The sequence below is a fragment of the Arcanobacterium sp. (ex Cirak et al. 2026) genome (assembly GCF_053585065.1).
The window spans coordinates 1-110,881 of record NZ_JBQJCE010000006.1; the positions used below are offsets into that span (position 1 = coordinate 1).

General features: G+C 52.4%; 101 protein-coding genes, 3 tRNA genes and 1 other RNA gene. 37 read left to right on the forward strand and 68 right to left on the reverse strand.

Annotated elements, in window-relative coordinates:
• Nucleotides 1–120 precede the first annotated feature (120 nt).
• The 3 genes from ACTOVJ_RS04240 to ACTOVJ_RS04250 are packed head-to-tail and all read right to left on the reverse strand — an operon-like array spanning nt 121 to nt 4,918.
• Nucleotides 121–732 (reverse strand): histidine phosphatase family protein, encoded by a 612-nt coding sequence (locus ACTOVJ_RS04240; protein ID WP_449501912.1) that lies wholly within the window; start codon nt 730–732, stop codon nt 121–123.
• Nucleotides 732–3,581, reverse strand: coding sequence for a bifunctional [glutamine synthetase] adenylyltransferase/[glutamine synthetase]-adenylyl-L-tyrosine phosphorylase (locus tag ACTOVJ_RS04245; protein WP_449501911.1), 2,850 nt, complete (start codon nt 3,579–3,581; stop codon nt 732–734). Before ACTOVJ_RS04245 ends, ACTOVJ_RS04240 begins: the two co-directional genes overlap by 1 nt.
• Entirely contained in the window at nt 3,581–4,918 is a 1,338-nt protein-coding gene (locus ACTOVJ_RS04250; protein WP_449501910.1) for a glutamine synthetase family protein, read from the reverse strand. Before ACTOVJ_RS04250 ends, ACTOVJ_RS04245 begins: the two co-directional genes overlap by 1 nt.
• Nucleotides 4,919–5,006: 88 nt before the next feature.
• Here ACTOVJ_RS04250 and panB point away from each other — a divergent pair, with 88 nt between their 5' ends.
• On the forward strand, nt 5,007–5,801 hold the full coding sequence (gene panB / locus ACTOVJ_RS04255; RefSeq protein WP_449501909.1) for a 3-methyl-2-oxobutanoate hydroxymethyltransferase: 795 nt from the start codon (nt 5,007–5,009) through the stop codon (nt 5,799–5,801).
• Here panB and ACTOVJ_RS04260 read toward each other — a convergent pair whose 3' ends face one another.
• The gene (locus ACTOVJ_RS04260) at nt 5,802–5,987 is read right to left on the reverse strand and encodes a hypothetical protein (protein WP_449501908.1); all 186 of its coding nucleotides are present in this window, start codon (nt 5,985–5,987) and stop codon (nt 5,802–5,804) included.
• A 46-nt stretch (nt 5,988–6,033) separates the two neighbouring features.
• Here ACTOVJ_RS04260 and map point away from each other — a divergent pair, with 46 nt between their 5' ends.
• Complete coding sequence (gene map / locus ACTOVJ_RS04265; protein WP_449501907.1) at nt 6,034–6,939, forward strand: type I methionyl aminopeptidase; 906 nt, start codon at nt 6,034–6,036, stop codon at nt 6,937–6,939.
• A gap of 9 nt (nt 6,940–6,948) precedes the next feature.
• A complete protein-coding gene (gene ppgK / locus ACTOVJ_RS04270) occupies nt 6,949–7,719 on the forward strand; it encodes a polyphosphate--glucose phosphotransferase (protein WP_449501906.1) in 771 nt (256 codons plus the stop codon).
• Nucleotides 7,720–7,774: 55 nt separating this feature from the next.
• On the opposite strand, the gene rnpB is transcribed toward ppgK, so the two are convergent.
• Nucleotides 7,775–8,120, reverse strand: an RNA gene (rnpB, locus tag ACTOVJ_RS04275) — RNase P RNA component class A.
• Between the two features lie 81 nt (nt 8,121–8,201).
• On the opposite strand from rnpB, the gene ACTOVJ_RS04280 reads away from it, so the two are divergent.
• On the forward strand, nt 8,202–8,969 hold the full coding sequence (locus ACTOVJ_RS04280) for a YaaA family protein (RefSeq protein WP_449504069.1): 768 nt from the start codon (nt 8,202–8,204) through the stop codon (nt 8,967–8,969).
• Here ACTOVJ_RS04280 and ACTOVJ_RS04285 read toward each other — a convergent pair.
• Entirely contained in the window at nt 8,966–9,694 is a 729-nt protein-coding gene (locus tag ACTOVJ_RS04285; protein ID WP_449501904.1) for a zinc ribbon domain-containing protein, read from the reverse strand. The two genes, ACTOVJ_RS04280 and ACTOVJ_RS04285, sit on opposite strands and share 4 nt — an antisense overlap.
• A 24-nt stretch (nt 9,695–9,718) precedes the next feature.
• Nucleotides 9,719–10,513 carry a Nif3-like dinuclear metal center hexameric protein gene (locus ACTOVJ_RS04290; protein ID WP_449501903.1) on the reverse strand — a complete coding sequence of 265 codons (795 nt, stop codon included), beginning with the start codon at nt 10,511–10,513 and terminating at the stop codon, nt 9,719–9,721.
• Nucleotides 10,514–10,548: 35 nt separating this feature from the next.
• Here ACTOVJ_RS04290 and ACTOVJ_RS04295 point away from each other — a divergent pair, with 35 nt between their 5' ends.
• The 16 genes from ACTOVJ_RS04295 to ACTOVJ_RS04370 all read left to right on the forward strand — a co-directional run bounded on the left by ACTOVJ_RS04295 (nt 10,549) and on the right by ACTOVJ_RS04370 (nt 28,857).
• The gene (locus tag ACTOVJ_RS04295; protein WP_449504070.1) at nt 10,549–10,941 is read left to right on the forward strand and encodes a fluoride efflux transporter FluC; all 393 of its coding nucleotides are present in this window, start codon (nt 10,549–10,551) and stop codon (nt 10,939–10,941) included.
• Nucleotides 10,938–11,303, forward strand: coding sequence for a fluoride efflux transporter FluC (locus ACTOVJ_RS04300; RefSeq protein ID WP_449504071.1), 366 nt, complete (start codon nt 10,938–10,940; stop codon nt 11,301–11,303). The genes ACTOVJ_RS04295 and ACTOVJ_RS04300 overlap by 4 nt, the downstream gene beginning before the upstream one ends.
• A gap of 43 nt (nt 11,304–11,346) precedes the next feature.
• A complete protein-coding gene (locus ACTOVJ_RS04305; protein WP_449501900.1) occupies nt 11,347–12,807 on the forward strand; it encodes an amino acid permease in 1,461 nt (486 codons plus the stop codon).
• A 218-nt stretch (nt 12,808–13,025) separates the two neighbouring features.
• Nucleotides 13,026–13,868, forward strand: coding sequence for a sugar phosphate isomerase/epimerase family protein (locus ACTOVJ_RS04310; protein WP_449502832.1), 843 nt, complete (start codon nt 13,026–13,028; stop codon nt 13,866–13,868).
• The gene (locus ACTOVJ_RS04315; protein WP_449504072.1) at nt 13,865–14,851 is read left to right on the forward strand and encodes a Gfo/Idh/MocA family protein; all 987 of its coding nucleotides are present in this window, start codon (nt 13,865–13,867) and stop codon (nt 14,849–14,851) included. The genes ACTOVJ_RS04310 and ACTOVJ_RS04315 overlap by 4 nt, the downstream gene beginning before the upstream one ends.
• Nucleotides 14,852–14,873: 22 nt before the next feature.
• Nucleotides 14,874–16,037, forward strand: a complete 1,164-nt coding sequence (locus ACTOVJ_RS04320; RefSeq protein WP_449501897.1) for a Gfo/Idh/MocA family protein — start codon at nt 14,874–14,876, stop codon at nt 16,035–16,037.
• A gap of 34 nt (nt 16,038–16,071) precedes the next feature.
• On the forward strand, nt 16,072–16,923 hold the full coding sequence (locus ACTOVJ_RS04325) for a sugar phosphate isomerase/epimerase family protein (RefSeq protein WP_449504074.1): 852 nt from the start codon (nt 16,072–16,074) through the stop codon (nt 16,921–16,923).
• Between the two features lie 324 nt (nt 16,924–17,247).
• The gene (locus tag ACTOVJ_RS04330; protein WP_449501895.1) at nt 17,248–18,672 is read left to right on the forward strand and encodes an MFS transporter; all 1,425 of its coding nucleotides are present in this window, start codon (nt 17,248–17,250) and stop codon (nt 18,670–18,672) included.
• A gap of 95 nt (nt 18,673–18,767) precedes the next feature.
• Entirely contained in the window at nt 18,768–20,537 is a 1,770-nt protein-coding gene (locus ACTOVJ_RS04335; RefSeq protein WP_449504075.1) for a glycoside hydrolase family 3 protein, read from the forward strand.
• 23 nt (nt 20,538–20,560) lie between these two features.
• On the forward strand, nt 20,561–21,481 hold the full coding sequence (locus tag ACTOVJ_RS04340; RefSeq protein WP_449504076.1) for an HAD family hydrolase: 921 nt from the start codon (nt 20,561–20,563) through the stop codon (nt 21,479–21,481).
• 116 nt (nt 21,482–21,597) lie between these two features.
• Nucleotides 21,598–23,199: a mannitol dehydrogenase family protein gene (locus ACTOVJ_RS04345; RefSeq protein WP_449504077.1), complete on the forward strand. Its 1,602-nt coding sequence runs from the start codon at nt 21,598–21,600 to the stop codon at nt 23,197–23,199.
• A 41-nt stretch (nt 23,200–23,240) separates the two neighbouring features.
• On the forward strand, nt 23,241–24,314 hold the full coding sequence (locus tag ACTOVJ_RS04350) for a mannonate dehydratase (protein WP_449501891.1): 1,074 nt from the start codon (nt 23,241–23,243) through the stop codon (nt 24,312–24,314).
• Between the two features lie 22 nt (nt 24,315–24,336).
• Nucleotides 24,337–24,981, forward strand: coding sequence for a bifunctional 4-hydroxy-2-oxoglutarate aldolase/2-dehydro-3-deoxy-phosphogluconate aldolase (gene eda / locus ACTOVJ_RS04355; protein ID WP_449501890.1), 645 nt, complete (start codon nt 24,337–24,339; stop codon nt 24,979–24,981).
• The gene (locus ACTOVJ_RS04360; RefSeq protein ID WP_449501889.1) at nt 24,978–26,078 is read left to right on the forward strand and encodes a PfkB family carbohydrate kinase; all 1,101 of its coding nucleotides are present in this window, start codon (nt 24,978–24,980) and stop codon (nt 26,076–26,078) included. The genes eda and ACTOVJ_RS04360 overlap by 4 nt, the downstream gene beginning before the upstream one ends.
• A gap of 192 nt (nt 26,079–26,270) precedes the next feature.
• Nucleotides 26,271–27,692, forward strand: coding sequence for a glucuronate isomerase (gene uxaC / locus ACTOVJ_RS04365; protein ID WP_449501888.1), 1,422 nt, complete (start codon nt 26,271–26,273; stop codon nt 27,690–27,692).
• Nucleotides 27,693–27,852: 160 nt separating this feature from the next.
• Nucleotides 27,853–28,857, forward strand: coding sequence for a LacI family DNA-binding transcriptional regulator (locus ACTOVJ_RS04370; protein ID WP_449504078.1), 1,005 nt, complete (start codon nt 27,853–27,855; stop codon nt 28,855–28,857).
• Between the two features lie 237 nt (nt 28,858–29,094).
• On the opposite strand, the gene ACTOVJ_RS04375 is transcribed toward ACTOVJ_RS04370, so the two are convergent.
• Nucleotides 29,095–29,167, reverse strand: a tRNA-Val gene (locus tag ACTOVJ_RS04375).
• Between the two features lie 78 nt (nt 29,168–29,245).
• The gene (locus ACTOVJ_RS04380) at nt 29,246–29,650 is read right to left on the reverse strand and encodes a DUF3052 family protein (RefSeq protein WP_449502842.1); all 405 of its coding nucleotides are present in this window, start codon (nt 29,648–29,650) and stop codon (nt 29,246–29,248) included.
• 253 nt (nt 29,651–29,903) lie between these two features.
• Between ACTOVJ_RS04380 and aceE the strand changes: the two genes are divergently transcribed.
• From aceE to ACTOVJ_RS04395, 3 genes are all read left to right on the forward strand, one after another.
• Complete coding sequence (aceE, locus tag ACTOVJ_RS04385; protein WP_449504079.1) at nt 29,904–32,642, forward strand: pyruvate dehydrogenase (acetyl-transferring), homodimeric type; 2,739 nt, start codon at nt 29,904–29,906, stop codon at nt 32,640–32,642.
• 338 nt (nt 32,643–32,980) lie between these two features.
• On the forward strand, nt 32,981–34,753 hold the full coding sequence (locus ACTOVJ_RS04390) for an ABC transporter ATP-binding protein (protein ID WP_449504080.1): 1,773 nt from the start codon (nt 32,981–32,983) through the stop codon (nt 34,751–34,753).
• Complete coding sequence (locus tag ACTOVJ_RS04395) at nt 34,750–36,564, forward strand: ABC transporter ATP-binding protein (protein WP_449502845.1); 1,815 nt, start codon at nt 34,750–34,752, stop codon at nt 36,562–36,564. Before ACTOVJ_RS04390 ends, ACTOVJ_RS04395 begins: the two co-directional genes overlap by 4 nt.
• Before the next feature lie 30 nt (nt 36,565–36,594).
• On the opposite strand, the gene ACTOVJ_RS04400 is transcribed toward ACTOVJ_RS04395, so the two are convergent.
• Nucleotides 36,595–37,221 (reverse strand): L-threonylcarbamoyladenylate synthase, encoded by a 627-nt coding sequence (locus ACTOVJ_RS04400; protein ID WP_449501882.1) that lies wholly within the window; start codon nt 37,219–37,221, stop codon nt 36,595–36,597.
• A 74-nt stretch (nt 37,222–37,295) separates the two neighbouring features.
• Here ACTOVJ_RS04400 and ACTOVJ_RS04405 point away from each other — a divergent pair, with 74 nt between their 5' ends.
• A complete protein-coding gene (locus ACTOVJ_RS04405) occupies nt 37,296–37,721 on the forward strand; it encodes an acyl carrier protein (protein ID WP_449504081.1) in 426 nt (141 codons plus the stop codon).
• A 415-nt stretch (nt 37,722–38,136) separates the two neighbouring features.
• On the opposite strand, the gene ACTOVJ_RS04410 is transcribed toward ACTOVJ_RS04405, so the two are convergent.
• The 7 genes from ACTOVJ_RS04410 to ACTOVJ_RS04440 form a co-directional block, all read right to left on the reverse strand.
• Nucleotides 38,137–38,643, reverse strand: coding sequence for a DUF3145 domain-containing protein (locus ACTOVJ_RS04410; RefSeq protein ID WP_449501880.1), 507 nt, complete (start codon nt 38,641–38,643; stop codon nt 38,137–38,139).
• Nucleotides 38,644–38,971: 328 nt separating this feature from the next.
• Nucleotides 38,972–39,460, reverse strand: a complete 489-nt coding sequence (def, locus tag ACTOVJ_RS04415) for a peptide deformylase (RefSeq protein ID WP_449501879.1) — start codon at nt 39,458–39,460, stop codon at nt 38,972–38,974.
• A 73-nt stretch (nt 39,461–39,533) separates the two neighbouring features.
• Nucleotides 39,534–39,605: transfer RNA gene (locus ACTOVJ_RS04420), tRNA-Asn, on the reverse strand.
• Nucleotides 39,606–39,697: 92 nt separating this feature from the next.
• A complete protein-coding gene (locus ACTOVJ_RS04425; RefSeq protein ID WP_449501878.1) occupies nt 39,698–40,204 on the reverse strand; it encodes a hypothetical protein in 507 nt (168 codons plus the stop codon).
• Nucleotides 40,204–40,443 (reverse strand): hypothetical protein, encoded by a 240-nt coding sequence (locus ACTOVJ_RS04430; protein WP_449504082.1) that lies wholly within the window; start codon nt 40,441–40,443, stop codon nt 40,204–40,206. Before ACTOVJ_RS04430 ends, ACTOVJ_RS04425 begins: the two co-directional genes overlap by 1 nt.
• A gap of 32 nt (nt 40,444–40,475) precedes the next feature.
• Nucleotides 40,476–41,273 carry a PKD domain-containing protein gene (locus ACTOVJ_RS04435; protein ID WP_449504083.1) on the reverse strand — a complete coding sequence of 266 codons (798 nt, stop codon included), beginning with the start codon at nt 41,271–41,273 and terminating at the stop codon, nt 40,476–40,478.
• On the reverse strand, nt 41,270–41,866 hold the full coding sequence (locus tag ACTOVJ_RS04440) for a hypothetical protein (protein ID WP_449501875.1): 597 nt from the start codon (nt 41,864–41,866) through the stop codon (nt 41,270–41,272). Before ACTOVJ_RS04440 ends, ACTOVJ_RS04435 begins: the two co-directional genes overlap by 4 nt.
• A gap of 90 nt (nt 41,867–41,956) precedes the next feature.
• Between ACTOVJ_RS04440 and ybaK the strand changes: the two genes are divergently transcribed.
• Nucleotides 41,957–42,451, forward strand: coding sequence for a Cys-tRNA(Pro) deacylase (gene ybaK / locus ACTOVJ_RS04445; protein WP_449501874.1), 495 nt, complete (start codon nt 41,957–41,959; stop codon nt 42,449–42,451).
• Here ybaK and ACTOVJ_RS04450 read toward each other — a convergent pair.
• The 4 genes from ACTOVJ_RS04450 to ACTOVJ_RS04465 all read right to left on the reverse strand — a co-directional run bounded on the left by ACTOVJ_RS04450 (nt 42,448) and on the right by ACTOVJ_RS04465 (nt 46,868).
• Complete coding sequence (locus tag ACTOVJ_RS04450) at nt 42,448–43,311, reverse strand: hypothetical protein (RefSeq protein ID WP_449504084.1); 864 nt, start codon at nt 43,309–43,311, stop codon at nt 42,448–42,450. The two genes, ybaK and ACTOVJ_RS04450, sit on opposite strands and share 4 nt — an antisense overlap.
• A 110-nt stretch (nt 43,312–43,421) precedes the next feature.
• Nucleotides 43,422–43,495 (reverse strand) — tRNA-Ile (locus ACTOVJ_RS04455).
• Nucleotides 43,496–43,595: 100 nt separating this feature from the next.
• A complete protein-coding gene (dnaG, locus tag ACTOVJ_RS04460) occupies nt 43,596–45,554 on the reverse strand; it encodes a DNA primase (protein ID WP_449504085.1) in 1,959 nt (652 codons plus the stop codon).
• A gap of 69 nt (nt 45,555–45,623) precedes the next feature.
• On the reverse strand, nt 45,624–46,868 hold the full coding sequence (locus tag ACTOVJ_RS04465; RefSeq protein WP_449501871.1) for a deoxyguanosinetriphosphate triphosphohydrolase: 1,245 nt from the start codon (nt 46,866–46,868) through the stop codon (nt 45,624–45,626).
• Nucleotides 46,869–46,925: 57 nt separating this feature from the next.
• Here ACTOVJ_RS04465 and ACTOVJ_RS04470 point away from each other — a divergent pair, with 57 nt between their 5' ends.
• Nucleotides 46,926–47,885, forward strand: coding sequence for a hypothetical protein (locus ACTOVJ_RS04470; protein ID WP_449502853.1), 960 nt, complete (start codon nt 46,926–46,928; stop codon nt 47,883–47,885).
• Here ACTOVJ_RS04470 and dusB read toward each other — a convergent pair whose 3' ends face one another.
• The 3 genes from dusB to ACTOVJ_RS04485 are packed head-to-tail and all read right to left on the reverse strand — an operon-like array spanning nt 47,886 to nt 51,807.
• Complete coding sequence (dusB, locus tag ACTOVJ_RS04475; protein ID WP_449504086.1) at nt 47,886–49,100, reverse strand: tRNA dihydrouridine synthase DusB; 1,215 nt, start codon at nt 49,098–49,100, stop codon at nt 47,886–47,888.
• Nucleotides 49,100–50,401, reverse strand: a complete 1,302-nt coding sequence (locus ACTOVJ_RS04480; RefSeq protein WP_449504087.1) for a YibE/F family protein — start codon at nt 50,399–50,401, stop codon at nt 49,100–49,102. The genes dusB and ACTOVJ_RS04480 overlap by 1 nt, the downstream gene beginning before the upstream one ends.
• A gap of 11 nt (nt 50,402–50,412) precedes the next feature.
• Nucleotides 50,413–51,807 carry a glycine--tRNA ligase gene (locus tag ACTOVJ_RS04485; protein WP_449501867.1) on the reverse strand — a complete coding sequence of 465 codons (1,395 nt, stop codon included), beginning with the start codon at nt 51,805–51,807 and terminating at the stop codon, nt 50,413–50,415.
• 421 nt (nt 51,808–52,228) lie between these two features.
• On the opposite strand from ACTOVJ_RS04485, the gene ACTOVJ_RS04490 reads away from it, so the two are divergent.
• From ACTOVJ_RS04490 to ACTOVJ_RS04500, 3 genes are all read left to right on the forward strand, one after another.
• Entirely contained in the window at nt 52,229–52,633 is a 405-nt protein-coding gene (locus ACTOVJ_RS04490) for a Fur family transcriptional regulator (protein WP_449502243.1), read from the forward strand.
• Between the two features lie 129 nt (nt 52,634–52,762).
• Nucleotides 52,763–53,344, forward strand: a complete 582-nt coding sequence (locus ACTOVJ_RS04495) for a DedA family protein (protein WP_449502244.1) — start codon at nt 52,763–52,765, stop codon at nt 53,342–53,344.
• Nucleotides 53,345–53,417: 73 nt separating this feature from the next.
• Nucleotides 53,418–53,642 carry an RNA-binding S4 domain-containing protein gene (locus ACTOVJ_RS04500; RefSeq protein WP_449502245.1) on the forward strand — a complete coding sequence of 75 codons (225 nt, stop codon included), beginning with the start codon at nt 53,418–53,420 and terminating at the stop codon, nt 53,640–53,642.
• 57 nt (nt 53,643–53,699) lie between these two features.
• On the opposite strand, the gene dnaE is transcribed toward ACTOVJ_RS04500, so the two are convergent.
• The 25 genes from dnaE to dinB all read right to left on the reverse strand — a co-directional run bounded on the left by dnaE (nt 53,700) and on the right by dinB (nt 80,756).
• Entirely contained in the window at nt 53,700–57,248 is a 3,549-nt protein-coding gene (gene dnaE / locus ACTOVJ_RS04505; protein ID WP_449504636.1) for a DNA polymerase III subunit alpha, read from the reverse strand.
• A 71-nt stretch (nt 57,249–57,319) separates the two neighbouring features.
• Nucleotides 57,320–57,772 carry a GNAT family N-acetyltransferase gene (locus tag ACTOVJ_RS04510; RefSeq protein WP_449502859.1) on the reverse strand — a complete coding sequence of 151 codons (453 nt, stop codon included), beginning with the start codon at nt 57,770–57,772 and terminating at the stop codon, nt 57,320–57,322.
• 63 nt (nt 57,773–57,835) lie between these two features.
• On the reverse strand, nt 57,836–58,291 hold the full coding sequence (locus ACTOVJ_RS04515) for a GNAT family N-acetyltransferase (RefSeq protein WP_449502248.1): 456 nt from the start codon (nt 58,289–58,291) through the stop codon (nt 57,836–57,838).
• Nucleotides 58,288–59,208, reverse strand: coding sequence for an RluA family pseudouridine synthase (locus ACTOVJ_RS04520; protein WP_449502249.1), 921 nt, complete (start codon nt 59,206–59,208; stop codon nt 58,288–58,290). The genes ACTOVJ_RS04515 and ACTOVJ_RS04520 overlap by 4 nt, the downstream gene beginning before the upstream one ends.
• Entirely contained in the window at nt 59,205–59,687 is a 483-nt protein-coding gene (lspA, locus tag ACTOVJ_RS04525; protein ID WP_449502250.1) for a signal peptidase II, read from the reverse strand. Before lspA ends, ACTOVJ_RS04520 begins: the two co-directional genes overlap by 4 nt.
• 67 nt (nt 59,688–59,754) lie before the next feature.
• Entirely contained in the window at nt 59,755–60,333 is a 579-nt protein-coding gene (locus ACTOVJ_RS04530) for a DivIVA domain-containing protein (protein ID WP_449502251.1), read from the reverse strand.
• Nucleotides 60,334–60,463: 130 nt separating this feature from the next.
• Entirely contained in the window at nt 60,464–60,751 is a 288-nt protein-coding gene (locus ACTOVJ_RS04535; protein ID WP_449502252.1) for a YggT family protein, read from the reverse strand.
• Nucleotides 60,751–61,149 (reverse strand): cell division protein SepF, encoded by a 399-nt coding sequence (locus ACTOVJ_RS04540; protein ID WP_449502860.1) that lies wholly within the window; start codon nt 61,147–61,149, stop codon nt 60,751–60,753. Before ACTOVJ_RS04540 ends, ACTOVJ_RS04535 begins: the two co-directional genes overlap by 1 nt.
• A gap of 31 nt (nt 61,150–61,180) precedes the next feature.
• Complete coding sequence (locus ACTOVJ_RS04545) at nt 61,181–61,963, reverse strand: purine nucleoside phosphorylase YfiH/LACC1 family protein (RefSeq protein ID WP_449504089.1); 783 nt, start codon at nt 61,961–61,963, stop codon at nt 61,181–61,183.
• A gap of 78 nt (nt 61,964–62,041) precedes the next feature.
• On the reverse strand, nt 62,042–63,190 hold the full coding sequence (gene ftsZ / locus ACTOVJ_RS04550; RefSeq protein ID WP_449502255.1) for a cell division protein FtsZ: 1,149 nt from the start codon (nt 63,188–63,190) through the stop codon (nt 62,042–62,044).
• A gap of 123 nt (nt 63,191–63,313) precedes the next feature.
• Nucleotides 63,314–64,285 carry a cell division protein FtsQ/DivIB gene (locus ACTOVJ_RS04555; RefSeq protein WP_449504090.1) on the reverse strand — a complete coding sequence of 324 codons (972 nt, stop codon included), beginning with the start codon at nt 64,283–64,285 and terminating at the stop codon, nt 63,314–63,316.
• On the reverse strand, nt 64,282–65,637 hold the full coding sequence (gene murC / locus ACTOVJ_RS04560) for a UDP-N-acetylmuramate--L-alanine ligase (protein WP_449504637.1): 1,356 nt from the start codon (nt 65,635–65,637) through the stop codon (nt 64,282–64,284). The genes ACTOVJ_RS04555 and murC overlap by 4 nt, the downstream gene beginning before the upstream one ends.
• Nucleotides 65,634–66,731: an undecaprenyldiphospho-muramoylpentapeptide beta-N-acetylglucosaminyltransferase gene (gene murG, locus ACTOVJ_RS04565; RefSeq protein ID WP_449502258.1), complete on the reverse strand. Its 1,098-nt coding sequence runs from the start codon at nt 66,729–66,731 to the stop codon at nt 65,634–65,636. Before murG ends, murC begins: the two co-directional genes overlap by 4 nt.
• Nucleotides 66,728–67,951, reverse strand: a complete 1,224-nt coding sequence (locus ACTOVJ_RS04570; RefSeq protein ID WP_449502259.1) for an FtsW/RodA/SpoVE family cell cycle protein — start codon at nt 67,949–67,951, stop codon at nt 66,728–66,730. Before ACTOVJ_RS04570 ends, murG begins: the two co-directional genes overlap by 4 nt.
• The gene (gene murD / locus ACTOVJ_RS04575; RefSeq protein ID WP_449502260.1) at nt 67,948–69,414 is read right to left on the reverse strand and encodes a UDP-N-acetylmuramoyl-L-alanine--D-glutamate ligase; all 1,467 of its coding nucleotides are present in this window, start codon (nt 69,412–69,414) and stop codon (nt 67,948–67,950) included. Before murD ends, ACTOVJ_RS04570 begins: the two co-directional genes overlap by 4 nt.
• Complete coding sequence (gene mraY / locus ACTOVJ_RS04580; protein ID WP_449502866.1) at nt 69,396–70,481, reverse strand: phospho-N-acetylmuramoyl-pentapeptide-transferase; 1,086 nt, start codon at nt 70,479–70,481, stop codon at nt 69,396–69,398. Before mraY ends, murD begins: the two co-directional genes overlap by 19 nt.
• A gap of 3 nt (nt 70,482–70,484) precedes the next feature.
• A complete protein-coding gene (locus ACTOVJ_RS04585; RefSeq protein ID WP_449504091.1) occupies nt 70,485–71,873 on the reverse strand; it encodes a UDP-N-acetylmuramoyl-tripeptide--D-alanyl-D-alanine ligase in 1,389 nt (462 codons plus the stop codon).
• On the reverse strand, nt 71,870–73,369 hold the full coding sequence (locus ACTOVJ_RS04590) for a UDP-N-acetylmuramoyl-L-alanyl-D-glutamate--2,6-diaminopimelate ligase (RefSeq protein WP_449504092.1): 1,500 nt from the start codon (nt 73,367–73,369) through the stop codon (nt 71,870–71,872). Before ACTOVJ_RS04590 ends, ACTOVJ_RS04585 begins: the two co-directional genes overlap by 4 nt.
• Entirely contained in the window at nt 73,356–75,209 is a 1,854-nt protein-coding gene (locus ACTOVJ_RS04595; protein ID WP_449502264.1) for a peptidoglycan D,D-transpeptidase FtsI family protein, read from the reverse strand. Before ACTOVJ_RS04595 ends, ACTOVJ_RS04590 begins: the two co-directional genes overlap by 14 nt.
• Before the next feature lie 23 nt (nt 75,210–75,232).
• Nucleotides 75,233–75,619 carry a cell division protein FtsL gene (locus ACTOVJ_RS04600; protein WP_449502265.1) on the reverse strand — a complete coding sequence of 129 codons (387 nt, stop codon included), beginning with the start codon at nt 75,617–75,619 and terminating at the stop codon, nt 75,233–75,235.
• A complete protein-coding gene (rsmH, locus tag ACTOVJ_RS04605) occupies nt 75,616–76,617 on the reverse strand; it encodes a 16S rRNA (cytosine(1402)-N(4))-methyltransferase RsmH (protein WP_449504093.1) in 1,002 nt (333 codons plus the stop codon). Before rsmH ends, ACTOVJ_RS04600 begins: the two co-directional genes overlap by 4 nt.
• A gap of 94 nt (nt 76,618–76,711) precedes the next feature.
• Nucleotides 76,712–77,143: a division/cell wall cluster transcriptional repressor MraZ gene (gene mraZ, locus ACTOVJ_RS04610; protein ID WP_449502267.1), complete on the reverse strand. Its 432-nt coding sequence runs from the start codon at nt 77,141–77,143 to the stop codon at nt 76,712–76,714.
• A gap of 222 nt (nt 77,144–77,365) precedes the next feature.
• Nucleotides 77,366–77,749: a DUF3040 domain-containing protein gene (locus ACTOVJ_RS04615; protein WP_449502268.1), complete on the reverse strand. Its 384-nt coding sequence runs from the start codon at nt 77,747–77,749 to the stop codon at nt 77,366–77,368.
• A 306-nt stretch (nt 77,750–78,055) separates the two neighbouring features.
• Nucleotides 78,056–79,306 carry a DNA (cytosine-5-)-methyltransferase gene (gene dcm, locus ACTOVJ_RS04620; RefSeq protein WP_449504094.1) on the reverse strand — a complete coding sequence of 417 codons (1,251 nt, stop codon included), beginning with the start codon at nt 79,304–79,306 and terminating at the stop codon, nt 78,056–78,058.
• Between the two features lie 238 nt (nt 79,307–79,544).
• On the reverse strand, nt 79,545–80,756 hold the full coding sequence (gene dinB, locus ACTOVJ_RS04625) for a DNA polymerase IV (protein ID WP_449502270.1): 1,212 nt from the start codon (nt 80,754–80,756) through the stop codon (nt 79,545–79,547).
• Nucleotides 80,757–80,781: 25 nt separating this feature from the next.
• On the opposite strand from dinB, the gene ACTOVJ_RS04630 reads away from it, so the two are divergent.
• On the forward strand, nt 80,782–81,588 hold the full coding sequence (locus ACTOVJ_RS04630; protein ID WP_449504095.1) for a spermidine synthase: 807 nt from the start codon (nt 80,782–80,784) through the stop codon (nt 81,586–81,588).
• On the opposite strand, the gene ACTOVJ_RS04635 is transcribed toward ACTOVJ_RS04630, so the two are convergent.
• Both ACTOVJ_RS04635 and ACTOVJ_RS04640 read right to left on the reverse strand, forming a co-directional pair.
• Nucleotides 81,548–82,933 (reverse strand): MFS transporter, encoded by a 1,386-nt coding sequence (locus ACTOVJ_RS04635; RefSeq protein WP_449502272.1) that lies wholly within the window; start codon nt 82,931–82,933, stop codon nt 81,548–81,550. The two genes, ACTOVJ_RS04630 and ACTOVJ_RS04635, sit on opposite strands and share 41 nt — an antisense overlap.
• A gap of 161 nt (nt 82,934–83,094) precedes the next feature.
• On the reverse strand, nt 83,095–84,135 hold the full coding sequence (locus tag ACTOVJ_RS04640) for a PAC2 family protein (RefSeq protein WP_449504096.1): 1,041 nt from the start codon (nt 84,133–84,135) through the stop codon (nt 83,095–83,097).
• 187 nt (nt 84,136–84,322) lie between these two features.
• Between ACTOVJ_RS04640 and ACTOVJ_RS04645 the strand changes: the two genes are divergently transcribed.
• Nucleotides 84,323–86,494, forward strand: a complete 2,172-nt coding sequence (locus tag ACTOVJ_RS04645; protein ID WP_449504097.1) for a HelD family protein — start codon at nt 84,323–84,325, stop codon at nt 86,492–86,494.
• A 48-nt stretch (nt 86,495–86,542) separates the two neighbouring features.
• Here the strand turns inward: ACTOVJ_RS04645 and nrdR are convergent, their stop codons facing one another.
• Entirely contained in the window at nt 86,543–87,025 is a 483-nt protein-coding gene (gene nrdR, locus ACTOVJ_RS04650; protein WP_449502275.1) for a transcriptional regulator NrdR, read from the reverse strand.
• A gap of 92 nt (nt 87,026–87,117) precedes the next feature.
• Nucleotides 87,118–87,744 carry a LysM peptidoglycan-binding domain-containing protein gene (locus tag ACTOVJ_RS04655; RefSeq protein ID WP_449504098.1) on the reverse strand — a complete coding sequence of 209 codons (627 nt, stop codon included), beginning with the start codon at nt 87,742–87,744 and terminating at the stop codon, nt 87,118–87,120.
• Nucleotides 87,745–87,934: 190 nt separating this feature from the next.
• On the opposite strand from ACTOVJ_RS04655, the gene lexA reads away from it, so the two are divergent.
• Complete coding sequence (lexA, locus tag ACTOVJ_RS04660; RefSeq protein ID WP_449502277.1) at nt 87,935–88,633, forward strand: transcriptional repressor LexA; 699 nt, start codon at nt 87,935–87,937, stop codon at nt 88,631–88,633.
• A gap of 50 nt (nt 88,634–88,683) precedes the next feature.
• Here the strand turns inward: lexA and ACTOVJ_RS04665 are convergent, their stop codons facing one another.
• Together ACTOVJ_RS04665 and hflX are read right to left on the reverse strand one after the other, a co-directional pair.
• Nucleotides 88,684–90,654, reverse strand: a complete 1,971-nt coding sequence (locus tag ACTOVJ_RS04665) for an ATP-dependent DNA helicase (RefSeq protein WP_449504099.1) — start codon at nt 90,652–90,654, stop codon at nt 88,684–88,686.
• Nucleotides 90,647–92,128, reverse strand: coding sequence for a GTPase HflX (hflX, locus tag ACTOVJ_RS04670; RefSeq protein WP_449502335.1), 1,482 nt, complete (start codon nt 92,126–92,128; stop codon nt 90,647–90,649). Before hflX ends, ACTOVJ_RS04665 begins: the two co-directional genes overlap by 8 nt.
• 75 nt (nt 92,129–92,203) lie before the next feature.
• Here hflX and ACTOVJ_RS04675 point away from each other — a divergent pair, with 75 nt between their 5' ends.
• Nucleotides 92,204–92,815, forward strand: a complete 612-nt coding sequence (locus ACTOVJ_RS04675) for a class I SAM-dependent methyltransferase (RefSeq protein ID WP_449502279.1) — start codon at nt 92,204–92,206, stop codon at nt 92,813–92,815.
• On the opposite strand, the gene miaA is transcribed toward ACTOVJ_RS04675, so the two are convergent.
• The 8 genes from miaA to pgsA all read right to left on the reverse strand — a co-directional run bounded on the left by miaA (nt 92,812) and on the right by pgsA (nt 99,080).
• A complete protein-coding gene (gene miaA, locus ACTOVJ_RS04680) occupies nt 92,812–93,771 on the reverse strand; it encodes a tRNA (adenosine(37)-N6)-dimethylallyltransferase MiaA (RefSeq protein ID WP_449504100.1) in 960 nt (319 codons plus the stop codon). The two genes, ACTOVJ_RS04675 and miaA, sit on opposite strands and share 4 nt — an antisense overlap.
• A 2-nt stretch (nt 93,772–93,773) precedes the next feature.
• Nucleotides 93,774–95,294, reverse strand: coding sequence for a tRNA (N6-isopentenyl adenosine(37)-C2)-methylthiotransferase MiaB (miaB, locus tag ACTOVJ_RS04685; RefSeq protein ID WP_449502281.1), 1,521 nt, complete (start codon nt 95,292–95,294; stop codon nt 93,774–93,776).
• Nucleotides 95,295–95,327: 33 nt separating this feature from the next.
• Complete coding sequence (locus ACTOVJ_RS04690; RefSeq protein WP_449502282.1) at nt 95,328–95,918, reverse strand: regulatory protein RecX; 591 nt, start codon at nt 95,916–95,918, stop codon at nt 95,328–95,330.
• Entirely contained in the window at nt 95,918–96,991 is a 1,074-nt protein-coding gene (recA, locus tag ACTOVJ_RS04695) for a recombinase RecA (RefSeq protein ID WP_449502283.1), read from the reverse strand. The genes ACTOVJ_RS04690 and recA overlap by 1 nt, the downstream gene beginning before the upstream one ends.
• A 256-nt stretch (nt 96,992–97,247) precedes the next feature.
• The gene (locus ACTOVJ_RS04700) at nt 97,248–97,478 is read right to left on the reverse strand and encodes a DUF3046 domain-containing protein (RefSeq protein WP_449502284.1); all 231 of its coding nucleotides are present in this window, start codon (nt 97,476–97,478) and stop codon (nt 97,248–97,250) included.
• Nucleotides 97,475–97,840 carry a helix-turn-helix domain-containing protein gene (locus ACTOVJ_RS04705; protein ID WP_449504101.1) on the reverse strand — a complete coding sequence of 122 codons (366 nt, stop codon included), beginning with the start codon at nt 97,838–97,840 and terminating at the stop codon, nt 97,475–97,477. The genes ACTOVJ_RS04700 and ACTOVJ_RS04705 overlap by 4 nt, the downstream gene beginning before the upstream one ends.
• Before the next feature lie 71 nt (nt 97,841–97,911).
• Nucleotides 97,912–98,469: a CinA family protein gene (locus ACTOVJ_RS04710; protein ID WP_449504106.1), complete on the reverse strand. Its 558-nt coding sequence runs from the start codon at nt 98,467–98,469 to the stop codon at nt 97,912–97,914.
• A 47-nt stretch (nt 98,470–98,516) separates the two neighbouring features.
• On the reverse strand, nt 98,517–99,080 hold the full coding sequence (gene pgsA / locus ACTOVJ_RS04715) for a CDP-diacylglycerol--glycerol-3-phosphate 3-phosphatidyltransferase (RefSeq protein ID WP_449502286.1): 564 nt from the start codon (nt 99,078–99,080) through the stop codon (nt 98,517–98,519).
• A 60-nt stretch (nt 99,081–99,140) separates the two neighbouring features.
• Here pgsA and ACTOVJ_RS04720 point away from each other — a divergent pair, with 60 nt between their 5' ends.
• Complete coding sequence (locus tag ACTOVJ_RS04720; protein WP_449504102.1) at nt 99,141–100,415, forward strand: CapA family protein; 1,275 nt, start codon at nt 99,141–99,143, stop codon at nt 100,413–100,415.
• An 81-nt stretch (nt 100,416–100,496) separates the two neighbouring features.
• Here the strand turns inward: ACTOVJ_RS04720 and ACTOVJ_RS04725 are convergent, their stop codons facing one another.
• On the reverse strand, nt 100,497–103,169 hold the full coding sequence (locus tag ACTOVJ_RS04725; protein WP_449504103.1) for an FtsK/SpoIIIE family DNA translocase: 2,673 nt from the start codon (nt 103,167–103,169) through the stop codon (nt 100,497–100,499).
• A gap of 50 nt (nt 103,170–103,219) precedes the next feature.
• On the reverse strand, nt 103,220–104,896 hold the full coding sequence (locus ACTOVJ_RS04730; protein WP_449502289.1) for a ribonuclease J: 1,677 nt from the start codon (nt 104,894–104,896) through the stop codon (nt 103,220–103,222).
• 60 nt (nt 104,897–104,956) lie between these two features.
• On the opposite strand from ACTOVJ_RS04730, the gene ACTOVJ_RS04735 reads away from it, so the two are divergent.
• The gene (locus tag ACTOVJ_RS04735) at nt 104,957–105,565 is read left to right on the forward strand and encodes a GNAT family N-acetyltransferase (protein ID WP_449502290.1); all 609 of its coding nucleotides are present in this window, start codon (nt 104,957–104,959) and stop codon (nt 105,563–105,565) included.
• 12 nt (nt 105,566–105,577) lie between these two features.
• Here the strand turns inward: ACTOVJ_RS04735 and ACTOVJ_RS04740 are convergent, their stop codons facing one another.
• The 3 genes from ACTOVJ_RS04740 to rpsO form a co-directional block, all read right to left on the reverse strand.
• Nucleotides 105,578–106,882, reverse strand: a complete 1,305-nt coding sequence (locus ACTOVJ_RS04740) for a M16 family metallopeptidase (protein WP_449502884.1) — start codon at nt 106,880–106,882, stop codon at nt 105,578–105,580.
• A 175-nt stretch (nt 106,883–107,057) separates the two neighbouring features.
• Complete coding sequence (locus tag ACTOVJ_RS04745) at nt 107,058–109,358, reverse strand: polyribonucleotide nucleotidyltransferase (protein ID WP_449502885.1); 2,301 nt, start codon at nt 109,356–109,358, stop codon at nt 107,058–107,060.
• Between the two features lie 237 nt (nt 109,359–109,595).
• A complete protein-coding gene (gene rpsO / locus ACTOVJ_RS04750; protein WP_449502293.1) occupies nt 109,596–109,865 on the reverse strand; it encodes a 30S ribosomal protein S15 in 270 nt (89 codons plus the stop codon).
• Between the two features lie 284 nt (nt 109,866–110,149).
• Here rpsO and ACTOVJ_RS04755 point away from each other — a divergent pair, with 284 nt between their 5' ends.
• Nucleotides 110,150–110,488 (forward strand): ArsR/SmtB family transcription factor, encoded by a 339-nt coding sequence (locus ACTOVJ_RS04755; RefSeq protein WP_449502294.1) that lies wholly within the window; start codon nt 110,150–110,152, stop codon nt 110,486–110,488.
• A gap of 11 nt (nt 110,489–110,499) precedes the next feature.
• Complete coding sequence (locus tag ACTOVJ_RS04760; protein WP_449504104.1) at nt 110,500–110,799, forward strand: hypothetical protein; 300 nt, start codon at nt 110,500–110,502, stop codon at nt 110,797–110,799.
• The last annotated feature ends 82 nt before the right edge of the window (nt 110,800–110,881 follow it).

The window sequence follows — 110,881 nt, forward strand, 5'->3', positions numbered from 1 at the left end:
CTTTATTTTCCAAAACCCCCTGTTTTTTGGGGGGGGCTGTTTTTTCTTCCTCCACCCCCCCCCCCCCCCCACCATCTCTCACACACGCTCATATGAATGACAAATATGTGAAAAGAAAATTCATTCTCCGTTATACGGTTCTTCAGCCCACGCAACCAAGCGATACCCCATTGCAAGCGATCCTTCAACGGTGACAATATCGGTATTCTTCAAACGATGCTCCGTAAAAAATTCCAGTGATGGAGTTCCCGTCGTCGCCATTACCCAAAACGGGATGACCGCGCCGTGAGCGACAAGAGCTGCCACCTGGGCACCCGTTGCTTCAATAGCTTCGATCTCGCGGTCAAAGCGTTCTTTCACCTCGTGGCCAGTTGTCCCACCAGCAAGTGGAAGATCCATCTCGCCACTGAGCCAACGTCCAACGATCTGAAGGTATCGGACACCGGTTTCTGGGATCGGTGTTCCATCCCAGTCTCCAGCGTCGATTTCTGCCAGGCCTGGGCGCTCCACTGGCGTAATTCCCAAAGTCTGTGCCAGTGGGGTAATTGTCTGATGCGTGCGTGGCAGATTGGACATCGATAACGAGGTGATATTTTCACCTGATAAACGGGAGGGCAGCGTAAGCGCCTGTTCACGTCCAAACTCGGTCAAATTCGCTCCAGGGAAACGCGTATCCATGATGAGCGATTCGTTAGCTTCCGTCTGTCCGTGACGAATAAGGTGAAGTCGCATTATTCCTCCTCAAATAGGATTTTTTCGACGACGCCGCGCGCAATACGAGAGCGGCGTAAGTAGGTTTCTTCCATTTCATGACGTTCCTCGGGCGATATTCCCATAAGAGCGGCAATAACGCCAAGTTCGTCAACGTCTGTTGGCAAAATATCGACTTTTGCCCCTTGAGTTCGGCCGCTGGCAAGCACATTCGCTCCACGAAGCGCATCTGCCATATTCCATGCCTGCGACAGCGCTTTTGCATCTGCAGGAGAAAGAACACCGACGTCGACAGCAACATTCATTGCCTCTTGAGTGCCCGTCACACGAAGTTGTGGGAATCGATGAGCATGTTTGAGTTGCAGGTATTGAACAGCGTATTCAATATCAAACAACCCTCCCGGCCCGAGTTTTAAGTGACGTCCTCGCGTCCCGCGTGGAGTACGGTCACGCTCAATGCGCGCTTTCATCAAGCGAATATCCTGGATCTCGTTTGCCGAAAGATGCGCAGGGTAACGTGAGGGCGCAATCATGTCGAGAAATTCCTCGACGATCGCATGATTCCCTCCTGCGTAACGGGCTTTCAGAAGGGCTTGACGCTCCCATGTATCTGCCCATTTCGTGTAATACTCACGATAGCCATCGAGGCTTCTGACAAGCGCACCCGATTTCCCCTCCGGACGCAAACCGGCATCGATAAGCAAAGGAGGCTCTGAATCGATGGAATTCAGAGATGCAATGAATGTGTGCGCAACATTTCCAGCAGCGCGCTCAGCGTCGTGCCCACCACGATAGACGAACATGACATCTGCATCTGAGGCGTAATTGAGATCACAGCTGCCGTAGCGACCCATCGCGATGATTCCAAACTCGACATCGTCTGCCACACATCTCGCGCCTCTCAGCGCAGCTCGGACTGCAACTTCCGCCGCGTTTGTGACCGCTCGCCGAATCTGGGGGCGATCCACCAGCCCCAGAATGTCGGCCAACGCAGTACGCAAAAGTTCGCGCCGTCGCAGGAAGCGTCCAGCGTGTGCCATCGATTCCGGGCCACGCCGCGCCAAAATAGCATCGAGTTCATATCCAAGTGCCTCGCGCGTTTTCGGGATAAGTTGGGCGTCATCATCGAGCCATGCGACAGATTCAGCGAAATTGCTCATCCCATCCCGAACGAACTGGGACGTTGAAAGCACGTGAGCCATGCGTTGAGCAGCAAGTGTAGAGTCACGTAGGAGGCGCATGAACCACGACGTTGATCCTAGACTTTCCGACACAGTGCGATAGGAAGCCAAACCACGATCGGGCATGGGTCCTTCCGAGAACCATTGAAGCATCGCGGGAAGGATATGGCGCTCAATTGCGGCTGTGCGAGAGAGACCTGTTGTCAGTGACGCGACATTTGTCATGGCAGATGTCGGATTTTTGAACCCGATTGCGGAAAGTCTGGCCGCTCCTGCATGTGGTTCGAGTGCAACTTCGTCCGGATGTAGCGATGCGGTGACACCGAGGAGAGGACGATAGTAGATCTCTTGTTGGAGTGCACGCACCTCACGTCGAATTGACTGAAAACGCTCCTCAAGTTCCTTCATTCCCGACAGCCCAAGAGAACGCGCAATCGCACGCAACGTCACGTTATCGGTCGGTAACTGGTGAGTGCGCCGAAACCGGCGTGATTGACATCGATGTTCAAGGTTGCGAAGGAAGCGGTAGGCGCTATCAAGGCGGGCAGCGTGAGAACGTGACATGTAGCTACCAGAGGCAAGGACTTCGATCCCTTCTAAGGTAGGACGGACACGGAGCGCAAAGTCATTTCGCCCATGAACCATCTGCAGGAGTTGGACGGTGAACTCGATATCACGCAGACCGCCCTCCCCCAGTTTGATTTCGCGATCGCGCAGCTTCGGTGAAAGGTGCGCTTCGACCCGACGTCGCATTGCCCGGGAAGATTCGACGAAGTTCGTGCGCGACGCAGCGTCCCATATTAGCGGTGCGACAGCCTCAGTGTAGGACAGTCCCACTTGCATATTTCCTGCAATTGCTCGTGCCTTAAGCAACGCCTGGAACTCCCAATTTTCTGCCCACTTGCGATAATACGTCAGTGACGATTCCACTGTTCGCACGACGGGACCGTCTTTTCCTTCCGGACGAAGTGCCAAATCGATGTCCCACAACGCGGGCCATGAACCGGGCAAAGTTATGAGGCGTGAAATCTCACTGATGGCTGTGGTGGCTGCCTCGATATCAACGCTCGATGCATCAGAAGGAAGCACATAGGTAACATCGACGTCCGAGATATAGTTGACCTCGTCGCCTCCAGTTTTCCCCATGGCAATAATCGCTAAATTCTCCGGAGCACCCACCGCAACCCATGCTGCCTCAAGAGTCGCCCCGACCACTGCAGACAGTGCCTTTCCCACATGGACAAATGCATCAGTAGGAGAAAGAAGATCAGCGGCGAGAATCGCAAGCAGACGTCGGTAATAGTACTCGCGGATCGTATCGGCAGGTTCTGTTCCACACATACGAACAGCACGTGCCTTTTCTGATTCCAGACTCACCGATTCCAGATCGAGACGAGTATCAAGTGCAGATGCCAAATGGGGATGAGCGACCAGCAGATCGAGCGCACCTGTCGAAAATCCGACAACAGCCAGCATCTCTTCACTTGCTGTGGCCAGATCAATTCCAACGTCGGCAAGCCGCACAGCAGCGAGCAGGCCAAGATCAGGGTCTGCCACCTTTGCCAATCGATTGACGAGTACCTGTGAATATTGCGGATCGTGTGTCAAAGATTCAAGCAATTTCGCTGCCCGAGAAGGGTCAAAAAAGCCCGCGGCACGTAGCTGCCCGGTGAGGGTCACCCGCCGCATCAGCGCGCTCCTAGGAAATGACGCCGTTCAAAGGGGGTGATCTGACTGCGGTAGATCTCCCATTCATGGAGCTTGTTGCGGATGAAGTAGTCGAATGCGTCTTCGCCCAGTGTGTCAGCGACTAAAGCGGAGTTCTCCATCTCGCGGAGGGCTTCATGCAGCGATCCGGGAAGAGATTCGATCCCCATCGCTTTTCGTTCAAGGCGATCCAAGTCAGCACCATCGATTCCGAAGGAGTCGGGAAGATCAAGACCACGTTCAATTCCATCAAGTCCTGCCCGCAAGATGACGGCGAAAGCAAGGTACGGATTTGCTGCTGAATCTAGTGCGCGATACTCGATTCTGGCGCTGGAAGCTTTCCCTGGTGTGAATGACGGAACACGGATCAATGCGCTCTGCACGCCCTTCCCCCAGGTGATGTATGCCGGAGCTTCGTCCCCGCCAAAAAGACGCTTGTAGGAGTTGACATGCTGGTTGGTCACTGCTGTAATCTCACGCGCATGTGTGAGGATACCCGCCATGAACTGACGCGCAGTGATGGACAATTCGTATTCCGCAGCAGGATCATAGAACGCATTACGGTCACCTTCAAAGAGAGAAAAGTGGGTGTGCATACCATTACCTGGCTTTCCCTCGAGCGGTTTGGGCATAAACGATGCGCTGACGCCTTGAGCCAGAGCAGTTTCCTCCAAGATCACGCGTAAGGTCATGATGTTATCGGCCATTGTTAATGCATCGGAGACACGAAGATCAATCTCATTTTGACCTGGACCGGATTCATGATGAGAAAAACCAACAGGGATCCCCATGTCTTCAAGTGAACGAACCGCGAGCGCACGAAAATCATGTGCCGTCGATCGTGACACGTGATCGAAGTACGAACCAGAGTCAATCGGTGTAGGAATCTCATACTCATCTGCTACAGGAGTAAACAGGTAAAATTCGAATTCTGGATGAGCATAGAACGTAAAGCCCATTGACGCCGCGTGGTCGATCGCACGCCGTAGGACACCGCGAGGGTCACTTCTCGCTCTCGCTCCGTCGGGAGTCGCAATATCACAGAACAAGCGGGCGACAGTACCTGCCGTCGACGTCGATGGCAATATTTGTAAGGTGCCAGGATCGGGGTGCATCACCATATCTGATTCATGAACTCGTGTCAGCCCTTCAACTGCAGATCCATCGAAACCGATTCCTTCCTCGAAGGCGCTTTCGAGCTCTGCGGGCGCAATGGCAACTGATTTGAGCGTCCCCGAAACGTCGGTGAACCATAGTCGCAAAAACCGCACGTTCTGCTCCTGAACGGTGCGCAAGACATTCTCCATTTGCTTATCCATGAGCCTATTGTCGCATCTTCGCTTAGGGGACTGGAACGAAAACGCGTAGACTGGTGGGCAGACCGTTCCAATTGAACGAAGGAGTGACATGGCGAAGGTCCGAGCCCACCATTTGCGGGCGATGAAAGAAAATGGCGAGAAAATCACGATGCTCACCGCATATGACGCAATCACAGCACATATTTTTGATGAAGCTGGGATCGATATGCTCCTTGTGGGTGATTCATACGGCATGACAATGCTCGGCTACAAATCGACTGTTCCGGTCACGATGGAACAGATGGAACTCGCGATCGGAGCTGTTTCCCGTGGCACCGAACGCGCATTCATCGTCGGCGATATGCCTTTTGGTTCCTACGAAGCGTCAGACTCCGACGCAGTGGCAAATGCTGTTCGTCTCATCAAGGCCGGTGCAAACGCTGTCAAGCTTGAGGGCGGCGAGCGTATGGCTGACCGTATCAAGGCGATTACCAAGGCGGGGATCCTTGTTGTCGGGCACATCGGCTACACCCCTCAGTCAGAAAACGCTCTTGGCGGACCGCGCGTTCAGGGGCGTGGCGACGCCGCATTGGCTATCACGAACGACGCACAGGCTGTGGAAGACGCCGGAGCAATCGCAGTCGTTTTGGAAATGGTCCCCTACGATATCGCTCACGAAATTACCGAGCGTTTGAATATCCCCACCATCGGTATTGGCGCAGGCAAACTCACCGATGGTCAAGTTCTCGTATGGTCGGATATGGCGGGTATGCAGGAGTGGACACCGAAGTTTGTCAAGGTCTTCGGCGAAGTTGGTACCGCGCTTCGCCAAGCGACTGTGGCATACAAAGATGCAGTGAAGAATCTCGAGTTCCCTGACCGCACCCACGCATTTGACCACTGATCACCAGTCGTCGTGCTCAGCTTCGGCTCGGTCTTCTTCATCCGCATGTGCCGTGCGCGCTGCAGCGATCTCAAGAGCGGCGTGCGCAGCCTCAGCACTTGGATAGGGCCCCATTGTTTGAGTCGAATGCCACGGAGAACTTTCTCCCTGAGCCACTTCGTGAGTTGACATGTTAAACCAGTACATCGTTCGCTCCTTCGCGTCCGTTGTCTCTTAATTGTAAGGCAGAGAAATGAATCCTCATCGCGCGCCCCTCGGAACTTTAACTCCGGGGATTGTCTCCCCAATGCTCAAGGTACCTTCTAATATTGAGCGCCCTGAATATCTGTTCCATGATGGCCCTGAAGTTGTCACAACCTCGGATATCAAAGATGAAGAAACAATCGAAAAGATCCGAGTCTCATCACAAATCGCGGCCGATGCGCTCTACGAAGCCGGCGCAGCGATTCGGCCTGGAGTGACTACCGACGAGCTGGATAAAATTGCCCATGAGTACATGTGCGATCACGGAGCCTACCCCTCAACACTGGGGTACATGGGCTTCCCAAAATCCCTATGTACATCGATCAATGAGGTCATTTGCCATGGAATTCCTGATTCCACAGTGCTCCAGGAAGGCGATATCGTCAATCTGGATGTCACAGCGTACAAAAATGGTGTCCACGGTGATACCAATGCCATGTTTTATGTTGGTGAAGTTGATCCTCAATCGGCCTTATTGTGTGAGCGCACCTATGAAGCGATGATGCGCGGCATTAAAGCTGTCAAACCTGGTCGCCAGATCAATGTGATCGGTCGAGTAATCGAAAAGTACGCAAAGCGCTTTGATTACGGCGTGGTCGAAGATTTCACTGGCCACGGTGTCGGGGAGGCATTCCACTCTGGACTCATTGTTCCGCACTACGATTCTGAGCTTTACACCACCACGATTGAGGAGGGCATGGTCTTCACGATCGAGCCTATGCTCACCTTGGGCGATATTGATTGGGAACAGTGGGACGATGACTGGACAATCGTGACACAAGATCGTGGTCGTAGCGCGCAGTGGGAACACACCCTCGTCGTTCGCGCCGACGGCGCTGAAATTTTGACGCTCCCCACCCAGGGCCAAGTCTCTCCAGCAATGCCCACGAAGTAGGAGGAAGACATGAAAAAATACGCGATCGGCGTCGACGTCGGCGGCTCAGGTATTAAAGCAGCGCCAGTTGACTTGCGCACCGGAGAGTTCGCTGATGAACGCTACCGGATTCCTACCCCGGAGAATGCCTCCCCTGCAGAGATTGCTGCCATCATCAAAGAGCTTGTTGACCATTTTGCTCCGAAGAAGAAGACCCCGGTGGGAGTCTCTTTCCCTGCACCAATTCTCGATGGTGTTGTTCCTTTCATTGCGAACCTTTCGCAAGAATGGACCGGAATCAATGCCCACGAATTGCTTGCCTCGACACTCGGACGTCCGGTGACAGTGATCAACGATGCCGACGCCGCTGGTTATGGTGAAGTGCGCTATGGCGCTGCACAAGGGACACAGGGCACGGTGCTCGTGTTGACGCTGGGAACGGGCATTGGTTCGGCACTTGTCAGCCACGGTCATCTTGTCCCGAATACTGAAATGGGACATTTGCTTCTTCCGAATGGGATGAAAGCTGAGCACTATGCGTCCTCAGGTGTACGCGAAAAAGAAGAACTCAGTTTTGAACAGTGGGCAGAGCGCCTGCAGCTTTGCTTCGACACCTATGAGCAGCTCTTCTCCCCCGATTTATTCATCGTTGGAGGCGGCGTGTCAAAAAAGTACAAGAAGTTCCTTCCACTGATTCACACACGTGCACGCATTATTCCCGCACAGTTACGTAACGCAGCTGGAATTGTGGGTGCGGCGTTGCTGGCGTGGGAAGCTGCACGTAACTCTTCCGAATCGTAACGCGTCCATATCTCAATAGTTGAGGGGGAGATCCGAAGATCTCTCCCTCAACTATATCGTGACCATGCCGATACGCCGGGTTCTGTTCTAGCGATCCGCTAGAGGCGACCATCCATCTAGGACGTACGTTGCCGTACGCCTCAAGCAGCCCACCCGTATGCTCAGCGGGACGCCTCAACGCATACTGTTTGGCCTTGCTCCCAGTGGGGTTTACACTGCCAAGTATGTCACCATACTTGCGGTGAGCTCTTACCTCACCATTTCACCCTTACCTTGCGGCGGTTTCATTTCTGTTGCACTTTCCTGCGGGTCACCCCGAGTGGGCGTTACCCACCACTGTTCCCTGCGGAGCCCGGACGTTCCTCGAGAGTTTTCACTCGCGCGGCCGCCTGGCATGCTCAACGCTCAAGTTTAGCACTCCCCGACGTCGAAACTTCCTCGAAGTTAGTCATGAGGTGGAGCACGGACGATAAAATAGCCGTATGCAGATTTTCCTCCCGCCCTCTGAAGGTAAAGCAGCCCCCGACGTCGGCCCAACATTAAATTTCGAGGCTCTCGCTTTCCCTCAGCTCACGCCACTACGCAAGGAACTCGCCAATGAACTGATAGAAGTCTCACGCGCCGAGAATGCATGTGACATTCTCAAAGTCGGCGCCTCGGTTGCTCCGGAAGTCCTACGCCAACAGGATATACTCACCTGCCCCACTGCTCGCGCACTCGATGTTTACACTGGTGTGTTGTATTCAGCGCTGGATCCACATCACCTGACTGAGGCAGATTGGGCTCGTGCTCATGAGCGTCTCGTCATTTTCTCTGGACTCTTTGGAATTCTCAGTCCATGCGACTTCATTCCCTCTTATCGTTTAAAAATGGGAATTACCCTTCCCGGCGGTAACAATGCCGCACGCTGGCGACTCTTGCTGTCCGACGTCGGCTCGCAATTGCTTCATGACAGCCTCATTGTAGACGCACGTTCAGGGCCTTACCGCGTTTTCACACCACGTGGATCACGCGTCGTCGAAATTCGTGTTGAACGTATCAAAGATGGAAAACGTCGTGTTGTCTCCCACGATGCAAAGCGCTACCGAGGATTACTCGCAGGTGCGTTGATTCGTGAACCGAACGTACCAACAACGGTCGAAGAAATCGCCGAATTTGCCCATATCCTCGTCGACGCTGGGCATATCAGTCGCCTTGAGCTACGCAACGGCCCCACGACTCAGCTCACGCTCATCGATCACGTGAACTAGTTCGTCAGCACAATGATGGCATCGTAATCATCCGAGATATGAACATCATCTGGATCTCCACCTCTGATCGATGCCGCTTCAACAGGCGAAATTTGAAGTCCACCTGTGGTCGTCCCATTGGGAGACATCCCGATTACTCCAAACCCGCCACGCGCTCGCGATCGATCGTAGAGAGCGACGAGATCGCGATCCAAAGGCTCAATAAGCCGTTCACGTGTGGCCACGAGATCTTCGATATCACGTGCAAGAATCTCAATCTCAGCTTCCAAAGTTGATCGAGTCTCAAGCATCTGTGTATTGAGCGCATTCAGGTGTGCGCGAGCGCCGTCGAGCTCACGTTCACATGACTCTGCCGCTTCCAGCGCCGCAAAATCACGTTCTTCAGCTTGTTCAAGCCGTGCGCGCGCGTCATCAATCTCTTTTTGCAGAGCCAGAAGCTGACGGGAATCCATGCCGACGCCCGCCGCGAGCTTGCTCTCCTTGTCACGGATCACAGTGGTCAATTTCTCTGTTGCGGCATCTGCCTGCTCAACTTCCATGTTTGCCTGAGCCACTTTTTCCTCGGCGGCGGCGATCTCGCGCCCTGTGGCCGCAATCTGGTTGACAACTGTAGCAAGCTCAGTACGCAACGGGTGGTGGTGGTTCTCCCGGCGTAACTGACCGATCTTTGAATCAAGGGCGGCAAGGTCAAGAAGAGCTAGTTGATCGATACGGGGTGCTTTCATGCTGGGTCTTTCGTTGTGGGAAATTCAGATTCTCAAGGTCCACGGGTCAGTCACGAGCGTCGAAATATAGGTCTCGACGCCGAGTTTCGCTATATGCTGCCGCATCTGTGGCAAGAGTGGCCATTCCGAAGCAAAGTGAGTCAGACCGATCAAGGGACAGCCCCCTGCCCATAAATGATCTGTGCTGGGGTGATGGCGCAGATCAGCAGTGATATAAACATCTGCTCCAACCTCATGTGCACGTGTGAGATAGGAATCGCCCGAACCAGGAGACAGCGCTACTGTGGTAACGATTCGTTCGGGGTCACCACCGATAGTGATTCCAGCTGGAGTTGATGGAATGAGTGCCTTGAGTCGTTCCGCTACTTCACGGACACTCATCGTCATCGTAAGCCGCCCCACTCGCCCAATGCCTAGATGCGGAGCGTCAGGGCATGGATCCAAAGGGCGCACATCTACTAATCCCAGAAGATCGGCCATCGCCTGCGCTGTTCCAGTCTGCGCTGCGTCGGCATTCGTATGGGCTGCGAGCAAGCCGATATTGTGCTGAATCAATGTCGTGACCCACGACCCCTTACCTCCCGTTGCCGCTACGAAAGAGGTGCCACGCAAATACAGCGGATGATGAGTGATCAGCATTTGCGCGCCACGCTCAATAGCCTCATTCACAGTGGCTTCGCATGGATCAACAGCGAAACCAACCTTCCTCACTTCCCACAACGGGTCTCCCACCACAAGGCCAACGCGATCCCAGTCTTGCGCCAAAGCCGGCGGGTACGCATTTTCAATAGCATTGACGACGTCGGAAATGTGTCTCATGCCTTAAGGGTAGCAAGGAGCGTAAAATATCGGTGGTGAATATCGAATCTCGAACACAATGCGCACTGATCGTGGCCACCGGCGCAATGCTTGGCGCACTCGCACGGTATGGCCTCACGACAGCGATTCCTGGCGGCTACCTCGATCTCATGGTAGTAAACGTTATAGGAGCATTTCTCCTTGGTTTTCTCACTGATGTGCTGGCCCGCCGTGTCTCCGACGCATCCCGACGTCGGGGGTGGCAACTCTTCGCTGGAACAGGTGTGCTGGGAGGATTTACCACCTATTCTGCTCTCGCGCTCGACACTGTGGCTTTGTCTGAGTCGCCTGTCCTGGCGTTCCTCTACGCGGCGACGACAGTGGCGCTTGGAGTACTCGCAGCCGAAATCGGTTGCAGGATTGGGGGTCGTATGGGAGGCAGGCCGTGATCGCTTTTCTCGCGCTTGCCGCGGGTCTAGGAGCTGCTTGCCGCTTCCTTCTCGACGACGCCCTGACCAGTGCTGATTCGCGTATGCCACGTGGGACATGGGTGGTGAATACTCTTGGTTCCTTCTTACTTGGCATTTGTGCTGGTGCCGCGAACACCGGAGCCCTATCTCCATATTGGCTGGCGATACTTGGAACCGGGTTTTGTGGTGGATTCACTACTTTTTCGACTGCATCATTAGATTCCGTGAAACTAGCACACCGTGGAGAAAGGTGGATCGCGCTACTCAATAGCACTGGTATGATTGTGGTTTGCGTTGCCGCCGCGGCAGTGGGACTTACCAGTGCGCATCACCTTTGTTGAGTTATTGCACTCCAAACAACGCGGCACTGAAGAAGGAGAAAATGTGGAGTTACAACGTAGCTTATCTAATCGCCACGTCCAGCTGATTGCAATCGGTGGCGCAATTGGCACTGGCCTATTCATGGGCTCAGGAAAAACAATTTCGACGGCGGGTCCCTCTGTTCTTTTGGTCTACGCCATTATCGGATTTGTCCTGTTCTTCATCATGCGTGCGATGGGCGAACTTCTCCTCTCGCGCGAGGGCTACCACACGTTTTCTGACTTCATCGCCGACATCCTTGGGCCTACCGCAGGCTTCGTGGTGGGATGGACGTACTGGCTGTGCTGGATTGTCACTGCGACTGCTGAAGTCATTGCGGTTGCGGGTTACACGCATTTTTGGTGGCCGAATTTGCCGCTGTGGATTCCTGCCCTGATTATGGTGGGCATTATTTTCCTCCTGAACTCCCTCACAGTGAAGGCATTTGGAGAAACTGAATTTTGGTTTTCCTTGGTGAAAATCGTAGCAATTGTTGCTTTGATCGTTATGGGGTGTGTCTTGGCATTTAGTCACTTCACTTCCCCGAATGGGATTCAGTCCGGTGTAAGCAATCTCTGGCTTGATTCAAAAGGCAATATCGATATTTTCCCGCACGGCATCACTGGATTTTTCGGCGGATTTCAGCTGGCGATCTTCTCTTTTATCGGAATTGAACTCGTCGGCACTACAGCAGGTGAGGCGAAAGACCCCGAAATCACGCTCCCCAAAGCGATCAATTCGATTCCTTTGCGCATCTTGATGTTCTATATCCTTGCGCTCGGAACGATTATGATGGTGACTCCATGGAATGAGGTTGATCCTGAGCTTTCTCCGTTCGTTAACCTCTTTTCGCTGGTCGGAATCACCGCCGCAGCATCTGTAGTGAATTTTGTCGTGATCACTTCGGCAGCATCGTCGTGCAATTCTGGAGTGTATTCGACATCCCGTATGGCCTATTCCCTCGCACGTAATGGTCAGGCGCCTGCAGGCTTAGCGAAGCTCTCGGGACGTTTCATCCCTGAAAAATCGTTGATGATCTCCTGCGCCATTCTGTTAACCTCTATTCCGCTCATGGAAACGGGTGGCACCATTATGGAAGTGTTCACGATGGTCACCTCTGTTTCTTCGCTTCTCTTCATCTTCGTCTGGGTGATGATTGTGTGGGCTTACCTGGTGTATCGACTTCGACGCCCGGCTGAGCATGACGCGTCTACATTCAAACTTCCCGGAGGGAAAATCAGCGCGATCCTGGTTCTTGTATTCGTCGCAGTTCTCATCATCATTTTGGCTCAGGATTTCCTCACTCTCATGGCTATTATCTTTTCCATTGTGTGGGTGGGTGCTATCTGGATTGCCGCCACATGCGTTCTACGCAAGGGAGTTGGAGCAAGAGTGGCAGCAAAGCATAAAGCAAAAGTTCAAGCCGAATATGAGGAAGCTGTAAAATATCGTGCCAGTATTTCTCGCCTCACTCAGCGTCATTGAGTGCGAGATTTGTTGGGAGCGCGAACTCGCGTGGCCACACTAGCGCTCCAGACTAAAGTCCTAGCATTTATTTTTGCAGGAAATGTTGCCAAAAGTTGCCGACAAAGCAAGGAAATCTTTAGAGACACCACACTCACCCCCTCACTAGAATAGCAGTGAAAACATGGTGCGGATCACATTGTTGTGCCGCTCCTTTCCCTGCGTTCAAAGGTGTAACAATGTGGACTCTTACCGGATTTGCTGACGAAATTTCCAAAGACCTCACTGAACAGATTGAACTCTTCAACACCCTTGGCATATCCTACGTGGAGTTCAGAAGCGCCTGGGGAACAAAAGTTCTTGATCTGGATCCCGCTCAGCTTGAGCAAGCAAAAACGCAGCTGAGCGAGGCAGGAATTTCTGTATCCTCAATTGGTTCAGATCTCGGCAAAATTCTCATCACTGAACCCTTTGAGAAACATTTTGAACGCGCTGTCCACGCGATGGATGTTGCCCACTTTTTCTCAGCACCCTACATTCGCATGTTCTCTTTCTTTATCCCAGAAGGCACCGATCCTGCTATTTACCGCGAAGAAGTCATGAAACGCACGCGGGCAATGGTTTACCTTGCTGAAAAAGAGGGCATCACCCTCTTGCATGAGAACGAAAAAGATATCTACGGTGACACACCCCAACGCGTAGCGGATCTTATGCAAACAATCGATTCCCCAAACTATCGCGCAATCTTTGATCCAGCAAACTACGTTCAGGTGGGCGTTGCTCCAGCTGACGAAGCCTATCCAGTTGTCAAAGACTACATTGAATACATCCACTGCAAGGATGCTTCAGCGACTGAGATCGTTGATGATCTCAACAAGGTTCTTCCATCTGGGCAAGGTGATGGCCAATTTCCACAACTTTTCCGCGCACTTGAAGCCGATGGCTTCGATGGGTTCCTCTCCATTGAGCCCCATCTGGGTGATTTCAATGCTTTCGGTGGACTGTGCGGGCCGGATCTGTGGACCGATGCCTACAACGCCCTCGTCCATGTCCTGTCACAAATGGGAAAGGACTTCCGATGAAACGGGCGGTGATTATTGGATGTGGAGATGTGAGCGTTGTTCATGCAGAAGGAATAGCACAGATCGAAGATGCCACTCTTGTTGGCGTATGCGATACCGATGTCGAACGTGCGCGTAACTTAGCCCGCAATTACAACGTTCCCTATTTCAGTAGTTACCACGATCTCGTCGAAAACCTTCCCTTCGACGTCGCGCATGTTGCTACCCCGCACAATATGCACGCGAATCTCACCGTTGACCTACTCGAACGCGGATACCATGTCCTCCAAGAAAAGCCGCTTGCGCATTCCCTTGAGGCAGGAAAAGCCATCGTCGACGCGAGCGAAAAAGCATCAGGAAAAATCGGTATCTGTTTCCAAAACCGCTATAACGTTTCTAGCCAAATCCTGCACGCGCACCTTGCGAATGCAGAACTTGGGACTATCACCGGTGCGTACGCAAATATGGTCTGGAGCCGCGATGCGAACTACTATCGCTCACGCCCCTGGCGTGGTACATGGGAAGGCTCGGGCGGTGGACTGCTGATGAATCAAGCAATCCACACAATTGATCTCCTTCATTGGTTCATGGGAGGTATTTCCTCGGTGAGTGGATCAGTAACACTCGATCGCTTGCGTTCACTAATCGAAGTTGATGAAAGTGCACACCTGTTTCTGACGCACCCCAATGGCGCAACGAGCACGATGTATGCGACTCTTGCGAATACCGCTCACAGACCCGTTGAACTCGAAATTTATACGGATAAGGCAACCGCCACTATCCGAGACGGCTTGACGATCCAGTGGAACGATGGGCACACAGAATACTACCCTGAACGCCATGCCGCTTCCTCAGGAAGAACCTATTGGGGCGTGAGCCATGAAATTCTCTTCCGCGATTTCTATTCCACACTCGAATCCCCTGAAGCATTTTGGATTTCCCCGCGCGAAGCCTATGAATCGCTGAAAACTGCCCAAACAATTTATGAACACTCATCCTTGTGATGACCCTATGGAGAGGAAAATCATGACACAAAAAGTACGTTTAGGCATTATCGGACATGGAGCCGAAGGAACAATGTATTCAAAGTTCCTCACCGAAGGGCACGTACCAGAAATGGAAATCGGTGCAATCTGCGACATCCTCCCCGAAAAGAAAGAGGCAGCAGATTCCTACGGTGTTCCTTTTTTCACCGATTACATCGACATGCTCGATTCAGGAACCATCGACGCAATCGTGACATGTGTACCTCACTATCTTCACCCTGAAATGGGCATTGAAGCTCTCAAACGCAAAATTCACACACTCATCGAAAAGCCCGTTGGTGTTTACACAAAACAGGCACGCGAAGTCATCGAATTTGCGCAGAACACACCTGATGTGAAATGCGGTGTTTTCTTCAATCAACGCACAAACCCCCTCTACAGGGATTTGAAAGCATTGATCGATTCTGGCGAACTCGGTTCCCTGCGCCACACCTCGTGGATCATCACCACCTGGTGGCGTCCCCAGGGCTATTACAACCAGTCCGAATGGCGAGCAACATGGGGTGGAGAAGGGGGAGGCGTTCTCGTCAACCAGGCACCACACCAGCTTGATCTATGGCAGTGGCTGTGTGGGACACCAAAATCAGTGTTCGCTAAAGCAGCCTATGGGTACCGCCGCGATATCGTCGTCGAAGATGAAGTCAATGCCCTAGCAGATTTCGGCAATGGCGCAACTGGCACTTTCATTACTTCTACCAACGATTTACCTGGAACTGACCGACTCGAAATTCTTTTCGATCGTGGGAAAATCGTGGTGGAAAACTCCGACACTGTCCACATCACACGCCTCATTGATGACGAGCGTGCGCTCTCAGACAAAATGGGGATGGAAGAAATCGTTGCTCTCTTCACCGGAAAACTCGATCGCGAATCCTTGATGACAACCGAAACAAAAACCTATGAGTCAGTATGGGGCGGACAGCACGTAGAAGTCTTGAAAAACTTTGCAGCACAGATTCTGCACAACGCCGAACCACTTGCTCCTATTGCTGACGGGATCCACGGCGTTGCACTGGCAAACGCCATTCATCTGTCCTCCTGGACTGGCACAGAAGTGTCATTGGAGAACTTCGATGAGGATCTCTACCTCGAACTACTCAACGAACGCATCGAGGCTGAAGGCAAGTTTGAGTCCCGTCAATAGTGGACACTGACAATCATTAAGCGAAGGAGGAAAAATGGCTGTTCTTGGTGTCCAAATGATGATGCTTAAAGACAAGGTTGCCCAGGAAGGCATGTGGTCAGTTTTGGAAAAAATTGCTCGCATGGATCTTCACGCTGTTGAAGTGTCACAGATTCCGATGGATGAAGCAACCGTAGCAGACCTTGAACGTGGAGTAAAAGAATTAGGGATCGAGGTTGGTGCACTTTCCGTTGCTCTCGCCCCTACTCCAATGGCAAATGGAGACAACTTTGTTGAGCACTATGAAAAAATCGTTTCCGATTCAAAACGCCTCAATTGCCGTTTTTTACGCATTGGAATGATGCCTTTTAGCGCTATGACCTCAAAAGAGAGCTGTGAAGCCTGGGCAGCAGAGGTTGAACCGTGGGCTCAGAAGCTCCAAGAAGAGGAAGGTATCACCTTGTGCTACCACAACCACCATGTGGATTTGGCACAGTTTGATGGCGAAAGAATCTTTGATATTGTGCGCCGCGTGGCTCCGCATGTGAATTTTGAGGTCGATCTTCACTGGGTACAGCGTGGTGGCATGGCTCCCTTAGATATGCTCAGTGAGTATTCTGGGGTGTGCAAACTCATTCATGTCAAAGATTTTCGTGTTGGATCTTTACCTGAAAAAGCGTTGGACCTGTTTGCTCAGGGCAAGGTTGAAGAAGGCTACTCGATGTTCGTCAATATTGTCGAATTTGCTGAAGTTGGCCAAGGAAATATGAACTGGCCTCAGCTTCTGCCTGCCTCAATCGACGCTGGCGCAGAATACCTCTTTATTGAGCAGGATATGACCTACGGTCGTGATCCGTTCGATTGTTTAGCTGATTCCAGGGCTTATCTCGCATCTATCGGATACTGAGTGTCGCTAAGGAGGTGGTGAGACATTTGCACTGTACAGCCACCTCCTTTCATCAGTAACGTATTTCCGTGAGCTAGGAAAACACGCACAACTCCTGCTGCTTACAAAGACTTTAGTCCCGCCGTCGTGACTACTGAAAACTATTTTCTCCCTGTGCTCTGTCTCGATAAGCCAACTTTTGGCAACATGTTCGATGTCGCCCATGCCACAATGTCACGATATTCACATGACGCGATGGGAATTTCACCGTCATAGCGGCACACCCGCAACAGCAAAGACGCTTCAGCGATTGCATCGGCGCAATCTTAAATTGAAAGGAAAAGCATGAGCGCTTCCATTCCCCAGGGACACAAACGGCCATTTGGGCTTCGCGACAAAATCGGCTATATGTTTGGAGATTTTGGTAACGACTTCACTTTCATTCTTCAAGCAACGTTCTTCATGATCTTCTTTACCAACGTTGTCGGTGTCAAAGCTGCTCATGTGGGAGTCCTTTTCTTCGTTGCCCGCCTTGTTGATGCCTTCACCGACGTCGGTATGGGAATTTTGATTGACCGCTTGCCTGTCCCCAACCCAGGGTACAAGTTCAAGCGTTGGATCAAGTACATTGCAGTGCCGGTTGCGGTTGCCTCAGCGTTGATGTACCTGTCATTCATTGCAGATTTCAACTCCTATACCATGAAAGTCGTGTGGATGAGCGCGACCTACTTCCTGTGGGGGTCAATCTGCTACACCGCAATTAATATTCCATACGGCTCTATGGCATCAGTGATCTCAGCTAACTCTGACGATCGAGCACAGTTGTCCGTCTACCGCTCGACTGGCGCAAACCTCGCCATGCTCATCATCACCTCTGTTCTGCCGTTGATCGTTTACACCAAAAATGATAAAGGCGTTTCGGTGCTTGACGGAAATATGATGACGTATGCCTCGATTGCATGCTCTGTTCTGGCAGTTGTGTGCTACGCAATATGCTATTACCTCGTTGAAGAACGCGTTATTTTTACACAGAATGCCAATCGCCCCGGTATCGGTAAAATGCTGGGCACGATTGTCACCAACCGCGCGCTTCTTGGGTTGATTGTTGCTGCACTCATTTTGGTTTTGGCTAACCTTTTCCTCACTGGTATGGTTGGCTACCTCGTTCTGAATTGGTTTGGAAACGGTAAGCTCCAAGCCGCTGCTAATTTCGCAGGCCTCTTACCCACCTTTGCCCTGATTGTCATCGCTCCTTATCTTGCAAAACGCTTCGGTAAGAAAGAAGTGGCTATCGTTTCTTCAATCATCGGCGGCGGGGTTCTCGTCTTGGCTTATAGCCTGCAAACAAAGAATTTCTACATCTGGGTTGTTCTCTTTGCTGTCGCGCAGTTCATGATCGCAATTTTCAACTTCCTTGTGTGGGCCTTTATCACCGATGTTATCGACTTCCAAGAAGTTCGCACCGGCCAGCGCGATGATGGCACGGTTTACGCTATCTATTCGTGGGCACGTAAAGTTGGGCAAGCATTTGCTGGTTTCCTCACAGGTATTGCATTAAATTGGATCGGTTTTGACGAAGTGGCTGCAAAAGCTGGAGATGTTCAAAACCCCAATGTTGTTGACAACATCTTCATGCTCTCAAATCTTGTTCCTGGAATCGGCATCGCTCTCGTGGCCGCATCCCTCTACTTCCTCTACCCGCTCTCAAAGAAAGCTGTTGAGAAGAATACAGCGATTCTTCAAGAGCGCCGTGAGGCACTCACCAAGTAATTTTTGCGTGTTTTGCGCCGCCTCTCATACCGGCGCAAAACACGGGTTCCACGCCAGCCCCGTTATTCATCACAAACACTTTTGAAGGAGCCCCCATGGTAGATTTAACCTCGCAGCCCTACAATCTCGATGCTCAAGCGATTGAGTGGGTACATTCAACAATCGAATCAATGAGCCTTGAAGAAAAGATCGGCCAACTCTTCGTCAACATGGGGGCTGAACGCACAGAAGAATACCTCACCAGTATTTTGGATAACTATCACATCGGTGCTGTGCGCTACAATCCTGCTTCTGCAAGCGAAGTGTGGGATCAAAACTACATCTTGCAAACAAAATCGCGTATTCCTCTCCTCATTGCAGCTAACACTGAGGCAGGCGGCAACGGCGCATGTACCGACGGCACCTACGTCGGCTACGAAGTCAAGATCGGTGCCACCCACGATGCACGCTGGGCTTATGAACTCGGACGCATCAGCGGTGTAGAAGCCTCCGCTATCGGATGCAACTGGTCTTTCGCCCCAATCGTGGATATTATGCGCAACTGGCGAAATCCTATTATCTCTAACCGTTCTTTCTCATCAGATCCCGATCAGGTTCTTGAACTTTCTCTTGCCTATATGAAAGGCATTATGGAATCTGGAATACTCCCTGCCGCGAAGCACTTCCCTGGCGATGGACTCGACGAACGCGATCAACATTTGAGCGCTTCAGTCAACCATTACTCCACTGATGAATGGGATGCGACTTTCGGCAAAGTCTACCAGGGGTTAATCGATGCAGGACTGCCATCGATTATGGCCGGGCACATCATGCAACCCGCCTATCAAAAACATTTCAACCCATCAATGAGCGACGATGATCTCCTGCCTGCAACACTTTCACGAGAAATCCTCACCGATCTTTTGCGCGGCAAAATGGGATTCAACGGCGTCGTCGTCACCGATGCATCACATATGGTTGGCCTGACAGGGGCAATGGCGCGCAAAGACCTCCTTCCACGCGCTATCGCAGCCGGCTGTGATTTGTTTCTTTTCTTCAATGATCCCGACGAAGACTTTGCATGGATGATGGAAGGCTACCGCAATGGGATCATCACCGATGAACGACTCACTGAAGCACTCACACGCATCTTAGGTTTGAAAGCTCGCCTCAAACTTCATCTCATTCCTCAGGAAGAAATTCTTCCACCGAAAGATAGCGCTATGGCACGCATTGGTCTGCCATCAAACACCAACGTAGCGAAAGATGTTGCTGATGCAGCAATCACTCTTGTCAAAAACAAACAAAATGTTCTTCCTCTCTCCCCTGCTACCTCAAAGCGTGTGCTTGTCGTGTCAGTATCAGGACCTCAAAACCCAATTTCTCGTGCTTTTGGCGGGGGCGGCGAAAACGAACACCCCGCCGACCGCGTCGCACAACTCCTGCGTGAGCGCGGCTACGACGTGACGTGCCATGAGTCCCTTCTCGACAAACTCGCAACCATGACACCGGAAGAACAAGCACAATCTGTCAAAAATGCTTATGCCGGCAAAGCTCCAATCGCTCGCTTAACTGATGCCTACGATCTTGTCCTGTTGATCTCCAAGATTGACGGAATGATGCAACCTACCGAGCGCGTAATGTGGCCAGCAACAAAAGGCACAGTAGACATTCCGTGGTACGTTTTTGAAATCCCGACAATTTACGTTTCGACTGCCACTCCCTATGCTCTTGTTGATGTTCCGCAAGTGAAAACCTACATCAATACTTATGATGACAAACAGTTCACCTTAGAAGCGCTTGTTGACAAACTCGAAGGTAAGAGCGAGTTCACCGGTGTGAGCCCCGTGGATGCGTTCTGCGGCAAGATCGATACCCGAATCTGAAAAGGGATCTCAGGAGAAAAGCAATGTCCAATACTCCCACTCCAGTTTCACATCCACTGGCACAATTCACACCACAGCGCGATTTCTTCATCGGAATCGACTCAGATGGCTGTGCAATTGATCAAATGACGATCAAACATTACGAATGTTTCGCTCCAGCGTATATCAAAGCCTTCGATCTACAACCTATTTCCACGATTGCCCGCGAAACCGCGCTCTTTGTGAATCTTTTTTCACAAACCCGTGGGATCAACCGCTGGGCAAGTATTGATCGGTTCTTCGAGCTACTCAAGAAACGCCCTGAAGTGATCGAATCTGGAATCCAACTTCCCGTGGGCGAGGATCTCAAACAGTTCTTAAGCAGCGGGATGCCACTATCCGAAAGCGGTATCACCACCTGGTTGGAACAACATCCTTCTGTCGAGATCGAACAGTGCATCAAATGGGGGAAGATTGTCAATGAGCTCGTCGCCTGGATGGTTCACAATACTCAACCCTTCCCTGGTGTGAGAAACGCACTCGAAGCCATGTGCGAAAACGCCGACACAATGGTTGTTTCCGCAGCCTCACTGGACATGCTCCACCGTGAATGGGACGAGCATGACCTAGCGAAATACGTCCAAGTCATCGCTGGCCAAGAGTGGGGCACAAAATCACAGCATATTGATCTTTTCGCTAAAGGGCGTTACCGCGACGATCATATTTTGTTGATCGGCGATGCGCCAGGAGACGGAAAAACCGCAGCCGAACAAGGCATTTTGTGGTATCCCATCCTCCCTGGCGACGAAGCCCGCTCATGGGAACGTTTCACACGCGAAGCACTCCCCCGATTCTTCGCTGAAGAGTATGCAGGAGAGTATCAACTTTCACTTATCGAAGAGTATTCCTCGTTGCTTCCTTCCACTGTCCCATGGGTAACAATCGACAACGGTAGAGCCAGTTAGCGATGCGTGAGAAACCACGCAACGCTGTGGCAAGTTAAGGCAACATCCCTCCCTGCCACAGTGCCGCATACTACATTCACATTATCCCCTTTAATTCCCAAGCAAAGGCGCATGAAATGGAACTCAACCTCAAAGGCCTAACTAACATTGAAGGCGATATTCGCCTGCCGTCTTTCGACGTGGCTCATATGCAAAAGACCGGAAAAGAAACACCGCGATGGGTACAAATCGGCCCTGGAAATATTTTCCGAATCTTCGTTGCCCGTATCGCTCATGATCTCATTACTGACGGACACATGTGGCCAGTCACTGGGGTACAAACGCTCTCCCCCAAAGAGTTAGACCTCCAGCTTGTGGCACATGATCTGATGTCGTTAGGCGTAACGCTAAACCCAGATGGAAAGCGGGATCTTCGTGTGATTGCAGGCCTAAGCGAAGCCCTCGCCACGCAGCGTGAAGAAGACTTCGCCCGTCTCGTTGAGATCTTCCGCAGTGATTCCCTCTCCTTGGTGTCTTTCACAATCACAGAAAAAGGTTACGCAGTCCATACCTCCACTGGCGAACTCCAGCCAATGCTCGTCGAAGAACTGATCACCGACCCTCACGGATATCACGCTCATACGATGGTACTGATAGCCGGGCTCCTTCTGCACCGCTTTGAAGCTGGCGGAGCACCCATCACGATGCTTTCTACCGATAACTTCTCCCACAACGGCGATAAATTACGCGAATCTATCCTCATTGTTGCTCGCGGCTGGGAAGAAAAAGGCCTCGTCACTAGCGATTTCATCTCTTGGCTGAGTGATGAAAAGAACGTTGCCTTCCCCATTTCTGTTATCGATAAGATCACCCCGCGCCCTCATGAAGAAGTCTCGCGTCAACTTGCTGAACTCGGTTTTACTGACATGGGAATCGAACTCGTTGGGCGCACACCAGTTGCCGGTTTTGTCAATGCTGAGCCAACCGAATACCTCATTATCGAGGATAAATTTGCTGGTGAACGCCCGCCGTTTGAAAACTACGGCGTGCGGATCGTTGATCGTAAAGTGTGTGACGATTTCGAGAATATGAAAGTTACCACGTGTTTGAACCCGTTGCATACAGCGCTCGCAGTCAGCGGGTGCCTGCTGCGCATGCCAACAATCGATTCAGAAATGCGCGATCCTGCTCTGTCTGCGATGGTAAACGAGTTGGGATGGAAAGAAGGATTGCCCGTCGTCGTTGATCCAGGTGTTGTTGCACCTGAAGATTTCTTGCGCGAGGTTCTTAACGTTCGGTTCCCCAATACGTATCTTCCCGATGACCCAGCGCGTATCGCCATGGATACCTCGCAAAAAATCCCGATTCGTTTTGGCGAAACGATTAAGAAATATATTGAACGAGATCTCGACCTTGATTTGCTTCACACGATTCCGCTTGTTTTCGCTCTATGGTTGCGATACCTCACAGGCATTGCCGACGACGGAGAATCGTTTACGCCGGCTTCGGATCCCTTGCTTGACGAACTCCAAGAGTTACTTGGCAACGTGCATCTTGGCGCTGCTCTCAGCGCGGATGAGACACATGAGATTCTCGCACCTATTTTGTCCAATGCACAGATTTTCGCAGTCGATCTGTACACCACACCTTTAGCGAAGAAAGTTGAGGTCTACTTCGCTGAGCTCATCAGTGCTCCAGGTGCTGTACGCCGCGTCCTTGAGCGCGAATACGCCAACTGAAAAGTCCACATTTTTATTAAAAATATTATAAGGAGACACCAATGAAGATGACGTTCCGCTGGTACGGCGAAGGCTACGATCCGATTCCGTTGCAGTACATTAAGCAGATTCCAGAAGTAACGGGCATCATGGGAACACTTTCAGGAAAAGCTGCAGGTGAAGTCTGGGAAGATCACGAGATTAAGGAAATGATCGCCCCTGTACATGCTGCTGGTTTAGAGTGCGAAGTAATCGAATCTGTCAACGTCCATGAGGACATCAAAATGGGTCTTGATACGCGCGATGAGTACATCGCTCACTACAACACCACTTTGGAAAACCTCGCGAATAACGGCGTCAAGGTTGTGGTGTACAACTTTATGCCTGTATTTGATTGGCTACGTACCGAACTCGCTCATGAAACTGAGGACGGCTCGAACTGCCTGTACTACGATCACGCCGATGTTGAAGGAATGACACCGCGCGATATCGTTGAGCTCACTGCCAAAGAATCAGGAGGTTTGACGCTTCCAGGGTGGGAGCCTGAGCGCCTTGAACGCCTCGATGAAGTCATGGCTCTGTATGAAAATATCGACCATGAGAATATGCGCAATAATTTCCGTTACTTCCTTGAAGGGATTATCCCTACCGCTGAAAAAGTCGGAATCAAGATGGCGTGCCATCCTGATGATCCGGCCTGGGATCTGTTCGGCCTTCCGCGTATCTATCGTAACCGCGAAGATATGGATAAGATTGCTAAACTCTACGATTCGCAATACAACGGTTTTTGCATCTGCTCTGGCTCTCTTGGATCTAACCCTGAAAACGATGTTCCTGCAATTTTCCGTGAGTTTGGCCAGCGAGGACTGCTCAACGCTGCCCATGTGCGCAACGTGAAATATCTCGGTGAAAAGAAGTTCCACGAGGCTCCGCATCCTTCCTCCACTGGCAATCTGGACATGCACGCCATTATGGAAGCTATCTACGATACGAACCCAGATGTGTACATTCGCCCCGATCACGGACGAATGATTTGGGGTGAAACCGGACGCCCAGGCTATCCGCTTTATGATCGTGCCCTGGGAGCCGTCTATCTCTCGGGACTTTACGAGTCCATCTCCAAGATGAAGAACTGATAGTGAGGAAGGAAAATACGCTATGTCCATACCATCGCCGCGTGTGTTTCTCAAGAAGACCCCGATTGTCCCCGTCGTTGTCCTGAACCGTGTTGAGGATGCCGTGCCAACGGCAAGTGCTCTGCTCGCCGGTGGAATCACAAGTGCAGAGGTCACTTTCCGCACACCAGTAGCAGCACAGTGCATTGCGCAAATCGCACAACATGTTCCTGACATCACTGTTGGAGCTGGAACCGTGATTAACGCTGAGCAAGCAAACGCTGCAATTGATGCCGGCGCACAGTTCCTTGTCAGCCCAGGTTTCTCTGCTGATGTCGCCCAAGTTGCTTCTGATCGAAATATTTCGCTCCTTCCTGGAATTGCCAACCCAACAGATATCATGGCCGCTCTTGAATGGGGCATCGACGTCGTGAAATTTTTCCCTGCTCTTGCACTGGGCGGTCTTCCACTCGTGAAGGCCTTCGCAGCGCCTTTCCCACAACTAAAGTTCCTCCCAACAGGTGGAATTTCCCATAAAAATGCTGCAGAATGGCTCGCTCAGCCCTTTGTTGCCGCCGTTGGCGGTTCATGGATGGTCTCTACGTCTCTTGTGGAAGCAGGCAATTTCGCTGCCATTACAGAACTTTCTCAACAAGCGATGTCTATTGCTCAGGAGGCTACACGATGACACTCGTTCTGCGCCCTGGAAATGAGTGCCGCTACGATATCGTCTCACTCGGTGAAGTGATGCTTCGTCTTGATCCAGGCGAAGGACGTATCCGCACCGCACGTCGTTTTTCTGTCTCAGAAGGTGGCGGGGAATACAATGTTGCACGCGGTTCACGGCGTGCCTTTGGACGCCGTGCTGCAATCGTCACAGCACTTGTGCGTGATGACATTGGAATGCTCATTGAAGATTTAATTCTTCAAGGCGGTGTTGATACCTCTTTCATTAAGTGGGTTGACTCTGATGGTGTTGGCCGAAGCGTACGTAATGGCTTGAATTTTACCGAACGCGGATTTGGCGTTCGTGGAGCTGTGGGAAATAACGACCGCGGCAACACAGCTATTTCGCAGATGCTTCCCACTGATATTGATTGGGATCATCTTTTCGGTTCCCTAGGCGTGCGCTGGTTCCACACAGGTGGTATTTTCACAGCGCTATCGCCATCTACCGCTGAGGTTGCAAAAGCAGCAATGTCCGCTGCTAAAAAGTACGGAACCATTGTCTCCTACGATCTGAACTACCGCCCATCGCTATGGAAGTCCATTGGCGGCCAAGAAAAGTGCCAAGAAGTGAACCGTGAACTTGCACAGTATGTTGATGTGATGATCGGTAACGAAGAAGATTTCACTGCCTCACTCGGTTTTGAAATCGAAGGTGCAAATGAGAATCTCGATAATCTTGAAGTTGAATCATTCAAAAAGATGATCGAAAAGGCGAGCGCTGCTTTCCCGAATTTTGAAGCAATCGGCACCACAATACGCCAAGTTCGCACTGCAACAATCAACGATTGGGGTGCGGTTGCCTGGAGCCGTGAGCAAGGTTTCGTCCAGGCGATTCAGCGCAATGGCCTGGAGATTTTCGATCGCGTGGGAGGCGGTGATTCTTTCGCATCAGGTTTGATCTATGGTTTGATGGAGTTCGGTGATATCGAAAAGGCTGTCAACTACGGGGCTGCGCATGGTGCTCTGGCAATGACCACGCCTGGCGATACCTCAATGGCCTCTCTGGCAGAAGTTGAACGCCTCGTCGGGGGCGGTAACGCCCGCGTTCAACGCTAACTCGCGCATAGATCGCTCTTGGGTGTGGAGGGATAAACCCTCCGCCTTGCCTCCACACCCGCTTTTCGATACTTATTCGCATTTACTTACTGGATTTACTGAGCTTACTGGATCTACTCGATTTACTAGGCGCTGAGACGAATTTCGCTCTCCCCACCTACTAGCTCATTATTTGTGACAAGGATGTTCCACATGACTAACACACTTTTTCTCGATCCTGATCGCCTTTTTCCCGCTGATGAAAAAATTCGCGGGCTTGCCCGTGAACTGTACGAGTCTGTGAAAGATTTGCCTATTGTTTCTCCTCACGGTCATGTCAATCCCAAAATGTTGCTTGACAATGAGCCTTTTTCTGATGCAACGAACTTGTTCTTGACCTATGACCATTATGTATTCCGTATGCTTCACGCAGCGGGGGTGGATCTGGCTTCAATCGGCGTTGGGAAATCAGATCCTGTCGATCCGCGTGCTGCCTGGCGCATCTTTTGTGAGAATTGGCGTCTACTTGACGGCACCGCATCGGGTTACTGGCTCACACACGAGTTTGTCACTTTGTTCGGAATTGAGGAAGAACCATGCGCTGAAAACGCAGATAAGCTTTTCGACATTATCGGTGCGAAGCTCACAAGTGATGAGTTCCGACCGCGCGCCCTTTTTGACTCTTTCCCAATCGATGTGTTGGCAACTACCGACGATCCTCTCGACTCTTTGGAATACCATGCCGCTCTTGCAACCGATGAGACGTTCACGGGTCGCGTGATCCCAACATGGCGCCCCGATCCTTATGTCAATACGCGTAAACCGCAGTGGCGCTCGCATGCACAAGCCCTGACTGCCTCAGTTGGCTGCGATGTTGATTCTTTTGTCGGCTACCTTGAAGGTTTTCGCGCTTCACGTGCTCGTTTCATCGAGCACGGCGCTGTCTCTGCTGATTTTGGTGTTGCTCATCCGCTCACTCTCGATCTCAACGACGATGAACTTGGCACCTTGTACCGCAAGGCAGTCAATGAAGGCCTCACCGCGCATGAATCGGATGTTTTCGAAGGTGCAATGTTGTTGCGTTTTGCGGGTATGAGCGTTGAGGACGGCCTCGTGATGACGATTCACCCAGGGGTGTATCGCAACCACAACAGTGCCTCTTTTGAGGCTTTTGGGCCAGATACCGGCCACGATATTCCCCTCCAGACTGAATACACGAAGAATATCCGTCCGCTTCTTGAAAAATATGGAAATGATCCGCGCCTTCATCTGGTGCTTTTCACCATTGACGAAACGGTGTATTCTCGTGAACTTGCTCCCCTTGCTGGCTTCTACCCGTCAGTTTTTATCGGTGCTCCGTGGTGGTTTATTGACGCGCCAGATGCAATTTTGCGTTTTAGATCCGCGACGACGGAGACTGCCGGTTTCTCGCGCGCTTCGGGGTTCATTGATGATACGCGTGCTTTCTTATCAATACCAGCACGCCACGATATGTCACGCCGCCTCGATTCGGTATTCCTCGCACGATATGTGGTTGAAGGGCGCATTTCACGCAGCAGCGCGTTCTACTGGATCAAGGCTTTGACTTCCGACCAGCCCCGCAAGGTTTTCAAGTTAGATTCCGTTTCAAAGTGACTGCAGTATTATGACCCGTTCATAAAGTTCCTGTGCGGAGAATAAAATGCTTCGCACAGGAGCTTTGCTGCGATTTTCAGCACCGTAAACCCCGTTCTGCTTTCATTGTTACTATGTAAATATTCAATGCAGAACTAGAGTAGAATCTGGGATTTTTGTGATGAGAAAAAAGAATGCCACGATTTACGATGTGGCCAAAGTAGCAGGAGTTTCTCCTTCAACAGTTTCTCGCGCATTTTCAAACCCTGCGCGCGTGTCAACTGATAGCGCGGAGCGGATTTTCTCAGCTGCTCGTGAACTTGGTTTCCGTTCCTCTGGCGCCTCCTATGCAAGTGGGAATAAAGCTACTAATGTGCTGTGTCTCATGGTTGCGGATATGGCTAATCCCACATTTGCAACAATGTATCGGGGTTTCCATAAAGCAGCTGACGAAAACGGTTACGCTGTGGTGATTGCCAATTCAGATGAATCAGGAGCTATTGAAGCCCACACGCTGCGCAAACTACTTCCAGATGTCGATGGTGTTGCCCTGGCCTCTTCACGATTAACTCCGGCTGCAATTCTTCAGGTGGAAAAGGTCAAGCCGCTCGTATTAATGAATCGTTATCTCGATGGGCACACATGTATTGTGCCTGATACCACTGGTGGAATGACCACGCTGTGCAGGGAATTGAAAAGACTTGGACACACGGATGTTCTGTATCTTGCAGGTCCAGAAATGTCGTGGGCAAATGCGATGCGCTGGCGCGCGCTCAAGGATCAGTGTCATGCTAATGGGCTTGTGCTGACTCGAACAAAGTTCTTATCCCCTGATCTTCACGGTGGAGCAGACGGCGCACGTATTTGGAACCGCTCAATAACCTCGGCGGTTGTGGCATACAACGATCTGATGGCTTTTGGTTTCATGCGTCAAGCACATAGGCTTGGCGCAAAGATTCCCTCTGATGTTTCAGTTATTGGGGTTGACGATTCCTCGATTTGCGATATGGCAGATCCCGAACTCACATCGTTGAGTACCGGAAGCTTCGAGATTGGATACAAAGCTGCAATGTTCCTTATTGCACAAGCCACGAATCGCACCAGGAGAAAACGTACCACCATCGTCGTCCCGATGTCCCTCCATATGCGCGCAAGTCTCAGTCATGCCAAAATCAGCGATCGATAGCCTCTGCTTCATGCTCAAGTTCATGCTCAAGATGTGCAGGAATGATAACAAAGTATGACGTATTCCGTGAAAAACGAACTATTGCATTCCGTTCTCCGAAAGAGCTTTCAATTCCCGTGCGTTGTACATACGCTGTCGGCTTGATAGGCACTCACTCTGTTACGGAACTCGCAATCTCAGAGGAATTCACAATAAGTAAATGAAAAGTCGGATCAGCATGATGCTGATCCGACTTCGTGGACCCTACCGGGCTCGAACCGATGACCTACGCGGTGTAAACGCGTTGCTCTACCAACTGAGCTAAGAGTCCGTCAATAATATTACGGGACAGATACGCTCTTTCGGTAGCGAGATCAGAAAAAGTGATCTATCTTGCTTTCGCCGCTCCTCATTTTCCACGAGCGGCAATTCGGTACAGCATCCAATCAGATTTCAAACCATGAGAAGAAGTGGCGTTCATCCCCGCCGTACGAGCGGCTTCATCAACATCGGTCGCATTCACATGCCCTGCCACACCGCGCGCAGGAATGGCGAGCCAAATAATCGATGCACCTTCAAGCGATGCCGCACAATCGACGAGGTAATCCGTAAGGTCGTCCGTATCGCCATCATCACTGCGCCACCACGCAAGAACTGAATCCGCAACGGCTGTGTAGTCTTCGTCTTCCATCGTGGAGCCTGTGGTCTTTTCGATCAAATCTCTCAGATCGAAGTCGACGTCATCGTCGTAACCAAACTCCTGCACAATCGCACCCGACGAAAAGCCCAGCTCGAGTGCTGTGGTTGTTGACACGCTTGTTCTTCCTTCCTGCGCGCTATTTGACACCTCATTTTAAGTACTTGAGCGGTATCTGTGCGAGGTGAAATGCATGTCCACTCCTATCAGCTACCTCTTCCGGGCCGGAAGTCCCGCTCAACGTGACCGTTGTCCCACAACGATTTGTCCAAATGACTAGGGCTAAAGACCCGAAAAAGGTAAATTGGATACTAGCGCACCGCAATATGCGTTGCGGTGGTACTTGAAGACAAGAACAAGGGAGATAAACGTGAGTGAATCATTGGATAGGCCCACAATTGACGGCCTCCTGAACCAGGTTCCCGATTCCGACCGCGAGGAAACCCGCGAATGGCTGGAGTCTCTGGATGGCATGATCGACGCCAACGGCGGTGAGCGAGCAAGCTTCATCCTCAAGGAACTCAAGGCTCGCGCCGCTTCACGCGGTGTTTCAACCACCGATGACCTTTACACCCCATACGTCAACACCATTCCGGTCTCTGAGCAACCACAGTACCCAGGCAATGAAGAGCTTGAACACGAGTTCCGTAGCTGGATCCGCTGGAACGCTGCTGTTATGGTGACCCGCCAGCAGCGCGATGGCATCCACGTGGGCGGACATATTTCCTCGTTTGCCGCTCAGGCGACCCTCTACGACGTAGGGTTGAACCACTTTTTCCGTGGCAAAGACAGCGAAGATGGCGGCGATCAGATTTTCTGGCAGGGGCACTCCTCGCCAGGTAACTACGCGCGTGCTTTCCTTGAAGGCCGTCTGAGCGAAGCCGATCTAGATTCATTCCGACAGCAGGCGTCACGATTTTCCGGTGGACGCGGAATGCCGTCCTACCCACACCCACGCCAGATGGACGACTTCTGGGAGTTCCCAACAGTGTCCCTCGGCCTTGGCCCGATTTCCGCTATCTACCAAGCATGGTTTAACCGTTACATGCTTGAGCGCGGTATCAAGGACACGTCAAAGCAGCACGTATGGGCATTCATGGGCGACGGCGAAATGGACGAGCCCGAATCGCGTGGCCTGATCCACTTCGCGTCTTACCAGAATCTCGACAACTTGACTTTCGTCGTCTCGGCGAACCTCCAGCGCCTCGATGGTCCGGTTCGTGGCAACGGTAAGATCGTCCAGGAACTTGAAGCGGAATTCCGCGGCGCTGGCTGGAATGTCATCAAGGTTCTGTGGGGCCGCGAATGGGACGAACTGTTCGCAAAAGATAAGGACGGCGCCCTCGCTTCATTGATGAATAACACTCTCGACGGCGATTTCCAGACTTTCTCTGCAAACGACGGCGGCTACTTCCGCGAGAACTTCTTCGGTCGCGATCCTCGCACAAAGGCACTTGTCTCAGGTCTGTCTGACGATCAAATCTTCGGGCTGCGCCGTGGCGGCCACGACTCTGAGAAGATCTACGCCGCATACAAGCGAGCAATGGACACCAAGGGCAAACCAACCGTGATCCTCGCTCAGACAGTTAAGGGCTACGAACTCGGTTCAAACTTCACCGCTCGTAACGGCACACATCAGATGAAGAAGCTCAACACCATGGATCTCCATGGTCTGCGCGAAACCCTGGGTCTGACCGATATTCCGGAGTCGTCGCTCGAAGATCCGTTCAACGCTCCGTACTACACACCGGATCACAACTCCGAGGCGTGGAAGTACGCGATGGATCGCCGTGCAGCACTCGGAGGACCACTTCCAAAGCGCGCCCCCTTCGTCGGCGGCGTTGAGCTTCCGGATGCCAAACACTACGATGTGTTGAAGAAGGGCTCTGGAAAGCAGGAAGTTGCCACCACGATGGGATTCGTGCGTCTCCTCAAGGAGCTCATGCGCGACAAGAAGTTCGGCCATCGCTTCGTGCCGATTATTCCTGACGAAGCTCGTACTTTCGGCATGGAAGCAATGTTCCCCACGGCCAAGATCTTCAATACGCGCGGCCAGGAATACACCGCTGTAGATCACGACATGCTCTTGTCCTACAAGGAATCCACCAAGGGTCAGATCATGCATACCGGCATTACGGAAGCTGGTTCTGTGGCAGCCTTCCAGGCAGCAGGTACGTCCTACTCGACTCACAAGTACCCGATGGTGCCCATCTACATCTTCTACTCGATGTTCGGATTCCAGCGCACTGGCGATCAATTCTGGGCAGCAGGCGATCAGCTAACGCGTGGCTTCATCCTCGGTGCGACAGCTGGTCGTACGACACTCACCGGCGAAGGTCTGCAGCACATGGATGGAAACTCGCATGTCCTTGCCTCAACTAACAAGGCGATTGTTTCCTACGATCCGGCTTATGCTTACGAGATTCGCCATATCGTCAAGGGCGGCATCGAACGCATGTACGGTGACGGCAGCGACGGACGCGATCAGAATGTCATGTACTACCTCACTGTTTACAACGAGCCGATTCACCAGCCGGCCGAGCCAGAGGATGTAGATGTCGAGGGTATCCTGCGTGGTATCCACAAGATTGACCAAGCTGAAGGCAATGGTCCACGCGTGAATCTTTTGGCTTCGGGCGTCGGCGTGCCATGGGCACGTGAGGCTCGTGAAATGCTCAAGAACGACTGGGGCGTTGATGCCAACGTCTTCTCTGTGACGTCGTGGTATGAATTGCGTCGTGACGGCCTAGAAGCTGACGAACATAACTTCCTCCACCCTGAGGAAGCTCCGCGTGAGGCTTATCTGCATGCCAAGCTCAAGGGTGAATCGGGTCCGTTCATCGCAACTTCCGATTTTGACAAGCAGACACAGGATTCGATCCGTCCATGGATGCCAAGTGATTACTATGTCCTCGGTGCCGACGGCTTCGGTATCTCGGATATGCGCCGCGCTGCCCGTCGCCACTTCTTCATCGATTCAGCATCGATGGTGGTTCGTGCGCTTCAGGCTCTGGCTGATCGAGGCGAAATCGATCGTTCCAAGATCGGCGAGGCCATTGCCAAGTATGATCTTTTCGACCCGCAGAAGGGCACGTCTGGTAAGGAGTAATCCTTGTCAGAGAGGGAGCGTAGCTGGATTCTGTAATGCTCTCTGAAGCTGGATGGGATAAGTAGTATCCTTTTTGGCTAGGTTGCGAGGGCCTGATCCCGGAATTGTTTCGGGGTCAGGCCCTCGAATAGTTCTTAGATACGCTCATTGTTGTCCCAGATGATGTACTTCTTCGAACCCGGTGATGAATTCCTCCCCTTATCGCAGCTCACGATTTTTATCGCAGCTCACGATTCCCCTGATGTGTTCGCCCTTATCAAAATTTAGAGGACACATCACGCCTCAACCGTCTCGATAAGCGTAGGCTTGGCCGATAGGATTTGAAGAATTGAGGAAATGTGACGTTATTGCGTATTGTGCGGCAATTTATGGTGGGTCGCATACACTTGGTCGCCGCGATTGTCGCGCTACAACTGATGCAAATCGCCTTAAGCCTATGGTTACCATCGATCAATGCCACGATCATTGACGACGGAGTGCTCACTGGTAACACGCAGGTCATCTGGACACAAGGGATTCTGATGCTCTTGGTCTCGTTGCTCCAGATCAGTGCGATGGTAGGGGCAATTTATATTGGATCAAAAACGGCAATGGCCTTTGGCCGAGACCTACGCCACGGCGTGTTTACTCACGTGCAATCATTTTCAGCAACAGATGCTCATCATTTTGGTGCGCCGTCACTCATCACTCGTGCAACAAATGATATTCAGCAGATCCAGATGGTTATTCTCCTCACCTTCACCATCATGGTCATGGCGCCGATTATGGGCGTTGGTGGCGTGGTGATGGCAATCCGACAAGATGCACCGCTTGCCTGGATTTTAGCGATTGCTGTCCCTGTTCTCTTTGTCATTATTGGATGGGTCATGGCACACCTCGTCCCCACCTATCGCGTTTTGCAAGAACGAATCGACGCCATCAATACCCGGTTGCGCGAGCAGCTCACCGGGGTGCGAGTGATCCGTGCATTCGTTCGGCAGAGAGTTGAACGATCAAAATTTGATGAGGCGAATTCTGATCTGCGGTCGACGTGGTTAAAAATCGGCTTACTCTGGGCAGTCTTGATTCCATCGTCTCAACTTGTCGTCGGTCTTTCCTCAACCGCCGTCGTGTGGTTCGGAGGCCACCGGATCGTAGCGGGACAAATGCAGGTCGGTGCACTCACCGCCTACATTTCCTATCTCATGATGATTTTAGTATCCGTCATGATGAGTGGCATGATGGCGATGCTCCTGCCTCGGGGCGAAGTTTGTGCAAAACGCGTGAACGAAATTCTCCAAACCGAACCATCAATCGTGGCACCTTCCAACCCCGATCACCTTCCCGACATGCCTTTGACGTTCGAATTCGATCGCGTCGGCCTGCGATACCCCGGCGCATCTGCCTCTGTTTTTGATGACGTATCCTTCACTGTGGCACCAGGCAAAACAGTAGGCATTATCGGTTCAACTGGGTCAGGAAAAACATCACTTTTGCGTCTGCTCCCACGGATGATCGATGCCACAGACGGCGAAATTCGAGCCGGTGGCATCCCCATCAAACAGTTGGATCCTGCTGAGCTTCGCCAGCGCATCGCCGTGGTTCCACAAAAAGCATTTCTCTTTTCTGGAACAATTGCTTCAAATGTTTCCGGTCACATTCGTACTGCCCACGAGTACGATGCTGAGCGTGTCATCACAGCGTTGAAAGCAGCCGATGCATGGGAATTCGTCAGCAAGCTCAATGACGTACTCGATGCGACGGTCGAATCCGGAGGGAAGAACTTCTCTGGTGGTCAACGACAGCGACTGACCATCGCTCGGGCGATCTACAAAGCGCTTCCAGATTCATCTGGAAAATTAGGAGCAGACCTCATTCTTTTTGATGACTCCTTCTCTGCTCTTGACTACGCAACAGACGCCCGTCTGCGCACAGCACTTCCCCGCTACCTTGCTGGGGTCGGAGTCATCATCGTTGCCGCACGTGTGTCCACGATCCGCCACGCCGACGAGATCCTCGTTCTCGACGACGGTGGTGTCGTCGGCAGAGGAACTCATGAGTATCTCAGTGCCACGTGTGCTGTGTACCAAGAAATCGTTCATTCACAAACAACTCACAAGGAGGCGGAATGAGAGCCAGCCGCGGATCAACAGCTCCAGATTCGAAAGCACGCGACACCCTTGGCGCGCTCAAACGCCTCGCGCGGATGCTCGGCAATGAAAAAGCACGAATTATCGCGCTATCGATTTTGATCCTCGTATCAGTAGTCAGCCAAGTTTTCGCGCCTGTCCTGCTCGGCACAGGAACGGATATCCTTGTCGATGGGATGAAAAGCGGCACCGGCGTGGACTTTTCCAGCCTCGGATACACGCTCTCTTTCGTCGTTGGGCTCTATGTTTTCTCTGCTGTGACAAACTTTGTCGGCGGCGCCCTCATCCGCGTGATGATTCAGAATCTCGGCAAACGACTTCGTTCTGAGGCACAGTCAAAAATCGATCGGCTCTCCCTCAAGTGGATCGATACCCAACAACGTGGCGATCTCCTCTCACGTGTAACCAACGATATTGACAACATCACCCAAACATTGATGCAAACCTTCAATAACCTGTTGTCATCTATTTTTACCCTCATCGGGATCGTCGCTGTGATGTTCACTTTGTCCTGGTCACTCTCACTGGCTGCTCTCGCCGTCTACCCATTGGGAATGGCGGCAACGATTGTCATCATGAAACGTGCCAAACCTCAATTCAGCAAACAATGGCACACGATGGGCGATGTCTCAGCGATCGTTGAAGAATCATTTACCGGTGCCGACGTCGTCACTTCATTCAATCTCCAGGATGAGTTCGACCAAGTGTTCGACGAATCAAACGACAAGCTTTTCCAGGCCAGTTACCGTGGACAAGCGCTCTCGCAGCTCACACAGCCCGTGATGGGATTTGTATCAAACCTGTCATTCGTTGTTGTAGCAATTTACGGTGGATTTCAGGTCATCACCGGACAAGTGACTATCGGCGGAATTCAGGCGCTCATCCAATACACTCGTCAGCTTAATCAACCGCTCGCTCAAGTAGCATCGATGACCAACTTACTCCAATCTGGGGCCGCCTCGGGAGAACGCATTTTTGATTTCCTTGACACGTCGGAGATGGACCGTGATGCGGGCGCGGTCTACACCGATCTTGTCGATGTTGACCGCCGACGCGGCGAAATTGTCTTCCGCGATGTCCGCTTCGGTTACGAGCCAGGAAAACCCGTGATTCGCGGGCTGAACCTCACTGTGCATCCCGGTCAACAGATTGCCATCGTGGGGCCTACAGGCGCGGGAAAAACAACCCTGGTGAATTTGCTCATGCGCTTCTACGAGATTGACTCTGGGCAAATCACGATCGATGGTGTATCAACACGTGACTTTACAAAAGATTCCTTACGCGAACGCATCGGCATGGTTCTTCAAGATACGTGGCTCTTTGAGGGAACCATCGAAGAAAATATTGCTTACGGTCGCGAGGGCGCAACTCACGCCGACGTCGTCGCAGCTGCCCGTGCCACGGGCGTCGATAGATTGGTTGCGCAACTTCCCCACGGGTACGACACGCACATTGACGACGAAGGAAACAACATCTCCGCTGGTGAAAAGCAACTTTTAACAATTGCACGCGCGTATATCTCTGACCCGTCAGTGTTGATTTTGGACGAGGCAACGTCGAGTGTCGACACGCGAACCGAGATGCTTGTTCAAAAGGCTATGAACGAGTTGCGCACAGGACGCACATCATTCGTCATCGCACACCGACTCTCTACTATCCGCGACGCTGACTTGATTATCGTCATGGTCGATGGTGATGTGGTGGAGATGGGCACCCACGACCAGATGCTCGAAGCAAAAGGTACGTACTGGGATCTTTACCAGTCACAATTTGCTGGTTCTTCTCGTGATTGAGAGTGCTGCGACTCTCAATCACGAGGTGACTCATTCACGGATGAACATTGACAGATCGCCGGCGCCTTCACGCAAAATTATTGCTTGCCCCGATGACAAATCGATGACCGACGTCGGACGTGGCTCATCGATTTCACCATCGATTACCAGATCCACCCGGTCACCAAGCTCGTCTTGGACTCGCCATCCTTCAGTGAGGAGTTCATCGCTTCCTGGGAGGATAAGCGTCGAGGAAATGAGAGCCTCCCCCATGCTGTCCAAAATAGTTTGGACGATGTGGTGTCGGGGAATTCGGGCTCCGACTGTAGATTTTTTTGAATTAAGAGATATTTTTGGAACCTCTTTAGTCCCTTTGAAAATAAAGGTGTAGGGGCCGGGTGTGAGTGATTTGACTAGGCGGAAGAACCGGTTGTCCACGATAACGAGATTCCCCAACTGTGCAAAGTCGTGGCATAGCAGAGTGAAATGGTGGTTTTCTCTCACACCACGGATCTGTCGGATGCGTTCAAGCCCCTCTTTATTGCCCATTGTGCATACGAGCGCATACCCGGAGTCTGTCGGCACCGCGATAACTCCCGAACTGCGAAGACGATCGATAACTTTTGACACGAGGCGTTCTTGAGGATTGTCAGGATGAATTTCAACTAGGCGCGACATTGCTTTCCTTTCATCAGATGCCTCTACAATACTCGGTTTTACGATGCCTAGCTCACGTGCAATAGAATATTGATATGGATCAAGCAATGTCACGAGTTCACCTCGCTTTTAAACAATCCGCCCCGGAAATTGAGGATGCAGAGCTCATTCCTGAGGCTCGTCTCGCTGAAGACCTCGGTCTTGACACACTTGCCCACTGGCAGGTGGCATCTGCAATTGAGCGGATAGCTCGAGTTGAGCTCCTTGATTCGCAGATCGATCGTGCGATCACTGTGGGAGATTTTGTTGCCCTTGCAGTGTCTGACGCTCCACTTCCACGAGAAATTGAGATACCAGGAAACTCGGATGAAGCACACTCTGGCAATATTTCTTATCCATCGGTGCCACGCGACAAAGCTGGCTCATCTGAGCGCGCTCACGATGGCAATGTTTCTCGAGGTGAAATGACCGACGATCTGTCACAGGAGCTTGCACATTTAGCTGACCTTTTTAAGCGTTAATGTCAAGTCGAACGCATGGGTAGTACTACCCATGGTGAACGCTTTGCAGATCATAAGGTCGCAGATATGCTTATTTTGTCGCAAACGGAAGAGCGAAAGAGACATCTCCCGGTTGTCTGTCCGGGGCTTTGACATCTCACCGTCATGCTAGATGTCTCGATACAGGCGCAGGTCTTATGTGCGTGGATCTGCGTTTGTATATCGCGATCACGCGAGAAGGACCGCAGCTGAATGTGCGTTAAATAGCTGCTGTTCGCCGATCGCGGCTTTGAGAGGGGCATCTCACTACTGCCCCTCTCAAAGGACAAGCGATGGGGCAATATCTACAACTCCCAGTAAAAAGTTGAGGGGCTAGTCGGTCACCACCGACTAGCCCCTCAACCACATATTTGCGTGGAGGTAGCGCAAATACTTGTTAACTCACTCGATGTAGCCAGCGCACAGGAGCTCCAGCTCCGGCATAGCGGAAGACTTCGAGTTCATCATCCCATGCTTGTCCTAGAGCAAGGTCAAGAAGCCGACGAAGTTCGTTAGCGTCGCCGGCCGAATTCTCGATTGCAGCACGAATACGGTTTTCAGGCACCACGACGTTTCCCAACTGATCTGTCTGCGCATAGAAAATACCGAGACCGGGCGTGTGTGACCAACGACCGCCGTCGGAAATCTGAGACGGTTCCTCAGTGATTTCGAAGCGCAAATGCTCCCATCCGCCTAGGGCTGAGGCAAGCATCGCTCCCATACCGACTTCGCCAACCCACGAAACCTCTCCGCGGTTCATTTGTGGCAAGGCAGGTTGCTTTGTCCACTCGAAATGGACGGGATATCCAAGTACGCTAGCAACCGCCCATTCAACATGTGGTTGAACAGCCGGCGTAACTGAATGGATGAAGATAACACCACGAGTGGTGTGTTTGTTTTTCACTGTGACCTCCTCTAAGTGAAATTCCCCTTAACACTTCAAGGAGTCACATAGTCAAGAATGCCACAATTGATGTTCGAAGTCACGCCTCTCCTAACCAGCAACAGTGCAATTGGTGATAGCGAAGTATCTATTCTAGTCGCGGGAAAACTTGGGCCCCGTTTTCAAGCACGCGTGAGATGAAACGTGCACTTGCTAATACACGTCGGTAACACCACAAGGCGCAGATCCTCGCTGTCGCACTAGACGCGTAACATCATGACCATCTTGTGATGGATCTCATTAGCCAGGTATTAACCGATGAAGCCCGATGCTCCAGCCAGAAAAATTCTCATGAGAACTTTCTGATTTCCGCCAACGCTTTCTTCCGAGTCTTTCGATCGAGACGATCAATATAGAGGTGACCGTCAAGGTGATCTACTTCATGCTGGATAAGGCGTCCCCAGATTTCTTCGCCTTCAATCACGACCTTGTTACCATCGAGATCCATTCCCTCAGCTTTGGCATACCAGGCACGCTCGCACGGGAACCATAATTCAGGAACTGAGAGGCAACCTTCATCACCGTCTTGATACTCGTCAGTGGAGACCTCGACAATTTCAGGGTTCAGGATGTATCCGCGCTCACCATCAATATTCCATGAGAATGCCCGATACGACACGCCAATCTGGTTCGCAGCTAAACCAGCACGGCCAGGTTCATTCACAGTTTCCATGAGATCATCAACCAGCGCTCGAATGCCGGGAGTAATTTCTGTGATCGGTTCACATTTGGTACGCAAAACAGGATCACCAATAATTCGAATATCTCGATAAGCCATGCGACAAGTTTAGCGTCCATAACGGAAGTAACAAAAAGGAAAACCTCGGCAAAGCCGAGGTTTTCCTTTTCTGCTCCCGCGACTGGATTCGAACCAGTGACCGTCCGATTAACAGTCGGATGCTCTACCACTGAGCTACGCGGGATCGCAACGAGTAATACTTTAGCAACTTTTTAACCGGATAACAAAATGGGCAATCGGGACTTTTTGGCTTAAATACGCCACATGTGTCGCACATCACTCTAGAGGGTTTTGGGCAAGCGGCAAACCGACAGCCTCGCGTAGTTCATTTTCCAGGTCATCCAACGCATTGGTATCACTTGCTTGTGCCTGGCCGCGGGTCAGAATTTCGGTGAAAAGTTCCTCATTGCCTTTTCGACGCACCTGCCCTCGGGCAACACTTCCGCTTGGAAGATCTTTGACAACCTGATAGATCACAGATCTGTCGATACGCTCACGAACCATTGTCACAACGCTATGATTCGAACCGTCGACAAATTGGAAACTGAGCGGGGCATCTTGTCCACGCTCAGTCAGAACAAGGACAAGCTCTAACGTATCCTCATTCCAGCGCCCATATTCGAAGTCGCTCCACTCAAATACTTCCTGCGATGCCTCGCTCATAATTGCCATCATCGTCGGCCATGCTGCGATCCACCGTCCATCTGCTAATGGGGCAGCCGACGTTGGCCTCTGCGGAAAAACATTTTCAACAAACGAAGGAAAACTTTCACGTCTGAACATCACGCCACCTGCCAGTTCTGTACATAAGAGATCGAGGAGCTTGTGTGCGAGTGCTTTTCCGATATTGCTCGACCAGAGAAGAAACCAAAAATTAGCGTGACTACTGCAAGCACCCCAAAAATAGTGAAGATAAGGCGCTGTTGTTTTTTAAATTTCGCGGCGTCCTCTTCCGATAAATTTTCTTTTGCTTGACGATACTGTTCTCGAAGATTCTTCGGTGGGGTTGGCTCACTGCTCATTTATCTCTCCTTGTCAGTCGATATTTCCCACCTTACCGTGTCTCATCACCACGAGTGAGGACAGCCTCCGCTTCCGTCACACGCAATGTTTTCCCCTGCGCAAGCGTATAGGCGTGAGCATTGAGCCTCCGTACTTCCTCCCCAACACTGACATCGACTAACCATTCAATCTTGACTGACGGCATATAGTTCCCAATCTTCATATAAGGCCAATGTGCGTCTCCCCGAGGCCATGCTCCGCCTGGAGTCCTGGTGGAAAACTGGCGTCCGTCACCAAGGTTCCAGGTATAGGCAATAGGCTGGGCATGTAATCGGACAGAAACCCCGAGAACAGAAACTGTTTTCTCTAGGGCACGCGCGGTTGCAGAAAAGTACACGTCTTTGTTCACCAGTACATTGCGATCGGGCTGCCAGGTAATCTCACCCGGTTGGAGGAACTCCACCACTCGGGCATTGAGATAATGAACCACCTCATCGACACTCGGCATTTTTGCATTCGCAACGCCATCTCCGCACACCGCGCGAATTGTCTCTTCTGGGACTCCATTAATGCGCAATCTCCACGAGCATGAATCTTCATTGCGTCGTTGGACACCGGGGATTGGTGCAAGCGGATTGTTTTCCCACCGGGCATCATGCACTAACTTTTCAAAACGGATCTGCGCTTCTGATTTTGGTCCTAAAGCACGAGAACTCTCTTTACGTGGTATTCCCATTCCCACTGCTTTTCCAAGATTCACGTGGAGAATACGATCCTCTAAGACACTTGCATCCCATTTCGGATTCTCTATATGCAGCCCAATAACCAAAACAATGAGTTCGATCATCATTTAACGTTCGTTCCAAATGCTTGTGGTGTTGCAATTTCCCACGATACGATTTTCATTTGATTGCCGATGACCTTTACAGCGATAGATACTGTATGCGTACTGGCTTTTAACGAATGACTCATGGTCGGTTCATACTCGACGAATGCCGAGCGTTCAACTAAATAGTCGATCCGATAGACATGTTCGTACTCCAGGGAATCAAACACGGCACTTTTCTTCACATCGAATTCAACCTTTGACCATTGCCCAGGTTTTGTCTTTTTAAGTTCGTCACGAGTTTCATCGCAGAAAGTGCATCCTTTAGCTGCAATACCCTCCCACAGTGAGGGATCTCGAGTAGCCATCGTGTAGCTATAAACCTTGAGCGCATAGCGGCCAAACGACTCCAGATCTTGGCGAAGTTCACCTGTCGGAGTGAACTGAGGTTTGTCAACTTTCGGGCGTGGCGGAAGCGTGTACGTCGGCGTCGGCGATGCTTTCGCTGCTGATGAGGGTGCCGCACTCACCGAGGAGGAAGAACCTGCACTAGGTGAGCTCGAACAAGCAGTAGTGACACAAAGCAAACAGATAATAGTGGCAAGTAGACCTTTCATACCTCAACGCTAACAAATCCATTCTTTTCCAACACGAAGTTATCCACAGCTTGTGTCAACGACACGTAAAAAGCGGCCTACAATAAGAGTATGTCCAAGAAGAAAAACGGTGGAACACCTGCAATCGATGTCCTTGTCAACACGTCAACCCCGCATGAGGTCTTCGAATACACCCACTCGCGACAAATGAGCGACGGTTACGCACTCGATACGGCTCAGATCCTCGGAGTTGATCCAGCAACCGTTTTTAAAACCCTTCTTGCACTTGTCGATGGCAAGCCGACGGTCGCCGTCGTCCCAGCCAACCACCGTCTCAATCTCAAGTCACTGGCAAAAGCAACACATGGCAAACGCGCCGAGATGATGGATCCTGCGGTAGCTGAACGTCTGACTGGGTATGTCACGGGCGGAATTTCTCCACTAGGCCAACACAAGAAGCTCCCTACGGTGATCGACGCCGATGCTCAGGAGTTACCGCAAATGATTGTGTCTGGAGGCAAGCGTTCAATCTCCGTCGCAGTCGCTCCAGCTGATCTTGCTTCGCTCACACAAGCAACTTTTGCCCCGATTATTGACCACGCTTAAGGGTGGTTATTCTCCTCGCTGTCGTCTCCAGGTGTAAGAAATGGCTCCTGAAGTAAACTCCGTTGTTCTTCTTCGGCTCGCAGGCGTGCTTCTTCTTCAGCTTGTGCACGCTCAATTTTGTCGATGGCCATCGCTGTGTCCCCAGTAAGCTGATTTATCTGATCAATAGCATCACGAATCTTATTCGCACGATCAGTAATCACCTGCGCATCCTGTCGCGTTTTTCCTGAATCTGAGGTATCTAATTTTTCTGCGTCATCAACGGCTTTCTTGAGGTTCCCATAGGAGCTGTGGACTTGCTCGAATGTTGCAAGTGCAGGTGTGCGTTCAACACGCGTCAGTTGTTCGACAGCACGTGAACGGATCACCGACAAACCAGTTTTCATCGATGTCATCAGACGGCGGGCATCAGAAAGTGCCGATGCTGTCTGAACTGCATCTATCCGCTCAGCAATTTTCGCTACTTGTTGATCAACTGTCTCAACAGCCTGGGTAGTCGCGGTATTCTGGTTTGTCAATTGCTGAAGATCGTTGGCACTCATGCATCGATCCGTAATTCCATTGACGCGTTGCAAAGTATTCTTGGCAGCGATCAGATCCGACGTGATTTGAACAATCCCTGGACCGGCATCAACACTGGCAGCATCTTGCAAGGCGCGATCGGCCTTGCGTACACCCTCAGCCGCCGTTTCTTGCAATTTTGAGGCAAGGGAGATTTGCGTCGAGCAGTCACGAGCAAATTTCCCCGAGTCAGAAAAGAGATAGGCGACGACGGCGGTGCCGACGACGGCCAAGAATAACATCGACGCAGCAAGAGTCTTCGCCATCGATTTTCGTGGCGGTTCTGCCTGCGACGTCATATGATCCCCTCTCTGCGAATTACCCTTCCCAGTTTAACGATCAAACGCTACTGGGATAAAATCCCTCCACCAAATCATAAGCCGGCGCCTCTGACGAGACGCCGGCAATGTGCCCCCACCAGGACTTGAACCCGGGACCAAAGAATTATGAGTTCCCTGCTCTAACCATCTGAGCTATGGGGGCGCGCATGAGATTTTACCCGATGAAAGAATTTTTCCCTATTCGAAGTGGTAGATCTCAGTTCACTTGCTGATTCGGACACCATCGTATCGGATGAAAAGACTCAGTTTTCTTCAACGAAAAGTCGCCGTTGTGCTTCAAGCTCCATTAGTCGATTAAATAGTGCATCTTGTTCTGGAGCATGAGAATCCGTGCGTTGCATCTGCGAACGGACATCTGCAATCTGCCGAGTAATTCCATTACGGATCAAACTCATCATGATCCCCCGCACATAAGGCCATGGATCTTCAACTTCACTTTGTGGCAAAGGTTCGACTGCGAGCTGAATCATCGCACGCCGAACGACGTCGTCGGCATTGCTCGTCACTTGTTCGACAAAATGACCCGCAGCTTTTTTCTCTGCATCGCCTGCAGACATACCTGACTCGACGAGCGAATCTGCATAATTCTTTGCTTGGATTGGTCCGCCTTGAGCACGAATCGCATCGAAAATCACTCGATGCAGCGGAACCTGGAAGGAGGCAGCGGGAAGTTGTCCAGCATTTGCGGCAACAGCAAGAACCGGAAGCTGAACGATGACCTCCAGTGCTTCACGTTCAACGCGTTCGATTGGATCACGCAGAGAACGCCGATCCGCCAGCACAGGAACATGAACATCATCTTCTCGGCTCTCGCCCAGAAGAGGAATGTGGGTATGCGAACGGGAAGCATCATGCACGGCTCCCCGAACCACGTGTTCATCCATTCCTAGCCAGCCGGCAAGTTGTCGCACATATTCACCACGCAACACACGATCGCGAATCGAGTTAAGGACAGGTGCTGCAGCACGCAAACCAGCGGAACGCCCTTCGGCCGTAGAAAGCGGAAATTCCGAAAGAACTGACCGAATAACAAATGCGAAAAGTGGCTCTCGTTCATTCACAAGCTGACGCACTGCTTCGTCGCCGTATTTTATTCGCAAATCGCACGGATCCAAACTTCCAGGAGAAACCGCAACAAAGGTCTGCGCGGCAAAATTCTGATCCTCGTTAAAAGCTCGCATTGCAGCTTTCTGACCAGCGTTATCACCGTCGAAAGTGAAGATCACCTCTCCACCGTATGCTCGCCCACTCGACAAAATGACCCCGGCCGCGGGATTCGCAGAATCCCCCATTAACCTGCGCACAATCTTAACGTGTTCATGTCCAAACGCGGTGCCACATGTGGCAACGGCATTTGTCACACCAGCTAGATGCGCCGCCATCACATCTGTATAGCCTTCGACAACAACGATCCGACGTTCGGTGGCGATCGCTTTCTTTGCAAGGTCGAGACCGTAAAGCACTTGTGACTTCTTGTAGAGCAAAGTCTCAGGAGTATTGAGATACTTCGGGCCGCCATCGTCATCAAGGAGCTTTCGGGCACCGAAACCGATAGTCTCGCCCGTTATCGAACGAATCGGCCACATCACACGACCACGGAAGCGGTCATAGACCCCTCGACTTCCTTGAGTCACTAACCCTGAAGCAGCAATTTCCTTTTCAGTAAAACCGCGCTTCCTGAGTTGAGTGAGCAAACCATCCCATGATTGAGGTGAATATCCTACGCGAAAGTGCGCGATTGCCTCCGGATCGAAATGCCGGGAGGCAAGCATTTCGCGCGCGGGAGCACCATCAGCACTCGATAGCTGCGAGACATAGAAATCTTCAGCCACTCGGTGCGCATCAATGAGGCGAGCACGAGTAATATCGGAGATCCCACGCCGCTGCGCGCTTCCCTCTTCATATTCGAGTTCTACACCTACTTTACGAGCGAGAAATTCAACTGCTTCAACGAAGCTGACGTGTTCAATATTCTCGACAAAAGCGATAGCATCTCCACTTTGTCCGCACCCGAAGCAATGGAAAAATCCCATCTGAGGGCGGACATTGAATGAAGGGGTTTTCTCGTCATGGAAAGGGCACAGCCCCTTTAATGATCCAATTCCAGCAGGCTTAAGCGACACATATTCGCCAATTAATTCATCGATGCGGACGCGCTGGCGCACCTCTTCCAACGAATTCTGTTTGATTAACCCTGCCATATTGCTTATATTAACCGGTCGGGTACTGTGCTGCGGAAGCGGTTCGCTACCTGTGGATTTACCTCCGCATCAGTGGCGCAAAAACCCTACCAATGTTGCATGATATGCTCGCGCAGATTGATCCGTGAGGGAAGCCACTTGATCCACAACAACACGCAAGCGTTCGGCGTCGTTGGAAGCACGTTGATAAGTGTCAAGGAATGGACGTTCAAGATTTTCGGGCGTCTCACTGAAAGCGTCAACAAGATCAAACAGCATCGTGCGCTGCTCGAAGAAAATTGGCTCGTGTTCTCGCGGCGCCATCACATAGTGAACCGCGATCCCCTTGAGGAAAAATATCTCCGCAAGTGTATCGCGCGGAACTACCACGTTCCCCGCATAGCGGATGAGTGGCATGTAGCCGATCTCAGCACGTGTGGCATCTGTAACAGCGGAAACGAATCGTCCAATCAAATCCGATGTCAGATCTTTAAGCTGAGCAAGATCACGAAGCTGGTCATTGAAAGCCTGTGGCCAGCTGGGCAACGCAAAAATACGCTGAGCAGCAGCAGCGAGTTCATCTCCAGAAATCTTCGTCCCATACCAGGCCAAGGTCGATTCAATGACGGCGTCAAGTTCACTGAGACCCTTGGCAACGAAATCTTGCGGAACCATTGCTCGGCGAACAATCGTATCTTCGAGATCATGAACCGAATAGGCGATATCGTCAGAGAGATCCATCATCTGAGCTTCAGCACTCTTCATCTGCCCGTGCTCTTGATGCGCCCATTCAAAGACGGGCACATCATCAGCGTAAGCTCCGAACTTCGGGCTTGCATCCCCCGCTGGACCGCTATGCCGACGCCATGGGTACTTCACAGTGGCGTCGAGAACTGCGCGCGTCAGGTTCAATCCCGCAGGTTCGCCGTCGGCACTGAAGCGCTTCGGTTCAAGACGAGTGAGAATTCGCAACGTTTGTGCATTACCTTCAAATCCGCCAATATCACTGGCAATGACGTCAAGAACTTGTTCGCCGTTGTGCCCAAATGGCGGGTGCCCAAGATCGTGTGCAAGGCAGGCCGTCTCGACGACGTCGGGGTCGGCACCGAAGTTCTTCGCCAACGATCGCCCAACCTGAGCAACTTCAAGTGAGTGGGTCAAGCGTGTTCGAATAAAATCATCAGCTTCCGGCCCAAGAACTTGGGTCTTTGCTCCCAAACGGCGCAGTGCTGAGGAGTGGATTAAACGTGCCCGATCACGCTCAAAATCGCTACGCCACGGGCTTTTCGGTTCCTCTGGGACAAATCGCGCCAAATCGTTCGAAGAGTAGTTCACAGCTCTACTTTAGCCGCTCGCCGTGTCACAATAGTGGAGGTTAGGGAAAGGTCAGCAATGTCATCTAGTTATACAGTGATCTACACGCGCCCGCGAAACGCACTCGATCTCCAACGGAATGTGTGGTTCCGCGCCTCGCACCGACAGCTGACAAATGATCCTGAGAAGTTTATTGAGCGCGCTGCCCGCCTCGGAATCAACACGATCTCCGTTCCGATTGTTGATCTTGACTTGGATCTCGTCAAGCTCGCACGTATGGCTTACAAGCGCGATTTACTTCTCATTGGCCGGGTTGATGCCGACTTCCACAGTGACAACGAAATCCTCGATGCACTCGAGTATTGGAAAGCGACTTCTTCGATCGGTATCGGACTCGATGCTGGATATTCCACAGAGCCAACATTGATGTTCGAGCGCCTCGTCTCTCTCGCTCAGCAAACCGGAATTGATGAAGGCTTCCTTTCGGTTGGCTTGATCACCAATGAGGGCGGCCCTTTTCACCCTCCTGTACCGAAAAATTACGTTCCAATCGCGCGTCTGCCTTATATGAAGGATCCGCTCACTCCTGAGAATATTGTCGAACTGCTTCACGAATCGTTGAGGTTCTTCAGTGAATCAGGCATGGTTCCGTCATGGATGATCACAAATTCGTCCATTACCTCAGCGTCGGGGCGACTCACCGACGCCGCTGTTGCGTTGATTTTCCTTGCGCTCCCGGGAATTGCTAACTTCGAACAGGGCGTGATTTCACGTAGTCCATCAACACGCCACACCCTCCGCCTGCGTCAGAGCGCTCATCTTCCTCAAGGAAATCTCGCAGTCGATGATTCACGAGCAGGGAAAGGAATCATATCACTGTTCAATACCAACATTGAGGTCATGATTAACTTCGGTTGGGATAACGTTGAAGTGCATCGTCAGCGAGTCGTCATGTCCTCGCGTATTGAGCTTCCTTCCGCAGGTGACGATCAACACCTTATTCTCCCTCCCGGCGACGTGGTGTGGATGACAGTGTAATTACCCACCCGAGATACCGATCTCTGCCTCGTGAATTCGTTCGCGTTGAGCATCTGAAAGGAAGTGCGATTCCAACCATTGATCCGGCAAATGCGCTTTCTTCGCGTGTCCAGTGCGGCCACGCTTACCTTTCGCGTCGTCTGGATAAGGTTGGGAGAGATTCAATGAGGACAGAATTTCTCCGAGTTGATCGTAGGATTCGACGAGGGCAAGCCTTTGCCGAATATCGCCACCCGCCGAGTAGCCCTTGAGATACCAACCAATGTGCTTACGCATTTCGCGCATCGCACGCATTTCACCGCCAAAGTGATCAATCGACAATTGAGCGTGACGCATGATGACATCAGCAACTTGGCTCAAGGTCGGTGCATAACGTGCAGATGATCCATTGAGCGCAGCCACCAAATCGAAGAACAACCACGGACGCCCCTGGCAGCCACGGCCAACAACCACACCATCAGCACCAGTCATTTCCAACATTGCCAGTGCATCTTCTGCTTCGAAGACATCACCATTGCCGAAGACTGGGAGATCAGTCATCTCTTTCAATTGGGAAATCCGCTCCCAATGCGCACTACCCGAATAATGCTCGACAGTGGTTCGAGCATGAAGCGTCAGCGCATCCAATCCGACTCGCTTCGAAATTTGGGCGACTTCCTCGAAAGTTTCGTGATTCGCATCGATTCCGATACGGAACTTTGTGGTGACAGGAATACGATGTCCACGCTTCTTTGCTCCCGCCGTCGCGCCCTCACGTACTGCTCGGATGATGGCTTCATAGAGATCAAATTTCCATGGCAAAGCGGAGCCCCCGCCCTTGCGAGTGACTTTCGGAACCGGACACCCAAAATTCATATCGATATGGTCTGCCCAATCTTCAGCGACAAGGATTCGTGCCGCTTCGTACATTGCCTTCGGCTCGACACCATAGAGCTGGATCGATCGCACAGGATCGCCGGGATCAGGCTGAATCATCATCATGGTTTCGGCGTTACGCTCAACAAGAGCACGCGCGGTGATCATTTCACAGACGTACAGACCTGTGGGTGCAACAGTTCCGTCTGTCCGTTCTCCAGATTCGACGTTGAGTCCAGCAGCGCGTGCCCCTGCCTCACCAAATTCACGGCACAGCTGACGAAACGGCGGATTTGTGACGCCGGCCATGGGTGCGAGCATGATGTTTGTGCCCAAGGTGACATCTTGGAGTTGAATCATCAGTGTTTTCCTTCTGGTGTGTCGAGGACACGGAGCTGATCGACAGCAGTGTCCGAAGCAGGAATATTCCCATCGGCGTCATTGGCAACGCGGGCAACACCGCGTGCAACGCGTGTTCTCCCCGGTGCAATAGGTGCCAGAATAGCCGCCAACGCCGTCGTCAATGGGATGGCAAGAACAAGTCCGATCGAGGCAACCAGTGTACGAATAATTTCTTCAGCCACTTGCGCAATCGTTAAGAGATCAAGAACCGATCGATCGATAAGAGAAGCAGCCATGAAGAGCGGGAGTGCAGTTCCCACATAGGCAAATGCCAGAGTATAGACAGTCGACGCGATATGGTCACGCCCCACCGCCATTGCACCTTTCATTACTTGGCCACGTCCAGCCCGTGGATTAGCATTGTGTAGCTCCCAAACAGTTGAGACTTGTGTAATCGTCACGTCATTCAAAGCGCCGAGTCCGGCAAGGATAATTCCGCACAAGAGAATCTGATTCATTTTTAGCCCGGGAACTTGAGTCAAAAGTGCAATTGACTCTTCAGTAGCTGTTCCCGACATTGACGCCCACCGGATCATCCATGCGGCAATTCCACCCGTGATGACCAAGCCCACAAATGTTCCAACTACAGCGGTTGTGGTGCGAATCGAAATTCCGTGAGCCAAATAGATCGACGCAAACATCATCGCGCCAGCACCGGCAAGTACCACGAATAAAGGTGAGGATCCGTTTATCAATGCTGGGAGCATAAAGAATGCGACCACTGCTAACGAACAAGCCAGACCAATAATCGCTGCTAGTCCCTTCCGCCCGGCAACTGCAAGAACGACAGCAAGATAGACAGCCAGAAGAACCCCGAGCGGAACGGTTCTCACTGTGTCCATATAAATATAGGGCGTACCCCCCTCCAACCCTGAGGGCTGAAACAACACCTTGATGTGGGTACCGACGCTAATGCCATTGAGCGCAATATCAAAAGGAACTTGAATCGGTACTTGTGCCCCGTCAACCATTGCTGTCACTTTGATTTGACCGAGATCATCAGGTTTCTGCGCGATCGATGTCACTTCAGCAATCTTTTGCGATGTTGTCGAGGAAGTGAGCGGCACTGAGCCGATTTTACTTGTTCCACTCGGCCACAAAAGTACCATTCCGACAGCGATTGCGATCGCAATCGGAATCACAATTGCAGCAAGAATTGCGCGAACACGACGTCGATCACGGCTTGAAAGTTCGAGATCGACTGTTCCGTGGGAATGCCCGTGCCCGACGAGGGGCATTTCCTCGCCGGGCACGTTCATATGGTAATCCATCAAGCCCCGATGAGCTTTCCAGCGAGGAACGCTTCGACCTCATCCATTGGGATACGGATCTGTTCCATGGTGTCACGGTCACGAATTGTGACAGCGTTGTCTTCAAGAGAGTCAAAGTCAACAGTGATGCAGAAAGGTGTGCCAATCTCATCTTGACGCCGATAGCGACGACCAACAGCACCAGCGTCGTCAAAATCAATGTTCCAGTTCTTGCGTAAGGTTGCCGCAAGTTCCTTTGCTACCGGTGAGAGCTTTTCGGAGCGCGATAGCGGAAGAACTGCCGCCTTCACAGGAGCAAGGCGCGGATCAAGTTTGAGAACAACGCGCTTATCCACTCCGCCCTTTGTATTGGGAGCCTCGTCCTCTGTATAGGCATCGGTCAAGAAAGCCATAAGCGAACGAGTCAGACCAGCGGAAGGCTCGATCACGTACGGCGTGTAACGGTCACCTGTCGCCTGGTCGAAATACTCGAGCTTCTTGCCCGATGACTCCGAATGAGCAGAGAGATCGAAATCAGTGCGGTTAGCAATTCCCTCAAGCTCACCCCAGTCACTTCCCTGGAATCCGAACTTGTACTCAATGTCCACCGTACGCTTCGAATAATGCGAGAGCTTCTCTGTCGGATGCTCGTACAGGCGCAGATTTTCTTCCTTAATTCCGAGATCCTTGTACCAGGCGAGACGCGCATCGATCCAGCTTTGGTGCCAGGCCTCATCTTCACCAGGTTTCACAAAGTACTCAAGCTCCATCTGTTCAAATTCTCGAGTACGGAAAATAAAGTTGCCCGGAGTAATTTCGTTACGGAAGGACTTACCAACCTGACCAATGCCGAATGGTGGCTTCTTGCGTGCAGCAGTGAGCACATTGTTGAAGTTGACAAAGATTCCCTGAGCAGTTTCCGGACGCAGGTAGTGCAGGCCAGCTTCGTCGTCGACCGGGCCAAGGTAGGTCTTGAGCAAACCAGAGAAAGGCTTCGACTCTGTCCACTGACCGCGAGTGCCACAGTTCGGGCACGGCACCTCGGTCATCTCAACATCGGCTTCATCAACACCATGCTTAGCAGCGTAGTTTTCCTTGAGTTCGTCCTCACGAAGACGCTTATGGCATGACTGGCATTCGATGAGGGGATCCGAGAAGGTTGCGACGTGACCAGACGCTACCCACACTTCACGCGGAAGGATAATCGACGAATCAAGGCCAACGACATCTTCACGAGCAGTGACGTTTGCACGCCACCACTGACGCTTGATGTTCTCCTTGAGTTCGACACCAAGCGGGCCGTAGTCCCATGCTGAGCGTGTGCCTCCATAAATATCACCTGCGGGGAAAACGAAACCGCGACGCTTTGCGAGTGAGATGACGTTGTCGAGACGCGATGGAGCCGGTTTGGCCATGCGTTATGCTCCTTTCTTTTCTGCATCTGGATGATGCAGTGGCGGACCTTTGCCGCATCGCCGGATAGCCGACGTACGCCACTATTATATGGCCACCCAGTGTATTTGTTCCTCTCACCGGCGGCATGTTGTATCCACCATATAAGCGCACCTTGCTGGGCACGAAGCGATAAGCGATGTCTGCCCCCCCTAGGGGCGTCAGTGTAGCGTGAGAGTAAAAGCGCTACACCAGCCTCAATACTCATCGCCCTTGGTTTAATTTCGACACTCCATGAATCAGCTGCCTATTACTCCTTTTGCTCGCGCCACCCCTCAATTCCAATCATTCTCTACAGCGTCGTCGCGCCAATCTGCCCTCTTGCATCGTGTCTTTTCACGCGTAATATTGCTCTCAGTACATCCCCGGAGTGAAAGAGAGAATATGGTTCAGCGAATGACGCGCCAACGCACGGCGATCACTGACCTGATGAAAGGGACGAACGCATTCAAGTCCGCTCAGGAGATTCATGACATGCTTGCGGCAGAAGGTTCTGCGATCGGCCTTGCGACAGTCTATCGCAACCTCCAGACCATGGCTGAGAGCGGTCTGGTGGATGTGATTCGCCCGGGCGACTCTGAGACTGCATACTACCGTTACTGCGCTGACGATCATCACCACCACCATCTCATCTGCCGCCGATGCAGCACAACGGTTGAACTCAAGACAGATATGCTCGAATCATGGGCAGACAAAGTTGCCGCTGAACATGGCTTTACCCAGACCAGCCACTCGCTCGAAGTCTGGGGTTTGTGTTCGACCTGTTCCGGAAAACTAGCAAACGCATGATGAGAAAATAGCAACGATACTACCTCGGTTAGTCTCCACTTTCCCTAAAAGTCAACAAAATCCATATACGAAAGCCTGCCATGACCTATATGGTAGGCTTTTTGTCCGACATGCGTTAACATCGGGAACATGCTCGATGTGCTCAAAGACTTCCTCAATCGCGGCCCGATTGTCTGGGTCTTTCTTTTCCTCTTTGTCGGTGCCTCTTTGCGTGCCCACGCGACATACGCGATTGGACGCCTGACGCGGCACCTCGTGATTGCCTCTGATCATGCGCCACGTGGATGGCGAGGAAGCTTATGGCGCACATCCCACTCCCCCTCGGTGTCCAAAGGCATGGACTTTCTGCGCCGACGCGGGTGGCCGGCAATCCCTCTTGGATTCCTCACTGTCGGTTTTCAATCTGCCATTATGTTCTCCGCCGGCATCGTTGGCACGAGTTGGGGTTTCTTCGCTCTTGCTGTTGTCCCGGGTGCGCTCATGTGGGCCACTATTTACTCCACCATCGGTTGGGCCGCCTGGCAAACAGTTGTCCTAGCCATTGCTGCAAACCCGATCGCCCTGATAGCTGGGTTTTTCGCTTTAGCGACAGGGGCTTACGCCATCTACCGCAAACGTCAGATTACCGATAAGATTCTTGACGATTCGACTGACATCACCATCGCGACTCCTGCTGAAGAACTGGCCACTACTCACACGCTTACCCGCTAACATTCTCACGCCACGATCGGATACATATTCTCCAGACTTGGCATGTTCACCGATGGAGCACCAGAATGAACACATGGAAACTTTCCCGGTAAAGCTCCCGATCGAGCTAGGTCAATTCATCAAACTTGCAGGACTCACCGAAACTGGTGGTCAGGCTACCGAAGCGATTTCTTCCGGAGCCTTTAGTGTGAACGGCAACGTCGAAACGCGGCGCCGCCACAAACTTGCCGAAGGCGACGTCGTCTCCGCCACAACGTTGGACGGCGAAGTTGTGACTCTTCGCGTGGGATCACGTTAGAGAACATGAAATTGTTGAAAGATGGGCACGGATTCTCCCGTGCCCATCTTTCATTCATTAGCCTCGCATAATCGAGCTACGTCCGAGAAGGACTTGCAGATCCGCATACAATGACGGATCTGGGCTCACATCGAATGATGAACCAAGCTGAATAATTGTGGTGCGATCAATTCTGCGCACGTGCACACGAACAGGAGCATTGCCCGGATAGCGCTTGAGCACGCTTCCCAAACGATCAACGAGCTCTGCTGTGAGCATCGATTCAGCAATCTTGAGTTCGATTGGTGCATTCGCATCCAAGTCCCCTGGAGCGGGAATCTTCATCTCACGTGCGTTGAGCTGCAGGGCGCCGTCTCGTACCGATGTGCGGGCCGTCAGCTGAACGACTTGATCCACACGAAGCATCGAAGAGACTTGCTGATAGGTCGCAGGGAAGAAATTGACTTCAATCGAGCCAGTGAGATCCTCAATGATCGCAGTTGCCCACGTCTTGCCATTTTTCTTCGAGATCCGCGTATGGACGCCAGTGATCAGGCCAGCAATCGTCACCTGCTCACTGTCAGCAATGCCTTCATCCGAAACTAGACCCACCACTGTATGATCCGCTGAGCGATTCAAATAGGCTTCCATCCCCGATAATGGATGATCGGAAACATACAAGCCCAACATTTCCTTCTCAAAGTTGAGTTTTTCTTTCTTCGGCCACTCCGGCAAATTCGGAACCTCGACCGTAAATCCGCCCCCAATCTGCGAGGCTTGAGCACCACCGAGGCCAGCAAAAAGATCAAACTGCCCTGCCGCTTCGTTTTTCTTCAGACTCGAGACAGCATCCACGGCTTCGTCGACAATCGTCAACAGCGGGCGACGGTCAATCCCCAGAGAATCGAATGCGCCAGCTTTAACCAGGCACTCTAGTGCCTTCTTATTGCATACGCCCTGCGGAATTTTGTCGAGGAAATCCTGGAACGATGTGTAGTGTCCCTTTTCTTCACGTGCACTAATAATGCCCTCAACTACCTGCGTTCCCACACTGCGAACCGAGCCCAGCCCAACGCGAATTTCTTCACCAACAGCCGAGTAGTCCCCCATAGACTCGTTGACATCAGGGACGTTGACCTTGATCCCCATACGTCGACATTCAGACAGGTAGGTAGCAACTTTCGCTTTGTTCGATGCATTCGATGTCAACAACGCCGCCATGAATTCTACTGGATAGTGCGCCTTGAGATATGCGGTTTGGTAGGACACCAAACCGTAAGCTTCCGAGTGCGACTTATTAAACGCGTAGGACGAGAATGGCACGAGAATTTCCCACAGAGTGTCGATACATTCCTTGGAGTACCCGTTGTCCAACATACCTTGGGAGAAACCAGCAAACTGTTGCTGAAGAACTTCGGCCTTCTTTTTCCCCATAGCCTTGCGCAGAACGTCTGCTTGTCCAAGAGAAAAGCCAGCAACTTTCTGCGCAATTCGCATCACCTGCTCTTGGAAAACAATCAAACCGTGAGTGGGCCCGAGAATCTCTTCAAGGGGCTCAGCCAACTCTGGGTGAATCGGTGTCTTTTCCTGAAGCCCATTCTTACGAAGCGCGTAGTTTGTATGGGAATTCGCACCCATTGGCCCCGGACGATACAGTGCAGATACCGCGGAAATATCTGCGAAGGTATCGATCTTCATCTGTTTGAGAAGAGTACGCATTCCGCCACCATCGAGCTGGAAGATGCCGAGGGTCTCGGCACGAGCAAGCATTTCGAAAGTTGTTTTGTCATCAAGCGGAATCGCGTCAATATCGGGCGCTTCTTTACCATTATTGCGAATATTTTCCAGCGCTTTGTTGATCACAGTGAGGTTGGATAATCCCAGGAAGTCCATCTTGACCAGGCCGAGTTCCTCACATTGCGGATATTCGAACTGGGTCAGCACCGCATCATCTGCCGCACGCTTCATCATCGGGATCACATCAGTCAACGGATCGGAGGACATAATCACCGCACAGGCGTGCACGCCTGTCTGTCGAACAAGTCCTTCCAAGCCCTTTGCTAATTCGAACACGTTTTGTGCATCTGGATCATTGTCCACCGTCTCGCGAAACTCGACAGCTTCGGCGTATCGCGGGTGCTTAGGATCGTAAATCGAATTCACCGGGATGTCTTTGCCCATCACGCCAGGAGGCATCGCCTTCGTTAAACGATCACCCATCTCGTAGGGGTATCCTAAGACGCGCGAAGAATCCTTCAGTGATTGCTTGGCCTTGATCGTTCCAAAAGTCACCACCTGAGAAACTTTGTCTTTGCCATACTTATCTTCGACGTACTTGATGACTTCCTCGCGACGCTGATCGTCGAAATCTACGTCGATATCGGGCATCGAAATTCGCTCAGGATTCAAGAATCTCTCGAAGAGGAGATCATGTTTGATTGGATCGAGCTGAGTAATTCCCAGAACATAGGCCACCATTGAGCCTGCGCCTGAACCACGACCCGGACCGACGCGGATACCGTGCTCGCGTGCCCAGCGAATGTAATCCGACACCACCAAGAAGTAACCGGGATAACGCATCTGGAGAATAACTTGCGATTCGTAATCGACACGAGCACGAACGTCGTCGGGAATATGTTCTCCGTAACGCCAGTGCAATCCGTTCTCGACTTCCTTCACGAACCACGTGAACTCATCTTCGCCTTCCGGTACGGGGAATGCCGGCATATAGTTGGCGCCATCGTCAGTGGTACGGAAGGAAACATGACAACGTTCAGCGATCCACAAGGTGTTTTCAATTGCACCAGGAATTTCCCCAAAGAGCTTATTCATTTCAGCAGTCGAGCGCAGATAGTACCCTGAACCGTCGAACTTGAATCGGTCAGGATCCATCAAGGTTGATCCTGAATTGATACACAGCATCGCATCCTGGATTCGCGCATCTTCCTGGCGTACGTAGTGCGAATCGTTCGTGGCAATGATCGGAGCTCCGATCGAATGTGCTAATTCAAGAAGATCTTTTTGGACGCGTCGCTCAATCTCAATACCGTGATCCATAATCTCGACAAAAAAGTTGTCCTTGCCAAAGATATCTTGGAATTCGCCGGCAGCTTTGTACGCTTCTTCCTTTTGTCCCAGACGCAAACGCGTCTGGATCTCCCCCGAGGGACAACCAGCCGTACCGATAATTCCGTCATGGTAGCGTTCAAGAAGATCACGATCCATACGTGGCCATTTACCCATCAGTCCCTCGGTAGCGGCAAGTGAATTGAGCCGGAAGAGGTTGTGAAGGCCGGCGTTGTTTTCCGCCAAAAGTGTCATGTGCGTATAAGCACCACGTGCAGAGACATCGTCGGCTCGTTGTGCCTCGGTTCCCCACTGCACGCGTGTCTTATCAAAACGCGATGTCCCCGGAGTCATATACGCTTCGACGCCAATAATTGGTTTAATTCCTGCAGCTGTCGCTGTCTTGTAGAACTCATACGCGCCGAACATGTAGCCGTGATCAGTAATGGCAACTGCACTTTGCCCCTGCGCTTTGACCTCGGCAACCAGTTTCTTGATTTTCGCGGCGCCATCAAGCAACGAGTAATCAGTATGTACATGAAGATGAGCAAAATCGGCCATGAAGACAGCTTACTTTTTCTCCTTAGGTTCGTCTGCGAGGAACACCACGCTGATCTGCTGATCGACCGGTTTTAGTGTGAGATTTCCACACCCAACTTCATATCTTGGTGAGGAATTCCTGCATCCAGATATGAGTGCCCATCTACAACTTCATATCCAAGAGATGCATAGAAGCCCATCGCCTGCTCCTGAGCTGACAGAAGGATCTCAGCTTTTCCCCCTGAGCGCTCGGCTGCAGTTCGCGCAAGATACTCCATGAGTTCACGGCCGACGCCGGTACCGCGTGCTTCGCTGCGCACGGCCACTCTGCCGATATGGTAACGTCCCGGGCCATCCGTGAGAAGCCGAGCCGTCCCAACGTCAGTGCCATCAACAACTGCCAGAATATGGAGTGTGTTCTCAGCCAGGTCAAGCTCATCAATCTCTTCTTCAACCGGAACCTGTTGCTCGCCGACAAACACATCAAATCGGATATCCCAGGCGCGTTTGAGCTCAGCCTGAGTACGAACTTCGACAATCTGCATGAGGTTTTGTCCTCCCGATGAGAAGAATCGGCTCCGAAGAGCCGATTCCAGCTGTGTCATATTTCAGGCAGTGAGGGTCTGCTCCATCTCAAAATGTTTAATGCCCACGTATTCGTACCCGCCCTCAGCACGGGTATAGCCGAGAGTCTCATAGAACGGAACCGCATGCTCCTGTGCTGCGAGAACAATGTGAACCTGGCCGTCCACCGCGTAATCCTCCAAGGCAATCTTTGCGACGCCTGTCATCAGCTCCTTACCGACGCCGTCACCACGTACGTGGGACGACACAGCCACTCGAGTGATTCTTACACGCCCGGGCTCTTCGAAAATGATACGAGCCGTGGCAAGATCTTCTCCCTCGTCGGACACTGCAATGACGTGAGTAGTGCGCGGATCGTGGTCAAACTGATCCACTTCTTCTTCCACTGGCCAATTCTGCTCATCAACAAAAACGTCGTGGCGAATCACCCAGGTGCGACGCAATCCAACGATGTCGTCTTTCACGCGCTCAATCTTCATAGCAGTCCCTCTCTCATCATGTCTAATGCGTGTTGCAGATCCGCGGGATATTGAGATGTCACTTCCATATATTGCCCCGTGATCGGATGCGCAAAGCCCAACCGTACCGCATGGAGCCACTGGCGCGTAAGCCCCAGCCGCTGCCCCAGCGCCATATCAGCACCGTACATCTCATCACCGACACAGGGATGCTTGATCGCACTCATATGCACCCGGATCTGATGAGTTCGCCCGGTTTCTAAGTGAACTTCAACCAATGTAGCGCCTGCCATCGCTTCAAGAGTGTCGTAGTGAGTAACAGCGCGCTTGCCATCCTCACGAATCCCCATCTTCCACTGATGGCGAAAATCGCGTCCGATGGGTGCCTCAATCGTTCCCGATAGGGGATCCGGATGGCCTTGAACAAGGGCATGATAGATCTTTGTCACTGTGCGCTCTTTAAAAGCGCGTTTCAGCACCGTGTAGGCGCGCTCAGATTTCGCTACCACCATCGCGCCTGTGGTACCGACATCGAGACGATGAACGATTCCTTTGCGCTCAGGAGGCCCAGAGGTCGTCAAGGTGATTCCTGCCCCCAGAAGCGCACCAAGAACATTGGGGCCTTCGAAATTTAACGACGCATGTGCTGCCACTCCAACCGGCTTATCAACCACCACAATATCCGCATCTTCGTAGAGCAAGTGCAGATTGTCGATTGGCGTAGGCTGTGGTTGCAACGACGGTGGTGGTGGGAGCTCAGCGCAGATCAGGGCACCTTGGGTGACACGTTCAGATTTCCCAACGATGCAACCATTGACTTCCACTTTCCCACTCGCTACAAGCTCTGCGGCTTTGGAACGGGATAGGCCTGTCAACGACGCAAGCACTGTGTCAATACGATTGCCATCGAAACCCGGAGGAACAAGATAGGTGCTCACTTTTCGCCCCCTTGACGGGCGTCCTCCCGCCCAAGCATGACAATCAACATGACCACAGCAACAACCAGAACAATATCGGCAAAATTGCCGATGAAAAGATTTCCGTATTTGATGAAATCGACAACATGTCCCTGGGGAAAACCTGGCGCTCGGAAAAGGCGATCAATGAGGTTGCCTAGCGCTCCAGCCCAAATTGCGGCGACGGCGAGTTTGATCGACATTGGCGTGTTTCTCCACACCACTACTGGCAGCACAAGAACCGCGACCGTAGCAAGAAGAGTGAAAATCCACGTATGCCCGTTGAGGAAAGAAAAAGCCGCTCCAGAGTTAAAAATCAGCTTCAACCCGAGAGTGTCACCCAAGAGCATCACAGTATGGCCGTCACTCAGAGCACTGAGCGCCCACTGCTTGGTAGCGAAATCGATGACCACCAAAATAACGCCCACAAACATTGCGACAAGAAAGTTACGGAGTTTCACTCCACTAGGGTACTACAAGGGGGAGGCGACCAGTAGTCTCCTCCCCCTCATCAGGTTAATGACTCGATTACTTCTGCTCAGACTTCGAATCCACATTTGCAAGAAGAGACTCGAGGTAGCTCTTGAGACGAGTACGGTAATCGCGCTCGAACTCACGAAGCTCAGCAATCTTCCGTTCGAGAACGGAACGCTCCTCTTCGAGCTTCGTCAGAGTGCGATTGTGCACTTCTTCTGCTTCGGTGATAATGCGGGTCTTCTCAGCTTCAGCTTCAGACACGATGCGCTCTGATTCGGCCTTGCCGTTTGCCACGTATTCATCGTGAAGACGTTGCGCGAGCGACAGCATTCCCGTCGCACTCTGTGCTTCATTGACATTCGGTGCCGATGCGAGAGCAGCAGTTGAAGTAGCGTCAGTTGCCGGAGCTGAAGTGGCCTGGGCTCCCTGGTTCTCGAGCTCAGTCACGCGAGCTTGAGCAGCCTGCAGCTCAGCCTTGAGCTTTTCGTTGTCCTCGCGGTACTTGGTGATCGAGTATGCAACCTCATCAAGGAAGAAATCTACCTCGTCCTGGTCATAGCCCTCTTCGACGCGCTGGGGCTCCTTAAAGCGCATGTTCACAACGTCAGTCTCAGTGAGAAGCTGTGCCATTGGTTTTCACCTCGTCGGTCTCAAAATAACGTGCGTTACGTGGATTAGACTACCCGACCACGAGTGAGCGCGCAGAATTTCCACCTTCATTACGACTTAGGTTTATCACATTTCGGTAACAGTGCGAAAGTTAAAAAACCCAAAAAACAATACGGGCAAGAACCTGTAACCCGAAGAAGAGGACAAGAAAGCCCATGTCAAAGGCAATTGCGCCGAAACGCAGTGGTGGAATGTAACGCCCGAGAAACCTCAGGGGAGGATCTGTTACTCGATACACAGCGTTCGCCATAACCATGAGCACTCCGGTTGGAGTCCAGTCACGAGCGAGCATACCCACCAAATCGAGTACCACGCGGGCGATTAACACCCACAGGTAGATTTGTATTGCCCAGAAAAGTAAATATCCAATTAAAGCCATCAGGAGAAATCGTGAGTGTTGTCGTCACCACGTGAATCAAGCTTCACTTCATGTGGTGTCAGGAGAAAAACATCTTCAGAAATACGTGAGAACTGCCCGGCCAAGCCAAAACACAATCCAAGCGCGAAATCGACGATACGAGCGCGTTCAGCATCGGCAGCATCGGAGAGGTTCAAAATCACCGGGAGTCCGTTTCGGAATTCGACAGCAAAGTCCTTCACGTCACGGTAAGACGAGACCCACACAGTGACAATGCGCGCGATGTCATTCGTCGCTACAGGGTGAAGCTGAGCAACGTCGGAGTCGTCAAAGTACTCCTCCTCGTCGTAAAACTCCTCGTCATCGTATAGATCGTCAGTCGGAGCAGCTTTTGCGCCGAGTCGATCGAGAAATCCCATGGTGTCCTCCCTAAAGTTTGCTACCGCTAACCTATGACAGCCGCAGCGACTCTTCGTGGAAGCAACCTGGGTGTGTTGCCACTTCAACGATTCCAGCAAATCGGCCTGCTGGTTTTCCAAGTGCGCCCGACCGCCGATGTGAAAAATAAAGCTCAGATTCTCGGGTGCAGTAGCTACTGACATCAAGTTCCATACCGAGTTGGTCAGCGAGCCCGGCAGCGAGGTCAAGTGCAGGAGTACCCCAACTGGTCTGCGAAATCGCATGGGGAAAGCGCGCGCCGACGGCAGACATCATATCGACAGGAACTTCGTAGCATCGTCCACAGATATGTGGTCCCACAATGGCACGAAACGCCGACGCCGCGGTACCACGTTCACACATAGCATCACGAACTTTCAGCGCAATTTCTTTTTCTAAGCCGGCTCGCCCAACGTGCACCACAGCAGCGCGAGTGCCAGTAACATCGAGGAGGAGTAGCGGAAGACAATCAGCAACCATCACTGCTGCCGCTTGTCCGCGTTCAATGATAACCGCGTCAGCATCACCCACAGTGAGAACGCCATTGATGTCTGCGGCCTGCGACGCACACCGGTAGATATCGGAATGGATCTGGTTCATCCAGACGATAGGCTCAGTAAATTCTCGCCCAACGATCTGCCGATTGAGAGCAACAGCTTCTGCGTTGTCACCCACATGCTGACCAAGATTCAGCTCCCCGTATTCGCCGGTCGATACTCCCCCACGCCGGGTAGTAAATCCATAGGTAATTATCCCCTGTTCACCACGCATACTGTGCAATTCCATGGCACCCATGCCGTTATTTTACGGCGACATAAGTACTGCGGGCCTGGAGAACCAGACCCGCAGCGGACAAGAAATCACGAAAGTCGATCACTCATCGAACAAGAAGGGTGGAATATCGAGATCTGGACGCTTATGCTCTGGCTCCGGTGCAGGAGCAGGCTCAGCGATCACTGGACGAGTGATCACAGGCTCGGCGATGACGGGTGCTGCTGGTGCAGGTGTGGAAGGAGCCGGAACCTCAAGGCGAACCGATCCTGGGGTACGTTTCTCTTCTGCAGGCGCAAGGTAATCAGTTTCCTCATCAAAACCAGCAGCAATCACGGTCACAATGACTTCGTCACCAAGAGAATCGTCAATGATCTGACCGACAATGATATTTGCTGACGGATCCACAGCTTCCTTGACAAGCTGAGCCGCTGCCGCCTGCTCCTTGATGCCGAAATCCTTCGGGGTGGTGAATGCAAGAAGAACTCCATGTGCACCATCAATCTTCGCCTCAAGCAACGGCGAAGAAATAGCGTTTTCGGTTGCGCGCAGTGCACGGTCAGGCCCGGAGGCTGAACCGATGCCCATGAGCGCGGTGCCCGCGTCCTTCATAATCGCCTTAACATCGGCAAAGTCAAGGTTGATTTCACCAGATTGAGTAATGAGGTCAGAGATACCTTTGACGCCGTTACGCAGTACCTCATCAGCAAGGCGGTACGCTTCGATCACGGAGATGTCATCGTCGGAAATTTCGAGCAGTCGGTCATTAGGAATGACAATGAGCGTATCGACTGACGCACGCAACTCCTTGATTCCCTCTGTCGCGTTATTCGAACGCTGAAGACCTTCGTAGGAGAATGGGCGGGTGACAACGCCGACGGTGAGTGCACCGAGATCACGAGCGGCTTTTGCAACGACCGGAGCTGCACCAGTGCCGGTTCCTCCACCTTCACCTGCAGTCACGAAGACCATGTCAGCGCCTTCGAGCGACTGCTCAATCAAATCTTTGTTCTCTTCGGCACTGCGACGGCCAACAGAGGGATCAGCTCCAGCTCCCAAACCGTGAGAGACATCGCGTCCGATATCGAGTTTGATCTCAGCTTCAGACTTCACCAGTGACTGGTTATCCGTATTCACTGCGATGAACTCAACGCCGGCAAGCCCATCTTGAATCATGCGATCAACGGCATTGACGCCACCACCACCGACACCCACAACTTTGATGGTTGCGTTATTGTCCAGAGAGTACATTGCTCTTCCTTTCGAAACTTCAAGTAGAACTTGAAGGATTTCTTGTCCAATCTCGCGCAAAAGATAGAGGCCAAATTGCCTCCTCGCAACGACATACTGGGCGTGTTACGAAATTGATCGACTCTACTTGGTCACGGGTGACGAAGGCGACGACACATCAATTTGTGATGCGCCTGTTTGGATCAGAGAGATCACAATTTTTCCCTTGAGGGCGTTTTCCGAGGCATCACCCCAATAGACCGTCTTCGAGCCATTGAGTTCCATAGAAACCAGACCGGCGTCACTGATATCAATCCCTTTGACTTGCCCAAGAAGTTTGGGAGGCAAAGCAGCAAGCACCGAAATCCCCAGCCGAGTATTGGCTTGAGCCTTCTGGGATGATCCGGACGCTTTGAGAATAGGCAACCCTCTCTTCATCTTGGCGCTCGCTTCCATTGCGCGCCCCTTCTCGGTCACTGCCGTGCAGTTTTGGGCATCTCCCATACACGCCACCGGGCGTGCAGCACGCGCCGAAATCACTAGCGTTCGTGGGAACTGACGATCAATGGTGATAGTGGAAGCTTCAGGAATGTCGTCCAGAAGTTGTTTCTCCACGGCATCAACATCCATTGTCAAAAGCAACGTCCCCTCAAGCGAGCGTGCCGCCTTCTCAATCTTTGCTTTGGTCAAAGCACCAGGCGCCCCGACAATCGTGACATCAGAAGCGTGATAACGGTAGCGCAACAGAGAAGAACCAAAGACTACCCAGGCAATTATACCCAGGCACGCCAACACACTGATTAAAATACCAAGACGGCGCGCAAAGGAGCGCTGGCGCTCCCGACGTCGTTCCGCCCTCCTCAGCGATAACTCGTCACCACTCGGATGACGCAGGCGGTCAATCGCTCCTGCGAACCAGTACAGAGATAAACGCCGACGAGGTTTGGATTTCGCGACAGAGACTAATTCGCTGTCAACCGGTAAGCCCCTACGTGCGGTTGAGTCCTCACGTGAACGTCGTGTGACACGCGGTGGCGAGACTTCCTGATGGGAGCGTTCCCCCACAGGCTTCTGCTCAAGGGCACGAGGCTTTTTCGGCCTCGACGGCGGTCTCATCGCTGCTCCAAATCGGCGAGGATCACATCCCCCATCGTGGTGACCGAGCCAGCACCCATCGTCAGGATGAGGTCGCCAGTACGCGCTTGGGATGAAATAAAGTGAGTCGCTTCAACCATGTCCGCAATAAACTGGGCCGAAGGAAGATGACGCACGATGACATCTGCTTCGTCGCCGTCGTCGGGAACCTCGCGGGCAGCATAGACAGCTGTCACGACAACAACGTCTGCGTGGCTAAGAGCTTGAGCAAAACGGTCAGCAAAGTTGCGTGTCCGTGAATATAGGTGTGGTTGGAAGAGAACAAGAACACGTCCATCCGTTACTGTACGAGCAGTGGCAAGTGTGGCCTCCACTTCAGTCGGATGGTGAGCGTAGTCGTCAACCACACGGATACCGTCAACCTCACCGCGCAGTTCAAAGCGCCGACCCGTGCCATGAAAAGCTCCGAGCGCCTGCACCATTGCTCCAGGCTCGATTCCAAGTTCGACACCCGCTGCCCATACCGCAGCAGCATTGAGGAGATTGTGCGCGCCAGCAACTGCCAGCGATACCGGATAGCTCTTTCCTGCAAATTCGAAGACACCACTAGCCATTCCATCGGAAGTTTCGACGTCGACGACCTTCACGTGATTCTCCGCACCCTGCGAACGTCCGTAAGTCACCACCCGAATTCCATCCATCTGCGCTGCCTGAGCAAGCCGTAAGGATCCGTCATTGTCAGCGCACGCCACAAGCAATCCACCAGAAACAATTGTGTGAGCAAACTCTGCGAAGGCCTCTTCAAATGCTTCTTGAGTGCCATAGTGGTCAAGATGATCTGGCTCCACATTCGTGACAATCGCCACCCGTGGCGAATAATTCAAGAATGAGCCATCTGACTCATCTGCCTCTGCCACGAGCATCGTTCCTGTGCCGAGATATCCACCTGGTTCCCCTCCAGCAAGGGTAGATCCGACAGCTCGCGATGGATCACACCCCAATTCTGCCAAAGCGCTTGCCAGCATCCCCGACGTCGTCGTCTTGCCATGAGCTCCTGCTACCGCAATGAAATCACGATCGCCCGCAGCCAATGCAAGCGCTTGGCTACGATGCAGCACTCGCTGTCCACGTGATCGTGCCACCGCGAGTTCTGGATTCGAATCCTTGATCGCTGAAGACACCACGAGAACAGCATCAGGATCAACGTTTGCGACATCGTGTCCAATAAAAACTGTCGCGCCAGCTGCTTCGAGTGTGCGGGTATTGTCCGACTCGCTGCGATCCGAACCAGACACTTGGGCACCCTGAGCTAACAGCAACTCGCCGACTACGCTCATCCCAGCGCCGCCGATACCAATCAAATGAAATTTCACTTCGCTACTCCCATCGCAATCTGTCCCAGCGCTGCCGCTGCATCCATCGGTGAGACTCCATCAAGTGAGTCCCTCATCTGCGCAAGACGTTGCGCATCGAGCTGTGTGAGAAGTTGGACAAAACGCTCACGATGAAAATCTCGATCACGCACAAGCACTGCTCCCCCCGCGCTGACAACATCGGCTGCATTCTTCTCTTGCTCACCATTGCCGATCGGAAGTGGAACAAAAATCGCAGGAATGTTCAGAGCCGAAAGCTCTGCCACCATCCCCGCGCCCGAACGTGTCAGGACAAGATCAGCTACCGCATACGCATCCTGCATTTCGTTGAGATACTCAAGAACAACGTAATCACTGTCAGAGCCAACTGCCTGACGAACTGCGTCAGCTTTCCCTTTGCCTGTGATATGGAGGACTTGGAAACCACGTTCACGGATCGCGTTTAACGATTCACTCGCGACCTCATTGAGATGAGCGGCTCCAAGTGAACCTCCTGTAATGAGAAGAACCTCGCGCGATGGATCCAACCCAAACTTCGCGATAGCCAACGCTCGGGCTTCGGCGCGATCAGATTCCGCAAGATCTTGGATGACGTGGCGTAACGGCAAACCCACAGTGATCGTTTCTCCGCGTCGGGCAGACAACGGAGTTGAATCAAACGTTAGTGCAACGACGTCAGCGAAACGAGCGCCGAGCTTATTGGCCAGTCCTGGTGAAGCGTTTCCTTCGTGGACAACGATAGGAATTCCGAGTTTTCTAGCAGCGAGGTAGATCGGAGTTGACGCATAACCTCCGAAACCAATAACGACGTCAGCATGACGAGAGCGCAGAAGATGAGTGGCTGAATCAACCGCACGGAGAAACTTCTGTGGGAACATCAGCATTGCTATGCCAGGGCGGCGAGGGAACGGAGCTCGTTCAATGAGTTCGAGTTCAAAACCCGCATGTGGCACGAGCTCTTCTTCGAGTCCCCCGGGAGTTCCAACCGCACAAATACGTGCGCCAAGGTCTTCTTCGATGATCGCGTTCGCAGTAGCAATCAACGGGTTGACGTGACCCGCCGTGCCACCGCCAGCAAGAACATAGGATGTCATCGATTCCTCCTCAGCACAGATGTGGCCTTTGACGCCAGTCGGGGATTGACACGTAGCGATTGGCGCACTCCCGGTACGGCCAGAACAGTACCCGCCACGATCCCGAGCATGACGAGCGAAGCAATCATAGAAGAACCGCCCATCGAGACAAAGGGCAAAGGAACTCCGAAAACTGGCAGCAGGCCGCTCACAACGAACATATTGGCAGTTGCCTGTCCAATAAGCCACAGCGCAGTCCCGCCTGCAACGAATTGAGCATAACGATCCGGATGGAACAAGCAGATCCGCATGAGCGCCCATCCGAGAGCAACGAACAGCGCGATGATCGTCACGCATCCGAGGAAACCCAGTTCTTCTCCAACCACAGCAAAAATGAAGTCGGTATGAGCCTCAGCCAGATCACGCCATTTTTCTTTTCCAGCACCAATCCCCACTCCGGAAACGCCCCCAGAGCCAAATGCGAAGAGGGCGTAATCCGACTGGGTAGGTTCGTGAATATCAGGGAGATCCCAAAAATTTGAGAGAAAATCGGCGATGCGGTTCATGCGCGACGGACGAAATGCCACCATCATTCCTACCAAAAGCCCCCCGGCAATCGCAGGAACAGTGAATACTTTCAGCGTGATACCAGCCATAAACGCCAGCCCAACTGCAATCAGAATAAAAATCAGCCCTGTTCCGACATCACCGCCGAAAAAGACCAATCCGATAGCGATTACAAAGCCGAAAATGGGACGACGAAAGTTGTGCCAATCAGCCATTTCTTTGACTGTACGCTGTGAGAGTTCAACAGCGAGCCAGATAATCAACGCAGCTTTGAGAAACTCCGAGGGTTGGAGAGAAACAGGGCCAACGCGTATCCAGTTTGTGTTTCCTCCAATAGATCGCGAACCGAGCACAAAAACCATTGCCTGAAGGGCAAGCGCACCACCAAAAATTCCGTTCGCTGTCACTTTAATAAGCTGAGCAGGAATGAACTTGGCAATCAACAAGCCAACAACTACTCCTCCTACCGCAAAGGCTGCTTGCTTAATGGCGATTGCGAAGAGTTTCCCTGTCGGATCTGCATCGAGACTGCGGATTGACGAAGGCGCGGTCGCTGAAAACACCATAAACACGCCGATTGCGACAAGGACAGCAGTTGCAGCCATCATGATCATAAGCGATTGAGACATAATGTCACGAATCCGTCGATCACGTATGGTCAAAGAGCTATTCATGAGCGAACCTTCTCAACCGCCTCGCGGAACTTTTCTCCACGATCAGCATAGGATGCGAACTGATCCATCGATGCCGAGGCCGGAGCCATCAGAACTGTCTGACCAGCAGTTGCCCGCTCGCTTGCCCACGCCACAGCGTCATCCATCGGTGTTGACGAATTGGGATCGACATAGTGAACCGGAAACTCCACCCCCGCGAGCGCCTTTTCCCATGGCTGCTGGTCAATGCCAATGACGACGACTCCCGCTAACTTGTTGCGAACAGAGTCGACGAGTGGGGCGAAATGTGCGCCTTTGGCCTGTCCGCCCACGATCCAGATCACTGATCCATCATTCTGGGCGCGAAGAGAAGCGCGAGCTGCATGAGCGTTCGTCGCCTTTGAATCGTCGACATATCGCACGCCGTCAATCGTGGCAACTAATTCAATACGGTGGTGACCGGGCTGATACGAGCGTAGACCACCGCGAATATTCTCCGCAGAGATCCCTATCGCGAGAGCGAGACCAGCGGCCGCCATAGCATCCTTCATCATATGCACTGGCAGGTCGCTGCCTTCAGGTGCGAGATGTTGAATATCGGCGACGGTGAAAATTTCCGCTGCGTGAGTGTAGCGCTGGGGAGTGAACGCACGATCAACGACGACGTCGTCAACCAAACCGATCTGTCCGACAGATGGCACTGCGAGCGTCAGTCCAATCGCTCGGGCACCATCGACGACGTCAGCGTCGTCGACCATCTCTTGTACTTCGTCATCGCCGACAGGATATAGACAAGCGACTTGGGTGCGGTTGTACACATTGGCCTTCGCATCGTGGTATTCGCGACGATTGTTGTGCCATTCAAGATGATCATCGTCGATATTGAGACACACCGACGCTGTTGGCGACATTGAAGACGTCGCTGCCAGCTGGAATGACGACAACTCGAACGCGAAAGCACCCGGGGCATCTGCAGATTCATCACTGACAGCGGTGACCGCCGGATTGCCAACATTTCCTACAGCAACTCCGCGCAGTCCGCCATGCTGGAGAATCGACTCAAGCATCGTGGTTGTCGTTGTTTTTCCGTTTGTGCCTGTAATAGCGAGCCACGGAGCAAATGTTCCATCGGAGCGTTGCGCACGCAAATGCCAGGCAAGCTCGATTTCTGACCAGACAGATACTCCGCTGGCACGAAGAGCAGCCCATTCTGGCCCACTTTGTCGGAACGCCGGCGCGATGACGACAATGTCAGGACGCCAGGCGAGCAAGTGAGCAACCAGAACTTCTCCGTCGGGATCCGAGCCTCCCTCGGCATCAAACATCTCAACGGCTTCGCGTCGCGAGTCCCATACCGACAGCTCTGCCTGCGTATGAGCACGCAACGCCTCAAATGCAGCTTTTCCTGATTTACCAAGGCCAAGAATGCCAATGCGCTTATGCGCGAAATCTGGCGCAGTGGGGATCATTGCTTTGCCAGCCATTCGGTGTAGAACAGACCCAAGCCTGCTGCAACAAACAAAATCTGAATCAGCCAGAAGCGGACCACAATCGTGACCTCTTTCCATCCCTTGAGTTCAAAATGGTGATGCAACGGAGCCATACGAAACACCCGTCGGCCAGTTGCCTTAAACATTCCCACCTGAATAACGTCGGAGAAAACGATGACGACGAAAAGTCCGCCCAAGACGACAGCAAGGATCTGTGTTTGGGTCAAAATCGACACGCCGGCGAAAGCTGCGCCCAAGGCAAGCGATCCCGTATCCCCCATAAAAATCTGGGCCGGAGAGGTGTTGTGCCATAAAAATCCGAGCAGAGCACCCACAAGAGCTGCCGTAAAGATCGCAATATCACGCGGATCACGAACAGAGTAGCATCCGGGAGCCGCCCCGAGAACTGTGTGGCAGGCTTGGTAGGACTGCCAGATCGACACCACGGAATATGCGGTGAAGGCAATAATTGATGCGCCGGTAGCAAGACCATCAAGACCATCGGTCAGATTCACACCGTTAGACCACGCCGTAATAAGGAAATTCCCCCAGATAACGAACAGGATAATCCCAAGGGTGACACCAGCGAACGCCAGGTTCAACGGAGTGGCACGCACAATCGAAATCGCAGTGGAACCAGGGGTGCGCCCCAGATGGTCGTGGAATTGCAAAGCAAGCACAGTGAAAATAATGCCGACGAGACCTTGTCCAACAATTTTCTTCATCGGTGTCAGTCCCAAGGAACGTTCACGCGAAACCTTCGTGAAATCGTCGGCGAATCCTACCAGTCCCATTCCCACTGTCAGAAAAACAAGAAGATAACCCGAGGCGCGCGGAGCACGCCCAGTGAGAAGATTGGCCACAAAGTAGCCCAAGACTGCGGCCACAATGAAGACAACGCCACCCATCGTCGGGGTACCGCGCTTGACTTGGTGCGATGTTGGGCCATCGTCACGAATGAACTGACCGTACTGGCGCTTGTGGAGAAAGCGGATAAACACTGGCGTACCGAACAAGGTCATCACCAAGGAGAATGCAACCGCAATCAAAATCGAAACCATCTGTTACTTCCCCTTGTACGCATCGGCAATAGTCCACACATGGGATCCGTTAGAGCCCTTGAGTAAGACTACGTCACCCGGACGAAGGATCGTGGAAAGTACACTCCCTGCGCTCGAAGCGTCGGTGAGGGTCGCAGTGCGTCCGCGGGTCTGGAGTTGGTCAACCAACGGCGCCATTTCCTCCCCCACTCCGACGACGACGTCGACGTTACATTGAGCGACGTAGTCTCCAAGATGACGATGCTCAATTTCGCTCTCTGCGCCAAGCTCAAGCATCGAGCCCAAAACTGCCACGGTTCGTTTACCTTCACCGATCTGTGCCAACGCATCGAGGCCAGACCTCATCGAATCAGGATTAGCATTGTAGGAGTCGTCAATGATGGTCATGGACTCAGCCTCGAACACATCCATGCGATGGGCGCTAGCTGGACCCGTGGAATTGAGCACATCGACGATCTGATCGAACGGTATATCAAGCTGTAGCGCACCACTTGCTGCAGCAAGAGCATTTGCCACGTGATGAGCACCCACCAAACGCAAGCTCACCCGAGCATGTTCTTGGCTAGTACTGAGAGTAAATGTCGCACGCGAATCCGCTCCAATTTCAATGTCGCTGGCCACGACGTCGCCATTATTGGCCTTCGAAAATGTTACGACGGGAGTGTGAGCAAGCTGAGCCATGGCTGCCACGCGCGGGTCGTCAGCATTGAGAACAACGACGCCACCTGGCGCTGTCCCGGTGACAAGTTCACTCTTTGCTTTAGCGACATTCTCAATTCCACCAAACTCCCCCAAGTGGGCTCGAGCCACGATGAGAACGATTGCGACATCCGGCGGAGCAATCGACGTCAAATATTTAATGTTACCGATATGATCGGCTCCCATTTCACATACGAGCGTCGCCGTTTCAGTGTCGGCACGCAGGACAGTCAATGGCATTCCGAGTTCGTTGTTGAATGACCCTGGAGGAGCGATGATCGGACCACGGTGTGCACACATCGCTGCAAGCAAGTCCTTCGTGGTCGTTTTTCCAACCGATCCAGTGACGGCAACAACCTTGAGATCGCGGCGTCCATATTCACGTAGCAAACGCAAGTTCTCCCGAGCTAAGTCACCCAACGCACTAACGACGTCGGTAACCTTAATGACTGCTGAAGGATCGGCACCACCAGCGACGGCGGCGTCGGGATCTGATGTCACGACAGCAACCGCACCTGCAGCGAGAGCCTGGCCGGCAAAACTATTGCCATCCACGCGCTCCCCTTGAATGGCGATGAAAATGTCACCGGCCGTGACCGTACGATTATCGGTGGATACACCCGTCACAGCCACGTCTGACTCGTGATACGAGCCGACCGCGCGCGCCACTTGTGCAAGAGTCATCTGGATCATTGCTCGTTTTTCTCCTTCACACAGGTTCGTGCAACCTCACGGTCGTCGATATCGATAAAAAAGTCTCCGTAATTTTGAGCAGTCTCATGTCCTCGCCCAGCCAATAACACCGTATCAGCTGGATCTGCCTGGTCGATCGCCCACCGGATCGCCTCACGGCGATCCGCAATCTCACGATACTTCGCTCCCTCGACAATCCCGGAGATCAGATCGCGCCGAATAGCAGCAGGATCTTCATAGTGAGGGTCATCGTCTGTAATTATTGTCAAATCAGCATGTTGGGAGACAACGCGTGCCATCGCTGGACGTTTGCCTTTATCACGATCTCCCGCCGATCCGGTCACGACGATGAGACGGCCGTCCACAGTTCCCAACCCATCCATGGCCTTGGCGAGGGCATCTTCGTTGTGGGCAAAATCCACCACGACCCGTGGCTGTTGCGCAACAACCTCCATGCGCCCGGGGACGACAGGAGAAACGCCGTCGGCGATAGCGGCGCGAAGTTCATCGAATGGCACGCCGCTTTCGGCGACCATCGCAATCGCCAGAGCAGCGTTGGCGACATTAAATATTGCAGGAAGTGTCACTGAAGTGCGCATACGGCGGCCGGTAGGATCAGTGAGCGTAAATAAATGTCCGTGTTCAGACTCGACAATCTCACTGACACTCCACCCACCCGGTGCAGCATTGCCATGTAGCGAAAGCGCAACAACACCGTCTCGTTCCCTACTCACTTCGTCAAAAAGGCGCTGTCCATAGTCGTCATCAACTGTGATGACACAGCGTGAGGAGTTTGCAACATCGAAAAGAACCTTTTTCGCGCCGAAATAATCTTCAAAGGTCTGATGAAAATCCAGATGATCCTGAGTCAGGTTGGTAAAACCGGCAACAGTGAAACGAATGGGACGTGTGCGTCCCTGGGCAAGCGCGTGAGAAGACACTTCCATGACAAGATCCGTTCCACCGCGTTCACACAGGACTTCAAGCATCGCTTGAAGCTCGTCAGGTTGAGGCGTCGTCATACGAGCAGGCACTGTCTGCCCAGCAAGCCGAAGCTCAACCGTCCCAATCAGTCCCGTGGTCACGCCCAGTTTGCTCAGAATCGAATCGATCATGAAGGTCGTCGTTGTCTTACCGTTCGTACCGGTGACAGCAAAGGAACGCAGCCGCGTTGCCGGCGTGCCATATGCTGCTGCAGCGAGCGTCCCCGCAATTGCCGCGACGTCCGGAACCACGATGATTGGAACATTGAGCTCTCCCGCGATCTGTGCACCTTCGGCATCGGTCACGACGGCGACAGCGCCAGCATCGACTGCAGCAGACGCGAAGCGTGCCGCATGGACCCGTTCACCGGGCATCGCAATAAAGAGATCCCCGTTACGCACAGCCCGGTTATCCATCACCACACCTGTGATCTGCACATCGGGCGAGGAAGAGCCAACTAACTGCGCAAGATCACTTAACGAGGTTGACGGCGTATGGTCACTTCGCAGCATACATTTCAGCTTTCGTCCAGGGGAACTTCTTCAACGGTTGCGTCGAGGGCGGTACTTGACGCTGTCGCATGGCAAAACTTGCGATCTTCGAAAAGACAGGAGCAGCGACCTCTCCACCGTAGCCAGGCGGCGGTTGGTTTGAGACAGCAACCGCAACTGCAATTTGAGGATTCTCAGCAGGAATAAGTCCGACGAAGGATCCCACACGTCGCGTGAGCTTGCCATTCGTATCCGGAACCTGCGCAGTTCCAGTCTTTCCCGCAACGTTGTAACCATCAACACGAGCAAGCGGTGCCGTTGACCCCGGTTGCGTCACAGCCTCCATCATCTTAACCATTGTGGAGGCTGATTCCTTCGAGATCACCTGCATCGATTTTCCGACGGGTTTGGGAGTGAATTTTCCCTCCCGATCATAGGTTCCCTCGACAAGGTGAAGGGGAACCTTGACTCCACCATTACCGATAATGGACACCATTTGTGCTAGTTGCATCGGGGTAGCAGCCCAGCCTTGACCAAACATGGTGGTGTAATGCTCACGGTTTCCCCACGTTTTGTAGTTACGCAAAATTCCCTTCGATTCTCCCGGCAATTCGATACCGGTAGGAGATCCGAGGCCAAACTTCGTCATGTAGTCATAACGAACCTTGTCATCGAGCGTATCGCCGATTTGAACCAAACCCGAATTGTACGACAGCGCCAAAATGCCTGCAGTAGTCATCATCTGTGTCGGGTGAGGATCATTGTCATGGATCAACTCACCATTAGGCATGCGCCGGTTAGACGAGACAAGGAACGTGGAAAGCGGGTTGACGGTCTTCTGGTCAATTGCCGAAGCGAAGGTCATCACTTTGCCAGTGGAACCCGGTTCGACGACAGCGGAGACCGCGCGTGAATTCAGATTGGACGGATCTGCGGCAGCCAGATTGCCCGGATCTGGTTCGTGAGAGTCAGCCAGAGCGATCACTCGACCAGTGCCAATTTCGACTGCGACTGCGGCACCCCACTTTGCGCCAAAACGATCAACAGATTCTTGGATCGCTTCTTGAGCGACCTTTTGTAGGTCACGATCGATCGTCAGTTTCACATTACCGCCGTCGACCGCCGGCACCTCTTTATTCACGCCTTGAGGGAAAACCGTTCCTGCCGGACCAACTTCGATCGTGAGTTGCCCAGATTTTCCTGAAAGCGTCGAGTTCGCCCACTGCTCGATTCCCGCTCGCCCAACGACTTCAGTGGATTTATCGGTTTGTCCCACGTATCCAAGGACTGTACCTGCAACGTTGCCATTGGGATAGGAGCGTTGCATGAAGCGTTCGGGATAAATTCCACGGATGCCGAGAGCATTGATTTCACGCCATTTTTCAGGCGAGATGTCCGATGCGACAAGTCCCCACTGTGTCTTCTTCTGACCTCCGAGGAGGATTCCACCGAGTTCTGCACGATCCATGTTGAGGACAGGAGCCAGTTCCTTCGCCGCAAGAGCTGCTCCGGTACCGATCATTTCACCGTCGTCGTTGTATTTAGTGTACGTAGCGATTTCTGGCTGGTTGACTCGAACGTTATATCGCTCGATTGACGTCGCAAGAACTGCGCCATGAGCGTCCAAAATATCTCCACGCTTAGCTTCCTGAGTGTAGGAGCGGGTGCGGAACTCTCGAGCGGTGGACGCAAGCTCGTTCGCAACAAAAACTTGCAGGTAGAGCAAGCGCGAAACGAGAATCAATAATGCCACCATGACGATGGCAACAATCCGACGGAATCGGGTGTAGGTGACTTGCTCTTCGGGAGACTTAAACGATTCGGTTCCTGCAATTCGCTGCCGAAGGCTGTCGGTGATCACGTGCAGCTTCCCCATCAACTCCCCTACTTCTTTTGAGCGAACTCAGCGATCTTTCCGGTATTTGGATCCAGGAACTTCGATGCAGTTGCCGGTGTCATTCCCAATTTCTTTGCTGCTTGCTCAAGGTTGGCAGGCGCAGAAACTGCGATTACTTCCTTTTCTAAAGTGGCTGCCTTCGCAGCTGCCTCATTGATCTGAACATTAATGTTCTTTAAATCGTACGCGCCCTGAACCATGAGTGTGTTGAGCTGGAATGCGACGCCCATCGCACCCAGAAAAATTCCAGCGCACAGCGCAACTGTGCCAAAGAATCCGCGCGCCGTGGCTGGTGTAGGAACGACAGAAAGTCCAGGAGCCGAAATTACTGGGGAAACTTGGCGCGCGGGGCGTGCATTGGCAAGTGCAGTCATTGAGCTACTCCTGAAGTTGTAAGTTTAATGTGCTCGGGCGTGGGCGCAGTCCTTTCAACTGCACGAAGTCTGACAGAGGCACTACGCGGGTTGCGTTCGATTTCCTCGGCGTCGGCTTTAATTGCGCCTCGTGTAAGCGAGACAAGAAATGGTTGATGATCCTCGAGTTCGACCGGAAGACCTGGAGGTGTTGAAGACACGAGACCAATGCGCATCGCATCCTTCACGATGCGATCTTCGAGGCTTTGGTACGACTCCACCGCGAGTCGCCCTCCTATACGAAGCGCATCGATTGCTGCTGGCACTGCTGTTTCAAGAACACCAAGTTCGTCATTCACTGCTACACGTAACGCTTGGAACGTGCGTTTGGCTGGGTTTCCACCAGTTCGACGTGCCGCGGCTGGAATTGACTCGCGGACAATTTCTACTAACTGCCCAGTGCGCGTGATCGGAGCGTTGTCACGTTCGCGAACAATGCGCATGGCGATCTTCTTAGCAAATTTTTCTTCGCCGTAACGGTGAAGGATACGAGCCAGTTCTCCAGCCGACGCCGTTGCAAGAATATCTGCCGCAGTCCGAGATGCCGTGTTGTCCATCCTCATGTCCAGTGGAGCGTCATGAGCGTAGGAGAAGCCTCGCTCGACTTCATCGAGTTGAAGCGATGAGACGCCGAGATCCATCAAGATAGCGTCAGCATGGCCATCCACACCATACTGCTGCGCCACGTCTGCTACGGCGTCATAGGTTGCATGAACTGGAATAAAGCGTTCACCGAAATGTGACAGACGATCTGACGCCAACGCGATTGCTTGCCGATCACGATCAATACCCGCCACACGGATCTTCGGGAACCTGGATAGGAAAGCCTCCGTATGGCCGCCCATACCTAAAGTGCAATCAATGAGCAGTGTTCCATCGGTCAAAGCAGGCGCAAGCAGATCCACACAGGTTTCGAGAAGGACTGGCACGTGAAGTGCGTTGTCATCTGCGTCAGCCATGTGCCGTTCCTTTCTTTCTGTCACCAATAATCGCTTCCTCCCGGTGCCCTGAAGTCGGGGAATAACCGCAGGACACCGGGGAGGAACGAAAATTTTAGAAAACTCCAGGGATGAGTTCGTCTTCGCGATTTGCGAAGTCAGATTCGTTGTCTGCCAAGTACGCGTTCCATGCCGCCGTATCCCAGACCTCGAGATGAGAACCAGAGCCGATCACTGACAGCTCCCGATCGAGGCTCGCATAGGAGCGAAGTGCTGCCGGGATAGTGATGCGCCCTTGTTTATCAGGGATCTGATCATCCGCGCCCGAAAGGAAGATACGCGTATAGGACCGTGCTTCCTTCGAGGTGAGCGGGGCTTGCTGAAGCCGAGCGAGCACATCTTCAAATTCCGCCATGGGATAGATGTACAGACAATGCTCTTGGCCTCGGGTAATCACCAAGCCTGAGGCAAGTTGATCGCGAAACTTGGCAGGGAGGATCAGCCGACCCTTGACATCGAGCCGCGGCTCATAAGTTCCAAGGAACATGCTTCACCCCCTTCCTCAACTTCCCTCCACCTTACCCCACTTTGCCCCACAATCAAGATGTATGACGCGTGTCGCACATGAATTATTCGCTTAATATCGCGGAAAAATCAGGTGGAGGAAAATGGATATTTCGCCACATTCACCGGCATAAAATATGACCCAGAGATAAAATCTCTGGGTCATAAAAGCCGAAAGAAAATTTTGGTGGAGGAAAGTGGAGGACTAGCGTCCACCCTCCTCACGTCGCTTACGCCACTGCTCAGCCTGTGCTTCCATAAAAGATGTTGCACGCTGTTTAGGCTTTTGCGCTCCGACGGAGACAGGAACCTGACGTGCACCAGTGGACAGGTACCACAAACCGGCAAAAACGACGATCGCACCTGCCACGCCAACAAGGGTGATTTCCGAAGACACACCAAGAACCACAACACCGAGTCCAAGTGCAGCAATAATGATTCCCAACACCAGATGGCGGGGTGAGAAAGTCATACGAGTTGGAATACCTTGTGTGTTCGAACGAAGTGCATCTGCAAACTTCGGATCTTCTCCCTTAAGTTGAGCTTCGAGCTCTTCGAGCATTTCACGCTCGCGATCAGACAGTGCCATGTTCCTCCTTGCGTCGCCCCTAACAGTACCGAAAAATCCAGTGCTTGGGCACCCTATTGTAGGGGTGTCAGTGAAAAGACAAGTGACGGTCAGCTTTCACATGAAAGGACGAATTGGCCTCCTTAATACAAGGCTATAGCATTTGATGACACATCTTCCTCAAATTAAAGAAAAAGAATAATTACTGTTTGTTTTATCAATTTCAAGGTATTGAGAGTTACAAATTAACATTTACAAAGAATCAAAATGAACCACTAATGGATTATCGAATTAAGACTTAAACGAATTAACAAACACTAATCAAATTCACTTTTCACCGATCTTGATCGGTTCAACTTCAATCATTGTTTCATCACGTTCAACATATCCAAGTGATGCCAATACGCAACGCCCAATATGATAACCAAGATTTACCGGCACTGCATTGCCAATCTGTTTGTACTGGTTAGCAACCGATCCGGCAAACTCCCAGCTGTCAGGAAATGTCTGGATCCGTGCGTACTCACGTACAGTAAAAGGTCGAGTTTCAGATGGATGGCACCGCTCAGTCTGTTTTTGTGCAGGGTTACATGTCAGCGTTAGTGACGGCTCATTCCATGCCATTCTTCTCGCCATGCCTGTTTTACCACCCCCAAGGTAATATGAGGCGCCCATGTATGAACGTTGAATATCGTCAGGTAAGTCGCGCCAATACCCTCCTTCAGGCACCAAACTCATGACTGCAGCCTTCTTCTCCGTGTAGGAGTAGCCTTCGGACCGCGGAACGTCCTTGAGTGCTTCGCGTAGAGTAATAATGTAATCACGCTCTTTCGGGAACAGGATAGGAAGATTCATTCCCTTTTTGACAGCAAAAAATATGAGCCGTTCACGCTTCTGTGGCACATCGAGGTATTGACTACGTAACACTCGATAGCTAACGTCATAGCCCAACTCGTCGAAGGTATTAAGCATTGTCACTAAGGTTCTACCCTCATCGTGACGTTCCAATCCCTTGACATTTTCACCAATAGCAATTTGCGGCTGTACAGCCTTTATGGCACGTGCAAAATCAAAGAAGAGCGTTCCGCGAGTATCTTCAAACCCTCGGCTCTTACCAGCATATGAAAAAGCTTGGCAGGGAAAACCTGCTTGTATAATCTTTGCTTTCATCCCGCCAAAGTCAAGCGCACGAACATCTGAGTTATCAATATTCCAGCCCAATTCATGGGTCTGAGAGTTGCTTTCTAGGGTTTGCACAGCGAACTTATCGAACTCATTGAGAAAGATATGTTCAATTCCCGCATTGTGAAATCCTAAAGCAGTGCCCCCACCCCCAGCAAATAAGTCAATACAAGTAGCTTCCTTAAACCGTTCTGATGATGCCAAGACTGCAAAATGCTCTGTTGATCCATCACCTGAGATTTTTCGATGCAAACGTTCTAGTTCTAATAGATCGAAAGTTCGATTTCCTCGCGTATCACGCCCCGCTTTAATCAAACCCTGTTTAGTCCAACGTCGGATGGTATCAGTTGACACCCCAAGAACTTTCGCCGCTTCACCGATAAGTACACACGTCATTTATCCCTCATTATCTATGGTAACCATTACCTATGGTAAAGGTTACCGCAGAATCACTCACAGATGAGCTGGGAAACTAGGCATATCCTCGTTAAACAGTTGGACAAGTTCGACCCTCTGTCTTTCAAACTCCATTATCTCCGCTTCGCCGCCCTCAAGTAATGCACCCTGAACTACAGCAGCAAACGCGTCAATTGGTGACTGGGTCGGGCACTATCGAATTAGCGGTCAAAAAGCTCTAGTCTAATGATTCTTTAAAAGAAGTACCCCAGGAAGCCGTATGATCGCCGAATTTCTTCAACACTTCGTCAACCGCACTCTCAACACGCCGACCACGTCCATCGTCGTCGATTCGTAACTGGAACCCTGACTCGCCGTCATCGAGATTCTCGGCTCTCACCCCCAAGAGCCTCAGGCCCCCACGCGCCGGGATCTGCGCGAAGAGGTGGATCGCCGCACGGAAAATCTCTGCACCGATATCTGTTGGGGCGCCGAAGGTCACCGAGCGAGAAATCGTGGTGAAATCGGCGTAGCGTACTTTGATTCCGACGGTCCATGCACGCACGCCGGCCTCCCGCAAACGACGCGCGACCGAATGCGACTGCTCAAGGAGCACGTTGGACGCATCGCGCGGATCAAGCAGATCGAAGAAAGTGCGTTCCTTCCCCATCGACTTCTCTTCGCGGTGGACAACAACCGGGCGAGGATCAATCCCCATCGCGAGCGCATAGAGTGAGTGCCCGGCGCTTGCTCCAACCATACGCACAAGTCGATTCTCACCGAGGGATGCCAATTCACGAACCGAATGGATGCCGTAATACTCGAGTTTTTCGCGCATTTTCTCACCGACACCCCATAAGGCTCCCACGGGCAATGAGTGGAGAAAGTCAATCGTGACGTCTGCTGGGATGAGGAGCAAGCCGTCGGGTTTAGCGTGTGCAGAAGCTATTTTCGCCACGTGCTTTGTGGCTGCGATTCCGACCGAGGCAGGAACGCCAACGGTCTCACGAATGCGAGCGCGCAGGCGTCGGCCGATCTCGACGGGGGTTCCCACTGCCTTGCGCGCACCACCAACATCGAGAAAAGCCTCGTCGACTGACAGTTGTTCGACTGTCGGGGTGATGTCAGCCAGAAGTGACATGATTCGCTTCGAGATCGCAGAATATTTGTGATGGTCGGGTGGAATGATCATTAGCTCAGGACAAAGCCGTTTGGCACGTGCTACTGGCATCGCAGAGTTCACACCGAAGCGCCGGGCCTCGTAGGACGCCGCTGAAATAACACCACGATCCTCACCGCCGACGGCGACCGGCAGTCCACGCAGCTCAGGACGCTCGAGCAGTTCAACGGACACGAAAAAGGCGTCCATATCCACATGCATGATATTGGTCTTTGAGTCGTCAGTCCCCCAGTTGCGCTTCGCCGCAGCTGACCTCGGTGCCCGTGACATTCTCACCTCCGATACAATCACCGCCATGGATACGATCACCGCAACCACAGATATGTCCCGACTACGAGTTGAGCCTGTGCCTGGCACGGATATCGTCATGCTCTACATCGACGATGCCGAATCATCAGCACTGGATCTTCGCGATCCGACTCACCTTGAGTTCGAGTATATGCAACAGATGCGAATTGCGATTGATGTGGCCTTCGATGCTGGTGCCCCTCTTCGGGTTCTTCATCTGGGCGGAGCTGGTTGTGCATTCGCTCGAGCCCTAGATGTTGAACGAAAGAATTCGCGCCAGCTCGCAATCGAAATTGATCCGCAACTCGCAACGCTCGCACGGCAATGGTTCGATTTACCGTCCTCCCCCAGATTACGGATTCGCAGCGAAGATGCACGCCACACTCTCGACACAAATAAGGGATCATGGCATGTGATTGTTCGCGATGCGTTCTACCGAGCTCGCGTGCCTATGCAGCTGGCTACCGTGGAGGCACATGCAGCAGCATCGAGGCTTTTGGCCGAAGGTGGGCTGTATCTGATGAACACTGCCGGCGGATCGCTCAGCGATGTCTATCGAGAGGCCGCTGCTGTTCTTCAAAGCTTTCCCCATCTCATTGCCGTTACTGACCCAGCGATTGCCCGTGGAAAACGTCGCGGAAACGTGGTACTCGTCGCATCTCACTCACCGATCAACACAACGGAGATCGGCCGACGTGTTCGCCGGTTACCGTTGCCGACTACCGTTGTCGGACAGACCACACTAGAGAAAGCCGCTCGTAGTACTCTGCCACTCACCGACGACGCCGTCGGCTGGCCGTTCGACGAGCAGTGACGTGTGCTTGCCGACGTCGTTCCCAACGATCTTGATAACGGTGGACCACATCCGCAAGCGACGGCACTTTTGGCCCGCCGTTCGCTTCTCGATCACGTCGCACTTTGCGCTTGTAGTATTCGACCGCTCCAAGCGCGAGGAGGAGTACGAACTGTGACGCCATCGCAATCGAATAACTACGCGGAGTGTAGGTACCGTGCGGGGAGACAAGATCGAGAACAAAACCAATGATCAGCGCTGCGCTCAATGTAGAAACGAAACCCCCCATGTTGATCAGCCCATTAGCAGTGCCGAGCCTACGGGGATCCACACTCGTTCGCGCAAAGTCGAAAGCGACATTTGATGCCACACCGCTCAAGGCCGTGGAAAAGAGCAGAAGAATACTTCCGGCAAGAGGTGTCGGCGCTGGGAGCAAGAGAACGACTGCGAACGCCGACGCCGATATTGCACTCGTTGCGTAAACAATCCATGAACGTCGTAATGGATGAGACGCGACGAGTCGGCCAACAATTGGCCCTAGGACGATGCCGAAAAGAGTGCTGATAATCAACATCGCGCTGGCCTGCGCTTTGGGCATTGCATCGTGCACCTGGAAAAACGGTACTCCCCACAGAAGAAGGAACGCCATCGGCGGAAAACAGGTAACAAAATGTACCCAGAATCCTAGCAATGTTCCTGGATTTCGCAGTGTTTCCCATATGCTCGGCGCCAATGAGTCCACTTCCACAGAGTTTGTCACTGATGCCAAATGCATACGATCACGCTCGGCAAATCCCGAGAAGTTGGGCGGGGTGTTCCGAATCAGGAGCATTCCGAGGATAGCAACAATGACCCCGAGTATCCCCAAAAAGGAGAACCCGGTACCCCACCCCCATACGGTCACCGCCGCAGCGAACGGCACTGAGGAAATCACCTGTCCAAGCTGCCCAAAGATCGACGTGAGCTGAGTCATGACCGGAACATGAACCGGAGCGAACCATGCGGGAATCACGCGAAGCGTTGCTGTGAAGGCCGTCGCATCTCCCATGCCAATGAGGGCACGTACTGCGAGCGCAACGGAAACTGAGGGAGCATAAGCAAGTCCCACTTGTCCGATTGCCATCGCAATAGCTCCGACCGCCATGACTCTGCGAGTGCCAAAACGATCCAATGCGATCCCGACAGGAATTTGAGCTAACGCATAAACACCTAACTGGACAACAGTAAACAGTGAGAGCACAGAGGCTGATATCGAAAAACGATCCATTGCCTCCAAACCAACGACACCAAGTGAAGTTCGGCCGGCCATTGCCACTATATAGATCGCCATCGCCGACATCCATACGCGCAAGGCTCCGCGTCTCATGTTTTCCCTTCGCTAGATGATGAACGTTCCCCCAGTTGTACTCCATATCTGGCGAAGGTGCGAGCGAGTTTTACGATGCGGGATTTTGCGAAATTCAGACACGAGACGCCAAACCTTCCTTCACGCAAGTGACCTGTGCCAGCGGTGTACGCTTCGAGCGTTTACTCGACGGTATCCCCGGACGTCGGTGACTCTGTTTCGTCGTCGTTGCGCGTGGTGGGCTGATGGGTAGTGTCTTCCAATGGCGGTGTACGCCATGAATGGCGTCCACGACGCACAGGAGGGTTCTTCGCTTTGGACTTCTTCACGGCTTCTTCAAGCGGCTTCTCTTCACGCATCTCCAAGAAACGTTCCACTGCTTCACCAATCTCGTCTGAGGTTGGGATCGTTGGATCGTCATTTCGAACGAATCCCACTCCCTCAGGGAGGTTGTCATACTCAGCTTCAAGATTTGCCACCAGTTCAGCGAGTTCTGGATTCGATTCCACCGCTGTTGCAAGGAATCCCATCTGTTCATCCACACGTTGCTCGAGATCTCCAACAGGAATCACCGGCCCACCAAGCGACGCCAACATTTTTGCTACAGCGAGCGCAGCCGAAAAGAACGGATGGTCTGCACGCGCAAGATACGCAGGCACACGAGTACGAATGGAAGTAGCCGCAAGTCCACGTTTGCCCGCCTCATTTTCTACCATGTCAGCAAGTGTGGCGTAGTGCTCAACGTAAGCGTGAAGGATTTCATTCTCGCGTGGGTGAGTCGAACGCACCACCATATCTGCGGGACGCGTATGTGGGACAGGCGCTGGCATACCTCCAAATGAGTACAGATGTGAAATGTTGTAAGTGGTGGCAATTTCGACAATATCTCGAGCCAAAACTGGCCAATGAAAATCTGGCTCCTGGCCGCTGATATAAAGGAATGTCCGCCCCTGGACGTCGGTGATGAGCTTAAGATCCATCGATGGGCATGACACATCTGCTAAACGTCCGTCAGCATATGTGGCAATTGGCCGTTGAGCACGGAAATCATAAAGAGGATCCGAATCGAACGAGGCAATACCAACGAAATCGAGATCCGAAATGACAGCTTCCATCGTCGCCGCAACCTCACCAGCGTCGACCAAACGATCCACAAGATTCAAAACGAGAGTATCGACCTCGATATTGCCAAGGCTTGGATCAATACGAATGTATGTGGGCATGCAACCTCCTTCTCGGTTCATTCTACCTGGCCGTCTTGAGTGATCTCAGGTCGTGGTTTCACGCCACAAAATAATGGTTTTCCGAGCCACAAATACGCGCCACAAATACGCGCCAAGAATAACCACTCGCACCAGACAACGTTTTCCGGAATAATAATGTTCCTGTTTTTGATGTTGAGGAGGACACGTGAGCACAAAAGATGCGATCAGCCAGGAGCAGGAGTTTGTCGACCAAGCGTACGCTGCTCTCGATTCGGAGCGTTCTCGTTACGAGACACAACTGGCTCGCGTGCGTAGCCAAGGAGGTGGCGGAACGCCAGGAGCACGCCGCGAACGTGATTCATTCGCCACTCACTATGAAGATAACCTCATCCGCCTTCGAAACCTTGAAAACAAGCTTGTCTTGGGACGGCTAGATTTGACTGACGGCACGGCTCACCACATCGGAAGACTGACCCTACGCGACGACGACGGCGCTGTTTTTCTTGTCGACTGGCGCGCCCCGCAGTCGGAACCGTTTTATCAGGCTACTGCTCTCAAACCCGGCAATGTTACTCGCCGCCGCCATATTCAACTTCGCTTCCGTTCAGTGACGGGGGTAGAAGATGAGCTCTTGACGTCAGAAGAAACGAACGAACTCAACCTCACTGGTGAAGGTGCGCTCTTCGCTGCAATGAACAAAGCCCGCGATGGCAAGATGGGCGACATCGTCGCCACGATCCAAGCTGAGCAGGATCGCATTATCCGTGCTGATTCCCGCGGTATCCTCGTGGTTCAAGGTGGCCCAGGAACTGGAAAGACTGCCGTCGCACTCCATCGAGCAGCGTATCTTCTCTACGCACAGCGGGAGCATCTGGCACGATCGGGTGTCCTCATTATTGGCCCATCTGAAGCGTTCTTGACATATATTGATGCAGTTCTTCCCTCGCTGGGTGAAACCAACGTTGTGTCTTCAACCATCGATCATCTTCTTCCTGGGGTGCGTCCAAGTATCAGTGAATCGGAAACAGTAGCAAGGCTCAAAGGGCGTATCGAATGGGCTGCCATTGCACAACGAGCGGTGAAGCGGATGCTCGAAAAGCCCGCCCGTACGGATGTGACAGTCATGGTGGGATCTCACAAGCTCGTCTTGACTCGAAAACTTGTTGCACAGGCGCAGGCGAAGGCTCGAGCAACAGATCTTCCACACAATGAAGCGCGTGAAACGTACGCAAAATTCCTGGTGAAGGAACTCGCCAAGCAGCTTGCAGAGGTTCAAGAGGTCACCTTTGATGATAATCCATGGTTGATTGCTGACGTTGCGGAATCGGTTGATGCTCGACGTGAAATTAACCGGCACTGGCTTCCGTCATCCCCCCAGCAACTTCTCGAACGTTTATTGGCATTCCCAGAGCACTTAGCCGATGTCGCTCGAGAATTTAATGATGCTCAGCGTGCTCTGCTCCTGCGGCCAAAAGGAACTGGCGTGACGAGTGCAGACATCGCGATCATGGACGAGATGGCTGAACACCTGGGAACATTCGAATCTGATGCCGCTCAGCATGTTCGCCGTATGCAAGAAGCTCAAGCACGTGAACTCGGTGAATATGCGTCGTCAACAATGAAAGCAATGAATCTCGGAGGTGGAATTGTCAGTTCAGCAAAACTCGTTGAACATCTCACCGATGATTCGAGCGGGATGACACTAGCGGAGCGCGCAGGAAACGATCGGACGTGGACTTATGGACACGTCGTTGTCGATGAAGCACAAGAGCTCTCACCGATGCAATGGCGTATGGTGGCACGCCGCAATCCGCAACGGTCGATGACAGTTGTGGGCGACCTTGATCAGTATCCGGCAGGTCCTCCGTCAGGGGGCTGGGCCGAAGTTCTTGGTTCAATGGCGCAGTTCACGCGCGAAGAAGTCCTGACAGTTTCATATCGAACTCCAAAGGAAATTCTTGACCGCGCACAACATATTATGGATGCAGTTGGTTATCAAGTGCGTCCAGTTCGAGCAGCCCGAAGTGTGCCTGGAGCCTATGCTTTCCACCGTCTCGATTCTGAGCACCTGCACGCTGCGCTCGATACCCACGTACGTGGACAGTGCGATTTTCTCGATGAACTCTATGGTGAAGGTTTTGGTACTCTCGCAGTTATTACTCCAATGGGAGCGAACTTCTCGCCGGAATCGTGCAATACACGAGTCACTGTACTTAGCGCTCGTGAAGCGAAAGGCCTTGAGTTTGATTCCGTGATTGTTGTTGAGCCTGAAGTCATCCTGTCCGATGGGCCTGGCGATCTCTACGTTGCCTTGACACGCGCAACCCAGCGAATGATTGTGCTGAGCTCAACAGATATCCCCGGAGCCACTGTCTAAACGCTCGCAACCTGAAATGATAGTGCCACACTAGCTGGTGTGGCACTATCATTTCAGGGAGGCAATTGCCTTCTCAAAATCCTCCAATGAGGAAAAATCGAGGTATACGGATGCGAACCTCAAGTAAGCAACCTTGTCGAGATGCTGAAGAGGCCTAAGCACTGCTTTGCCGATGTCGTCGGTAGTGATATGCGCAGAACCTTTCAAACGAACTAAGTCCTCAACCTCCTGCGCGAGGACAGCAAGCTGAGCACTTGTCACGGGTCGTCCTTTACATGCCTTACCCACACCGGCAATAATTTTGTCACGCGAAAAAAGTTCTGTGGCTCCAGAATGTTTTTTCACCATGAGCCCCGCAGTTTCAGTTGTAGTGTAGCGGCGGTGACAATGGAGACACTCTCGCCGACGACGAATCGACAGGCCATCATCTGACGGACGCGTATCAATCACTTTCGAATCGCCATAGCGACAAAATGGACAGTGCATGTCAACAAAATATATGTTTTGACACAGATTCGCCACTTGCAACATAAAGCCCGCGCCACACACATGGGTTCAGACAGCGCGGCGCGGGCCAAGATAGTGGTAGAGAAATTGGACACGAAAAGCACGACCACTACCTCTTAGTAAGTCGGCAGGAGCAACTCCTGGCCTACTCGGATCTGATCCGAATCGAGCCCATTCATTGAGCGAATATCGGAGATAACATCGGCTCTTGGACGATCAGTCATCACAAGAGAAGCAATGGAGGTCAAACTTTGCCCTTCTTGAACTCGCACGGTGTCTGCGTTTGCCACATTCAGCCCTAACGCACTGACAATAGCCATGCCAGCAAGGAGAGCGACGCCCGACATGAGTACCATCACCAAAATGCGCAACGTTGACTCAAGTGAGCCAGCGAGAGCTGAGCGTGCACCCGATCGATCAACCTGCCCATGCCAATAACTCGGCGATGTAGTACGCGACTGAACTTGTGTCACCATGCGACGAGGATGACGAATACCGTGACGAGGCGATGAATGAACCGCTTTCCACATTCCTGATTCGCGAACGATCCGCAGCGGAGCAATGTTATGCGGAGCGAAAATATCGTCTGCACTCAACGCACTATCGACGACACGAAGCGGAGTAACGCGAGCAGAAACAGGGTGATCTGGGCGGACATAGTCACCATCACGATGGCTGACTCTTTTGTGCGCACCTGATCGCTCCTTAACAGGTACAGCAGGCTCAATTGCGAGTGCACTCATTTTTCCTCCTCGAACTCACACTTTCGAACATCTGTTTGAATCCTATCTCCCACACACTCAAAAATGCAAACATTTGTTCGAAACATCTCCGAACAAATGTTTGAACAGCTCTTGTTAAGGGGATATGCTGTCGATATCAGAAAATCACCGGGGTATGACACAAATTTGCGATCACTTTTGGAGGGCGCACATGAACACTTCACTTTCAAAGCGCCAACTTGCCATCTTTCAGGCCATTATCGATTACCAGAATGATCAGGGGTATTCACCGACAGTGCGCGAAATCTGCGATTTGACAGGCTTAACATCGCCTTCGTCTGTGAAATATCACCTTGATGTTCTCGAATCAGCTGGAGTTCTTCATAAGGATCCTCGTCGTTCCCGAACAATTGAGATTACGGATATTGGCTCACGTCTCGATACCACCACTGGTGAGATCCGTCCGCTAACACAAACATCTCCTCCACCTGTTCCGCAGTCAGTTCATATCAGCGATTTTGACGAGGGTGTCTGTGCCCCCGTCAACGTTCCCCTCGTTGGGCGAATTGCTGCCGGCGGCCCGATTTTGTCAGATCAAGTTGTCGAAGATGTCTTCCCGCTCCCCCGGCAAATGACGGGTGATGGAGATCTGTTTATGCTGGAAGTCCGTGGCGATTCAATGATTGATGCCGCAATCTGTGACGGAGACTGGGTGGTCATCCGTCGCCAGCCGACTGCTGAAAACGGTGAAATCGTGGCAGCTATGATCGACGGCGAATCCACCGTGAAAGCTCTCTCTCGGGCAAACGGTCACGTGTGGCTACTTCCACGTAACTCGCAGTATGCACCGATTCCGGGTGACGATGCGGTCATTCTCGGCAAAGTTGTCACTGTGTTGAGGGCTTTATAGCAAGCCCAACAGTGCCACTGAGCCGCGCTACTCCTCTTTTTAAGGTCAGATCACATCGTAATTTCTGGTTCAACCTGTTCGGCAAGCCGCCCTAAAACTCCGCAGACGACGTCGCGTTCGGAGGTGTACCACATCCTCGGAATGGAAGCCATCAAGTAAGCGCCATAGCGCTTGCGTACTAACCGCGGATCCAGAATCGCAACTACTCCGCGGTCATCAACGCGTCGGAGCAAACGCCCCGCTCCTTGTGCCAAAAGAAGAGCCGCATGTGCCGCAGTCACCTGCATAAAACCATTGCCTTGATGAGCGTCAACATGCGCTTTACGCGCCTGCATCAGAGGATCGTTTGGCCGCGGAAACGGAATTCGGTCAATAATCACGAGCCGGTTTGTCAGCCCGGGGACATCAACTCCCTGCCACAATGACAATGTGCCAAAAAGAGATGCATGAGGATCTGCAGCAAATTTCTCTACCAGCGTCGATAATTGGTCTTCACCCTGAGCAAAGAATGGTAGATCGATACGCTCGCGCGCATACTCAACCGCTCTATCGCTTGCGGCACGCGAGGTGAAGAGCGCCAGTGCACCACCTCGCGATGACCTCACCAATTCAACGATCTCATCGAGATGTTCTTGTCCATAGCCATCTTTCCCAGGCTCGGTAAGATTCTGCGCGATATACAACACGCCCTGGCGTTGTGGGTCGAAGGGGCTACCAACGTCGATTCCCTCCCATGGCCCTTGCGAGGGGAAGGCAAACCCTACTTTCGATGCGATCGCATCAAACTTTCCACCAATTTTGAGGGTCGCCGAGGTGAGCACTACGGGCTTGCCCTCAAACAATTCGTCAGCAATCGGTGCTGCAACGTCCAGCGGCGCCAAATTCAAAAACGACGGGCCATCCGGAATTTGGCTTACCCAAGCAACAAGCGTTTCATCGTCAACCTCACCTGAGAGAATCGCTTCACATACTTGCGCAATTTCACTCAGTCGCGAGCGCAAAATCTGCTTCGACGTCGCAAGATCTTCGTTCGATGTCGACAGTGTGCTGACTTCTTCTCCGACGTCCTGCACCTGACCCAGCAGTCGAGTCACGACATCGATCAAAGAAAGTGGAATCGAAGTCAGGCGATCCTCGCCGAGAGAAGCAAGTACTTCGGCAAGTTCCTCAGCAGTGTCTTCCAGCGGCCCCGGCAAAATTTTCGCTGTTCGTAGCATTCTCACGACGCTAGTGATGTCGCCTTTGGACAGCGAACGGGTGAGTTGATTTGTTACTCGATCGACTAAATCGTGCGCCTCATCGATGATATATGCATCTGCTTCAGGCAAAACGGGAGTTTTTGTCGCTGCCACACCGAGCATCGCATGGTTCGTCACCACAATGTCTGCCTCGTCAGCCTGAGCGCGGGCAAGCACAGGAAAACATGAGGCACGGAGCGGACACTTCTCCCCGATACACTCAGCCTTGGGAATCGAGACCTGCGCCCAAGCGCGGTCACTCACTCCAGGCACAAGATCATCGCGATCACCTGTGTCAGTCACCATCGCCCAATCGCGAGCGCGAACCACCTCTTCACCCGTTGCAGTAGCGCCCACTTCTCCCTCGGCACGCGAAAGCAACGTGCCATCTTCGGGATAGCCTCCGTTCGCCTTACGTAAACAAACGTAGTTATTCCAACCTTTCAATAGGGCAATACGAGGATGCGTGCCAGTCATCGCACCAATCGCTGCAGACACTCGTGGCGCGTCTGAGGTCATGATCTGGCGTTGGAGCGCGAGTGTCGCCGTTGAAATAATGACACGTTGGGAGGTTTTCACATTCCATAGCAGTGCAGGAACGAGATACCCAAAGGATTTCCCTGTTCCAGTTCCCGCTTGAACCAGAAGATGCGCTCCATCAATGAGTGTTTCATAGACTGCGTGAGCCATCGTTTCCTGCCCTTCACGGGCAGTTCCATTCATCGAATCGATGACGGCATGGAGTGCGCGCACCGATTCCTCAAGATCGAAATTGTCACTCACGCGTATCGAGCAGCCCTAATTCAACAAGTGCTCCGGCAATTTGTGGTGTTACCCTGCCACGGATCCGTGTTCCGCCTTCTTCGTATGACTCTGAGTCAATTTCGCCAAACTCATGAATCTTCGATACAAGCGCACCCTGGGAAAATGGGACGACGACGTCGATGGCAATTCCTGGGCGTGGAAGCAACTGTGCAATTGCCTCGCGTAGGTCATCTATTCCTTCTCCACTGACTGCCGAAACGGGAACAGCAGCGGGGAATCGTGACACTAATGCTGCGACATCAAGCGGGTCAGCAATATCAGTCTTCGAAAAGACAACGAGCTCAGGAATCGATTCTGTGCCTGGAACGTCAGCAAGCACAGTGTGAACCGAATCAATCTGTCCCAGTGGATCGTGGTGCGACGCATCAACCACGTGAACCAACAAATCTGCCTCTCCTGCCTCTTCCAATGTCGAGCGGAAAGCCTCAACAAGTTGTGTCGGTAGATTTCGCACAAATCCGACGGTGTCCGTAATCGTATACTCACGTCCGTCGTCGGTGTGAGCCTGGCGAACTGTTGGGTCGAGGGTAGCAAAGAGGGCATTTTCAACAAGGACATCCGCACCAGTGAGCACATTAAGAAGAGACGATTTGCCTGCATTTGTATATCCCACGACGACGACAGAAGGAGCCTTGCGAGCACGGCGCTGGCCTTTGCGTACCTCTCTGGAGGTTTTCATCTCGCGAATTGCTTTGCGCAGCAGTGCCATGCGCGAGCGAATATGGCGTCGATCAAGTTCGATTTTCGTTTCGCCCGGTCCGCGAGAACCGATTCCAGCGCCTCCAGCGACGCGGCCACCGGCCTGCCTCGACATTGAGTCTCCCCATCCGCGCAGTCTGGGAAGCAGATACTCAAGTTGAGCGAGCTCGACTTGAGCCTTTCCTTCGCGGGACTTGGCGTGTTGGGCGAAAATGTCGAGGATCAAGGCGGTACGGTCAATCACTTTGACTTTAATGATGTCTTCGAGCGCACGACGCTGAGACGGGGCTAGCTCAGAGTCCGCGATCACAGTATCCGCTCCTACTGCAGCAACAAGCTCTGCAAGTTCTTGTGCTTTTCCTGAACCCAGGTAAGTTGCCGCATCTGGAAGCGAACGGCGCTGCAGCACGCCGTCGAGTACTGTTGAACCCGCCGTCTCGGCAAGCGCCGCTAGTTCTCGCAGCGAGTCCTCCCCCGCTTCCATGGAGCCATCAGTGACGACGCCGACAAGAACAACACGTTCGAGACGAAGCTTTCGGTATTCGACTTCTGTGACGTCCTCAAGCTCCGTCGAGAGATTCTCAACGCGTTTAAGCGAAGATCGTGCTTCGCGCTCAAGTTGATCGCCCGCCCATTTTCCTGTGTATGCAGGATCGTCTTGAAGGGCGGTTCCCTCGTGTGAATGGACGTCGAAATGCTCGTGTGTGTGCTTAATATCCGTCTCCTTTGCCATCATGTTCTATTGTCTCTCACTGATGGTCTGCTTGCCATCTCGCATTCACACTCCGGGTGCGTTTACTCTTAGGGCATGAGCGATCATTACTTCACACATTCTCCATCGACAAAGGAACATTCCGTCACATTCACCGAAACAATTCGTGGACACGAGGTCACGGTTCAATCCTCGACGGGTGTCTTCTCGTCCCACCGCCTTGATAAGGGAACAGCGGTGTTACTCGATAAGGCGCCGGTCACAAGCTCAGCTCGTGTCGCTGTCGATGTGGGGTGCGGTTGGGGCCCGATCACGATTGCTCTCGCACATGAGCACCCTGAAGCACAGGTGTGGGGTGTTGATGTTAACGAACGTAGCCTTGAGCTAGCAGCCGCCAACACAGCTGGATATAAAAATGTCACAATCGGACAGGCATCTTCGACGTTGAAACAGTTTCAGTCCAATGGAACTCCCATTGATTTATTGTGGTCTAACCCTCCGATTCGGATCGGTAAAGAGGCGCTTCACGTTCTACTCACCGACTGGCTCGGTTTGCTTAGCGACGACGGCGTGGCATATCTGGTGGTACAAAAAAACCTCGGCGCAGATTCGTTATCGTCGTGGTTAAACTCGGCAGGATTTGTCAGTTCAAAGTATGCGTCATCGAAGGGATTCCGTTTACTCGAAGTGACAAAGGCACACACTTAGAGCGCACGAATGACCTGAGCCTGCACATGAGCATGGTACTCAATACACTCCTCAACAGAGCTTCCGTCAGCACTCGTGACATCGATCCACGTGATTCGTTGGTCACGCTTAAACCAGGTACGTTGTTTTTTAGCGAGTCTCCGGGTGGCCTGAGCGACAGATTCGATAGCGTCCTCTACGCTTAATCTCCCTTCAAGAACCTTGATAGCTTGAGCATAGCCAGTCGCTTTCTTCGCTGTTGTTGAATATGCCAAACCATGTTGAAGAAGCGCAGCTGTTTCTTCTAAGAGGCCATGTTCAAACATGGCGGCCGCGCGTCGGGAAATAGTTTCATTGAGCACATCACGTTCACGTCGAACTCCCAACATGAGTGTGGGAGCAAAGTGTGACGTATGCGGCGGAAAAACGGGAGTATAGGAACGACCAGTGAGGCAAACGACTTCGAGCGCACGGATCACACGTCTGGGGTTATGGATATCGATCGTGCGCGCAGAGACCGGATCTTTTTGCGTCAATTCATCAATGAGTGAGCCAAGCCCCTCACTCTCAGCTCGCTGTTCAAGCGCGCTCCGTAAGGAAGGGTCAGTCCCTGGAAACTCTAGCTCATCTAATGCTGCGCTAATGTAGAGCCCTGAGCCCCCAACGACAAGGGCGATCTTTCCCTTCGACGTGATATCGCGGATATCGCTGCGGCTTTCACGCTGGTAGGCCGCCACTGAGGCTTCATCCTTGACGTCGAGAACATCAATTTGCCTGTGCGAGATACCGCCACGTTCATCAGACGTCGCTTTCGCTGTCCCGATATCCATTCCTCGATACAGCTGCATCGCATCAGCAGAAATAATTTCTGCGTGTTCCGAACCGCCGAGGGCTTTGGCCAGTGCAATCGAAAATGCTGTCTTTCCCGAGGCAGTTTCACCAACAATGCCGACGACTGGGAGGGCAAGCTGTTCCACCATTAGCGTGGACGAATTGTCGGAATTCCGAGTCCGACAGGTGCCGCTCCGGCAGCTTCAGCTTCCAGGCGTTCTTTCGTTGCTTGTTGCTTTTCCCAAGCATCTCCCGCGCGAGTTTGGCGAACATCGAATAACCCTCCGTGGATACCCGAGTCTGCAATCAGATGATGAGGAGCGCCGTGAGTCACGGTGGCACGAACCATGTCCCCTGGACGAGGACGTGGTGAACCTGCAGGAACTGCAACATGCACAAGACGATTATCAGCAGCACGACCCGTAATACGGTCAGTTTCTGCGTCCTTTCGTCCTTCACCTGCCGAAACGAGTACTTCGACAGTAGTTCCGACAAGCTTGGCGTTTTCCTCTGTGGAAATACGTTGTTGTAAAGCAATCAGACGTTGATAACGCTCATTTGCAACATCAGGTGGAACTTGGTTGTCCATATCAGCCGCTGGTGTGCCTGGACGCGGTGAATAGAGGAACGTGAATGCCGATGAAAAACGTGAGGCTTCGACGACCTCTAGTGTCGCTTGGAAATCCTCCTCGGTCTCTCCAGGGAAACCGACAATAATGTCTGTCGTAATCGCAGCGTGCGGGATTTGTTCGCGGACGCGATCAAGGATCCCAAGGAACTTCTTCGATCGGTACGAACGGCGCATCAGACGCAAAATACGATCTGATCCAGATTGCAACGGCATATGGAGCGAGGGCATGACATTCGGTGTCTGAGCCATTGAATCGATGACATCATCGGTGAAGGCAGCAGGGTGAGGTGAGGTGAAACGAACGCGTTCAAGGCCTTCAACTTCTCCGCATGAACGCAAGAGTTTCGCAAACGCACCTTTGTCACCGAATCCCCACCCATAAGAATTGACATTCTGTCCCAGTAGCGTGACCTCGATAGCACCTTGTGCCACCAGAGCTTCAACTTCCGCCAGAATTTCGCCAGGACGTCGGTCTCGTTCTTTGCCACGAAGGTGAGGAACGATGCAGAACGTGCAAGTGTTATTACAACCAACAGAAATCGACACCCATCCAGCAAAAGCACTCTCACGGTGGGTAGGCAAAGTGGAGGGGAAAACCTTCAGTGATTCTTCGATTTCCACCGCAGCTTTTTTGTTGTGGCGAGCTCGTTCCAAGAGAGCTGGCAACACGTCGAGATTGTGGGTACCAAGCACAACATCAACCCAGGGAGCTTTCTCGACGATACCCTCACGCATCTGTTGTGCGAGACATCCGCCGACAGCGATCTGCATCCCTGGACGTTCTTTCTTCACTGCTGCAAGTTGTCCCAAGTTACCAAAGAGTTTGTTCGCAGCATTCTCACGCACAGAGCACGTGTTAATCACAAGAACGTCCGCGCCTTCGTCACCCGCCTCAGTGGCACGTGCAGCTTTCTGGGGAACTAATTCAACTGGCACATACCCAGCAGAATCAAGCAGACCTGCAAGCCGCTCGGAATCGTGGACATTCATTTGGCACCCCAAGGTGCGCACAGCATAAGTCGTTGGTGTTGCGTTCATCGCGGCCATTCTAAAACAGCATTCATATCGCTTCTACCGATGGTCATCTGGGTCACTCTCTCTAGAGTCAAATGCAGCGTCAATTGCGCGCGATACCTGCGCCGGAGAAAAACCCCGCCGGGCAAGTGCACCGAAAAGTCGACGGTGAATCACGTGAGTGTCAAGACCTGTCATCGAACGTATGCGACGAATGGCAAACGCATTCGCACTCGCTTGCTCATCAGAATCGGAAATCTGTGAAAGCGCCTGGTTCGCAAGTTCGCCAACAATACCTTTTTGGCGAAGATCATGGGCCAGAGATCGCCGAGATGTCGATTTCGATTCGAAACGAGAACGCACATAGCTCTGAGCAAAACGTTCATCATTGACAAGATCGGCATCACTAAATTTCTTTAATGTCTCGTCAATAAACTCTTGGGGAACAAGTTCTCGTTCCATCACCGTACGAAGTTCAGCAATTGAACGATCTTGAACCGCTAAACGCCGATAGACGATGTCACGAGCAAAGGAACGCCACTCAGATGCGGATCTGGCAGCAGCTCGTGCTTGCTTCCTTTGCGCAATTTCGTGAGGATTCGAGCTCTTCCGCTGCCGGAAATCCGCATCTTCGGCGTAATTAACCATTACTTCACATCATCCAACTCAAAATCGATGTCTGTTTCCGTATCGATCTTTGACTCTTCGGTTTCTTCTACTGGTTCACCCAAACCGAGCTTTGCCTTGACTTTATTCTCAATTTCTTCAGCAATCTGGGGGTTATCCTTGAGGAAGTTACGGGCTTTCTCCTTACCCTGGCCAAGCTGATCGCCGTCATAAGTGAACCACGAACCCGATTTACGCACGATACCTTCATCAACAGCCATGTCAATGATCGAACCTTCGCGTGAAATGCCGACTCCATACAGAATGTCAAACTCAGCCTGCTTGAAAGGCGGAGCCATCTTGTTCTTCACGATCTTGACGCGGGTACGATTACCCACAGGCATCGTCCCCTCTTTCAGAGTTTCAATACGTCGAACATCAAGACGGACAGATGAGTAGAACTTCAGTGCTTTTCCGCCAGTGGTTGTTTCCGGATTTCCGAAAAATACACCGATCTTTTCACGCAACTGATTGATGAAGATTGCTGTTGTTCCTGATGCCGAAAGAGCTCCGGTAAGTTTACGCAATGCTTGAGACATTAATCGCGCTTGCAGGCCAACGTGAGAATCACCCATGTCGCCTTCGATTTCCGCCTTTGGAACAAGGGCAGCTACAGAATCAACCACGATGATGTCCAGCGCTCCAGATCGGATGAGCATATCAGCAATTTCAAGAGCCTGTTCGCCGGTATCGGGCTGAGAAACAATCAGAGCATCTGTATCAACTCCGAGTTTCTTTGCATACTCAGGATCAAGCGCATGCTCAGCATCAATGAAAGCAGCGATACCACCATTCTTCTGTGCGTTGGCCACTGCGTGAAGCGCGACGGTTGTTTTTCCTGAAGATTCCGGACCATAGATTTCAACAACGCGTCCACGCGGCAGACCTCCGATACCGAGCGCAATATCCAGTGCAAGTGACCCAGTGGGAATAACTTCGACTTGACGCGGAGGCTGATCCCCCAAACGCATCGCTGAGCCTTTGCCGAATTGACGGTCAATTTGACCAAGAGCCAATTCAAGTGCTTTCGCGCGATCATCTTTTTTTCCAGCCATGTGGAACCTCATTTCTGGCATACGCCGGTTTTCAGAACAGGTCTTTACTCATCACGGCCTCTCCGACCGTTCTGGTGCCACACTATGCCCGACCTATGACAAAAATCTGCGATCACTTTTTCTTGTGGAAGAACAGCACTCGCATTGGCACGTGGAAAACTCTAGCCGAACAAGTGTTCGAAAACTACCGACGCGCCGAAAGAAAACAGACGGCCAGATCTCCTGGCCGTCTGTTTTCACTTATTCACGAGTTTTGTCATGCGCGACGATTCTTTGGATCCACGCGATGCAAGTAGTAATAACTTTGCGGTAAATCCATATTGTCACACACTGCCTCCCAGACCTTTTGCGGATCATGACCAGCCTCAATAGCCTCGCGCGGGCTGAGCATGTCGTATTCCACAAGCACAAGGTCTTCAGCTATCGAACGCCCTCGCCCACCGGGAAATACCCGATCTAAAAGCGCCCAAAATTCAGCATGTCTCATGCTCGAATCTTTGCCAGCTCCGCCTTCACCATTTCGGGAGGAAGTGCATCTGGAATTTGAGCTACCATGCGACGCTTCATTGCAGGAGTTGGCCGCCCTTCAGCGACATCAATACGGTCAGCAACCAAGCGAAGCACATGGCTGAGCGGCACATTCAGTGCCGTCGCAATAGATGCCAGCAGCTCGGACGAGGCTTCTTTTTGCCCACGCTCAACCTCGGAGAGATAACCAAGGGAAACACGAGCTTCCGAGGACACATCACGCAAGGTCCGCCCCTGACGCTGACGGTACTCACGAAGAACATCTCCCAATTCCTGACGGAAAAGGATATTCTCCCGAACCTGAGTCTTCGTCATGTTCATTAGATCCTCATTTCTTTCTCAATATTTGATCTGAGTAACCCAACGCAACTTCTGGAGAAAGTATTCCACGGCTAGCTTATTTTGCTATGCCGAATAGATGCTATCCCTAACCCCAGAGCGCATCGAACTGCTCCGTCACGAATGTCAGACCGAGAGCCAGTGAGTTGAATCCGCAACGCTAACATGGCTTCCATACTCGAACCTGATTCGTTCTTTACTGAAATTTTACCATTAGCCAAATGTCTAGACAAGTTGAAAATGAAATCAGTTCGGCCAAAAGTCCCAATCCAGACTGTTCCTGCAGGAAATCCATCATTTGACCCAGGACCAGCCACCCCCGTCGTCGAGAGAGCAAATTCAGCTGAAAACAAACGTGCCACACCACGAGCCATCTGCTCAGCAACTACACCATCGACTGGCCCCGTCATCGCAAGGCGCTCCTCGCTGACGCAAAGAACACTCGCTTTGGAATCCGTCGCATAGGTGACAGCGCCCCCACGAAAAACATCCGATGCTCCCACAACGTCCACAATCGTGGACGCAAGAGCACCCCCAGTCAGGGATTCAGCAACTGCTACCGACGTCGGGACAGAACGGAGCAATGAAACAAATTCATCGGCGAGAGCCAAACGATGAGCAAGGGAAAACCCAAGCAATTCCTCAAGCTCGACGAGAGTCACAAGGCACGCGCCTGGCGGATGTATTCCCACGCACTTGTCAGCGCGAACACAAGTGCCACACCGATCAGTGCATAGGACGCCCACACCATCACCGTCGCGAGGAACGCAGGAAGAAAACTTCCCCACGGGATCAGCAGACCGGCGATGCCAAAGGACTGAGCTGCCATCTTAATCTTCCCGCCTTGCCCTGCAGCCATTACTTTCTTCTTCACCACAGCCATGCGTATGAGGGTGATTCCAGACTCTCGAACGATAAAAACAACGGTCACCCACCACCACAGCCATCCGTAGGCAGAAAGCAGAATCAACGCCGTTATCACCAGTGCTTTATCTGCAATTGAGTCAGCGAGTTTGCCAAAATTCGTGATGAGATTGTAAGAACGAGCCAGGTAGCCATCCAGTTTGTCAGTGGCAGCTGCGAGTGCAAAAACACCCCACACACACCAGTGGGGAATTCCCAACGCCCACACTGTCCAAACAAAAATAGGGACAAGGATTAGGCGCATCACTGTTAGCGCATTTGCAATATTGACTACCGGAACGTCATTTTGTTTTGCCACTCTTCAAGAGTATGCGAAAATTCGCCCGATATGGTGGCAACATCACTATGATCGTGAGTGATGAAACACTGCGCAATAAAAAAACTTGTCATTATTGCTACGCTCAGTTGCGTTGCTGCGTGCTCGGCACCGAGCACTTCTGCATCTCCGACGACGGTGACGTCGACCCACCAGACAGCGTCAGCTCCCCTCACCTCGTCGGGCGCTGCGACAACCTCAACAACAGATCCGCAGGCTGGAACCTCGACGATGACGATCGTGAACGGCGGAGATATTTTGCTTCATTTATCGGTCAATGAAGCTGCTCGAGTTAATGGCGGTTATGACTACTCCCCTTACTACACACCCATTTCGCAGTGGATCAAGGGTGCAGATCTCGCGATCTGCGCGTTAGAAATCCCGATCGTGCGCAAAGATGAACAGCCCTCGAATTACCCGCAGTTTGGAGCACCATGGGATTTGGCACGATCTCTCAAGAAAATTGGTTATGACGGTTGTGCGCTTGCGACAAACCATTCAATGGATCGTGGTTTCGGTGCAGTTGAATCCACGATTGATGCTCTGACACAAGCAGGGCTAGGCTTTGCCGGGACAGCGAAAAGCGCTGACCAAGCGAAAGAAATTCAGTTTTACAACTACCACAGTGGTTCACGTGATGTGAAAATCGCCCACCTCAGTGCGACGACGTTGACGAATGGCATTCCCATTCCCAAAAAACACCCGTATTCGTGGAACGTTGTCGGACAATTCGGACAGCCTGTGAATACGATCATCGAGGATGCGAAGCGCGCCCGAAAACTCGGTGCGGATCTCGTCGTTGTCTCAATGCACTGGGGTACTGAATACGTCTCGCAACCAATCGCCGAACAGACGAATATTGCCAAGACATTGGCTGATTCGGGCGAAATCGATCTTGTCTTCGGAAATCACTCTCACGTTCCCCAACCCGTGACCAAGCTCGACGGAGGGGTCGATGGCAAGGGAATGTGGGTTGTCTGGTCACAAGGCAACCAGATTTCGGGCCAAACAGTTGAATCGCATGGACACCGAGTGACAACAGGCTTGTTGACTACCGCCACAGTGAGTATTCCGCCCAAAGGGCGAGCGCATGTCACAAACCTCGAATGGACAGCCGTGACCCACGACCGGGGTCACGGAGAGCATTTGTATGTTCTCTCAGATCTCATCGAAGGAAAGAAGACAAGCAGTCTGACGCGACGTGAGCTTGTTGCCCGATCTGACGCCACCTTCCCTGTGATGAAAGGGTCAGGAAAAGAACGACGCGTTCCTCCCACACCCACAGCCAGCGGTCCAACCCTCATGCGAATGAAATAGTCCACGATCAACAGAAATCAATAGACGCGCTTACCTCTTAACATGGCATGGCTCCAGCTTTCGAGCTGGAGCCATGCCATGTTATCGACCAGTGAGCTGCCAAGCGTCCTCGCCGCCCTCACCAGTGCCGTCATCTTCGTCGTAGTAGTTTGTCGCCGTATTTGCCTGTGCGGCACGCGCCTGCTCTTCAATCGGATCGTCAACATAACGATGATCAACGTCCATCACCACGGTACGCGCGATCTGCTCTATGGTCTCGGATTCATCCTCATCACGAGCCACAAGGGATTCGTCGTCGGCTTCAACCTGTGAGGCTTGCCGAGAGACAACCTCATCTCCACGATCATCGATATCCGTGGTCTCCTCGGTGTGGTCATCGCGATGGAGGCTGATGTCTTCTCCCTTGATCATGGCCAGCACATCGCCCAGCTGTTCAGGGGTAACCAAAACTTCACGAGCCTTCGATCCTTCCGAAGGTCCAACAATCTCGCGTGACTCAAGCAAATCCATCATACGACCAGCTTTCGCGAAGCCGATGCGAAGCTTTCGTTGAAGCATCGATGTCGAACCAAACTGAGTATTGACCACAAGTTCGGCAGCCTGGAGCAGAATCTCCAAATCGTCACCGATTTCCTCGTCAATGCGTTTCTTCTCAGCCTTGGGGATCACATCTTCGCGGTAGACCGCTTGCATCTGTGCCTTGACGTGTTTGACAGTGGCCGAAATTTCGTCCTCATCCACCCAGGCTCCTTGAACTCGCATCGGTTTCATCGAACCTGCCGGAGCGAAGAGCGCATCTCCCATACCGATCAGTTTCTCAGCTCCTACCGAGTCAAGGATGGTGCGAGAATCGGTTGCCGACGACGTCGAGAAAGCGAGACGGGACGGAACGTTTGCCTTGATCAAACCAGTGACAACGTCAACAGAAGGTCGCTGAGTTGCAAGCACAAGGTGAATTCCTGCAGCACGCGCCAACTGTGTAATGCGTTGGATCGATGCTTCAACATCTCGTGGAGCAACCATCATGAGATCGGCCAATTCGTCAACCACCACAAGGAGATATGGATAGGGTGCCAGCACGCGTTGAGATCCTTCGTGAGCAACGACCTGGCCAGAACGAACCGCTTTATTAAAGTCATCAATATGCTTATAGCCATACGCCGCAAGATCGTCGTAACGCTGATCCATCTCTTTAACAACCCATTCGAGAGCTTCTGCCGCCTTCTTTGGGTTCGTAATAATCGGCGTAATGAGATGTGGAATTCCAGCGTATATCGTCAGCTCGACTCGTTTCGGATCCACGAGAATCATGCGCACTTGCTCGGGAGTCGCGCGCATCATAATGGAGGTGATCATCGAGTTAATGAAGCTCGATTTGCCTGCACCAGTTGCACCAGCCACGAGAAGATGGGGCATTTTAGCCAAGTTGGCCACAACGTACTGACCACCGACGTTCTTTCCTACACCGACGACCAGCGGATGTGTCTGTTTGCGGGCCACCTGTGATCGCAAAACATCTCCCAAAAGAACTGTCTCACGATCTGCGTTCGGGATCTCGATACCAATCGCGCTCTTACCGGGAATGGGTGACAGAATACGCACATCAGAAGAAGCAACTGCGTAAGCGATATTCTTCGAGAGCGATTCGATCTTGTCGACTTTCACACCCGGTCCAAGTTCGACCTCGTATTGGGTCACCGTCGGCCCACGTGAAAAGCCGACAACCTCAGCATCAATGTTAAATTCTGAGAACACCCGAGTGAGCGCTTCAACGACGCGGTCGTTTGCTTCTGAACGCTCAAGGTGGGGAGGACCGACCTTGAGTACATCCAAATTCGGAAGAGTGTACGTAACATTCGAGGCGAGTTCGAGCTGTTCGATACGTGGCGGAATTGGTTCAGAATTTTTCGGTGGCTCAAGTTTACGAGCCAGAGTTTTCTGGGCTGAAGAAGATCCGTGATCCCGCTCCGGTACACTCGCGCTTTCGGGTGCTGATTGTGGCTGAGACGGGGATGCCTTTTTCTTCGCAAACGGACGAGTCAGCTTACGAGTGAGATCATCTGATTGCGCAGCTTCAATTGTCGGTTCAGGCTCTGCCGGAGGCTGTGGCTTCTTCCGCCGTAAACGAGAAGATGACACCGGCTCATCGACTTCCTGTGGCTGATCAAACGGGAGTGAAGGTGTGTGTTTGACATCGGCGTCGTCGGCTTCCACGTGCGCCTGACGACGCTCAAGAACCCAATCGATGACGTCACGAACCGATTTATTGACAACAACCAGAACTGCGTAGAACGCAAGAAGGATCAGCAGAGGCACAGCGCCCCACACTGAAACAAGTGCAGAAAGTCCTGATCCTGCTATCCAGCCGATAACGCCGCCAGCTCCCTCAACCGCTGCAAAACTCTTCGTTGGATCCGGCGATGCACAATAAATATGAACGATACCTGTCAACGCGACGACAGAGATCGACAAGCCAACGACGAAGTTTCGGTGGGTTCCAGGCTCACTACGTTTGAGCAGACGAATCGCCGTAACGAAGACTAAAAAGGGCGCGAAGACGCTCAGCAATCCCACAGGACCGGCTGTCACATGGTGAATGACACTTCCAAGAAGCCCCGACAGTCCAAACCATTCCCGCAATGCGACGACAATCGCCACAGCGATCAGGAAGATCGCAAGGCCATCATGATGTTCACGGGTATCTGGAGTCAACAGCGATGTGTCTTTTCCTTTTGTGTCCTTACGCGGAGCCACAGATAATCCTTCTCCTTTTCGCTCGTCTCTTTAGCTCATCCTGACGCGTGTCATACCTCGATGACTGTCGGCAAGATCATCGGAGAACGGCGGAGTTTACGCGCAGCCCACCGACCAATCACGCGTCGCATCGCTTGCTGCATCTGGTATGGGGTATTGGATTCATTCAGCACAGCCTTTTGAAGAGCTTCAGTGACGTCATCTTGAATATCCTCGAATACGGAATCGTCTTCAGCCATACCACGTGCCTGAATATGAGGTCCTGTCAGGATGGTTCGTTCTTGCCCGTCAACCACAGCAAAGATCGAGATAAATCCCTCAGCTCCTAAAGTGAGCCGGTCAGTGAGGTCTGCCTCCGAGATCTCGCCAACCGACGAACCGTCCACAAAGACGAGGCCGACATCGACTTTTCCAACGATCTTAGCCATTCCATCATGAAGGTCAATCACCGTTCCGTCTTCAGCTAAGATCACGTTTTCAGGTGGGACACCTGTCTTTACAGCGAGTTTTCCATTAGCGACGAGGTGACGTGGTTCGCCATGGATCGGCATTACGTTGACTGGTTCAACGATGTTGTAGGCATACAGCAACTCCCCTTCAGCACAGTGCCCAGAGACATGCACACGTGCATTGCCTTTGTGAACAACGTTGGTACCAAGTTTTGTCATCCGATTGATCAGCCCAAACACAGAATTCTCGTTGCCTGGAATGAGAGAGGAGGCCAAAATAACTGTGTCGCCTGGCCCCACAGAAATCGATTTATGTGTTCCCGAAGCGATACGTGACAACACTGCCATGGGCTCGCCCTGGGAACCGGTCGACATGTAGCAAATCTGCTCAGGAGGAACCGAATCTGATTTCTTCAAATCGATCAGCGTGTTCTCCGGTACCTCAAGGTAGCCCAGATCAGCCGCGATCCCCATATTCTTCACCATTGAACGACCGACAAAACATACCTTGCGGCCATATTTATGCGCGGCATTGAGCACTTGTTGGACTCGATGGACGTGAGAGGCAAAAGAAGCAACGACAACCTTGCCCGTAGCCTGCGCGAAAACAGACTCAATTACCGGCCCGATCTCAGCTTCCGAACGGATAAACCCTGGAATCTCAGCGTTCGTGGAGTCCACCATAAACAGATCAACGCCGTCGTCACCAGCTCGAGCAAATGCACGCAGATCCGTCACACGTCCGTCAAGCGGAAGTTGATCCATCTTGAAATCTCCCGTGTGAAGGATGGTGCCACCTGCTGATTTCATGAGCACTGCCAGAGCATCTGGAATGGAGTGGTTAACGGCAATGAACTCACACTCGAAAGCACCAAGTTGTTCGACATCGCCTTCTTTCACTACCAAGGTATAAGGAGTAATACGATGCTCTGCGAGTTTGGACTCAATGAGTGCAATCGTCAGTTCTGAGCCAACCAGCGGAATATCGTTCCTCATGCGAAGCAAATATGGCACGCCACCGATGTGATCCTCATGTCCGTGGGTGAGAACGATGGCATCGATATCGTCAAGACGATCCTTAATATAAGTGAAATCAGGAAGGATCAGATCAATTCCCGGCTGGTTCTCCTCCGGGAACAGCACGCCACAATCGACCACGAGAAGGCGACCGTTACATTCAAAAACGGTCATGTTGCGGCCGATTTCCCCGATGCCACCCAAGGGAACAATTCTTACAGTATCCGGCGCAAGCGGTGCCGGCAGTTTCTCTTTAGTCACAGTGTTATTCTCTCACGAATTGCCCACGACTCGATGAGCAAGCCATGAGAGAATAAGCCAGTGTTAGAAATAAAGCAGTCAGTTCGTCCAGCTCTCCCCACCGACGCCGAGGCCATCGGCATGATTCAGGCGACGACGTTACCTGCCGCAGTGCGCAGCGGAACCGATGCTCACATCCGCGACGATGCGTTTGCCTTCACCGCCACAGATTTGATCGCAGCGTGGCAAAGCACTCTGATGCACCTTCCCTCTGCGAAACACTGTGTACTCGTGGCATTGTCCGGTCAACAGGTGGAAGGATTTGCTGCAATGGCTCCCTCTGATCCCTACGTTCTCGACGGCGATCAAGTCGATGGATACGATCCTGAGACAGGTTTCCCACGCGTTGCGTTTGAAATCACAAACTTCGAGGTCGATCCACGATTCAGATCGGCTGGCCACGAAGCACGCCTGATGGCCGCATTAACCGACATTGCGCGGGAAGGAGGTGCAACAGAACTTCATATCTGGGCAATCGCCGGAAATGACGCTGTGACCTCCGTGCTTTCCCAAACGGGCTTCGTTCCCCGACCATTACGGCGTTCAGCCGAAATCTCCGGTACACAGATCACTGAGCACCTGTGGTGGGTCACTTTGGCAGAGGTTCCGCGGCCTCCTGTCTCTGCCTGACGTCGAATCGCTTTATCGCTCTCCGGCAATCACACACGAACGCGGTCCGGCTGCCAAACGTTGAGCCAGCTGCTGGACAGCATGGCAGGTAACAGACTTTGCCGCTTGCAAATTTTCTTCGATTGACCAAATTTCGCCGCGGATCAGTTCAGCAAATCCCAAACGCGAACGGCGGAATCCGTTCGTTTCAGCGGAAAATACCAACTGCGCACGGCGTTGATGGAACGAAGTCACCAACTCTTGCTCAGTGATTCCGTTGGCAGCAATTTCGTTGAGACATTCTTGCATCACATGGGCAACTTCGTGTGCAACATCGGGCTGACACTGCGCTTCGAGCGCAAAGATGCCACCTTCTGGGTTCGACATCATCCACGAATAGGTGGAGTAGGCTAGTCCACGTTTTTCACGGACTTCTTGGAACATGCGAGACGACTGTCCACCTCCTAATACTGTGTCGAGCACAATCGCTGCCTGCTCATCTGCATCAGAAAGAGTTAACCCCGGCATACCGACGACGACAGCAGTTTGGCGTCCTGGGTGAGCGATCATTTTTTCGCCACCCGTCGCATAGACAATATCTTCTCCCCGACGGCGAGCTTGGGGCGCAACGCCAGGTGTCAAATCCCAGCTAGAGTTTTCCAATAGTGCAAGCACCATCGCACACAAGGCGTCATGGTCAACGTCGCCTGCTGCTGTGACGACAAGCTCATCGGAACGATAGTTCGTGCGATAGTGCGAGCGCATTGCCTCGGGAGCCAGAGCCCGTACAGCTTCTCGAGAGCCTCCAACCGGACGTGCTAGTGGATGCTGCCCCCAGACGAGCGGAAGAATTGCTTGCTCAGCCACCTCAGAAACATCGTCTTCTGAGGCAGCCAATTCTTCGAGAATCACGCCACGTTCGAGTTCCATATCGGCTTCGTCCAAACGAGAGGCAGTGACCATGTCGATCAAGAGCTCAAGGAGCTGAGGGAGATCATCGGCAAAAACACGGCCGTAATAATTGGTATAGGCACGTGCAGTGGACGCATTCATCGCTCCGCCAAGAAAATCGCCAAGTTCAGAAATCTCTCGAGCCGTGCGTGTATGAGTGCCCTTGAAGAGAAGGTGCTCGAGGAAATGTGTGGAGCCCTCATGACCAGGGGCTTCGTCACGACTTCCAGCACCAATCCACAGCGCCAAAGAAACTGATCGCTGACCTGGGACTTTTTCGCTGAGAACGCGAATTCCGCCAGGAAGGATTGAGCGACGGCCAATCACGCCATTCTCTTCAAAGCGGATCTCGCTGCGGTCATCAGTGAGCGCAATACGGGTAAACATCGAAATCTCTCCAAGGGTGCCACATTCCCTGCGCTCAATCATGCTTAATGATGTATCAGCGCAGGTTATTCAACAGATCAAAATAATGAAGTACTTAGCCTACTCAGCCGCGAACTTCAGCGAATGCGCACAAGAGCCCGGGAAAATATTCCCGGGCCCTACGCGCTCAAATTACTCAGTCTTCGTCGTGTGAGCGAGTACGAGTGCGACGACGCGGACGGCGCTCACGCTTGTCTGCCTTGTCCTCACCAGACGACTTTCGCTCAGCCTCGGCCGCCTTCTCTGCCTCAAGCTGTTCTTCGGTCAGTACAGCATGGAGGGAGAGCTTGCCGCGGGCATCGATTTCAGCCAATTCAACTTCGACCTTGTCTCCAACGTTGAGGACATCTTCGACATTCTCTACACGCTTTCCACCAACGAGTCGGCGAATTTGCGAAATATGAAGCAAGCCATCCTTACCCGGCGAAAGCGAAACGAATGCACCGAACGTGGTGGTCTTAACAACGGTACCAACGAACCGCTCGCCTACCTCAGGCATCTGCGGGTTAGCAATCTGGTTAATTGTTGCACGAGCAGCTTCAGCAGAAGAACCGTTTGTTGCGCCGATGAAGACAGTGCCGTCCTCTTCGATTGTGATCTCAGCGCCAGTGTCATCCTGGATCTGGTTAATCATCTTGCCCTTGGGGCCAATGACTTCTCCAATTTTATCGACAGGGATCTTCACAGTGATAATGCGAGGAGCGGTCTCTGCCATCTCCTCAACTTCTGGAACAGCTTGCTCGATGAGATCAAGGATCGCGAGACGAGCATCACGCGCCTGCGAAAGTGCAGCTGCGAGAACCTCGGCTGGGATACCGTCAAGCTTGGTATCAAGCTGAAGTGCTGTGACAAAGTCACGCGGGCCGGCAACTTTGAAGTCCATATCGCCCAGAGCGTCTTCTGCACCGAGGATATCGGTCAGGGCAACGTAACGCTGTTCACCATCGATCGTTCCCGAGATCAGACCCATGGCGATACCTGCAACAGGAGCCTTCAGCGGAACACCTGCGTTGAGTAACGAGATGGTCGAGGCACACACTGAGCCCATCGACGTCGAGCCGTTTGAACCAAGTGCTTCCGATACTTGACGAATGGCATACGGAAAATCTTCGCGCGATGGCAGTACCGGAACCAGCGCACGCTCGGCGAGCATTCCATGACCGATCTCGCGACGCTTCGGCGAACCAACACGACCGGTCTCACCAGTCGAGTACGGCGGGAAGTTGTAGTGGTGCATGTAACGCTTGTGTGTCACAGGCGTCAGGTTATCGATCTGCTGTTCCATCTTGAGCATATTCAAAGTGGTGACACCCATGATTTGGGTTTCGCCACGCTGGAACAGAGCTGAACCGTGAACCCGCGGAAGAATCCCCGCTTGCGCAGTGATGGTACGAATTTCCACAGGCGTGCGGCCATCCATGCGCTCACCAGTAGTCAGAACACGCTGACGCATTTCCTGCTTCCAGTGGGAATTCACTGCGGAGATCAGCGCTTGCTCGCGCTCAGGGAATTCTTCAGTAAGAGAGTGAACAATTTCAGCGGTGATCTCACCGAGACGATCGTCGCGCTCATGCTTGTCCTTGATGCCCCACAAGCCTTCAAAGTGCCCCTTGAGCTTCTCGCCCGTTGCGTCAAACTCTTCAGGCGTGTAGTCGGGGAACAGCGGGAATTCGCGTGTTTCCTTTCCGGCCTGAGCAACGAGTTCCGACTGAGCTTCACACAGAACACGGATGAAGGTCTTGGCAGTTTCAAGACCACCAGCGACAACTTCTTCAGTTGGTTTGGTGCCACCAGCAGCGATATTCGCCAGTGCATTTTCACCACCCTCAGCTTCAACCATCATGATGGCGACATCGTCGCCCACGATGCGGCCTGCAACGACCATAATGAAGGTTGCACGCGGAAGATCACTGAAACGTGGGAAAGCGACCCACTGACCATCGATGAGAGCCATGCGGGTACCACCAACTGGACCCGAGAACGGCAGACCTGAGAGTTGAGTCGACGCCGAAGCAGCATTGATCGCCAGGACGTCGTATGCGTCATCAGGATGAACAGAAAGAACCGTTTCAATGACCTGGACTTCGTTGCGCAGCCCCTTAACAAAGCCAGGACGAAGCGGGCGATCGATCAGGCGTGCAGCGAGGATGGCATCGGTGCTCGGACGGCCTTCGCGGCGGAAAAACGAACCGGGGATACGGCCTGCAGCGTAGGAACGTTCTTCGACATCCACAGTGAGTGGGAAGAAGTCGAAATGCTCCTTGGGCTGGCTTGAAACAGCCGTAGTAGAGAGAACAACGGTTTCCCCGTCAAGGTAAGCCATGACGGCGCCAGCAGCCTGCTGTGCGAGCAAACCAGTTTCAAAACGAATAGTGCGAGTACCGAATGAGCCATTATCGATAACAGCTTCGGCAAACTTGATTTCAGGACCCTCCATGGGACCTCCTTCTTTTCTTTAAATCCTTCGGCCATCGTTTGTCATTTGCGCACATCGTTGGAGCCACTGTACGCGAACCACAACCGACAACCGGGGGATGTTTCTTCTTTGGGCGTGAACTCGCCCCCTCAGGGAGACAATGAGTGTCCTTGAGATGAATGGGTTGTACTCACTTCATGTGTGAAGTGAGTACGCGTGGAAAGACGGCCCGAATTTCTTCGGGCCGTCTTTGCTGCCTCAGCGACGAATGCCGAGGCGCGAGATCAGCGAACGGTAACGCTCAATATCCTCTTCCGCAAGGTAACGGAGAAGGCGCTTACGCTTACCGATGAGCAACATGAGGCCGCGGCGCGAATGGTGATCATGCTGATGCGACTTGAAGTGCTCAGTGAGGCCCTTGATGCGTTCAGTCAGAATTGCAACCTGAACCTCTGGGGAGCCAGTATCGCCCTCGTGTGTTGCGTACTCAGCAATGATGGCATCCTTGCGCTCTTTTTCGAGAGCCATACGTTTCTCCTTGATCGTTGCACGGAGCCCGGGGCATGTTCACCCGAGCATGACACTCCGTGGCCGGCAGACGGCCTTTTCAGGCTACCACAATCCTTCGACACTCGACGACGTCGTACCCACCTTCTGCAGGTGACATCACCCACGTCGCTACCCCAGGTCAAAATCGCCACCACATACACACCACCGCACTAGCACACTCCCACTAAAGGAATCCTTATTGAGAATAATATCCACCTTATTAGGTTCTTGCAATATTCTAATAAGCCTGGCAGAATAGAGCCATGAGCAAGACAAACGCAACCGAAGAACGCGCCCAGTGCGATGCACTCGCTGAAACTGCTGCGCTCTTTAAGGCTCTGGGCTCCCCCAAGCGTCTTGCGCTCGTCGCTCTGATGATTCAGGAGCCAATGACCGTTTCCGGACTCGCTGACGCAACGGAAATGGCACAGCCCCTCACGTCCCAACACCTCAAAGTGCTCCGTGAAGCCGGAATCGTCACTGCCATTCGAGAAGGAATGAGCGTGCGATACGAACTCGCAGATCACCACGTGGCTCATATCGTGGAAGATGCTCTCCTCCACACCGCTGAACCACATACTCACACGTCGATAAATAATTAAGGAGAACCCCTATGTCGGTACACGAGCATGCTGAGCACACCCTCGCAGAGCATACCCACGGCGAAGGCTGCGGTCACGACCTGATCAACCACGGTGACCACGTTGATTACATCCATGACGGACATCTTCACCACGCTGACGGCGACCACTACGACGAGCATATTGCTGAGCACACCATGGCTGAGCACACTCACGGTGAGAGCTGCGGCCATGATGCCATTAAGCACGGAGATCACATCGATTACGTCCACGACGGCCACCTTCACCACGCTGACGGCGACCACTACGACGAGCACGCAATCGTTGCGTGATCACCGCACTAAGTGAGAGGTGGGGGGGGGGGGGGGGGGGGGGGGGGGGCGCGGCGCCGGGGGGGGGGGCGAGGTAGGGGAG

Bases quoted from the DNA above. Each gene is read 5' to 3' on its own strand.
- ACTOVJ_RS04615 (WP_449502268.1), bottom strand. From the start codon at position 77,749: ATGGCACTGTCTGATCGCGAGCGTGAAATGCTCGAAGAGCTCGAAGCT.
- ACTOVJ_RS04440 (WP_449501875.1), bottom strand. From the start codon at position 41,866: ATGAAAGGTCTACTTGCCACTATTATCTGTTTGCTTTGTGTCACTACT.
- lexA (WP_449502277.1), top strand. From the start codon at position 87,935: ATGAACACTTCACTTTCAAAGCGCCAACTTGCCATCTTTCAGGCCATT.
- ACTOVJ_RS04540 (WP_449502860.1), bottom strand. From the start codon at position 61,149: ATGGGATTTCTCGATCGACTCGGCGCAAAAGCTGCTCCGACTGACGAT.
- dnaG (WP_449504085.1), bottom strand. From the start codon at position 45,554: ATGGCAGGGTTAATCAAACAGAATTCGTTGGAAGAGGTGCGCCAGCGC.
- ACTOVJ_RS04395 (WP_449502845.1), top strand. From the start codon at position 34,750: ATGAGAGCCAGCCGCGGATCAACAGCTCCAGATTCGAAAGCACGCGAC.
- ACTOVJ_RS04280 (WP_449504069.1), top strand. From the start codon at position 8,202: ATGCAGATTTTCCTCCCGCCCTCTGAAGGTAAAGCAGCCCCCGACGTC.
- ACTOVJ_RS04700 (WP_449502284.1), bottom strand. From the start codon at position 97,478: ATGAGACATGCTGAATTTTGGGCGCTTTTAGATCGGGTATTTCCCGGT.
- ACTOVJ_RS04585 (WP_449504091.1), bottom strand. From the start codon at position 71,873: ATGATCCAGATGACTCTTGCACAAGTGGCGCGCGCGGTCGGCTCGTAT.
- ACTOVJ_RS04405 (WP_449504081.1), top strand. From the start codon at position 37,296: ATGGATCAAGCAATGTCACGAGTTCACCTCGCTTTTAAACAATCCGCC.
- ACTOVJ_RS04600 (WP_449502265.1), bottom strand. From the start codon at position 75,619: ATGACTGCACTTGCCAATGCACGCCCCGCGCGCCAAGTTTCCCCAGTA.
- ACTOVJ_RS04570 (WP_449502259.1), bottom strand. From the start codon at position 67,951: ATGAATAGCTCTTTGACCATACGTGATCGACGGATTCGTGACATTATG.
- mraZ (WP_449502267.1), bottom strand. From the start codon at position 77,143: ATGTTCCTTGGAACTTATGAGCCGCGGCTCGATGTCAAGGGTCGGCTG.
- ACTOVJ_RS04345 (WP_449504077.1), top strand. From the start codon at position 21,598: ATGGAACTCAACCTCAAAGGCCTAACTAACATTGAAGGCGATATTCGC.
- ACTOVJ_RS04490 (WP_449502243.1), top strand. From the start codon at position 52,229: ATGGTTCAGCGAATGACGCGCCAACGCACGGCGATCACTGACCTGATG.
- ACTOVJ_RS04760 (WP_449504104.1), top strand. From the start codon at position 110,500: ATGTCGGTACACGAGCATGCTGAGCACACCCTCGCAGAGCATACCCAC.
- uxaC (WP_449501888.1), top strand. From the start codon at position 26,271: ATGACTAACACACTTTTTCTCGATCCTGATCGCCTTTTTCCCGCTGAT.
- rpsO (WP_449502293.1), bottom strand. From the start codon at position 109,865: ATGGCTCTCGAAAAAGAGCGCAAGGATGCCATCATTGCTGAGTACGCA.
- ACTOVJ_RS04325 (WP_449504074.1), top strand. From the start codon at position 16,072: ATGGCTGTTCTTGGTGTCCAAATGATGATGCTTAAAGACAAGGTTGCC.
- ACTOVJ_RS04370 (WP_449504078.1), top strand. From the start codon at position 27,853: ATGAGAAAAAAGAATGCCACGATTTACGATGTGGCCAAAGTAGCAGGA.
- murG (WP_449502258.1), bottom strand. From the start codon at position 66,731: ATGACATCCTATGTTCTTGCTGGCGGTGGCACGGCGGGTCACGTCAAC.
- nrdR (WP_449502275.1), bottom strand. From the start codon at position 87,025: ATGTTGCAAGTGGCGAATCTGTGTCAAAACATATATTTTGTTGACATG.
- ppgK (WP_449501906.1), top strand. From the start codon at position 6,949: ATGAAAAAATACGCGATCGGCGTCGACGTCGGCGGCTCAGGTATTAAA.
- ACTOVJ_RS04535 (WP_449502252.1), bottom strand. From the start codon at position 60,751: ATGGCTTTAATTGGATATTTACTTTTCTGGGCAATACAAATCTACCTG.
- ACTOVJ_RS04350 (WP_449501891.1), top strand. From the start codon at position 23,241: ATGAAGATGACGTTCCGCTGGTACGGCGAAGGCTACGATCCGATTCCG.
- ACTOVJ_RS04720 (WP_449504102.1), top strand. From the start codon at position 99,141: ATGAAACACTGCGCAATAAAAAAACTTGTCATTATTGCTACGCTCAGT.
- ACTOVJ_RS04430 (WP_449504082.1), bottom strand. From the start codon at position 40,443: ATGAGCAGTGAGCCAACCCCACCGAAGAATCTTCGAGAACAGTATCGT.
- ACTOVJ_RS04480 (WP_449504087.1), bottom strand. From the start codon at position 50,401: ATGAACGTGCCCGGCGAGGAAATGCCCCTCGTCGGGCACGGGCATTCC.
- ACTOVJ_RS04630 (WP_449504095.1), top strand. From the start codon at position 80,782: ATGGATACGATCACCGCAACCACAGATATGTCCCGACTACGAGTTGAG.
- panB (WP_449501909.1), top strand. From the start codon at position 5,007: ATGGCGAAGGTCCGAGCCCACCATTTGCGGGCGATGAAAGAAAATGGC.
- ACTOVJ_RS04500 (WP_449502245.1), top strand. From the start codon at position 53,418: ATGGAAACTTTCCCGGTAAAGCTCCCGATCGAGCTAGGTCAATTCATC.
- ACTOVJ_RS04655 (WP_449504098.1), bottom strand. From the start codon at position 87,744: ATGAGTGCACTCGCAATTGAGCCTGCTGTACCTGTTAAGGAGCGATCA.
- ACTOVJ_RS04675 (WP_449502279.1), top strand. From the start codon at position 92,204: ATGAGCGATCATTACTTCACACATTCTCCATCGACAAAGGAACATTCC.
- ACTOVJ_RS04400 (WP_449501882.1), bottom strand. From the start codon at position 37,221: ATGTCGCGCCTAGTTGAAATTCATCCTGACAATCCTCAAGAACGCCTC.
- map (WP_449501907.1), top strand. From the start codon at position 6,034: ATGAATCCTCATCGCGCGCCCCTCGGAACTTTAACTCCGGGGATTGTC.
- ACTOVJ_RS04250 (WP_449501910.1), bottom strand. From the start codon at position 4,918: ATGGATAAGCAAATGGAGAATGTCTTGCGCACCGTTCAGGAGCAGAAC.
- ACTOVJ_RS04260 (WP_449501908.1), bottom strand. From the start codon at position 5,987: ATGTACTGGTTTAACATGTCAACTCACGAAGTGGCTCAGGGAGAAAGT.
- def (WP_449501879.1), bottom strand. From the start codon at position 39,460: ATGGCTTATCGAGATATTCGAATTATTGGTGATCCTGTTTTGCGTACC.
- ftsZ (WP_449502255.1), bottom strand. From the start codon at position 63,190: ATGTACTCTCTGGACAATAACGCAACCATCAAAGTTGTGGGTGTCGGT.
- ACTOVJ_RS04470 (WP_449502853.1), top strand. From the start codon at position 46,926: ATGTCATCTAGTTATACAGTGATCTACACGCGCCCGCGAAACGCACTC.
- ACTOVJ_RS04285 (WP_449501904.1), bottom strand. From the start codon at position 9,694: ATGAAAGCACCCCGTATCGATCAACTAGCTCTTCTTGACCTTGCCGCC.
- ACTOVJ_RS04635 (WP_449502272.1), bottom strand. From the start codon at position 82,933: ATGAGACGCGGAGCCTTGCGCGTATGGATGTCGGCGATGGCGATCTAT.
- ACTOVJ_RS04310 (WP_449502832.1), top strand. From the start codon at position 13,026: ATGTGGACTCTTACCGGATTTGCTGACGAAATTTCCAAAGACCTCACT.
- ACTOVJ_RS04640 (WP_449504096.1), bottom strand. From the start codon at position 84,135: ATGCCCACATACATTCGTATTGATCCAAGCCTTGGCAATATCGAGGTC.
- mraY (WP_449502866.1), bottom strand. From the start codon at position 70,481: ATGGTTTCGATTTTGATTGCGGTTGCATTCTCCTTGGTGATGACCTTG.
- ACTOVJ_RS04330 (WP_449501895.1), top strand. From the start codon at position 17,248: ATGAGCGCTTCCATTCCCCAGGGACACAAACGGCCATTTGGGCTTCGC.
- ACTOVJ_RS04435 (WP_449504083.1), bottom strand. From the start codon at position 41,273: ATGATGATCGAACTCATTGTTTTGGTTATTGGGCTGCATATAGAGAAT.
- dcm (WP_449504094.1), bottom strand. From the start codon at position 79,306: ATGACGTGTGTACTTATCGGTGAAGCGGCGAAAGTTCTTGGGGTGTCA.
- hflX (WP_449502335.1), bottom strand. From the start codon at position 92,128: ATGGCAAAGGAGACGGATATTAAGCACACACACGAGCATTTCGACGTC.
- ACTOVJ_RS04530 (WP_449502251.1), bottom strand. From the start codon at position 60,333: ATGGCACAGCTTCTCACTGAGACTGACGTTGTGAACATGCGCTTTAAG.
- dinB (WP_449502270.1), bottom strand. From the start codon at position 80,756: ATGTCACGGGCACCGAGGTCAGCTGCGGCGAAGCGCAACTGGGGGACT.
- ACTOVJ_RS04690 (WP_449502282.1), bottom strand. From the start codon at position 95,918: ATGGTTAATTACGCCGAAGATGCGGATTTCCGGCAGCGGAAGAGCTCG.
- eda (WP_449501890.1), top strand. From the start codon at position 24,337: ATGTCCATACCATCGCCGCGTGTGTTTCTCAAGAAGACCCCGATTGTC.
- miaB (WP_449502281.1), bottom strand. From the start codon at position 95,294: ATGAACGCAACACCAACGACTTATGCTGTGCGCACCTTGGGGTGCCAA.
- ACTOVJ_RS04590 (WP_449504092.1), bottom strand. From the start codon at position 73,369: ATGCTGCGAAGTGACCATACGCCGTCAACCTCGTTAAGTGATCTTGCG.
- murD (WP_449502260.1), bottom strand. From the start codon at position 69,414: ATGGCTGGCAAAGCAATGATCCCCACTGCGCCAGATTTCGCGCATAAG.
- ACTOVJ_RS04245 (WP_449501911.1), bottom strand. From the start codon at position 3,581: ATGCGGCGGGTGACCCTCACCGGGCAGCTACGTGCCGCGGGCTTTTTT.
- ACTOVJ_RS04340 (WP_449504076.1), top strand. From the start codon at position 20,561: ATGTCCAATACTCCCACTCCAGTTTCACATCCACTGGCACAATTCACA.
- ACTOVJ_RS04705 (WP_449504101.1), bottom strand. From the start codon at position 97,840: ATGAACATGACGAAGACTCAGGTTCGGGAGAATATCCTTTTCCGTCAG.
- ACTOVJ_RS04315 (WP_449504072.1), top strand. From the start codon at position 13,865: ATGAAACGGGCGGTGATTATTGGATGTGGAGATGTGAGCGTTGTTCAT.
- rsmH (WP_449504093.1), bottom strand. From the start codon at position 76,617: ATGGCTGACGCAGATGACAACGCACTTCACGTGCCAGTCCTTCTCGAA.
- ACTOVJ_RS04320 (WP_449501897.1), top strand. From the start codon at position 14,874: ATGACACAAAAAGTACGTTTAGGCATTATCGGACATGGAGCCGAAGGA.
- ACTOVJ_RS04425 (WP_449501878.1), bottom strand. From the start codon at position 40,204: ATGTTCAGACGTGAAAGTTTTCCTTCGTTTGTTGAAAATGTTTTTCCG.
- ACTOVJ_RS04450 (WP_449504084.1), bottom strand. From the start codon at position 43,311: ATGACGTCGCAGGCAGAACCGCCACGAAAATCGATGGCGAAGACTCTT.
- ACTOVJ_RS04335 (WP_449504075.1), top strand. From the start codon at position 18,768: ATGGTAGATTTAACCTCGCAGCCCTACAATCTCGATGCTCAAGCGATT.
- ACTOVJ_RS04545 (WP_449504089.1), bottom strand. From the start codon at position 61,963: ATGGGTGCCATGGAATTGCACAGTATGCGTGGTGAACAGGGGATAATT.
- dusB (WP_449504086.1), bottom strand. From the start codon at position 49,100: ATGATTCAACTCCAAGATGTCACCTTGGGCACAAACATCATGCTCGCA.
- ACTOVJ_RS04290 (WP_449501903.1), bottom strand. From the start codon at position 10,513: ATGAGACACATTTCCGACGTCGTCAATGCTATTGAAAATGCGTACCCG.
- ACTOVJ_RS04740 (WP_449502884.1), bottom strand. From the start codon at position 106,882: ATGTTTACCCGTATTGCGCTCACTGATGACCGCAGCGAGATCCGCTTT.
- ybaK (WP_449501874.1), top strand. From the start codon at position 41,957: ATGTCCAAGAAGAAAAACGGTGGAACACCTGCAATCGATGTCCTTGTC.
- dnaE (WP_449504636.1), bottom strand. From the start codon at position 57,248: ATGGCCGATTTTGCTCATCTTCATGTACATACTGATTACTCGTTGCTT.
- ACTOVJ_RS04485 (WP_449501867.1), bottom strand. From the start codon at position 51,807: ATGGCCAAACCGGCTCCATCGCGTCTCGACAACGTCATCTCACTCGCA.
- recA (WP_449502283.1), bottom strand. From the start codon at position 96,991: ATGGCTGGAAAAAAAGATGATCGCGCGAAAGCACTTGAATTGGCTCTT.
- ACTOVJ_RS04515 (WP_449502248.1), bottom strand. From the start codon at position 58,291: ATGAAGATTGAGCGCGTGAAAGACGACATCGTTGGATTGCGTCGCACC.
- ACTOVJ_RS04755 (WP_449502294.1), top strand. From the start codon at position 110,150: ATGAGCAAGACAAACGCAACCGAAGAACGCGCCCAGTGCGATGCACTC.
- ACTOVJ_RS04555 (WP_449504090.1), bottom strand. From the start codon at position 64,285: ATGAGACCGCCGTCGAGGCCGAAAAAGCCTCGTGCCCTTGAGCAGAAG.
- ACTOVJ_RS04745 (WP_449502885.1), bottom strand. From the start codon at position 109,358: ATGGAGGGTCCTGAAATCAAGTTTGCCGAAGCTGTTATCGATAATGGC.
- ACTOVJ_RS04495 (WP_449502244.1), top strand. From the start codon at position 52,763: ATGCTCGATGTGCTCAAAGACTTCCTCAATCGCGGCCCGATTGTCTGG.
- ACTOVJ_RS04510 (WP_449502859.1), bottom strand. From the start codon at position 57,772: ATGCAGATTGTCGAAGTTCGTACTCAGGCTGAGCTCAAACGCGCCTGG.
- ACTOVJ_RS04360 (WP_449501889.1), top strand. From the start codon at position 24,978: ATGACACTCGTTCTGCGCCCTGGAAATGAGTGCCGCTACGATATCGTC.
- ACTOVJ_RS04240 (WP_449501912.1), bottom strand. From the start codon at position 732: ATGCGACTTCACCTTATTCGTCACGGACAGACGGAAGCTAACGAATCG.